General features: G+C 51.5%; 84 protein-coding genes, 3 tRNA genes, 1 rRNA gene and 1 riboswitch. Of the genes, 78 read left to right on the plus strand and 10 right to left on the minus strand.

Going from position 1 to position 94,410, the window contains the following annotated elements; all coding sequences use genetic code 11:
- Positions 1 to 7: 7 nt before the first annotated feature.
- The 11 genes from rrf (at position 8) to PV433_RS08985 (ending at position 9,418) form a co-directional block, all read left to right on the plus strand.
- A 5S ribosomal RNA gene (rrf, locus tag PV433_RS08935) occupies positions 8 to 124 on the plus strand.
- A 579-nt stretch (positions 125 to 703) separates the two neighbouring features.
- The gene (locus PV433_RS08940; RefSeq protein WP_332071824.1) at positions 704 to 1,957 is read left to right on the plus strand and encodes a putative glycoside hydrolase; all 1,254 of its coding nucleotides are present in this window, start codon (positions 704 to 706) and stop codon (positions 1,955 to 1,957) included.
- A gap of 211 nt (positions 1,958 to 2,168) precedes the next feature.
- Entirely contained in the window at positions 2,169 to 3,629 is a 1,461-nt protein-coding gene (guaB, locus tag PV433_RS08945) for an IMP dehydrogenase (RefSeq protein ID WP_332071825.1), read from the plus strand.
- 254 nt (positions 3,630 to 3,883) lie between these two features.
- Positions 3,884 to 5,194, plus strand: a complete 1,311-nt coding sequence (locus PV433_RS08950) for a D-alanyl-D-alanine carboxypeptidase family protein (RefSeq protein ID WP_332071826.1) — start codon at positions 3,884 to 3,886, stop codon at positions 5,192 to 5,194.
- A 133-nt stretch (positions 5,195 to 5,327) separates the two neighbouring features.
- On the plus strand, positions 5,328 to 6,209 hold the full coding sequence (gene pdxS, locus PV433_RS08955; protein WP_190932493.1) for a pyridoxal 5'-phosphate synthase lyase subunit PdxS: 882 nt from the start codon (positions 5,328 to 5,330) through the stop codon (positions 6,207 to 6,209).
- A gap of 21 nt (positions 6,210 to 6,230) precedes the next feature.
- Positions 6,231 to 6,818, plus strand: coding sequence for a pyridoxal 5'-phosphate synthase glutaminase subunit PdxT (gene pdxT / locus PV433_RS08960; protein WP_332071827.1), 588 nt, complete (start codon positions 6,231 to 6,233; stop codon positions 6,816 to 6,818).
- 196 nt (positions 6,819 to 7,014) lie between these two features.
- Positions 7,015 to 8,295, plus strand: coding sequence for a serine--tRNA ligase (gene serS, locus PV433_RS08965; RefSeq protein WP_332071828.1), 1,281 nt, complete (start codon positions 7,015 to 7,017; stop codon positions 8,293 to 8,295).
- A 63-nt stretch (positions 8,296 to 8,358) separates the two neighbouring features.
- Positions 8,359 to 8,445, plus strand: a tRNA-Ser gene (locus PV433_RS08970).
- A 277-nt stretch (positions 8,446 to 8,722) separates the two neighbouring features.
- Positions 8,723 to 9,067, plus strand: coding sequence for a hypothetical protein (locus PV433_RS08975; protein WP_190932496.1), 345 nt, complete (start codon positions 8,723 to 8,725; stop codon positions 9,065 to 9,067).
- A gap of 17 nt (positions 9,068 to 9,084) precedes the next feature.
- The gene (locus tag PV433_RS08980; protein ID WP_190932497.1) at positions 9,085 to 9,267 is read left to right on the plus strand and encodes a hypothetical protein; all 183 of its coding nucleotides are present in this window, start codon (positions 9,085 to 9,087) and stop codon (positions 9,265 to 9,267) included.
- A 4-nt stretch (positions 9,268 to 9,271) separates the two neighbouring features.
- Positions 9,272 to 9,418 (plus strand): small acid-soluble spore protein P, encoded by a 147-nt coding sequence (locus PV433_RS08985; protein WP_332071829.1) that lies wholly within the window; start codon positions 9,272 to 9,274, stop codon positions 9,416 to 9,418.
- A gap of 909 nt (positions 9,419 to 10,327) precedes the next feature.
- Here the strand turns inward: PV433_RS08985 and PV433_RS08990 are convergent.
- Positions 10,328 to 11,122 carry an alpha/beta fold hydrolase gene (locus PV433_RS08990; protein ID WP_332071830.1) on the minus strand — a complete coding sequence of 265 codons (795 nt, stop codon included), beginning with the start codon at positions 11,120 to 11,122 and terminating at the stop codon, positions 10,328 to 10,330.
- 155 nt (positions 11,123 to 11,277) lie between these two features.
- Between PV433_RS08990 and PV433_RS08995 the strand changes: the two genes are divergently transcribed.
- Positions 11,278 to 11,790: a sigma-70 family RNA polymerase sigma factor gene (locus tag PV433_RS08995; RefSeq protein ID WP_332071831.1), complete on the plus strand. Its 513-nt coding sequence runs from the start codon at positions 11,278 to 11,280 to the stop codon at positions 11,788 to 11,790.
- On the plus strand, positions 11,774 to 12,970 hold the full coding sequence (locus PV433_RS09000; protein WP_332071832.1) for an anti-sigma factor: 1,197 nt from the start codon (positions 11,774 to 11,776) through the stop codon (positions 12,968 to 12,970). Before PV433_RS08995 ends, PV433_RS09000 begins: the two co-directional genes overlap by 17 nt.
- 54 nt (positions 12,971 to 13,024) lie before the next feature.
- Here PV433_RS09000 and PV433_RS09005 read toward each other — a convergent pair.
- The 5 genes from PV433_RS09005 to PV433_RS09025 all read right to left on the minus strand — a co-directional run bounded on the left by PV433_RS09005 (position 13,025) and on the right by PV433_RS09025 (position 14,138).
- Positions 13,025 to 13,098 (minus strand) — tRNA-Pro (locus PV433_RS09005).
- A 23-nt stretch (positions 13,099 to 13,121) separates the two neighbouring features.
- Positions 13,122 to 13,196: transfer RNA gene (locus PV433_RS09010), tRNA-Arg, on the minus strand.
- A gap of 165 nt (positions 13,197 to 13,361) precedes the next feature.
- Complete coding sequence (locus PV433_RS09015; RefSeq protein ID WP_332071833.1) at positions 13,362 to 13,577, minus strand: cold-inducible protein YdjO-related protein; 216 nt, start codon at positions 13,575 to 13,577, stop codon at positions 13,362 to 13,364.
- Positions 13,578 to 13,589: 12 nt separating this feature from the next.
- The gene (locus PV433_RS09020) at positions 13,590 to 13,796 is read right to left on the minus strand and encodes a hypothetical protein (protein ID WP_332071834.1); all 207 of its coding nucleotides are present in this window, start codon (positions 13,794 to 13,796) and stop codon (positions 13,590 to 13,592) included.
- Between the two features lie 120 nt (positions 13,797 to 13,916).
- Complete coding sequence (locus tag PV433_RS09025) at positions 13,917 to 14,138, minus strand: hypothetical protein (RefSeq protein ID WP_332071835.1); 222 nt, start codon at positions 14,136 to 14,138, stop codon at positions 13,917 to 13,919.
- Positions 14,139 to 14,533: 395 nt separating this feature from the next.
- Here PV433_RS09025 and PV433_RS09030 point away from each other — a divergent pair, with 395 nt between their 5' ends.
- From PV433_RS09030 to PV433_RS09045, 4 genes are all read left to right on the plus strand, one after another.
- The gene (locus PV433_RS09030) at positions 14,534 to 15,634 is read left to right on the plus strand and encodes a GIY-YIG nuclease family protein (protein ID WP_332071836.1); all 1,101 of its coding nucleotides are present in this window, start codon (positions 14,534 to 14,536) and stop codon (positions 15,632 to 15,634) included.
- A 123-nt stretch (positions 15,635 to 15,757) separates the two neighbouring features.
- Positions 15,758 to 16,447 carry a Crp/Fnr family transcriptional regulator gene (locus PV433_RS09035; protein ID WP_190929200.1) on the plus strand — a complete coding sequence of 230 codons (690 nt, stop codon included), beginning with the start codon at positions 15,758 to 15,760 and terminating at the stop codon, positions 16,445 to 16,447.
- Positions 16,448 to 16,739: 292 nt separating this feature from the next.
- Entirely contained in the window at positions 16,740 to 18,215 is a 1,476-nt protein-coding gene (locus PV433_RS09040; RefSeq protein ID WP_332071837.1) for a methyl-accepting chemotaxis protein, read from the plus strand.
- 125 nt (positions 18,216 to 18,340) lie between these two features.
- Positions 18,341 to 19,282, plus strand: coding sequence for an aldo/keto reductase family protein (locus tag PV433_RS09045; RefSeq protein WP_332071838.1), 942 nt, complete (start codon positions 18,341 to 18,343; stop codon positions 19,280 to 19,282).
- 181 nt (positions 19,283 to 19,463) lie between these two features.
- On the opposite strand, the gene tadA is transcribed toward PV433_RS09045, so the two are convergent.
- Positions 19,464 to 19,970 (minus strand): tRNA adenosine(34) deaminase TadA, encoded by a 507-nt coding sequence (gene tadA, locus PV433_RS09050; RefSeq protein ID WP_332071839.1) that lies wholly within the window; start codon positions 19,968 to 19,970, stop codon positions 19,464 to 19,466.
- A gap of 721 nt (positions 19,971 to 20,691) precedes the next feature.
- Between tadA and ychF the strand changes: the two genes are divergently transcribed.
- From ychF to PV433_RS09350, 60 genes are all read left to right on the plus strand, one after another.
- Positions 20,692 to 21,792 (plus strand): redox-regulated ATPase YchF, encoded by a 1,101-nt coding sequence (gene ychF / locus PV433_RS09055; protein ID WP_332071840.1) that lies wholly within the window; start codon positions 20,692 to 20,694, stop codon positions 21,790 to 21,792.
- Between the two features lie 84 nt (positions 21,793 to 21,876).
- The gene (prfA, locus tag PV433_RS09060; RefSeq protein WP_190929205.1) at positions 21,877 to 22,944 is read left to right on the plus strand and encodes a peptide chain release factor 1; all 1,068 of its coding nucleotides are present in this window, start codon (positions 21,877 to 21,879) and stop codon (positions 22,942 to 22,944) included.
- A 7-nt stretch (positions 22,945 to 22,951) separates the two neighbouring features.
- Positions 22,952 to 23,845, plus strand: coding sequence for a peptide chain release factor N(5)-glutamine methyltransferase (gene prmC, locus PV433_RS09065; protein ID WP_332071841.1), 894 nt, complete (start codon positions 22,952 to 22,954; stop codon positions 23,843 to 23,845).
- 73 nt (positions 23,846 to 23,918) lie between these two features.
- The gene (gene spoIIR, locus PV433_RS09070; protein WP_332071842.1) at positions 23,919 to 24,710 is read left to right on the plus strand and encodes a stage II sporulation protein R; all 792 of its coding nucleotides are present in this window, start codon (positions 23,919 to 23,921) and stop codon (positions 24,708 to 24,710) included.
- Between the two features lie 153 nt (positions 24,711 to 24,863).
- Positions 24,864 to 25,925 (plus strand): L-threonylcarbamoyladenylate synthase, encoded by a 1,062-nt coding sequence (locus tag PV433_RS09075; RefSeq protein WP_442951493.1) that lies wholly within the window; start codon positions 24,864 to 24,866, stop codon positions 25,923 to 25,925.
- Positions 25,926 to 25,993: 68 nt separating this feature from the next.
- Positions 25,994 to 26,560, plus strand: coding sequence for a manganese efflux pump MntP (locus PV433_RS09080; RefSeq protein WP_332071844.1), 567 nt, complete (start codon positions 25,994 to 25,996; stop codon positions 26,558 to 26,560).
- Positions 26,561 to 26,656: 96 nt separating this feature from the next.
- Positions 26,657 to 27,238: a low molecular weight protein arginine phosphatase gene (locus tag PV433_RS09085; protein WP_332071845.1), complete on the plus strand. Its 582-nt coding sequence runs from the start codon at positions 26,657 to 26,659 to the stop codon at positions 27,236 to 27,238.
- Between the two features lie 102 nt (positions 27,239 to 27,340).
- A riboswitch (ZMP/ZTP riboswitch) is annotated at positions 27,341 to 27,421 on the plus strand.
- Positions 27,422 to 27,590: 169 nt separating this feature from the next.
- Positions 27,591 to 28,049, plus strand: coding sequence for a ribose 5-phosphate isomerase B (gene rpiB, locus PV433_RS09090; protein ID WP_190929211.1), 459 nt, complete (start codon positions 27,591 to 27,593; stop codon positions 28,047 to 28,049).
- Positions 28,050 to 28,097: 48 nt separating this feature from the next.
- The gene (locus tag PV433_RS09095; RefSeq protein WP_332071846.1) at positions 28,098 to 28,715 is read left to right on the plus strand and encodes a TIGR01440 family protein; all 618 of its coding nucleotides are present in this window, start codon (positions 28,098 to 28,100) and stop codon (positions 28,713 to 28,715) included.
- Positions 28,716 to 28,773: 58 nt separating this feature from the next.
- Positions 28,774 to 30,021, plus strand: a complete 1,248-nt coding sequence (gene glyA, locus PV433_RS09100) for a serine hydroxymethyltransferase (RefSeq protein ID WP_332071847.1) — start codon at positions 28,774 to 28,776, stop codon at positions 30,019 to 30,021.
- Positions 30,022 to 30,305: 284 nt separating this feature from the next.
- Positions 30,306 to 30,935: a uracil phosphoribosyltransferase gene (upp, locus tag PV433_RS09105; RefSeq protein WP_190929214.1), complete on the plus strand. Its 630-nt coding sequence runs from the start codon at positions 30,306 to 30,308 to the stop codon at positions 30,933 to 30,935.
- 22 nt (positions 30,936 to 30,957) lie between these two features.
- On the plus strand, positions 30,958 to 32,100 hold the full coding sequence (gene wecB / locus PV433_RS09110; protein WP_332071848.1) for a non-hydrolyzing UDP-N-acetylglucosamine 2-epimerase: 1,143 nt from the start codon (positions 30,958 to 30,960) through the stop codon (positions 32,098 to 32,100).
- A 171-nt stretch (positions 32,101 to 32,271) separates the two neighbouring features.
- Positions 32,272 to 32,514, plus strand: coding sequence for an AtpZ/AtpI family protein (locus PV433_RS09115; RefSeq protein ID WP_332071849.1), 243 nt, complete (start codon positions 32,272 to 32,274; stop codon positions 32,512 to 32,514).
- On the plus strand, positions 32,507 to 32,884 hold the full coding sequence (locus tag PV433_RS09120; protein WP_332071850.1) for an ATP synthase subunit I: 378 nt from the start codon (positions 32,507 to 32,509) through the stop codon (positions 32,882 to 32,884). The genes PV433_RS09115 and PV433_RS09120 overlap by 8 nt, the downstream gene beginning before the upstream one ends.
- 36 nt (positions 32,885 to 32,920) lie before the next feature.
- Positions 32,921 to 33,697, plus strand: a complete 777-nt coding sequence (gene atpB / locus PV433_RS09125) for a F0F1 ATP synthase subunit A (protein ID WP_332071851.1) — start codon at positions 32,921 to 32,923, stop codon at positions 33,695 to 33,697.
- A 96-nt stretch (positions 33,698 to 33,793) separates the two neighbouring features.
- Positions 33,794 to 34,009 (plus strand): F0F1 ATP synthase subunit C, encoded by a 216-nt coding sequence (gene atpE / locus PV433_RS09130; protein WP_190929219.1) that lies wholly within the window; start codon positions 33,794 to 33,796, stop codon positions 34,007 to 34,009.
- A 109-nt stretch (positions 34,010 to 34,118) separates the two neighbouring features.
- The gene (atpF, locus tag PV433_RS09135) at positions 34,119 to 34,607 is read left to right on the plus strand and encodes a F0F1 ATP synthase subunit B (RefSeq protein WP_332071852.1); all 489 of its coding nucleotides are present in this window, start codon (positions 34,119 to 34,121) and stop codon (positions 34,605 to 34,607) included.
- Positions 34,604 to 35,146, plus strand: a complete 543-nt coding sequence (locus PV433_RS09140; RefSeq protein ID WP_190929221.1) for a F0F1 ATP synthase subunit delta — start codon at positions 34,604 to 34,606, stop codon at positions 35,144 to 35,146. The genes atpF and PV433_RS09140 overlap by 4 nt, the downstream gene beginning before the upstream one ends.
- A gap of 25 nt (positions 35,147 to 35,171) precedes the next feature.
- Positions 35,172 to 36,686: a F0F1 ATP synthase subunit alpha gene (gene atpA / locus PV433_RS09145; protein ID WP_190929222.1), complete on the plus strand. Its 1,515-nt coding sequence runs from the start codon at positions 35,172 to 35,174 to the stop codon at positions 36,684 to 36,686.
- A 166-nt stretch (positions 36,687 to 36,852) separates the two neighbouring features.
- Positions 36,853 to 37,710 carry an ATP synthase F1 subunit gamma gene (gene atpG / locus PV433_RS09150; protein ID WP_332071853.1) on the plus strand — a complete coding sequence of 286 codons (858 nt, stop codon included), beginning with the start codon at positions 36,853 to 36,855 and terminating at the stop codon, positions 37,708 to 37,710.
- Between the two features lie 295 nt (positions 37,711 to 38,005).
- The gene (gene atpD / locus PV433_RS09155) at positions 38,006 to 39,412 is read left to right on the plus strand and encodes a F0F1 ATP synthase subunit beta (RefSeq protein ID WP_190929224.1); all 1,407 of its coding nucleotides are present in this window, start codon (positions 38,006 to 38,008) and stop codon (positions 39,410 to 39,412) included.
- Positions 39,413 to 39,533: 121 nt separating this feature from the next.
- Positions 39,534 to 39,938, plus strand: a complete 405-nt coding sequence (locus tag PV433_RS09160; RefSeq protein WP_332071854.1) for a F0F1 ATP synthase subunit epsilon — start codon at positions 39,534 to 39,536, stop codon at positions 39,936 to 39,938.
- Positions 39,939 to 40,447: 509 nt separating this feature from the next.
- Positions 40,448 to 40,819, plus strand: a complete 372-nt coding sequence (locus PV433_RS09165) for an NADH-quinone oxidoreductase subunit A (protein WP_190929226.1) — start codon at positions 40,448 to 40,450, stop codon at positions 40,817 to 40,819.
- Complete coding sequence (locus tag PV433_RS09170; protein WP_332071855.1) at positions 40,804 to 41,322, plus strand: NuoB/complex I 20 kDa subunit family protein; 519 nt, start codon at positions 40,804 to 40,806, stop codon at positions 41,320 to 41,322. The genes PV433_RS09165 and PV433_RS09170 overlap by 16 nt, the downstream gene beginning before the upstream one ends.
- Positions 41,319 to 42,422 carry an NADH-quinone oxidoreductase subunit C gene (locus PV433_RS09175; protein ID WP_332071856.1) on the plus strand — a complete coding sequence of 368 codons (1,104 nt, stop codon included), beginning with the start codon at positions 41,319 to 41,321 and terminating at the stop codon, positions 42,420 to 42,422. Before PV433_RS09170 ends, PV433_RS09175 begins: the two co-directional genes overlap by 4 nt.
- A gap of 3 nt (positions 42,423 to 42,425) precedes the next feature.
- A complete protein-coding gene (locus tag PV433_RS09180) occupies positions 42,426 to 43,526 on the plus strand; it encodes an NADH-quinone oxidoreductase subunit D (protein ID WP_332071857.1) in 1,101 nt (366 codons plus the stop codon).
- Positions 43,526 to 44,533, plus strand: a complete 1,008-nt coding sequence (nuoH, locus tag PV433_RS09185) for an NADH-quinone oxidoreductase subunit NuoH (protein ID WP_332071858.1) — start codon at positions 43,526 to 43,528, stop codon at positions 44,531 to 44,533. Before PV433_RS09180 ends, nuoH begins: the two co-directional genes overlap by 1 nt.
- 69 nt (positions 44,534 to 44,602) lie before the next feature.
- A complete protein-coding gene (nuoI, locus tag PV433_RS09190) occupies positions 44,603 to 45,061 on the plus strand; it encodes an NADH-quinone oxidoreductase subunit NuoI (protein ID WP_190929230.1) in 459 nt (152 codons plus the stop codon).
- Positions 45,051 to 45,575, plus strand: coding sequence for an NADH-quinone oxidoreductase subunit J (locus PV433_RS09195; protein WP_190929231.1), 525 nt, complete (start codon positions 45,051 to 45,053; stop codon positions 45,573 to 45,575). Before nuoI ends, PV433_RS09195 begins: the two co-directional genes overlap by 11 nt.
- Before the next feature lies 1 nt (position 45,576).
- A complete protein-coding gene (gene nuoK / locus PV433_RS09200) occupies positions 45,577 to 45,888 on the plus strand; it encodes an NADH-quinone oxidoreductase subunit NuoK (protein WP_190929232.1) in 312 nt (103 codons plus the stop codon).
- Positions 45,889 to 45,900: 12 nt separating this feature from the next.
- Complete coding sequence (nuoL, locus tag PV433_RS09205) at positions 45,901 to 47,784, plus strand: NADH-quinone oxidoreductase subunit L (protein WP_332071859.1); 1,884 nt, start codon at positions 45,901 to 45,903, stop codon at positions 47,782 to 47,784.
- Entirely contained in the window at positions 47,774 to 49,411 is a 1,638-nt protein-coding gene (locus PV433_RS09210; RefSeq protein WP_332071860.1) for a complex I subunit 4 family protein, read from the plus strand. The genes nuoL and PV433_RS09210 overlap by 11 nt, the downstream gene beginning before the upstream one ends.
- 3 nt (positions 49,412 to 49,414) lie before the next feature.
- The gene (locus tag PV433_RS09215) at positions 49,415 to 50,968 is read left to right on the plus strand and encodes an NADH-quinone oxidoreductase subunit N (RefSeq protein WP_332071861.1); all 1,554 of its coding nucleotides are present in this window, start codon (positions 49,415 to 49,417) and stop codon (positions 50,966 to 50,968) included.
- Between the two features lie 333 nt (positions 50,969 to 51,301).
- On the plus strand, positions 51,302 to 54,091 hold the full coding sequence (locus tag PV433_RS09220; RefSeq protein ID WP_332071862.1) for a S8 family serine peptidase: 2,790 nt from the start codon (positions 51,302 to 51,304) through the stop codon (positions 54,089 to 54,091).
- A gap of 61 nt (positions 54,092 to 54,152) precedes the next feature.
- Positions 54,153 to 54,404: a DUF1146 family protein gene (locus PV433_RS09225; protein WP_190929236.1), complete on the plus strand. Its 252-nt coding sequence runs from the start codon at positions 54,153 to 54,155 to the stop codon at positions 54,402 to 54,404.
- Positions 54,405 to 54,611: 207 nt separating this feature from the next.
- Positions 54,612 to 55,934 (plus strand): UDP-N-acetylglucosamine 1-carboxyvinyltransferase, encoded by a 1,323-nt coding sequence (gene murA / locus PV433_RS09230; RefSeq protein ID WP_332071863.1) that lies wholly within the window; start codon positions 54,612 to 54,614, stop codon positions 55,932 to 55,934.
- A 186-nt stretch (positions 55,935 to 56,120) separates the two neighbouring features.
- The gene (gene spoIID / locus PV433_RS09235; RefSeq protein ID WP_332071864.1) at positions 56,121 to 57,158 is read left to right on the plus strand and encodes a stage II sporulation protein D; all 1,038 of its coding nucleotides are present in this window, start codon (positions 56,121 to 56,123) and stop codon (positions 57,156 to 57,158) included.
- Between the two features lie 109 nt (positions 57,159 to 57,267).
- Entirely contained in the window at positions 57,268 to 57,996 is a 729-nt protein-coding gene (locus PV433_RS09240) for a M23 family metallopeptidase (protein ID WP_332071865.1), read from the plus strand.
- Positions 57,997 to 58,206: 210 nt separating this feature from the next.
- Positions 58,207 to 58,494 (plus strand): sporulation transcriptional regulator SpoIIID, encoded by a 288-nt coding sequence (spoIIID, locus tag PV433_RS09245; RefSeq protein ID WP_190929240.1) that lies wholly within the window; start codon positions 58,207 to 58,209, stop codon positions 58,492 to 58,494.
- Positions 58,495 to 58,678: 184 nt separating this feature from the next.
- Positions 58,679 to 59,680, plus strand: coding sequence for a rod shape-determining protein (locus PV433_RS09250; RefSeq protein ID WP_190929241.1), 1,002 nt, complete (start codon positions 58,679 to 58,681; stop codon positions 59,678 to 59,680).
- Between the two features lie 155 nt (positions 59,681 to 59,835).
- Complete coding sequence (locus tag PV433_RS09255; protein WP_332071866.1) at positions 59,836 to 60,732, plus strand: flagellar hook-basal body protein; 897 nt, start codon at positions 59,836 to 59,838, stop codon at positions 60,730 to 60,732.
- Positions 60,733 to 60,747: 15 nt separating this feature from the next.
- Positions 60,748 to 61,617, plus strand: a complete 870-nt coding sequence (locus PV433_RS09260; RefSeq protein ID WP_332071867.1) for a flagellar hook-basal body protein — start codon at positions 60,748 to 60,750, stop codon at positions 61,615 to 61,617.
- Positions 61,618 to 61,643: 26 nt separating this feature from the next.
- On the plus strand, positions 61,644 to 61,964 hold the full coding sequence (locus PV433_RS09265) for a DNA-directed RNA polymerase subunit beta (protein ID WP_332071868.1): 321 nt from the start codon (positions 61,644 to 61,646) through the stop codon (positions 61,962 to 61,964).
- Positions 61,965 to 62,152: 188 nt separating this feature from the next.
- Positions 62,153 to 62,674, plus strand: a complete 522-nt coding sequence (locus PV433_RS09270; RefSeq protein WP_332071869.1) for a CDP-alcohol phosphatidyltransferase family protein — start codon at positions 62,153 to 62,155, stop codon at positions 62,672 to 62,674.
- Positions 62,675 to 62,831: 157 nt separating this feature from the next.
- Positions 62,832 to 63,260: a 3-hydroxyacyl-ACP dehydratase FabZ gene (gene fabZ, locus PV433_RS09275; RefSeq protein ID WP_190929246.1), complete on the plus strand. Its 429-nt coding sequence runs from the start codon at positions 62,832 to 62,834 to the stop codon at positions 63,258 to 63,260.
- A gap of 53 nt (positions 63,261 to 63,313) precedes the next feature.
- A complete protein-coding gene (locus tag PV433_RS09280; RefSeq protein WP_332071870.1) occupies positions 63,314 to 65,020 on the plus strand; it encodes a phospho-sugar mutase in 1,707 nt (568 codons plus the stop codon).
- A gap of 200 nt (positions 65,021 to 65,220) precedes the next feature.
- Positions 65,221 to 67,233 (plus strand): DUF5693 family protein, encoded by a 2,013-nt coding sequence (locus PV433_RS09285; protein ID WP_332071871.1) that lies wholly within the window; start codon positions 65,221 to 65,223, stop codon positions 67,231 to 67,233.
- Complete coding sequence (csaB, locus tag PV433_RS09290; RefSeq protein ID WP_332071872.1) at positions 67,218 to 68,333, plus strand: polysaccharide pyruvyl transferase CsaB; 1,116 nt, start codon at positions 67,218 to 67,220, stop codon at positions 68,331 to 68,333. The genes PV433_RS09285 and csaB overlap by 16 nt, the downstream gene beginning before the upstream one ends.
- 252 nt (positions 68,334 to 68,585) lie before the next feature.
- The gene (locus PV433_RS09295; protein WP_332071873.1) at positions 68,586 to 69,671 is read left to right on the plus strand and encodes an MraY family glycosyltransferase; all 1,086 of its coding nucleotides are present in this window, start codon (positions 68,586 to 68,588) and stop codon (positions 69,669 to 69,671) included.
- Between the two features lie 265 nt (positions 69,672 to 69,936).
- Positions 69,937 to 75,255 (plus strand): S-layer homology domain-containing protein, encoded by a 5,319-nt coding sequence (locus PV433_RS09300; protein WP_332071874.1) that lies wholly within the window; start codon positions 69,937 to 69,939, stop codon positions 75,253 to 75,255.
- Positions 75,256 to 75,714: 459 nt separating this feature from the next.
- Positions 75,715 to 78,765 (plus strand): S-layer homology domain-containing protein, encoded by a 3,051-nt coding sequence (locus tag PV433_RS09305; protein ID WP_332071875.1) that lies wholly within the window; start codon positions 75,715 to 75,717, stop codon positions 78,763 to 78,765.
- 305 nt (positions 78,766 to 79,070) lie between these two features.
- Positions 79,071 to 81,227 (plus strand): hypothetical protein, encoded by a 2,157-nt coding sequence (locus PV433_RS09310; RefSeq protein WP_332071876.1) that lies wholly within the window; start codon positions 79,071 to 79,073, stop codon positions 81,225 to 81,227.
- Positions 81,228 to 81,312: 85 nt separating this feature from the next.
- Positions 81,313 to 81,990: a hypothetical protein gene (locus PV433_RS09315; protein ID WP_332071877.1), complete on the plus strand. Its 678-nt coding sequence runs from the start codon at positions 81,313 to 81,315 to the stop codon at positions 81,988 to 81,990.
- A gap of 87 nt (positions 81,991 to 82,077) precedes the next feature.
- Positions 82,078 to 82,350 carry an alpha/beta-type small acid-soluble spore protein gene (locus tag PV433_RS09320; RefSeq protein ID WP_332071878.1) on the plus strand — a complete coding sequence of 91 codons (273 nt, stop codon included), beginning with the start codon at positions 82,078 to 82,080 and terminating at the stop codon, positions 82,348 to 82,350.
- A 240-nt stretch (positions 82,351 to 82,590) separates the two neighbouring features.
- The gene (gene metK, locus PV433_RS09325) at positions 82,591 to 83,796 is read left to right on the plus strand and encodes a methionine adenosyltransferase (RefSeq protein WP_332071879.1); all 1,206 of its coding nucleotides are present in this window, start codon (positions 82,591 to 82,593) and stop codon (positions 83,794 to 83,796) included.
- Between the two features lie 386 nt (positions 83,797 to 84,182).
- Positions 84,183 to 86,849 carry a stalk domain-containing protein gene (locus tag PV433_RS09330; protein ID WP_332071880.1) on the plus strand — a complete coding sequence of 889 codons (2,667 nt, stop codon included), beginning with the start codon at positions 84,183 to 84,185 and terminating at the stop codon, positions 86,847 to 86,849.
- A 262-nt stretch (positions 86,850 to 87,111) separates the two neighbouring features.
- On the plus strand, positions 87,112 to 88,293 hold the full coding sequence (locus PV433_RS09335; protein WP_332071881.1) for a sensor histidine kinase: 1,182 nt from the start codon (positions 87,112 to 87,114) through the stop codon (positions 88,291 to 88,293).
- 5 nt (positions 88,294 to 88,298) lie between these two features.
- Entirely contained in the window at positions 88,299 to 89,012 is a 714-nt protein-coding gene (locus PV433_RS09340) for a response regulator transcription factor (RefSeq protein WP_332071882.1), read from the plus strand.
- A gap of 69 nt (positions 89,013 to 89,081) precedes the next feature.
- Entirely contained in the window at positions 89,082 to 89,486 is a 405-nt protein-coding gene (locus PV433_RS09345; RefSeq protein WP_332071883.1) for a glycosyltransferase family A protein, read from the plus strand.
- Positions 89,487 to 89,519: 33 nt separating this feature from the next.
- Positions 89,520 to 90,521: a DEAD/DEAH box helicase family protein gene (locus tag PV433_RS09350; RefSeq protein ID WP_332071884.1), complete on the plus strand. Its 1,002-nt coding sequence runs from the start codon at positions 89,520 to 89,522 to the stop codon at positions 90,519 to 90,521.
- A 168-nt stretch (positions 90,522 to 90,689) separates the two neighbouring features.
- Here PV433_RS09350 and PV433_RS09355 read toward each other — a convergent pair whose 3' ends face one another.
- Both PV433_RS09355 and PV433_RS09360 read right to left on the minus strand, forming a co-directional pair.
- Positions 90,690 to 92,288 (minus strand): recombinase family protein, encoded by a 1,599-nt coding sequence (locus PV433_RS09355; RefSeq protein ID WP_332071885.1) that lies wholly within the window; start codon positions 92,286 to 92,288, stop codon positions 90,690 to 90,692.
- A gap of 13 nt (positions 92,289 to 92,301) precedes the next feature.
- Complete coding sequence (locus PV433_RS09360; RefSeq protein ID WP_332071888.1) at positions 92,302 to 92,910, minus strand: S24 family peptidase; 609 nt, start codon at positions 92,908 to 92,910, stop codon at positions 92,302 to 92,304.
- 415 nt (positions 92,911 to 93,325) lie between these two features.
- On the opposite strand from PV433_RS09360, the gene PV433_RS09365 reads away from it, so the two are divergent.
- Complete coding sequence (locus PV433_RS09365; RefSeq protein WP_332071886.1) at positions 93,326 to 93,469, plus strand: hypothetical protein; 144 nt, start codon at positions 93,326 to 93,328, stop codon at positions 93,467 to 93,469.
- A 505-nt stretch (positions 93,470 to 93,974) separates the two neighbouring features.
- Here PV433_RS09365 and PV433_RS09370 read toward each other — a convergent pair.
- On the minus strand, positions 93,975 to 94,322 hold the full coding sequence (locus PV433_RS09370) for a hypothetical protein (RefSeq protein WP_332071887.1): 348 nt from the start codon (positions 94,320 to 94,322) through the stop codon (positions 93,975 to 93,977).
- Between the last annotated feature and the right edge of the window lie 88 nt (positions 94,323 to 94,410).

Genomic DNA, 94,410 nt, shown 5'->3' on the forward strand with positions numbered 1-94,410 from the left:
ATAATCGTTTGGTGATGATGGCGGAGGGGATCCACGCGTTCCCATCCCGAACACGACCGTTAAGCCCTCCAGCGCCGATGGTACTTGGACCGCAGGGTCCTGGGAGAGTAGGACGTTGCCAAGCGATGTAATGAACGAGAAACTCTGACGAAACCGTCGGAGTTTTTTTGTTTTTATAGAAGTTACAGAAAGTCGAAATTTGCTAAAGTGTGCTAAGCTTCAAAAGCGCTGCTTCGGAAAAGCTGCTTAAAGAAACTGCTTAAAGAAATAAGAAATTGAAATTGCTAAAAAAACTGCTTCCAAAATTCCTTCAATAGAGCGACTGCAAGTTTATTGTACCCAGAAAGGTTACCTCTCTCGCAGCAGTACGCTTCGTGGCAAAAGCTTCGTCTAGACGTCTAGAAGCTTTACTTAAATGGGCGGAAGTGATGCAGGACGTTCAGCGTGGCAGCTGCCGTTAGAAGCTCGACCTTATATGCCGCTTAGGGGGAAGAGGGGAAGCAAATAGGAGTGGTTTGTACTCTTTATTTTGTCCGGAAACTCCCCTCCCATACACGCCAAAAATGTCCGAACGTTTATACATACCGGACAGTTTATCTTACGACATACACGGTGCAATGAATTTTTCCATAATCTCTTAGTTGACGATGAACGATAGTTGTTCGTGACTTGTGTCATACTACCTCCAATAGGAGGTGTATCCATGAAAGTCAGGATTATTGCCGTTGCTGCGATGTTATCGATGATACTTACCGGTTGTTCGTTCTCTGAAGCAGCGCAGCCGGGTGAACCGTGGACCGGTGACAGCATCGTACACCAAGCGCAGACGTCGGAGGCCAAGCTGCCTATCCAAAGCGAAGCGCCAGGACATCTGTCCGTTGCCGATGAGATCACCGATCAGCATCAGCGGGAGCGCAGGATCGAGTCGTATGCAGAACCACCAGCCGGACCTCCTCCTATACCGAAGGCTAGACCGAAAGTGAAAGGCATCTACGTAAGCGGCTGGGCTGCCAGTACGTCCAAGCTGGATCAATTAATCGAGCTCGTAAACCAAACGGAGCTGAACGCTATGGTGATTGACATGAAAAACGATTCCGGGCAAATCACCTACGATTCTTCTCTGCCGATCGTTCACCAATTGGAAGCCGACTCGAAACATATGATTCATGATATCAAACGTCTCATTTCAACATTAAATGAACATCACATCTATACGATTGCCCGAATAGCCGTCTTTAAAGATCCATATGCAGCGGTTCGCAAACCGGAATGGGCGATCCGCACGAAGGGAGGCGCTCTGTGGAAGGACGCCAAAGGTACTTCCTGGGTTGATCCCTACCATCCGGAAGTGTGTACATACGCAATCGAACTGGCGAAGGAGGCGGCCGACCTCGGATTTGACGAAATTCAGTTCGATTACGTCCGGTTCCCCGACAATGGGTCCAAGGTCGATCGGGAAGCTGTTTTTCAAAATCCGAACGGCTGGTCCAAGTCGGCAGCGGTTCAGCGTTTTCTGAAGCAGGCTAAGCAGGAACTGGCCGCCAAGGGCGTGTACGTGTCGGCTGACGTGTTCGGTTTGACGACATCGGTCACGGGGGATATGGGAATCGGGCAAACGTGGGAGGATATCTCCTCTGAAATAGACGTCATCAGTCCGATGGTTTATCCTTCTCATTATGGAGACGGGGTGTTCGGAATTAAAAATCCGGACCTGCAGCCGTACGTAACGGTTCAAAAAGCGCTGGCGGACGGATTGAAAAAAAACGAAGCGTTAACGCGGGCCCGGAAGTCTGCAGCCTCGATCCGCCCATGGCTGCAAGATTTTACGGCGACTTGGTTAAAACCCCATAAAACTTACGGAAGCGAAGACGTACAAGCTCAAGTGCAAGCGGCTAAAGAACTGGGAATCGATGAATATTTGCTGTGGAATTCCAAATGCACTTACACATTCCGGTAAAAGTTTGACGGAACGAAGAACACCGAAGCGGCTGCTGATACGGAACGTCTGTTTTGCCTTGACACCAAAAATGGGCTTTTGTTACGATAGGCATTAACACTCAGGAAGACATGTTGGCCAGTAGAAAAGCTGAAGCCATCCTAAAGCTTGATCTCGGAATTGGATGCAGCTGAATTTGTGCAGGGTTACTTACTTAAGGGGGTACTTTTTTGTGTGGGACAATAAGTTTGCCAAGGAAGGTTTGACGTTCGACGACGTACTGCTAATCCCGAGAAAGTCGGATGTGTTCGGACCTAGAGAAGTGGACGTGTCGACTCAGCTGACTCCAACGCTTAAATTAAATATACCGCTGATCAGCGCTGCGATGGATACCGTTACGGAAGCGGCTCTGGCGATCGCCATGGCCCGTGAAGGCGGCGTCGGAATCATCCACAAGAATATGTCGATCGCGCAGCAGGCGGAAGAAGTAGACCGCGTAAAACGATCGGAGAGCGGGGTCATTACCAATCCGTTCTCGCTTACCCCCGAACATCATGTATATGACGCTGAAGAGCTGATGGGCAAATTCCGGATCTCCGGCGTACCGATCGTCAATGGCGATAACAAGCTGGTCGGTATATTGACCAATCGCGACCTTCGGTTTGTGCACGATTACTCGATTAAGATTAAAGAAGTGATGACGAAAGATAACCTTGTGACCGCACCGGTAGGCACGACTCTTCAGGAAGCGGAAGTGATTTTGCAAAAGCACAAAATCGAGAAACTGCCGCTTGTTGACGAGACGAACTCGTTAAAAGGTCTGATCACGATCAAGGACATCGAGAAAGCCATACAATTCCCGAATGCGGCTAAGGACCCCCAAGGAAGGCTGCTGGTAGGTGCGGCGATCGGAGCGTCCAGAGACGCCCTGGAGCGTGCCAGCGAGCTTATCAAAGTGGGGGCGGACGTTATCGCCGTCGACTCGGCCCACGGGCATCACGCCAACATCGTGGAGACGGTGCGCAAGCTGCGCGCCAAGTTCCCGGACATTGTCATCATCGCCGGCAATGTCGCTACCGGCCACGGCACACGGGATCTGATCGAAGCCGGGGCTTCGATGATTAAGGTGGGTATGGGTCCGGGCTCGATCTGTACGACGCGGGTCATCGCCGGCATCGGGGTGCCGCAAATTACGGCGATTTACGATTGCGCTACGGTAGCCCGGCAATACGGCGTACCGATCATCGCCGACGGCGGGATCAAGTACTCCGGCGATATTACGAAGGCGATCGCGGCGGGAGCCGATGCGATTATGATCGGAAGCTTGTTTGCCGGATGCGAGGAAAGCCCGGGCGAATCGGAAATTTATCAGGGCCGGAAGTTCAAAGTATACCGCGGTATGGGCTCGATCGGCGCGATGAAGGAAGGAAGCAAGGACCGATACTTCCAAGAGGGCGAATCCAAGCTGGTGCCGGAAGGTATCGAAGGCCGCGTTCCTTACAAAGGCCCGATCAAGGACACGATTCATCAGTTGGTCGGCGGTCTGATCCAAGGTATGGGGTATTGCGGTACGAAAACGATTCGGGAATTGAAGGAAGATACGGAATTTATCCGCATTACGGGTGCAGGGTTGCGCGAAAGCCATCCGCACGACGTACAGATAACCAAAGAAGCTCCAAACTACTCGATGTAATCGGGGCGCGAGACGAAGGGCAGAGGGCGACCTCTGCTCTTTGCTATTGTTCCGGTCTTCGTAACAACGGTAAGGAATCAGTCCGTAAACGTCCCTTTGTCGGATGAAGTTAAGGTGTTTCTAATTGTTAAGGGGAACGGCCGTTTCGCCTTTTGCCGGGAGAGTCGGTATGTTACAATGAGAACAGTGATTTGCGAGAGTGCGAGAGTTGGAGTTTGGAAATGATAGTTTCGGGAAAGGGAGTTGGGAAAAACGTGTTGGAAGTAAAGAAATCCGGGTGGAACAAATGGATCGCACGGGCATGCTGCGTTACGGTATTTGCGAGCAGCCTGATTCTTATACAGCCGCAGCAGGCGGAAGCGGCGGAGCCGATTAATTTAACGCTGGAAGCGAAGGCGGCCATTCTCATCGAGCCGACTACCGGGCAAGTTTTGTACGAAATGAATGCGGATCAGCAGATGCCTCCAGCCAGCATGTCCAAAATGATGACCGAGTATCTGGTCATGGAAGAGATCAAGTCGGGCAAGCGCAGTTGGGACGATATCGTCAATCCGAGCCAGTATGCGGTCGATGTGATCGGCTCCGGTCAATTGATCGGGCCTAACGAAAAGTATTCGATTCGCGATCTGTACAGTGCGATGGCCATCTATTCGGCGAATGACGCTACAGTAGCGCTGGCTGAAACGATTGGCGGTACCGAAGAAAATTTCGTCAAGATGATGAACGATGCCGCGAAAAAAATGGGATTCAACGAAAAATCGTTTTTCATTAACGCAACCGGCCTTCCCCGGGTTGATCTTGGCAAGTACGCTCCTCCGGGAATTACGGAAGAGGATACGATGATCACCGCGAGGGATGCTGCGATTCTGGCTCAGAATATTGTGCTGAAACACCCCGAAGTACTGGAAATTTCCAAAATCCCGTCCAAAAAGTTCCGCGAGACGGATAAAGCGCCGATGATCAACTGGAACTGGATGCTCGAAGGCAATAAGGACGTTCCGAGCTTTAAGTCTTATGCTTACCAGGGGATGGACGGACTGAAGACAGGCCATACGAGTCAAGCCGGATATAACTTTACGGGGACGGCTATGCGTAACGGGATGCGCTTGATCAGTGTCGTGATGAATACGCCTTCGGAATCGAAACGGTTCCGGGAAACACAAAAGCTTCTCGACGCCGGCTTTAATAACTTTGAAATGAAGTCGGTCGTGGCGGCCAAGAGCGAAGTCGAGAAATTAAAGACGGTAGAAGTAAAAAAGGGCGTTAGAACCGAAGTGCCGGTTGTTACGGCAAATGCCGTCGATTTCGTTGTAAGAAAAGGCGAAACACCCGAAATTACGGTAGAAGCGGCACCGCTGGCGGAGATGAAAAGCGCTCCGATTAAGACAGGGGATGTGTTGGGCACCGTAAAGGTAAAGTATAACGATATCGAAAGAACGGTTGATCTCGTCGCATCGCAAGATATGGAAAAAGGAAGCTGGTTCCGTCTTATGATGCGGGGAATTAAAAACTTTTTCGGCGGCATTTTCTCCGGTATCGCGAGCGGCCTAAAAAACCTCTTCTAAAAGGTGTCTAAATGTGGGGCACGGGTTGTTAATTAGATAGGCTTGTTGTAGAATGACTTGTTAGAAGATCATCGAAGAGCCACGCTTTCGTAGCTATGGAACTACAGCAATTCATATACAGGAGGAGTAAGAAATGGAAACAGGAACATGGACAGTCAAAAAAGGGATGGCTGAAATGCAAAAAGGCGGCGTCATCATGGACGTTATGAACGCGGAACAAGCGAAAATCGCCGAAGCGGCGGGCGCTTGTGCGGTTATGGCTCTTGAGCGCGTACCTTCCGATATCCGTGCGGCCGGCGGAGTAGCGCGTATGGCTGATCCTACCGTGTTTGAGGAAGTTACGAAAGTAGTAAGCATCCCGGTTATGGCCAAATGCCGGATCGGCCACTATGTGGAAGCACGCGTCCTGGAAGCGCTTGGCGCCGACTACATCGATGAGAGCGAAGTTCTTACTCCTGCTGATGAAGTGTTCCATATTAATAAAAGAGAATTTACCGTGCCGTTCGTATGCGGCGCGAAAGATATCGGTGAAGCGCTCCGCCGGATCGGCGAAGGCGCAGCCATGATGCGTACCAAAGGCGAGCCGGGAACAGGCAACATCGTAGAAGCCGTTCGCCATATCCGGATTATCAATTCCCAAATCCGCAAAATCCAAGGCATGTCCAAAGACGAGCTGATGACGGAGGCGAAAAATCTCGGCGCTCCTTACGATCTCGTTGTGTATGTTCATGAGAACGGGCGCCTGCCGGTCGTTAACTTTGCAGCGGGCGGGGTAGCGACTCCGGCGGATGCTGCACTGATGATGCATCTGGGCGCTGACGGCGTATTTGTCGGGTCCGGTATTTTCAAATCGGACAACCCGGAGAAATTCGGAAGAGCGATCGTTCAAGCAACGACTCATTACACGGATTACGCCCTGATCGCCGAAGTATCCAAAAATTTGGGTGCGCCGATGAAAGGGATCGAAATCTCCAAGCTGGAGTCGTCGCAGCGGATGCAGGACCGCGGCTGGTAAGAACAGAAAGAAGGGTCAGCTATGAAAATAGGCGTTCTCGCTCTTCAAGGAGCGGTGGCGGAACATATCAAGATGATCGAAGCAGCGGGCGCCGAAGGCGTGCCAGTTAAGAAAACGAGTCAGCTGGCCGAATTGGACGGGATCATCATCCCTGGCGGAGAGAGCACGACAATCGGCAAGCTGATGCGTGATTACGGATTTATCGAGGAAGTTCGCTCTTTTTCCAAGCAGGGTAAGCCGATTTTCGGTACTTGTGCGGGATTAATCTTACTCGCCGACGAGATCGTTGGCCAGGAGCAGGCGCATCTGCAACTGATGGATATGAAGGTGCAGCGCAATGCCTTCGGCCGCCAGCGGGAAAGCTTCGAGACGGAGCTTGCCGTCAAGGGTGTAGACGATAAAGTTAGAGCGGTATTCATCCGGGCCCCCTTGATCAGGGAAATCGGAGATCGGGTGGACGTGCTGTCCGAGCATAACGGTGAGATTGTCGCGGCGCGGCAGGATCATTTGCTGGCCGTCTCTTTCCATCCCGAACTGACGGACGATTACCGGATGCATCAGTATTTTATAGACATGGTCAAAGAGGCAAAGTCTTCTTCGGTTCAGTAATAGGATGTTCGGAAGCACCTTGTTTGGCTGATGCCCAAGGTGCTTCTTTCGTGACTGTAGTCCGCGGCGTTGGTTGAATATTTATTCGGAGTATAGTACATTATATTGCATAACTTGTAATGATAGCGTGCAGTTTGGTTTGGTGTGCCAGAGATAATGGACTTGAATATAGTTTCCCTTTTGGGAGGGGTTTTGGTTGTTTGACGTCAAGTTGTTGCGTAATGAGATTGAACGTGTAAAAGAAGCGATGACCGCGCGCGGCAAATCCGCGGAAGAAATCGACCGTTTTACCGGGTTGGACGGCAAGCGTAGAGAGCTGCTGCAGGAAAGCGAGCAGTTGAAAAACCGCAGAAACACCGTATCGCAGGAAGTTGCGGTCAAGAAACGGAACAAAGAAGACGCAGAGTCGTTAATATTAGAGATGCGCGATGTTAATGACCGGATTAAAGTGCTGGACGAAGAGGTTCGCGTTCTGGAAGAGGATCTGAACAAGCTGCTGCTGTCGATCCCGAATATGCCTCACAGCTCCGTTCCGGTTGGATTATCGGAAGAGGAGAATGTGGAGATTCGCCGGATCGGAGAAGTGCCTTCGTTCGTTTTCGAACCAAAGGCGCATTGGGAGATTGCGGACAAGCTCGGCATTCTTGATTTCGAATCGGCTGCGAAAGTAACGGGTTCGCGATTTGTGTTTTATAAAGGGCTTGGAGCGCGTCTGGAACGGGCGCTCATTAACTTTTTTATGGATCTTCACAGCGGCGAGCACGGTTATGAAGAGATGCTTCCGCCGTTTATCGTCAACCGGGACAGCTTAACGGGCACTGGTCAGCTTCCCAAGTTTGAGGAAGACGTCTTTAAGGTGCAGGGCACCGACTATTTCCTGATCCCGACGGCGGAAGTGCCGGTAACGAACTTTCACCGTGATGAAATTTTGCCGATCGAGCAGCTGCCTAAAAATTATGTGGCGTTCAGCGCTTGTTTCCGTTCGGAAGCGGGTTCGGCCGGCCGCGATACGCGGGGACTGATTCGTCAGCATCAATTCAATAAAGTCGAGCTGGTGAAACTCGTGAAGCCGGAAGACTCGTATGACGAGCTTGAGGCGCTTACGCAGCATGCCGAGAAAGCTTTGCGGCTGCTGAAGCTTCCGTACCGCGTGATGACGCTGTGTACGGGCGATCTTGGCTTTACCTCGGCTAAAACATTCGATCTCGAAGTATGGCTGCCGAGCGGCGGATCGTATCGTGAAATTTCGTCCTGCAGCAACTTCGAGGATTTCCAGGCACGCCGCGCCAATTTGCGGTTCCGCCGGGATGCGAAGTCGAAGCCAGAGTTCGTTCATACGTTGAACGGTTCCGGACTGGCCGTCGGCCGGACGGTAGCGGCAATACTGGAAAATTATCAGCAGCCGGACGGCAGTGTCGTAGTGCCCGATGCACTCCTGCCTTACATGAACGGCGTAAAAGTGATCTCCAGAAAATAACCCTTGCGGTGGGCCCGCTGCTTATGATAAAATTCTTTCTAGTCATTGGCGGGCCGCCATTTTGGAGAGGTGGTCGAGTGGTTGAAGGCTCTGGTCTTGAAAACCAGCGAAGGGGTAACTCTTCCGTGGGTTCGAATCCCACCCTCTCCGTATGAATAATCTTGCTTATGGGATGCAGAACCTTTAGGTTCGTCGGAGCTAAAAGTTTTCGGAGAAAACTTACTTCGGAAGCATTCGCTAATCTTCGTTAGCGTTTGCTTCGCAGTCTCACCCGAAGGGGGAGTATCCCACCCTCTCCGTATGAATAATCTTGCTTATGGGATGCAGAAGTCATGAATCTAACGATTCATGGCTTTTTTTGTACGTCAGGCCAGTCGCATAAAAGGGTGGCGACCTCCGCAAGTTAAGGTTGCGGAGGTGTTTGTTGATGAGCAAAACAGATGTGCTCACGCTTGATCAGAACGAGCTAACAGAGGCGTGGCGGACTACATTGCCCACCTTGCTGAACGAATCCGATAAGGCCGAGGTGAAAGCGGACGAGCATGATCCGAAATCGGTGCGCATTCATATTCGTACGGCGGGACACGCGATGTATTCCTTCGATTTCCTCGTGACTTACGTGGATTCCCGCGAGGTGAAGGTAGACTTGGTCGACGTCGAGAAGGACGATCAGACAGTCGATGAGCGGAACGATGTCATTCAAAATATGGTCGAAGACTACATCCGCCACATTCACGAATGCGCACAAGCATTAAAAAAAGTGACAAGCTGACTAGGAGGGGCGGAGCGATGACGAAAACAAAAGCAACCGATAAAAATTTGCAAAATGTCGTCAAGGATCTGGAATTGTCTCCTGTGAACAGTCACCATGCCCAACAGCTTCAACAGGATACGAATGACCGGCGCCACAAGGATGCCTTGAACCATGATACCGACAAAGGGGAAGTCAAGTTTGTAACGGAAGGAGAATAAAACGATGCCCAAAGATATCCCTCAGCCTGTAAACCCTCCAAGCGGAGCGGCCGAGCGCAAGTCGAACAACGGCAATTCGCAGGAGCCTCTATCCGGTTCAAAGAAAACGAAGCAAGCCAATCATACCCGACATAATAACGGGGAAGGGTAAACCGAAAAAAGTTTTCGGCCAAGTGAATATCGAAGCCATAACCGGACATACTATTATCGACGGTGAGGAGAGAGGTGTGGTTCCGTTGAACTATTCAACAGCAACACCAAGTAAGGATCTAAATACCGAACATTGAAGCGGAGGCGATGTGCCAAAGACACGTTAGCGTGTTTCTAACACATGCAGCAAGGATTAGCCGCTAACAGCAGCGATCCTGATTCCGAAGAAGAGGTAAGGTACAGCTGATTCATACAAAAACCGATCACCGTCAAAAAAGGACCCGAAAGGGTCCTTTTTTAGTTGTACGCTAAGTGTGGGCGTCATCTCTGGGGTGATACGCTGACCACAGCCAAGAACGTGTCTGACGCGAGGCGGAGCTTGAAGGAAACTGAGCAAAGTGCGAGCTAAGGGATACGAACAAAGAAGTATGAATAATGAACAACGAACAACTAACACGAACTGGAATCAAGGGTAAATAAGTCAGAGTCAGATTTGGCCCGTCATCATACGCAAGTGTGGTGTATCCCATCCATGCTAATTGGTGCGAGCTGTAGATAAAAGCGGTTTGCATCTCTTATTTGCCTGGAAATCGAACTTTAGGTAAAAACAAGAGCGGTTTGCAGCCCCTAATTCTTCGAACAAGACCGGAAACCGACCAGATTCGCAGTAATAAGGGGTACAAACCGCTCTTAATCTTTAACAGTGGGCTGAGATCTGCCGAATAAGGGTCCCAAACCGCTCTTATGACGCCAACACTTCCAAAACGTACGTCCTCGGCACGACACGAAAGGTGAACCCCAGCAACCCCAGCTATCTTTTTAATCCGGAATCTGTGCCGTGCCCGTCAGTCGCCAACAGCACCAGACAACCAGCCGATTCGCTTCTATGTCCGACCAGCGCCGTATTTCGTCAGCCCTGCACGGCTTCCACGAAAGCAAGCAGTTCTTGCGCAAGCCGGCTTGGCCGTTCCATCATACTCATATGGCCGCTGTCCTCGATCAAAACCTGTTTGATGGAGTTTCCTGAGACCGAGAACGTCTTTTCTGGTTGAATGATCTGATCCGAACCACCGGCCAGAAGCAATACCGGGCACGAAGCGTTCTTTATAACCTGATTCCGGTCGGGCCGTTCTCTCATCGCTTCAAGCGTTAAGACGGCTCCTTCCGGCGGGGTGATGTAGCCGATCTCTTTCGCTTCGGCAACTTTTCCTTTCATCGTTTCTACGTGATCCGGGGCGAACAGCTTCGGAATTAGTCCGTCGATAAACGGAACGATGCCGGAATCGAGTACGGTTTGAATCGATTTCAGGCGATTTTCTTTGCCCTTCTCGTCGTCCGGGAAAGCGGTGGAATGGACGAGCCCAAACGCTTGAACCCGATCCGGATGTCTCTCCGCCCCTGCAAGCGTGATATAGCCTCCAAGCGAGTGGCCGATCCATACCGCTTTCCCGACGTTTAATTGACGCAGCAGCTCCGCCATATCGTCAGCAAACGACTCGATGGCATACGGAGCCGCCGGGACTCCGGATTGTCCGTGACCGGGCAGATCGGGTACGATGACTCTGCATCCTTTCAATAACGGCACGACTTCATCCCAGTAATGGGAGCTGCCGCAAAAACCGTGCATCAGCAAGACGGGAAACCCGGTTCCTTCGTCTCTGTAGCGGATTTCGATGGAGCGTTCGGACAGTTGTATCGTATTCATCAGCATTCCTCCCGCATTTATTTTCTCCATGCTACCCAAAATGAATCAGAAAAGCAAAATGTGCGCGAGCCAAGATTAATTACCCTTTTCCCATTTGTTCAAAACGTCCGTAACTTTCCAAGCTTTCATTCGTGGATACAAGGGAGGGGGAGCGAATGGAGACGAACAGTTTGGATTCCATATACCGTAAGTATGTCAAAGACATCTTCCGTTACTTGCGCTCCCTCTGTCGCGACGAGCATGCAGCGGAGGATTTGCTGCAGGAAACGTTTTACCGGGCCTATCTGCATTTGGACGATTGCAAGGAAGATAAAATCAAGCCGTGGCTGTTCCGGGTCGCTTACCATGCGTTTATCGACTACATGCGGAAGGAAAGTCGCAGCTCGGTGTACGGAACGGATTACTTTCAACGTCTGGCCGATCGCGATACGCCGGAAACCGCCGTTCTCCGCCAGGAAATCTGGACGGAAATCGGAAAGCTTGTAGCCGGACTGCCGGACAACCAGAGGCATGCAATACTGCTGTACGATTTCCACCAGCTGTCTTATCAGGAGGCTGCTGATATTATGGGCATCCGGTTGTCCCATTTCAAAATCTTACTGTTTCGGGCCAGACAAAAGCTAAGAGAGTACGAAGAGTGGAGGAATCCGGATGAGCGAGGAGTTTAAGCGAAAGCTGAAGCAATATGCGGAGGGCAGCCTGCCAGAAGATGAACGTGAAGAAGTGGAGCGGGAGATCGAGAAGCTGGAGCTGTACCAAAGCTACTTGGAGGAGCTCACGGAAAGTGGCGATAACAAAAGCGGAATACGGGGCGGGCGGCAGGCGGAACCGTCCGAAAGCGAGAACAAGCGGCAACTGCGGAAGGAAGCCAATATTATTCGCAAGGGGAAATGGAAGGCACGCCTGTCCAATGCCCTGACGCTGCTTTCTTTGTTAATCGCTGTGACATTCGTCAGTTCGGCCTGTACGGCGCTTTTTTACAGTATGGGAGAGCCGGACCGTGTGGATCTATACAGAGACGTCGTATCGTCTGCGATCGCCGTTACAGAGCCTAATGTCGAGGTTCATCTGAACGCGCAGGGCAACGCGTTTTTTACGATGGATTTGAAAGGCGAACTCGTCAAGCAGATCGGAGACGCGAGGGTATCGGCGGGAGATTACTCGATCAGGTTTTTGCTTAATCGTACGAATGGCCCGGTCCTGTTGTGGAAGGAGCGAAATACGAACGGACGCGGGTTAGCAAGACTTCCCGACTCCAGCACCTACAACGGGGATTCCGAATGGTCGATTCTCGAAAAGCTGCCGGAAGGTACCGTGTCGGAGCTGTATTTCTCGCTGGACCGGCTGTACGAGACGGAAGATCTGCTGAAGCTGCTGGAATCACGAAATCTGACGCCGCTCTGGTTCGCCGTAGATAACGGCCAGGACAACTCAGGCAGAAGTTGGGTGAGTGATCCCATCGGCTTTCCCTATATGCCGATCTGGCACCATGACGATAAGAAGCTGGAGAGTTATTCGGAGGAAAAACGCGGCTTATTCAGCAAGGTTACGTCGAGCCTCTCTTCTTATCCGCAAGTACAAGCTTATGGCGACGGAGAGCTGCGCAACGATAATTTTAAGAAAACGTTGTACTTGTTGAGAGAGTACAGAGCGATTACGAAAAAAGCAGCCCCCTTCTTGAAACTGGATGAAACGATTGGCTATGTGGAGCAGCATGGCGTCAAGCTGTACGGGGCGGTAGTCACCGGTCCGACCAAGGAGCTGCTGAAGCTGAAGCAGGAGCCCTGGGTGAGAGCGCCCCGGGTTGGGGAAGTGCGTCTATGGAACTGGAGGGATAGAGGGCATTAAACGAAGACAAACAAAAAAATCGCGGCAGAAATGCCGCGATAGGATATACAAGTATCGGAACGACAGGATTTGAACCTGCGACCTCTTGGTCCCGAACCAAGCGCTCTACCAAGCTGAGCCACGTTCCGTCAAGCTATGGTGGATTGATAAGCGCGCCACGGCGGGATTCGAACCCACGACGCACAGTTTAGGAAACTGTCGCTCTATCCAGCTGAGCTACGGGCGCATGCGAAAGAAAGATGCAAGGATTAATATAGCACAAGGTTGAGGGGAACGCAAGATCGTATTTGCAAAAATGAAGGATATAAAAGTGATCTCCCAAGCGGAGCGGCGAATCGCCGGAACGAATGGAAAAGCCCCTGCCTTACCGGCAAGGGGCTTACCTGCATCGTCACGATTTGACGGTAGTCAGCTTCGGCAGCATTTTGGTCTCTAGCACCATTTCTTTGCTGCAGATCGGACAGGATGGGCTCTCCTCAAACGCAAGATCGACCCTCATCCAGCACGTGCACGAAGCATCGGAACATTTCCACACCGGAGTTTCGAACAAGGGAAACGGGCTCGAATTCCGCGGGAACCCTTTTTCCATATAGGTTTTGCCGCTCATACAATCACCTTATCACCCGGAAGCCGCCTCGGATTTCCGTTCGTATTTTTTTAACTTCTTCTTGTTGCGGCACAGCTTGCATACTTGCCATACCGTACCGTCGTCTCGCGTAAGCTCGTGAACGAGTTTTACGCCTGTACTGGAACAGTTGGGACACGTGCCTCTTGTGCTTGGCTGCTGCTTGGGCAGCACTTTGATTTTCGGTTTTCTGGACGACATCTCTCGTCTCCTCCTTGTATTCGATAATGGTAGGAAGGGGAGGAGAATAGAGTCCGGCGGCATCAGCTCCCTCTTTCAAGCAAGGGACGAACCGAAATTGCAGGCTGCTGTCGGCGGTTGTCATCCGGATCTCTTTACGGCTTGTGCATCCGGCTCGGCGCCGGGTTTTGCATGATACACGATCAGAATGCTTCTCTTTATGAAGGAGTGCGGCTCACCGGTTTGGATCAGCGCGTACTTGGTTTCGATATACTGACTGGCCTCCAGGGTGTCTAGAAACCGGTTTGCTTTTATTTCAGCAGAGGCATGCAACGTATCCGTAAACGTTTTTATCTGGATCATATTCACACGCGTCCTTATCAATTAATTCGTCAAGCAAAGGATTCTGAACGTCGCGCCCCGTCCGCCGGGCTTAAGGAAAACGGTTACCCGGCTTGTATGACTAGCGGAACATGGCACCACCTCCTTCACATCCATTAAATGTAAATCGCCATATATAAGCGCAAAGGCACCCCGTTTCAGAAATGAAACGGAATGCCCAGTCCTACCACTCGTATTGCATTTATTATCTCTCGACGTCTCACAAATGTCAACATTACTGGGATATGGAACCATTTAATGTAAGCTAGGGTAAAAAATAAAAACCGGCGGATAGGAGGAAGTCAAGAACGGCAGCCGAATTGCTAACAGATAGAGGACAGACCCGGAATTCGACGCAGGGGAAGGAGGAACATGCGATGGGAAGCCCGTTCCGTTTCGAACCGAGCCTATATCCCGAGGAACCGGGATGCTACTTGATGTTTCATGAACACGGCCAACTGCTGTATGTCGGAAAAGCGATTAATTTGCGCAAACGATTGGCGTCTTACTTCCATTCCAAGCCGGACCGGGAGAAAACGGCCAGACTGGTGCAGCAGATCGCCTCCATCGAAATTATGATCGTCCGAAATGAAAACGAAAGCTTCTCGCTGGAGACTAATCTGATTCAGCACTACCTCCCTCCGTATAACCGGTCCAAGAAAGGAGAGCCCTCCGTGTATCCGTACATTGCGGTCATGCGGGAGCCGCTTCCCCGTCTCGTTGCGGTCGATAAGGACCGTCTAACCCCGCAGTCGAAGGCGGAGAGTTGCGGAGACGGAGAGCTGATCGGACCGTTTCCGAATCCGGTATTTCGCAATTATTCGCTGGAGTTCGCGATCGCCCGTTACCGGCTGCGGACATGCGAGCCTTTGGAGCGGCGTCTGTGCATGCGCTACTATTTCGAAACTTGCGGAGGGATCTGCGAGCAGTTGGAGTCGGCCGAGCAGTACGACGAACGTGTGGTTGGCGCTGCCCGGTTGCTGTCGGACGTCCGGGCGATTCCGGCAGAGATGGTCACGGCCATGGAGGAATGCTCGGAGAAGCTGCAATTCGAGAAGGCGAAGGAGCTGTACACGAGGTCCAATACGCTAAAAAGCATGCTGGATGATCAGGCGGTTAACATCCCTCGCGATTTTTGCCAGATCGTCTTGTTGTTCGACGGCGATATGCTGCTTGCGGCTCCGATCGAATACGGGATGCTTCGCAGCCGTTTCGTGGAGCGCCGGGTAGAGGCGGCGGTGCCGGAAACCGGGGATTGGGCGGAGGAGCTGCTCCGGATGGTATCGACCGAAGGCCGTGTCGAGATCGTCACGAACGATGCGGAACGTGCAGAGCCGCTCAGGCAAGCGGTCAAGAGCCAGGGGCTGCCCGCCAAAATAACGGTTCCGGTCAAGGGACCGAAACGTCATCTACTGGATATTTGCGAGCGGAATATGACGTACCGCAGCGGGCTTCGTATGGAGCAGGGCGTTGTATGAGGCGGGGAGCAGAGCAGCGGGCTTGACGCGAAGGAGGAGATCTATACCAAAACCGGCGCTTCATGGTATGATAAGGGGTGCAGGAATGGACACTGAATACGAAGAGAAGAGGGGATTTTTTCCATGGAGCAGGTGGCCGCTCTCATCCGTAAGATTCCTTTGTTCCAAGATTTGAACGAGGAGGAGCTGAAGAGCATATCGGCCCTTTTTTTCGAGCGGAAGTATAAGAAAAATACGATTTTGTTTCTGGAAGAGGACGAGGGCGAAGAACTCTTCATCGTCAGGTCCGGAACGGTCAAAATATACCGAATCGATAACAACAAGCAGATCACGCTCGCTCTGTTCCGAAGCGGGGATTTTTTTGGCGAGATGTCGATCATCGAGAAGGGCAGCACCCGCTCGGCCAATGCCGAGACGCTGGAGCCATGTGTGATTTATACGCTCAAACGGTCCACCTTTTACGAATATGTCGACCGCAATCCGGGGTTGTGCATGAGACTGCTGGAAATTACGATGAATCGGCTTCGCCGGGCGAACGAGCAGATTCGCAATCTGACGTTCCTCGATGTACGCACCCGCGTCTTAAAGATCGTGCACCAGCTCTCCAAGGAGTACGGGGAGCCGAAGGCGGGGGGGGTCATCCAGATCTCGATCAAGCTGACGCATCAGGAAATCGCCAATATGGTCGGTACGGTGCGCGAGTCGGTTACGAAAGTATTGCAGGAACTGCAGGATGACCGGATCATTTCCATCCGCAACAAGATGATTCGTGTCGAAAGCATGGAAGGGCTGGTTAATAAAATCGTCGATTAGAGTCAATTTCATACCGGGCGGCTGCCGGCCAATACGGTCGCTGATCGCGTTATGAGATTGACTCTTCCGGTATAAGGGGGCTAATAAACCGAAACCCGCTTGTAATGTTATCGCCGCGATTATTGAAAGCGCTAGCATATTCGACTAATTTCGAGTAGGCTAGGTACAATTTCACTGTATATCTATGAATTAAAAAGAAATTGCCAACGGCAACTCCCCTTTTTCAGTCCACATCTTTAGCTCTGAATTTGTACCAGGTATAAAAAAATACGATTCGGCAGGAAGTGACATCATGGATATTCAAAAGTCGATTAAACTGCAAGTCATGAGGAGAAAAAATACGGTCGTTTTTATCGCATTGGCCGTTACGTGTCTCCTGGCGTTAACGAGTATTTTGGCTCTGTCGGGCGCCTCCCAGGATGCGGACAATTCGGGACTGCTTATGGGCTTACTGATCGGGCTGTTAGCCGTATTCGGGTTTTTGCATTTTACGAAACGGTACCCGTACGTTCTGCCTTACATAGCGATTATCGGCAACACCGCCATTTCGTTCACCACCGCTCTGCAAAGTGAGTCGATCGGCAATATTTTCAGCGTATACTACGGACTGTTGCTGGGTGCGGTTTATATGAGCGTATGGCCAACTGTAGTCAGTCTGGCAGCCAGTTCTTCCTTGCTGGCTTATTTTTTGTTGGCTCAACATACAGTCCCGGGCATAGCCGGTAACGAAACGACGATCCTCATCTACTACGTGCTGATCTGCTCCATGATCATCGCTTTGCTGAGTACGGCTATGCATATGAGCAAAAGGATGGAAGCGTTCGGGAGCGAGACGGTCAAGCTGCTGTCCCAGCAGAAGGAGGACAAGGAACGGCTACTGGAAGGCGCGGCGGCCATCTCGTCCAATATGACGTTAATCGCCCAAGCGAGCGTAGAGAATAATGCGTCGTTCACGGAGATGAATACGGCGTTCCAGGAAATTGCGGACGGTGCGAACAGCCAGGTCGACTCTACGCTGTCCATTAACCGTTCGGTTCAGGAGACCGGGCATAAGGTCAACGGCATGCTGCAATCGATCATCGGGCTGAAGCACAAAACGGAAGGTGCGAGAGATCGCAGTATGGAAGGCAGCGACAAGATGGATACGATGTTCCGGGTGACGACGGAATTCCAGCAAAGCATCGAAACGATGTCAAACACGATCGCCGAGCTGACCGGGACCCTGCAGGAAGTCACGTTATTCAACGAATCGATTCACCAGATCGCGCAACAGACCAACCTGTTGTCGCTTAACGCCAGCATCGAAGCGGCCAGGGCGGGGGAAAGCGGCAAAGGCTTCGCCGTCGTAGCCCAGGAAATTCGCAAGCTGGCGGAGATGAGCCGCCGGTCGGCGGAGGAAATATCGGAGAAGCTCGGCGAAGTATCGAAGCATGCCGCGGCTACAAGCGGCAATATGAGCGTCATCGCTGAACAGATGAAGCACAACGCGGCTACTGTACTGGAGACGCGTCAATCGTTCCAGGAGATCAGCGAATCGGTTACCGAGCTTAATGAGATGTCGGTCGGTTACTCTGAGATGATGGAGTCGATCCGAAGCGCTACCGAGTCGATCCAGGAATCGACCGAGCATTTCGCTGCGGTAAGCCAGCAGTCCTCGGCCACCTTGGAGGAGCTGTCGGCTACACTGGAGACGCTGCTTAAGCAGAATACACAAATGCAGCTGAACATTCGCGAGACGGATGAGAAAGTGAAACGGATGGTCGTCTAATTTGCGGCGGACAATCTGCCGTTAGCTGTGGGCAGGCATCCGGGCGGTATGCTACAATCGGGGGAGAGCCGGGACGTTCGGGTTCCGGTTTTTGGCTATAGAGACGGTTCGGGAGGGATAAAAGGATGCAATACCGGAGATTGGGCGGGTCCGGGCTGAAAGTAAGTGAGATCAGTCTGGGCAGTTGGCTGACGTACGGCGGTTATGTGGAGGAGCAAAATGCGGTAGGAACGATCAAGCTTGCTGTCGAATCGGGCATCAACTTTTTCGATACGGCCAACGTGTATATGAAGGGCGAAGCCGAGCGCGTAGTCGGCGAAGCGCTGCGCGGCAACCGGCGCGATTCCTACGTTCTGGCGACCAAAGTATGGGGGCCGATGGGCGACGGTCCGAACGACCGGGGGTTGTCGCGCAAACATATTATGGAGCAATGCGAAGCAAGTCTGAAGCGGCTTGGGATGGAATATATCGATTTGTATTACTGCCACAGCATCGATCCGTCGACGCCGATCGAGGAGTCGCTGAGGGCAATGGACGATCTGGTGCGGCAAGGCAAAGTGTTGTATGTAGGCGTCAGCAACTGGACGGCTTCGATGATGACCGAGGCGGTCGGGATTGCGGACCGCAAGCTGCTCGACCGGATCGTAGCGAGTCAGCCGCCCTACAGTATTCTAAGGCGGGATATCGAGCAGGAGATCATTCCGGTCGGTACGAAGTTCGGCATCGGTCAAGTCGTGTATTCGCCGCTCGCACAAGGGGTGCTTTCCGGCAAATACAAACCTGGAGCCGAGGTGCCGAAGGACAGCCGGGCCGCCAGTGCGGGACAAGCGATACAGCGTTACCTCACTGCGGATAACCTGACTCGCGTGGAACGCCTTGGCGAGGTAGCGGGCGAGCTGGACTTGACGCTGTCGCAGCTGGCGCTTGCGTGGGTACTGCGCCAGCCGAACGTCTCGAGCGCCATTATCGGAGCGAGCCGCCCGGAACAGATCGAGGAGAATGTGAAGGCGTCGGGAGTCGTTTTGCCGGCTGAGGCGCTGAAGAAGATTGAGGCTATTTTAGCGTAAGCGATTTCGCCCGATCAGAATGGTCTGCTCCGTTTGAAATTTTTCATGCGGAGGGGGCAGGCAGCTGCGGGGATAGCTGCACAACCGGAATATAGGCCGTCCACCTGGATAGAGGGTGGCGGCCTTTTCGCAATAGCTCGGGTACTGGATTATCATCGCGAACGCTACACCTACAGGCTGCTTAAGCCGGTTCGATCGGAGTAGACACCTCAGCAGCAGCGGGTTTCCCCCTCAAGCTGCGGAAGAAGTCGGTGAGCAGCCCGGCGCACCGCTCACGCAGCACCCCGTCTACAAGCTCCGTCCGGTGATTGAACCGGTCTTCCTGCAGCAGATTCATCAGAGTTCCCGCACAGCCCGCTTTCGGATCGGAGGTCCCATACACGACGGTTTTGACGCGCGCCTGCACGATCGCCCCGGCGCACATCGGACACGGCTCAAGCGTCACGTACAGCGTGCAGTCCAGCAGCCGCCAAGCGCCAAGCACTTCGCTCGCTTCCCGGATGGCGATCATCTCCGCATGAGCGGTCGGGTCATGCGTAGTTTCCCGCAGATTGTGGCCTCGCGCGATAATTCGCCCTTCCTTGACGATCACCGCCCCGATGGGAACTTCCTTCAGCTCCTCCGCTTTTTTCGCTTCCTTTATCGCTTCTTCCATCCATAATTCGTGATTATCCTCATAAAAGTCCATCGATTCGATCCTTTTCCGTTCCGTTATTCCCATGTGGATAGCGGGCGTCTAACGGCGAACATTTATTCTTGTTAACATGCTGTGGATAAGATTGTGCATAAGTCGTTCGGAGCTGTAGATAACAACGGTGTGGCTGGGGATATTGTACCACAAATATACGTTTTCTCATCATTTTAGGGCAATATCTTCCTGGAAATCAAGGCTGGCGTTGGCAAGTAGTCCGGATGAACGGACTCAGGGCCCTTTCGTCCTCCGGATAAGCTGAAAATCGCCGTCGAGCCTCGTCGAATCCGTATTGGCCGGTCCTTCCAAAACGGTCAGGACAGCGGATCACGCGGGAAGTAGAGGCAACGGAGGATGTTCGGTGAAATCGCAAAAATCGGTCTGACCCTATGCATGAAAATAGGAAGCGGGCGTGCTCCAACCGGTAGAGAATTTTCGAAAAAATAGATGGGAAGTTCAAAATATTCAGACATTGTTGTTAACATGTGGATAACCTTTGGATAAAATGAGGATAACATCCACAGACCTGTGAATAGACTGTGGATAAGGGGCCGTTTTCGGCCATGCCAGGGATACAACGGATGCAGGCCAAATGCCCTGCTGCGCGGTTTTTTCCCCAGCTCTCTTCCTTCCAGCCGGAGCCTGATTGTATATAGTCCGGGCGTGCTATATAATGATGGGAGTATTCAGATTGGAAGATGAGGAGTTGTTTCGTTTCATGGCATTGAAAGCAGGCATAGTCGGACTTCCGAACGTCGGCAAGTCGACCTTGTTTAACGCAATTACCCAAGCGGGTGCCGAATCGGCCAATTATCCGTTTTGTACGATAGATCCGAACGTAGGCGTTGTAGAAGTACCGGACGAGAGACTGCAGAAGCTGGCCGACATCGTCGTTCCAAACCGGATCGTTCCGACCGCTTTCGAATTCGTCGATATTGCCGGTCTTGTCAAGGGAGCGAGCAAGGGAGAAGGACTCGGCAACAAATTTCTGGCTCATATCCGCGAAGTCGATGCAATCGTGCACGTCGTCCGCTGCTTCCAGGACGATAACATCACTCACGTATCGGGCAAAGTCGATCCGATCAGCGATATCGAGACGATCAACCTCGAGCTGATTCTCGCCGACATCGAGTCGGTGGAGAAGCGGATCGACCGTTCCCGCAAAAATATGAAGGGCGGCGACAAAAAATACGCCCAGGAAGTAGAAGTGCTTGAGCGGATCAAGGCGGCGTTGTACGAAGATAAGCCGGCCCGTGCGGTCGAGCTGTCCGACGAGGATAAATTGATCGTACGCGACCTGCATCTGCTGACGATGAAGCCGGTCTTGTATGCGGCGAACGTAAGCGAGAGTGAAGCGGCTAACGCCGACGGCAATCCGTATGTGGCCAAAGTGCGCGAATATGCGGCTATGGGCGGCGCGGAAGTCGTGCCGATCAGCGCGAAGGTCGAATCGGAGATCGCCGAGCTGGAAGGCGAAGACAAGGAGCTGTTCCTGGAGGAGCTGGGACTGCAGGAGTCCGGTCTGAACCGTCTGATCCGCGGCGCATACAAGCTGCTCGGGTTGTATACGTATTTTACGGCGGGCGTTCAGGAAGTGCGTGCTTGGACGATCCGCAAAGGGACGAAGGCGCCTCAGGCGGCGGCTGTCATTCATACCGACTTCGAACGGGGCTTTATCCGCGCCGAGGTTGTCTCTTACGACGATCTCGTTACGAGCGGTTCGATGAACGCGGCGAAGGAAAAAGGGCAAATGAGGCTTGAAGGGAAAGAATATGTGGTGCAGGACGGGGACGTCATGCATTTCCGTTTTAACGTGTAAGTTGCGGGGTCGCCCCCAAAAGAGTTCGAACTGGCCTTCTACGGCGTTCTGCCCTTTTGGGAGGAACAAGGAGGTGAAGGCGGAATGTTAGATCGGCTGCAGGCATTGGCGGACCGGTACGAGAAGCTGAGCGAGTTGCTCTGCGATCCGGACGTCGTTAACGATTCGAAGCGGCTTCGGGACTATTCGAAGGAGCAATCCGACTTGCAGGACGCCTATCAGGCGTATACGGAATATAGAAGCGTCTCCGAGCAGTATGAAGCGGCCAAGCTGATGCTTGGCGAGAAGCTGGACGATGAGATGCGCGAACTGGTCAAGATGGAGCTCGACGAACTGACGGAACGGAAAGCCGAGTTGGAATCATCCATTCAAGTGCTGCTGTTGCCCAAAGATCCGAACGACGACAAAAACGTTATCGTCGAAATCCGCGGTGCGGCTGGCGGAGACGAAGCGGCCTTGTTCGCGGGTGATCTGTATCGGATGTACAGCCGCTATGCCGACGGGCAAGGGTGGCGGACGGAAGTGCTCGATACGAGCATGAGCGATCTGGGCGGATTTAAGGAAATCGTCTTTATGATCAGCGGCAAGGGCGCCTACAGCAAGTTGAAATACGAAAGCGGCGCGCACCGGGTGCAGCGGATTCCGGCGACGGAATCGGGAGGGCGTATCCATACGTCGACCTCGACCGTGGCGGTTATGCCGGAAGCGGAGGAGATCGAGGTGGACATCCACGAGAACGATCTCCGTATCGACACGTTTTGTTCCAGCGGTCCCGGAGGGCAGTCGGTGAACACGACGAAGTCGGCGGTCCGCATTACGCATCTTCCGACCGGACTCGTCGTCTCCTGTCAGGACGGAAAGTCGCAAAACTCGAACAAAGATAAAGCGATGCAGGTGCTGAGAGCGAGACTGTATGACAAGCTGAAGCAGGAAGAGGATGCCAAGTACGCAGGCGAGCGGAAAAGCAAAGTAGGGACGGGAGACCGAAGCGAACGGATCCGCACCTACAACTTCCCGCAGAGCCGCATTACGGACCATCGGATCGGGCTGACGCTGCACAAGCTGGATCAAGTGCTGAACGGCGATTTGGAAGAGATCATTTCCGCGCTCACGCTGGAAGCCCAGTCCGAGCTGCTGGAAAAAGGAGAGTAAGGCGGTTATGAACGATACGCAATTTGCCGCTGCAACGACGATCCGGGAAGCCTGTTTGCAGGCTTCTTCTTTTTTGCTTGAGCAAGGCGTCCAGGATCACAATTCGGCCGCGGAATGGCTGCTTCAGCACGTGCTCGGGGTAAGCCGCAGCGAGTTTTTTATGTGCTGGAACAAGCCGTTCCCCGAGGAGTGCCGGGACCGCTGGAGCGAGGTGCTGACGCGGAGGGCGAAGGGAGAGCCGGTGCAATACATTACAGGGGAGCAGGAATTTTACGGGCTGCCGTTCCGTGTTACTCCGGCCGTCCTCATCCCTCGTCCGGAGACAGAGCTGCTGGTGGAGCGGATCGTCGCGGTCGGCCGCCGGTTGTGGCCGGGTGGCCGGCCGCTTGTCGCCGATATCGGCTGCGGAAGCGGGGCGATTCCCGTCACAATAGCCGTCCAATGTCCAACCTGGGACGTAACGGCTACCGATATATCGGCCGATGCGGTTAAGGTTGCCCGCTCGAATGCGGCGGCCAACGGAGTGGGCGACCGTGTCCGGTTTTACGGAGGGGACTTGCTGGAGCCGTATATTCGGGAACGGATCACCATCGACATTCTGGTATCGAATCCGCCTTACATCGAGAGCGGCGATATGCCGCACCTTCAGCCGGAAGTAAGGGAGCATGAACCGCATCTCGCATTGGACGGAGGGCCTGACGGCTTGCGGTTTTATAGGCGCATTGTGGAGCAGACCGGAAAGCTTCCCTCGCGGCCGGCGGTTATCGGATTCGAGGTCGGAAGCGGGCAGGCCCGTCAGGTGGCGGAGCTGATCCGGGAAAGCGGCGGCTGGGAGCGGATCGAGATCGTGAACGACCTGGCCGGCATCGAGCGTCATGTAATAGGTTCGCCAAAAATTTAATAGATTCATAGTTTAAGACCCCTCGCGTCTGTCCATACTGGGTACCAGGAAGACGAAAGAGGGGTTGTTACTTATGGTGAAACGGTTGCCTTTTCGCTCTTATTGGTTAGTAGGATTTGCACTTATCGTTATGATGACATGCTGGGATTCGAACCGGACGCAAGCGGCTCTGCTCGAGTCGGGTATTCCGGAGGAAGCGATCCGGCTGCGTATATTAGCCAATTCCGACGCTCCTGACGATCAACTGGTCAAGATGCTGCTGCGGGACGAGGTTTCGCGTGAGATTAGTAGATGGGCAGGCGAGCCAAGCAATATTGAAGAGGCGAGGGACGTTGTCCGGGCTCATCTGCCGAAGCTGGAAGCGCTCGTGCAGGAAGTGCTAACGCACAACGGATACAGCTACGACTACAAGGTCGAGCTTGGGCAAGTACCGTTCCCGGCCAAAGTATACGGCAATCAAGTATATCCGGCAGGCAACTACGAAGCGCTCCGCATTACGCTGGGCAAAGGAGAAGGGCAAAACTGGTGGTGCGTTCTGTTCCCGCCGCTCTGCTTCGCGGGAGGCAAAACCGGTACCGCAGCGGCGAAAAAGACGGAAGAGCCGAAGGAGCCTGCAGCAGCAGCCAAAGCTGGCGACCAAACGGGTACGAGTAAGGCGAGCGCAGCTAAATCCCTTGCAAGCAAGGCCGATACCGGTAAGATAGAAACGGGCAAAGCGGAAGCATCTAAACCGGAAGCAAGCAAGAAAGACGCTGGCAAAGCAGCCGCTTCGGACGAAGAGGGCGCAGAAGAACCGGAGCTGAAGTTTTTTGTATGGGAAGTGCTTAAGAAAATGATCGGCTCGGTGAAAAGCGCAGTGGCCTAATATCATCTATTATTATCTGCAAGCTTGGCAGTGCTTATCGAATGCGGCGTGACAGTCCTGCCGATCCGCGCTATAATGGCAAGGACAATAATCGGGAGTGCCGGACCCCCGGACCCCCGGACCCCCGAACTCGGTAAAGCAGGGATGAAACGAATGAATACGACAATATGGAAAGTACAATCGGATGCGTCCTCGGCGCATCCTTTCTTGACAGAAGCGGGAAGCTGGATAGCTCGGGGACGTACGGTCGCGTTTCCGACGGAAACGGTATACGGCCTCGGTGCCGATGCCGGGAATACGGCCGCGGTGGAAGCGATATTCGAAGCGAAGGGCCGTCCGTCCGACAACCCGCTGATCGTGCATATAGCGGATGAGGAACAACTGGACGCTCTGGTCCGGCATGTAGACGATACGTCTCGCCAGCTGATGCGGGCTTTTTGGCCGGGACCGCTCACGCTGGTGCTGCCGGCCAAGCCCGGTGCGGTGTCGCCCCGCGTCACGGCGGGACTGTCCACGGTGGCGGTGCGGATGCCCGCCCACCCGGTCGCGCTCGAGCTGATCCGCGCGGCCGGATGTCCCGTCGCGGCGCCGAGCGCCAACCGTTCGGGGCGGCCAAGCCCGACGCTGGCCTCCCACGTCCGCGACGATCTGGACGGCCGCATCGGCGGCATCGTCGACGGCGGCCCGGCCGGTGTCGGCGTCGAGTCGACAGTCGTCGCCGTTGAAGCCGGCGGCAGTCGAATCCGCGTACTGCGACCGGGCGGCGTAACGGTTGCCGACATGCGACACGCTGCACCCGGCGTGGAAGTGACGGTGGAGACCGCAGCGGAAGAAGCGCTCGCCCCCCGTTCGCCCGGAATGAAATATACCCATTATGCGCCGCAGGGCAAGCTGACACTCGTGCAGGGAGAACCCGGGGAAGTGGCGGCGTATATTCGCCGGTTGCTGGCGGAAGCGAAACAGTCCGGCGAGCGGACGGGGGTATTAACCACCGCGGAGCGTACGGAACTCTACGAAGCCGATCGGGTCGTCCGTTGCGGCCATGAAGACGATATGGAAGCTGCCGCCAGGGAGTTGTATGCCGCACTGCGGCAATTTGACGAAGCAGGGATTACGTTAATATGGGCCGACGGGTATACGTCTTCGGACGGGATCGGACTGGCCGTGATGAACCGGCTGAACAAAGCCGCCGGCCACCGGATCGTACAAGTATGACAAGCTAGAATGTTTCCCGGATTGTCCGCATATGTTGGTTAGGAACATTGTGGACACGGGGTGATATCATGACAGCGCTGGCAACTGCGGCCGAGATGGGGCAACTGATCACGATAGTCGTTATGAGTATTGCTCTCGGGATGGATGCTTTTTCCCTCGGAATCGGCATCGGGTTAAGAGGGGTACGGCTGCTGGATATTGCTAAAATCAGTTTGATCATCGGGTTGTTCCATGTGGTCATGCCGCTCGCCGGCATGTTCATGGGCCATTATCTGGGCTCACTGCTCGGCGACGTCGCCACGATGACCGGCGGGGGGCTTCTGGTGCTGCTGGGCGGCCATATGATTTTCAGCTCGCTTCGGGGCCAAGAGGTAAAACCGATCGATCATCGCACGTTATGGGGACTGACTTTTTTCGCATTCAGCGTCAGCATCGATTCGATGTCGGTTGGCGTATCGCTCGGCATGTTTTCCACCGACCTGGCTTTCACCGTCCTAATGTTCGGTTTGTTCGGGGGCGTGATGTCCGTATTCGGCTTGCTGCTCGGCCGCAGGGCCGGACACTGGGTCGGAGAGTATGGGGAGGCGCTCGGAGGAGTGATCCTGCTGGCGTTTGGTATCCGTTTTTTGATATAAACGAGTGCATGAGGTACAATAGATGCGTAATCTGCCGGTCGTGGCTGCCTAACTACACTTGACTGACATGTAGAAGCGGGAAAGCGGGGGAGACGGATGTACGAACGGATCTTATTTGTATGTACGGGCAACACGTGCCGCAGTCCGATGGCGGAAGGTTTATTTCGCAAGCTGGCGGCGGAGGCAGGGCTGGACACCGAAGCCCGTTCGGCGGGCGTATCGGCCTGGGACGGTTCGCCGATCTCGAAGCATTCCGCCAACATTTTGCGGAGCCGGGGATTTGCGGGCAGCCTGACTTCAAGCGCGCTTTCCGGAGAGACGATAGCTTGGGCGGATCTGATTCTGACGATGACGACCGGGCACAAGCAGACGATCCTTCGCCGGTATCCGGAATCTGCGGATAAAGTGTACACGCTCAAAGAGTTTGCCGAGGACGACCCTTCGGTTACGGAAACGGTTGCGGAGCAGCAGCGGTTTCACTCCGAGTTGCAAATCAAGCAGGCGCTCGGACAGACGATTACGGAGGACGAGCTTCGCCGGGCGAAGCAGCTTGGGCTCGGGATGCCCGATTTCGATATAGCCGATCCGTTCGGCGGGGATCAGGAAATCTACGAGCAATGCGCGGACGAGATCGAGTCTTATGTGGTGAGGTTGATACGCAAGCTTGCGCAGGGCTAACCGCGGGCGGGCAGTTGCCCGCCCGGAGTGGCAGCAGATGCGGAGACAGTTCTTCCGTCTTTACAGCGCTGACAGGATGCGTTATGATACAGGTAAGAGTAAGGACTCCGATGTAACTGGCGACAAGTGGAGATTACCACAATGGAGCATCGGGGAATACGGCCGGTCGCCTGGGCAAAGAGCAGCGGCGTTTCCACGTGGAACGCAAGTCATGCTCTTTTTTCGCTTTCCGTCGGTTATACTAGTACAAAGTCAAAGCTGACGGCATATCCCGGAGACGGGGCGTGATCGCCGGGGGCATTTTGAACTTGTACCAGGCGCAAGTCTAACTTCAGGAACGGAGGTAGCACGAATGAAAATCGCAATCGGTGCGGATCACGCGGGTTTCCGGTTGAAGGACGAGATCGTGGCTGTATTAAAATCGGAAGGGCATGAGGTGGAGGATTTCGGCTGCAATTGCTCCGATTCCATCGATTATCCGGACTATGCTGTGCCTGTGTGCGAGAAAGTGGCTGCGGGAGAGGCGGATCGGGGAATCCTTATATGCGGAACGGGGATCGGCATGACGATTGCCGCCAACAAGGTGCCGGGCATCCGTTGCGCGCTCGTGCACGATTTGTTCTCGGCGAAAGCGACCCGCGAGCATAACGACTCGAACGTGCTCGCTATGGGGGAACGGGTGATCGGACCTGGGCTTGCGCTCGAAATTGTGAAGGTGTGGATCGGAACCGATTTTTCCAAAGGACCGCGGCATGAAAACCGGATTCGCAAAATCAAAGAGCTTGAAGATAAATACGCGCTTCATCCATAAAGCCGGTAAAAGGCTCGGCTGAAGCAGACGGAAGGGGAGCGGCTTTCCGTGAGTAGCAAGCAGAAGGAAGAAGGGCCGAATCTGGTCCAGATTGGCGCAGACGTGGAGCAGGTTCTTCGCGAACTGGTGCAGGCGGGCAGCATACGGCCGGGTCAGATCGTCGTGATTGGGACAAGCACAAGTGAAGTGATCGGCCAGCGAATCGGAACGTCCGGCACCGGAGCGGTAGCGGAGCATATTTTTCGGGCTGTCGATACCGTGCGTCGGGAAGCCGGCTTTTATCCCGCCTTTCAATGCTGCGAGCATCTGAACCGCGCGCTTGTCGTAGAGCGGGAGATGCTGCGCTCCTATCCTCAACTGGAGGAAGTATCGGTTGTGCCGGTGGGCAAGGCCGGCGGCTCAATGGCCGCATACGCTTACCGCCATCTGCGGGACGCTTGTGTCGTCGAAACGATCGCAGCACACGCCGGATTGGATATCGGCGATACGCTGATCGGCATGCATCTTCGCCGCGTTGCCGTTCCGGCACGTCCGTCGGTAAGGACGATCGGTCATGCTCACGTCACCATGGCTTATACCCGTCCGAAGCTGATCGGCGGGGTTAGAGCCGTATACGAGCTGGAACAGCCCGATCTGAAGGGCGGCGGCGGTACTTTTTGTGATTAGTCTGCAAGATTTTATGATTATACACCTTACTACTATATAGCGGGAGGAACTGAATATTATGGAACATTTGCGTAAAGCCGATCCTAAGATTGTAGAAGCGATGAATTTGGAGCTGGGCCGTCAGCGCGACAAAATCGAGCTGATCGCTTCCGAGAACTTTGTCAGCCAGGCCGTTCTGGAAGCTATGGGAACCGTACTTACTAATAAATATGCGGAAGGATATCCGGGCAAACGTTACTATGGCGGCTGCGAATACGTGGATATCGTCGAAGATATCGCTCGCGACCGCGCGAAAGAGCTGTTTGGCGCAGAGCATGCCAACGTTCAGCCGCACTCCGGCGCCCAGGCGAACCTGGCGGTTTATCTGGCGGCCTTGAAACCGGGCGACACGGTACTCGGCATGAATCTGGCCCATGGCGGCCACTTGACTCACGGCAGCCCGGTTAACGCATCCGGCATTTTGTATAATTTCGTAGCCTACGGAGTAGGCGAGACGGATTCCCGCATCGACTACAACGAAGTGCGTAAAGCCGCTTTCAAGCATCGTCCCAGAATGATCGTAGCCGGAGCAAGCGCATATCCGCGCATTATCGATTTTGAAGCGCTCGCTTCGATCGCGAATGATATTGGAGCCTTGTTCATGGTCGATATGGCTCACATTGCAGGTCTTGTTGCTGCGGGTCTTCACCCGAATCCGGTTCCACACGCACACTTCGTGACCACAACGACTCACAAGACGCTTCGCGGTCCGCGCGGCGGATTGATTCTGTGCCGCAAGCCTTGGGCGGCAGCGATCGACAAAGCTGTATTCCCGGGCACGCAAGGCGGTCCGCTGATGCATATCATCGCCGCTAAGGCGGTAGCGCTCGGAGAAGCGCTGCAGCCGGAATTCAAAACATACGCGCAAAAGGTCGTCAACAACGCCAAGGCGTTGTCTGAAGCGCTTCTCGCCGAAGGACTCGATCTGGTGTCCGGCGGTACGGACAACCATTTGATGCTGATCGATCTGCGCAATATCAATCTGACCGGCAAGGACGCTGAGCATCTGCTCGACGAAGTCGGCATTACTTGTAACAAAAACGCCATTCCGTTTGACCCGAACAAGCCGATGCTTACAAGCGGCGTGCGCGTCGGTACGCCGGCGGCCACTGCCCGCGGCATGGATGAAGCGGCGATGAAAACGATCGCGAAGATCATCGCGCTGACGCTTAAAAACCCGACCAGCGAATCGGCTCATAACGAAGCACGCGGCCTGGTGAAAGACTTGACCGCTCAATTTCCGCTCTACGCGGGACTTGGCTATTAAAATGATAAGCAATCCGTTGAAGGGGACCGCTAACTTGCGGTCCTCTTTTTTCGTTCGAACGCCGCTTGTAGAATGTGGCCCATCGGATTGAGGAGAATGTAGTAGATCCCGGAATTTAGGGAATGCTAAATGCGGTTTAAAGCGCGCCGGGAGCGGGCAAAAGTTTCGTGCAACGAGATACGTACAGTGATATAATAGACAAGGTTCGCCTTCGACAGGAAAAACCAGATGCAACAAGCATTCGACGCCGATCGTACCGACGGATGCTGCCCGGGAGGACGTTTATGAGCAAGGTTTACGTGTGTGATCATCCGCTGATTCAACACAAAATGACTTACATAAGGGATAAAAACACGACCACAAAAGATTTCCGCGAGCTGGTGGACGAAGTGGCGACGCTTATGGCCTATGAGATTACGCGGGATATTCCGCTTGTCAGCGTAGAAGTGGAAACGCCGGTACAAAAGGCCGAGAGTAAAATTATCTCAGGCCGGATGCTCGGCCTTATCCCCATATTGCGTGCGGGGCTCGGCATGGTAGACGGCATCCTGAAGCTGCTGCCCGCCGCCAAAGTCGGACATGTCGGCTTGTACCGCGATCCGGATACGCTGCAGCCAGTCGAGTATTACGTGAAGCTGCCTACAGATGTGCAGGAGCGCGAGCTGATCGTCATCGATCCGATGCTGGCGACCGGAGGCTCGGCTAACGCCGCTATCGAAGTATTGAAGAAACGGGACTGCAATCAGATCAAGCTGATGTGCTTAATCGCCGCACCGGAAGGTATTCAGGCTGTACAAGAGGCCCATCCGGACGTTGACATTTACGTGGCTGCCGTCGACGAGTGTCTAAACGATCACGGCTATATCGTACCGGGATTGGGAGATGCCGGGGACCGGCTGTTCGGCACGAAATAAACCGAAAAAGGGGAAACGAAGCATGAGCCGCATTCGGGTAATGACGATTTTCGGCACACGGCCGGAAGCGATTAAGATGGCGCCGCTTATATTGGAGCTGAACAAGCGTACCGAGCAGATCGAATCTTTGGTGTGTGTAACCGCCCAGCATCGGGAGATGCTCGATTCGGTTATGGAGATTTTCGGAATCAAGCCGGATTACGACTTGAACGTGATGAAGGAAAGACAGACGCTCAACGAAGTTGCGATTCGCGTCCTCCAAGGACTGGAGCCGGTCCTGAAGGAAGCGAAGCCGGATATCGTGCTGGTGCACGGCGATACCGGGACGACGTTTCTGGCGAGCTATGCCTCGTTTATGCAGAAAATCTCGATCGGACACGTTGAGGCCGGGCTGCGCACGTGGAATAAAATGTCCCCGTATCCGGAAGAGATGAGCCGCCAGCTTACGGGTGTATTGGCGGACTTGCATTTTGCTCCGACGGACTGGTCTGCCGACAACTTGCGTAAAGAAAACAAGTCGGAATCGTCCATCTACGTGACGGGCAATACGATAACCGACGTGATGTCGCATCTCGTGAAGGAAGGGTATACCCATCCGGTGCTCGATTGGGCGAAAGGACGCCGTCTCGTACTTGTAACCGCTCACCGCAGCGAATCGCTTGGCGAGCCGCATAGACGGGTATTCCGGGCGATCAGGCGGATCGCCGACGAGTTTGACGATATCGCCATCGTGTATCCGGTGCATCCGAATCCGGCCGTTAAGGGGCCTGCGCACGAGCTTCTCGGCGGGCACGAGCGGATCAAACTGATCGATCCGTTAGACGTGACCGATCTATATAACTTTTATCCGCATACGCATTTCATTCTTACGGATTCGGGCGGCATTCAAGAGGAAGCGCCTTCCTTCGGAATCCCGGCGCTCGTGCTGCGGGATACGACCGAACGTCCGGAAGGAGTCGAGTCCGGGGTGCTGGAGCTCGTAGGAACGGACGAGGAGCTCATCTACGAGCGCGCCAAAACGCTGCTAAGCGACAAGGCGGCTTACGAGCAAATGAGCAAAGCGGCGAACCCTTACGGAGACGGACGCGCTTCCGAGCGGATCGTCGACGCTATTTTGCATCATTTTGGCAAGCGTGGACAAGCTCCCGAGCCATTCCGCATATAATGTCGAAATAAAGAGGGAGAACCGTACAGCGCAACTGTACACTGTATGGTTCTCCGAATCCGGGAACCGTTGAAGCACAAGGGTTGATATGTTTCCTGTTCACACAATGTTTGATTTTATATTGATTGACAAACCTCAATTTACTTCGCTAAAATAAATGAGGATTGTAAGGTGTCTGAAGTGAAGAATCCGAACAACAATGAAAGCCCTTGGCGTGTATTAGGTTGGTTTGGCGTTGCTGGAATAGATGTAGCCGTGTGTGTAGCTCTCGGGTATTTTCTTGGAAAGTGGCTGTCGGAATGGCTGGGTGGAGGGCCGATTTGGAACGCGGTAGGTGCTCTGACAGGATTAGTAGTGGGAATCGTCAACATCGTCTACTTCATTAAGAAACTTACGGAGGAAACAGATGGATGATTTGAGTACCCACCTAAGAACGGTAATGAGAGTATCGCTTCTTTTGATGTCCGCAACTTTACTTTTGTGGGCGAGTATGGTCGATTATCGGCCATATGCAGCTGGTTTTGCTCTTGGTTTGGTCGTCAGTCTGATCAATACGTATTATTTGGGAATGAAGATCAAACAAATGACCATACTAATAACTAGTCAGCCAGGTAAGCGGTTTAATCTCGGATTTATGACTAGGGCAGCCATGGCTATTTTGGTAGTGATGCTTGCTTATCAGTTGGAAGGAACGAATGTTTATGCGACCGTAGGCGGGTTGTTTACCTCCCAGTTTATAGCCGCATTCGTTGGTCTCTTTTCAGGGTTCAACAGGAAATCATAGCACGATTCTATCGGTTGAAGGGGGTGAAACCTAAAGATGCATGAATCACCGATTATCGATATCGGAGGCTTTAGACTCGATCTTTCAGTCGTTATTATGCTAGCGGTAACGTCCTTGATCGTATTCGTTATAGCACGGCTGTCTGTTAGGAAGTTGTCGGTGGAGAGTCCTTCCGGCCTGCAAAACTTTATGGAATGGGCCGTAGAATTTATCCGCAACACCATTGCCAGCACGATGCCGATGAAGTACGGCAAAGCATTCGTATCACTCGGGATGACGCTGATTATTTTCATTTTTGTAGGGAACATTCTCGGTCTTCCATTTGCTGTTATTACCGAGCACGAGCAGCCAGTGGAAGCGATTGCGACGGCGAATTCAGCTGTTTTTGAGGAGCTGAAGGCTGAAGGAGAAGAACATCCGCACGTAGGGTTGCTTTGGTGGAAATCACCTACAGCCGACCTGGGTGTTACATTCGGACTAGCTCTCGTTGTGTTTGTCATTGTTCACTACTTGGGTTTGACACGCAACCGCAAACATTACCTGAAACATTATTTTCACCCGTACTGGTTTTTCCTGCCGCTTAACATTATTGAAACGATTGCAAAACCTGCGACACTGGGGATGCGTTTGTTCGCCAATATTTTTGCAGGGGAAATCTTAATATCTACGATTATTAAAGCAGGCATTCTCGGAATTCCGCTGTTGGTCGTATGGCAAGGATTCAGTATGTTCATCGGAGCTATCCAGGCGTTCTTGTTTACAATTTTGACGATGGTATACATCGCACAAGCTGCTGTACACGAAGAGCACTAACTCCGAATAAACTCGGCTTTTGGAGCACAGAGTTTCGGCAGCCTGAGATTATATAAATAAACCATACAATTTCAAATTCTGAGGAGGATTTTTCAAATGGCATTCTTGGCAGCTGCAATAGCGGTAGGTTTGGGCGCACTGGGCGCAGGTATTGGTAACGGTATGATCGTAAGCAAGACGGTAGAAGGTATCGCTCGTCAGCCGGAGCTTCGCGGCCCGCTGCAAACAACAATGTTTATCGGTGTAGGTATCGTAGAGGTTGTTCCTTTGATCGGCGTCGTTATCGCGTTCTTGATCATGGCATCCGCTTAATAAGATAGCTACCGTTTGGCGGGGAAGGCCTAAGCCATCCACGCCTTCGTTTTGTAATGAAACTTGTTTGCATATACGGTAACAGTTTTTAGAAGGGAGTGACGAGAACGTGTCAGTAAATTGGGAGTCCCTGCTTTTAGCAGCGGCGTCGTTTGTCATTTTGTATTTCCTTTTGAATAAATACGCTTTCGGCCCGCTGTTTGGCATTATGGAAACACGCGCGAAAATGGTGCAAGACCAGATCAGCACCGCCGAGAAAAATCGTGCAGAAAGTGAAAAACTTCTCGCCGAGCAGAAGGAAGCCATTCAACAAGCCAAAAAAGAAGCTTACGATATTATAGAGCAAGCGAGAATCTCCAGCACGAAAGAAGCGGACAACTTGATTGCAAAAGCAAAAGAGGATTCCGAACGTCTGAAGCAGGACGCGCTGAAAGATATCGAAGCAGAGAAGAACAAAGCCATTGTCGCTCTGCGCAGTCAAGTTAGCGCTCTGTCCGTATTGATCGCTTCCAAAATCGTGGAGAAGCAGGTCGATGAGAAGTCGCAGCAAGATCTGATTAACCATTACCTGAAAGAGGTAGGGGGCAATAAAGTATGAGCAAGGAGACAGTCGTAGCGAAGCGGTACGCCAAAGCGCTATTCGAACTGGCCCGGGAGCGTGGGAAAGTCGCTGAAGTGGAGCAGGAGCTTCAAGCGGTCAGCAATGCTTTAGCCGACAATCCCGAATATGTGAAGCTTTTGGAACATCCGAATATCGGCGCTTCCGTTAAAACATCCATGCTCAAGCAAGTGTTCGAAGGCAAAGTGTCCGAAGAGTTGATGAACACACTTCAGTTGCTTATGCAGCGGGGAAGAGAAGCGATTATCCGTGATCTCGCCGTTCAGTATTCCCTCATTGCGAATGACGCGTTGGGTCAAGCCCAAGCGAAAGTATACACACCTCTTCCGCTGTCGGCGGAAGAATCCGACAAGATTGCAGCGGCATTCGGCCAAGTAGTTGGCAAGAAGATCCGCGTGGAGAACATTGTAGAGCCAAGTCTGCTGGGAGGACTTCAAGTCCGCATCGGCGACCGGTTGTACGACGGCAGCTTGTCCGGCAAACTGCAGCGGATGGAAAAAACGCTGAATCAAGCTTAAATGCCAAAGTTAGGGGTGAAGTTCGTTGAGTATCAGACCTGAAGAAATCAGCACGCTGCTTAAGCAGCAAATCGAGCAATATAAATCGGATATCCAAGTGTACGATGTCGGTACAGTTATTCAGATCGGGGACGGTATCGCCCGTGCACACGGTCTGCAAAACGTTATGGCCGGTGAGCTTCTGGAATTCTCCAACGGCGTCATGGGGATGGCTCTTAACCTCGAGGAAGACAACGTCGGTATCGTTATCATGGGTCCTTACACCGACATTCGTGAAGGCGATCAAGTAAAACGGACTGGCCGTATCATGCAGGTACCGGTAGGGGAAGCACTTCTCGGCCGCGTCGTTAACCCGCTCGGACTTCCGGTAGACGGCAAAGGCCCGATCGACACGACTGAATTCCGTCCTGTTGAATCGCAAGCTCCAGGCGTTATCGACCGTAAATCGGTTCATGAGCCAATGCAAACTGGTATTAAAGCTATCGATGCGATGGTTCCGATCGGCCGCGGTCAGCGCGAGTTGATCATCGGCGACCGTCAAACCGGTAAAACGTCGATCGCGATCGACACGATCATTAACCAAAAAGGCAACGGCGTATTGTGTATCTACGTCGCCATCGGCCAAAAGCAATCCACTGTTGCAAATGTTGTGGAAACACTTCGCCGCAATGGCGCTCTCGATTACACGATCGTCGTAACTGCAGGTGCTTCCGAGCCTTCTCCGCTGTTGTTCCTTGCTCCGTATGCAGGTGCAGCGATGGGCGAATACTTTATGTTTAAAGGGAAGCATGCGCTCATCATTTATGATGACTTGACTAAGCAAGCAGCTGCTTACCGCGAGTTGTCCCTCTTGCTCCGTCGTCCTCCGGGCCGAGAAGCATATCCGGGCGACGTATTCTATTTGCACTCCCGTTTGCTGGAGCGCGCAGCGAAGCTGAGCGACGAGCTGGGCGGCGGTTCCTTGACCGCATTGCCGTTTATCGAGACTCAAGCGAGCGACGTTTCCGCATACATCCCGACTAACGTTATTTCCATTACCGACGGACAGATCTTCCTGGAGTCCGACTTGTTTAACTCGGGACAACGTCCGGCGATCAACGTCGGTATCTCCGTTTCCCGCGTAGGAGGATCCGCACAAATCAAAGCAATGAAAAAAGTTGCATCGTCTTTGAAACTTGACCTTGCCCAATACCGCGAGTTGGCTGCGTTCTCTCAGTTCGGCTCCGACTTGGATAAGAGCACTTTGGCTCGTCTGAACCGCGGTCAGCGCACGCTTGAGATTTTGAAGCAGGGCGTTAACCAGCCGCTTCCAGTCGAGAAGCAAGTTGTCTCGATCTATACAGCGGTAAGAGGTTTCCTCGACGATATCCCGGTGCAAGACGTCCTTCGTTTCGACCGCGAATTCCTCGCATATGTGGATGCAAACTATCCGCAAATCTATGCAAGTATCCGCGACACGAAAGACTTGACGGCTGATAACGACAAGCAGCTTGTCGAAGCGATCGAGAAGTTCAAAAAAGGATTCTCGGTGTCCGCTTAATGACGAACACAACGGTAGAGCGGCCTAATGGCCGCTAGATCGTATTCAATAGAGGCATCTGCCGAACGTACGGAGATGCTTGGGAAGTTAAGCTTTTGCTCCGCAAAAGCTCAGGTTATGCTTGCGAAGTTAGCTTTCCTTCGGAAAGCTCTAAGGTGGTGAAAGCATGGCAAAAGGAATGCGCGAAATTAAACGTCAAATCAAGAGTACGCAAAACACGAAGCAGATCACGAAGGCGATGGAGATGGTCGCAGCTTCCAAGCTGAGAAGATCCCAGGAGGCGGCCGAGGCGGCCCGTCCTTATGCGGAGAAGATCAAGGAAGTCGTAACCAGCATCGCAGCGGGGACGAAGGGAAGTACCAATCCGATTCTCGTATCCCGTCCTATTCGCAAAACCGGCTATTTGGTCATTACCTCAGACCGCGGTTTGGCGGGTGGCTACAATGCGAACCTACTTCGTAAATTGATGCTCACGATTCGTGAAAACCATAGCTCCAAAGACGAATATGTTGTATTTGTAGTAGGACGTAAAGGCCGCGATTTCTTGAAGAAAAGAGGCATTCCGGTCATCGGGGAAGTTACCGGTATTTCGGATGCGCCGAAGTTCGCTGATATCAAGGAGCTCGCATCGCTTGCAGTAAGCAACTTTGTGGATGGAAAGTACGATGAGCTGCATCTCGTCTATAACAAATTCCACAACGCCATTACTCAAGAGCCGGTCTTGAACCGTATCCTGCCTTTGGATATGGGTGAAGGCGGTCAGGCAGCAGATTATGAGTATGAGCCTTCGCAAGAGGAAGTGCTTAACGTATTGCTTCCGAAGTATGCAGAAACGCTTGTTTTCAGCGCGCTGCTGGAATCGAAAGCAAGCGAATTCGGAGCGAAAATGACTGCAATGGGCAATGCTACACGCAACGCCACAGAAATGATCGCCCGCTATACGCTTATGTATAACCGTGCTCGCCAAGCTTCGATTACCCAGGAAATATCCGAAATCGTCGCCGGAGCGAACGCGCAGGGCTAATAATTTCTACAAGATTTGATAGTTCCTGAAAGGGAAACTATTTCGCTTACAAATCGGGCTTCTCAGTTGAGAATCTAAGATACTTGATAACAAGTCGTTTTTCTGCAGTTAAGCTTTATGCCGCTTACGACAATATGAGGTCTCCAGTTGGAAGCCCAGGCAGTTCCGAAACGATATGAAGTTTTCCTGCAGAAAATCAGGCTGTTGCTTGTGATGTACCGTTTTCTTTATGGAAAACTAAGCCGTTGCTTACGATGTGAGTTTTCCTACGGAAAACTCCTTAGGAGGGAAAAATATGAATAAAGGACGCGTTTTGCAGGTAATGGGACCTGTCGTCGACATCGAGTTCGATAAAGGCAACCTTCCTGAAATTTTGAATGCGGTCAAGATTCAAACGAAACCGCAAAACTCCAACGAGCCTGAAATCAACCTGACTGTTGAAGTCGCGGTTCACTTGGGCGACAACGTTGCGCGATGCGTAGCGATGTCCTCCACGGACGGATTGGTACGCGGCACGGAAGCGGTTGACCTCGGCAAGCCGATCAGCGTTCCAGTCGGAAACGCAACACTTGGCCGGGTATTTAACGTTTTGGGCGAACCAATCGACAATGCAGGCGATGTTGAAGCCGGACAAAGAGATCCGATTCACCGTCAAGCTCCTGCATTCGAAGAGCTTTCGGTACAAGCTGAAGTTCTTGAAACAGGTATTAAAGTCGTTGACCTTCTCGCTCCTTACGCGAAGGGCGGTAAAATCGGTTTGTTCGGCGGCGCGGGTGTTGGTAAAACGGTATTGATCCAAGAATTGATCAATAACATCGCGCAAGAGCACGGCGGTATTTCCGTATTCGCAGGTGTAGGGGAAAGAACTCGCGAAGGTAATGACTTGTACCATGAGATGAAAGACTCCGGCGTTATCTCCAAGACAGCGATGGTATTCGGACAAATGAACGAACCGCCAGGAGCGCGTCTGCGCGTTGCTTTGGCTGGGTTGACGATGGCGGAATATTTCCGTGACAACGAAGGAAAAGACGTTCTTTTGTTCGTCGACAACATTTTCCGCTTTACACAAGCAGGCTCCGAGGTTTCCGCTCTTCTCGGCCGTATGCCTTCCGCGGTAGGTTACCAACCAACGCTCGCTACCGAGATGGGTCAGCTGCAAGAGAGGATTACTTCTACGAAAAAAGGTTCCGTTACTTCGATCCAAGCAATCTACGTTCCGGCGGACGATTATACCGACCCGGCTCCGGCAACAACGTTTGCTCACTTGGACGCTACGACCAACCTGGAGCGTAAAATTTCCGAGATGGGGATTTACCCTGCGGTTGACCCGCTGGCATCCAGCTCGCGGATTTTGTCTCCGGAAGTTGTAGGCGAAGAACATTACAATGTAGCTCAAGGCGTAAAGCGGATTCTGCAGCGTCAAAAAGAGCTTCAAGATATTATCGCGATTCTCGGGATGGACGAATTGTCCGATGAAGATAAAGTCATCGTACTTCGCGCCCGTAAAATCCAGCGTTTCTTGTCCCAGGCGTTCCACGTCGCCGAGCAGTTCAACGGGTTCCCGGGGCAGTACGTTCCGGTTAAAGACACGGTACGCAGCTTCAAAGAAATTTTGGAAGGCAAGCATGACGACCTTCCGGAAGCGGCGTTCCTGTTCGTCGGCACCATCGAAGAAGCGATCGAAAAAGCAAAATCGATGTAAGGAAGCCGGATGACCGTGCCATGCTGATGCTTCGATGAGATTATTCAATTTCGTCACGGGGAGCATCAGCTTTGGCACATGATGAAGCTTTCGGTATCGAAAGCTCTCAGGAGGAATTTGCGTGAGTACTTTTCTATTGGAAGTCGTGACGCCCGAGCGGAAAGTATACGCTCAGGATGTTAATATGATCGTTGTAAAAGGCGTTTACGGGGAGCTCGGAATTCTTCCGAACCATATTCCACTGGTATCCCCGCTAAAAATTGCACCCGTTGCCGTGAAAATAGGCAATAAAACCGAGTACATTGCAGTTAATGGCGGTTTTATGGAGGTGCGCAAAGACAAAGTGGTCATTTTGGCGGAATCGGCCGAAATGCCTGCAAGCATCGATGTCGATCGTGCTCGCGCCGCCAAAGAACGTGCGGAGAAACGCCTCGCCGAAGCAAGGAAGGACGAGATCGATTTCCGTCGCGCCGAGCTTGCCTTGCAGCGTGCGATGAACCGGATCGATACTTCGACAAGAAAGTAATGCATATATGAGCAGAGGAACTGATTCCTTTGCTTTTTTTGTGTGCATAGATATTCGATTGAATGGTATAATTACAAATGTTGGGATTTGCTGCGACCCATTGCATAGTTGGCTGGCTAATTGCGTAGATTTAACTTAGCCAGCTTTGGATCAAATGCCGGAGCTTATAGGATGAGCGGGCAATAGTTATGCCGATCGGCAACCCGTTTCGGGCTGCTGGACTAGCTCTTCCTTTGTACTAGCCTGATTCGTTCGATTTAGAGTGAAAATTGATTAGAGACGGATTATTGGCATAGACGAGGCTCCGAGCATTTGTTACCATTACGAGAGGTGGCTTGGCCGAGGGTATGTCGCGATGATCTTTGCTACTGGAGCGGCGCATCCGGAAGGCCCTTCCTTCATAGACGCCGTTACACCTTTTTGTTATAATTGTGTGGGTGTTTATTAGAAAAAATTTCTGGCTTCATCAGAAAAATTCATAATACGCCATGAGGCGGGGAGGCGATGAAATGGCGCTTTACAGTAACAATTACGTGCTAGTTGCCATCTTTATTGGGCTCGGGATTATACTGCCGATCGCAGCTTTGACGCTCGGCCGGTTGCTGCGCCCGAACAAGCCGACGGCAGAAAAGCAAACGACTTATGAAAGCGGTAACGATCCGGTCGGGGAAAGCCATGTCCGGTTTAATATCCGTTACTATTTATTTGCTTTGATGTTCGTTATCTTTGACGTCGAAACGGTGTTTTTATATCCTTGGGCTGTCGCGTATGACTTTTTGGGATTGTTCGCGCTGGTTGAGATGCTCATTTTTGTCTCCCTGCTCGTAGTAGGGCTAATTTACGCCTGGAAAAAGAAGGTGCTGCAATGGAGCTCAATTTAGAGAAAATCTCGCCCGAAGAGCGGAGCGAGTTCGATCGCAACGTATTCACGACTACGCTCGACCAAGTGAAGGCATGGGCGCGCAGCAGTTCGTTGTGGCCGTTAACGTTCGGTCTCGCATGCTGCGCCATCGAGATGATGGGTACCGGCGGAGCGCATTATGACCTGGACCGTTTTGGCGTTATATTCCGGACTTCTCCCCGGCAGTCCGACGTTATGATCGTAGCGGGCACGGTGACGAAGAAGATGGCGCCGCTGCTTCGGCGTCTGTATGATCAAATGCCGGAGCCGAAGTGGGTTATCGCGATGGGATCGTGCGCCACTGCTGGCGGACCGTATATTAAATCGTATGCTGTCGTTAAGGGAGTCGATCAGATCGTCCCTGTTGATATTTATATTCCTGGATGCCCGCCGAACCCGGCTGCTCTCATTTACGGGATCAATAAGCTTCAAGAGAAGATTCGCTTTGAGGCGAAAACCGGGAAGAGGGTGACCAACTCGTGAGCGAAGAAAACAACAGCAACGACAAAAAGGTAGAAAGCGCAAACAATCATGCGGCTGATCGTCCTGCTGCCGATCATTCGGCTTCGCCTCCTAAAGAAAGCGCTGCACCCGAACAGGCTAATGATGCAGTCGGCTCGGCTGCCAATGCTGTTGAACCGACGGATGAGGAAAAAGAAGCAAAGGCAAAAGCTGCCGCGGAAGCAAGAGCAGCCCGTGCCGCGGCCCGCGCCCAGAGAGCTGAGGGCGGAGAAAGCGCCCCGGCGGCTGCGGAGCTGACCGACGAAGAGAAGGAATCGAAGGCAAAAGCCGCCGCGGAAGCAAGAGCGGCCCGCGCTGCGGCCCGCGCCCAGAGAGCCGAGGGCGGAGAGAGTGCGCCTGTTCCGACTGCAGAAGCTGGAGGCGATGATGAAGCGAAGGCGAAGGCTGAGGCAAGAGCAGCCCGCGCTGCGGCCCGTGCCCAGAGAGCAGAGGGCGGAGAGGGTGCGCCCGCTCCGGCTGCAGAAGCTGGAGGCGATGATGAAGCGAAGGCGAAAGCGGAGGCAAGAGCAGCCCGCGCCGCAGCCCGTGCCCAGAGAGCCGCAGGCGGTGACGGCGGAGCCGAGGACGGTCCGAAAGAACCGTCTCCGAAGCAGCCGCTGCTTGACCGTATCGTTCAGCTGATTAAGGAAAACGTATCGGATCAAGCGGTGGTAGAAGGAGTTATTAATGAAAGAGACCGCCATCTGCCGACGCTGACCATTCATCCCGATCACTGGGTCGCCGTAGCCGACTTTGTGAAGACGAACGAAGAATTGCAATTGACCTATTTGAGCAATTTGAGCGGGGTCGACTACGAGACGCATTTGGAGACGGTATACTACGTCTTGTCCATCTCCAGCAAGCAAGGCTATTGTTTTAAAGTAAAAACGAACCGGGACACCCCATCGATTCCGTCCGTGACTCCCGTATGGGCGACGGCCAACTGGAACGAGAGGGAAGTGTACGATTTGCTCGGCATCGATTTTCCGGGTCATCCAGACTTGCGGCGGATCATGATGCCGGACGATTGGGTCGGCCATCCGCTTCGCAAAGATTATGAACCGATTGATCCGGAGGTGTGACCTTTGATTCGGACCGAAGAACTGCTACTGAACGTAGGCCCTCAGCATCCGAGCACTCACGGCGTATTTCGCGTTATCGTCAAACTGGACGGAGAAGTGATCACGGAGGCTACGCCTGTAATCGGATATTTGCACAGGGGAACGGAGAAGCTTGCGGAAGATTTGACCTACACGCAAATTATTCCTTATACGGACCGGATGGATTACGTATCTGCGATGACCAACAATTATGTGCTCTGTCACGCCGTAGAGACGATGATGCAGCTGGAAATACCGGAGAGGGCGCAATATTTGCGCCTTATCGTCATGGAATTGCAGCGGGTTGCGAGCCATCTGGTATGGTGGGGCACGTACCTGCTGGATATTGGCGCGCTCAGCCCGTTTCTGTTTGCCTTTAAGGACCGGGAGACGATTATCGACCTGTTCACCGAGCTGTGTGGAGCCCGGCTCACTTACAACTATATGCGGGTAGGCGGAGTGAAGTGGGATGCTCCTCCGGGGTGGATCGAGAAAGTGCGCGCGTTCGTGGCGTATATGCACGGGCAACTGAAAGTCTATGACAACCTGGTCAGCGGAAACGAAATTTTCCTGGCACGGATTAAAGGTGTCGGCAAATATTCGGCCGAGGAAGCGATCAATCTGGGGCTGAGCGGAGCGAATCTGCGCTGCACCGGGGTGAAGTGGGATTTGCGGAAAGACCAGCCCTACAGCATCTACGACCGCTTCGAATTCGACGTTCCGGTAGGCCAGAACGGAGACTGCTACGACCGTTATCTGGTCCGGCTGGAGGAGATCCGTCAATCGCTGCGGATACTGGAACAGGCGATTGAGCAGTTCCCGGCCGACGGCGAGACGATGGGAAAAGTGCCGCGGGTGATCCGTCCCCCGGAGGGCGAAGCTTACGTCCGGATCGAATCGCCGCGCGGAGAGATCGGCTGTCACATCGTATCTAAGGGAAAAGATAAGCCGTACCGGCTGAAATTCCGCCGTCCGTCGTTCGTTAATCTGCAAATATTGCCGCAGCTGCTTGTTGGCCAACCGATGGCCAATATGATCATGATCTTGGGCGGAATTGACATCGTCCTCGGGGAGGTGGATGGCTGATGCTCAGTTTGTTGGCCGAACAACTGACTTGGGCGAACTTCGGCATTATGTTCGCTGTTGCGGTGTTATTCCTGCTTCTCATACTCGGTTATGTCACGTACGCGATTTATTTCGAGCGGAAAGTGATCGGCTGGATGCAGATGCGGCACGGACCGACCCGGACCGGACCGCTTGGTCTTCTGCAGACCGTAGCAGACGTTCTGAAATTGCTTCTTAAGGAAGATACAATTCCGAAAAAAGCGGATCGTGAGCTGTTTATCCTTGCGCCGGCGATTACGTTCGTTCCGGCTTTTGCCGTGCTTGCTACCTTTCCGTTCACGAAAACTTGGCAGTTTGCCGATCTGAATGTAGGGCTGCTGTATTACGCCGCCTTGTCCAGCATCTCCACGATCGGGATCGTGCTTGGAGGCTGGGCGTCCAACAATAAATACTCGCTGCTCGGCGGCATGCGTTCCGCAGCGCAGATGATCAGTTATGAAATTCCGCTTGTCATGTCCATGGTAGGCGTTATCCTTATGACCGGAAGCCTGAATATGCGCAAGATCGTCGAGGCGCAGGGCAACTGGTTCTGGGATTGGAACTTCCTTCCGCAAATTATCGGGTTCGCCGTATTTATTGTGGCAGCCATCTCCGAGCTCAATCGTACGCCGTTCGACCTTCCAGAGGCGGAGTCCGAGCTGGTGGCCGGCTACCACGTTGAATACAGCGGATTCCGTTTCGCTTTCTTCATGTTGGCGGAGTACGTCTATACGTTTGCAATCGCAGCGCTTACGACGGTATTGTTTCTGGGAGGATGGCATGCGCCGTTCCCGTTCCTGGACTTTGTGCCTGGGATTCTGTGGTTTTTAATTAAAATGTCGTTCTGCGTCTTCTTCATGTTCTGGCTGCGGGCCACGCTGCCGCGCGTCCGTATCGATCAGCTGATGGGGATCGGCTGGAAAGTGCTGCTGCCGCTTGCGCTCGCCAACATCTTTATTACGGCGATCGTGAAGGAGATCTTGCGTTAACATTACCGAACAGTACGAGAGACCGGAACCGACTCCGGTCTGTCGCACGTGATTGAGGGGGAACGACCTATGAAAGGGATAGTCAAAGGGCTCGGGCTTACATTCAAGACGATGATGCAGAAAAAGGTCACCTATGCCTACCCCGACGTGCCTTTGGAGCTGCCGGACCGCTTCCGCGGCATCCAGCACTTCGACCCGGAGAAATGCATCGTATGCAATCAGTGCGCGCGGGTGTGCCCAACGGAATGCATCACGCTGACCGGCAAAAAGAACCCCGATCCGGAAAGCAAAATGAAGCTGGTTATCGATACGTACGATATCAACTTTGAAATCTGCATCCTGTGCGACCTCTGTACCGAGGTTTGTCCGACCGAAGCGATCGTCATGACGAACAATTTTGAGCTTAGCACCTACAGCCGCGACGATTTGTACAAAAACATGGACTGGCTGCACCAGAACAACACGAACGTGCGGAAAGAAAACAATTCGGCGGCACCTAAGGGAGGAGCCAAAAAAGATGCTGGGTAACATTGCAGACTTTTTCTCGAGCGGTGCCAACGTGATGTTTTTCGTGTTCGCTCTGCTCGCCATCGGCGGCGCGATCTTTATGATCAGCTTCACGAAGGTCGTCTCGATGGTCGTCTCGGCAGCCGTCACTTTCTTAAGTCTCGCCGGTCTCTATGTGCTGCTGGAAGCGGAATTTCTGGCAATGGCGCAAGTTCTCGTCTATGCGGGCGGCATCTCGATCCTGATGATCTTCGGTATCGTGATGACCCGCCATAAGGGCGAAGAGCCGGAGGATAAACGCCGCTGGCATCATATCGGGCTGTGGATCGGAATTGCCGGACTGTTCGGCATCCTGTTCTATGCCTTCCAAAATGTGTCGTTCCCGAAAGGGGAACTCGCGACGCCGGAAGACAATACGCTTGAGATCGGGAAGCGGCTGTTCACCGAGCAAGTTATCCCGTTCGAGCTGATGTCGATTCTGCTTACCGTCGCGTTCATCGGCGCGATCATCCTGGCCAAGAGGGAGGAAGAGTAGGATGAGCGAACCGATTCTGCCTTATCTGACCTTAGGCGCGATTTTGTTCTGCGTCGGGTTGTATGGGGCGTTAACGAAGAAAAATGCCGTAATCGTCCTGTTGTCGATCGAGCTTATGCTTAATAGCGTCAATTTGAACTTTGTGGCGTTCTCCAAGTACGGAGTGGCTCCGTCTTTTCAAGGCCAGATCTTTTCTCTCTTTAATATGACGGTTGCGGCCGCGGAAGTTGCGATCGGGATCGCGATCCTAATTACGCTCTACCGGAACAAGGGCACTTCGAATGTGGACGACATGAACGAATTGAGAAAGTGAGGAGGATCAACGATGGAATCGTACGCACAAATCGCCTGGCTCGTTCCTCTGTTTCCGCTTCTCGCGTTCCTCGTTCTGCTCGCCGCAGGCCGACAGTGGAAGGAAGGCGGAGCATACGTCGGGATTATCGCGACACTAGCCTCGTTCATCGTGTCGGTGCTCATATTCGTGGAGCGTCTTGGAAGTGGCACGGAAGATTACACGTGGAACGGCTTGGAATGGCTCAAGCTTGGCGAATATTCGCTTGCTATGGGGTTCGAGATCAACAACCTGAACGCGCTCATGCTGATTATCGTGTCGCTCGTCAGCTTGCTGGTTAATGTATACTCCAAAGGGTATATGCACGGAGACGACCGGATATCGGTGTTTTACGGATATGTCGCCTTGTTTACGTTCGCCATGCTGGGCGTGGTTATGTCGGAAAATATACTTCAGCTGTATATTTTCTGGGAATTGGTCGGTCTCGGGTCGTTCCTGCTCATCGGCTTCTGGTACTTCAAGCCGGAAGCGAAGGCGGCCGCCAAGAAAGCGTTTATTATTACGAGAATCGGCGACGTCGGCTTATTGATCGCGATCTTGCTCCTGTATTGGAATATGCCGGGGCATGCGCTCGATTTCTCCAGCATTCATAATGCGTTTGCCGAAGGCCGAATCTCCGAAGGCACGGCAACCTGGATTGCGCTGCTTATCTTCGTAGGCGCCGTGGGCAAGTCCGGCCAGTTTCCGCTGCATACATGGCTGCCGGACGCTATGGAAGGTCCAACGCCGATCAGCGCCTTGATTCACGCGGCGACGATGGTTGCGGCCGGCGTGTACCTGGTGGCACGGACATTCGATATTTTTACCGCTTCTCCAGCCGCTCTGGAAACGGTGGCTTATGTGGGAGGCTTCACCGCGATTTTTGCCGCTACGATCGGCGTCGCTCAGAAAGATATTAAGCGGGTGCTCGCCTACTCGACGGTCAGTCAGCTTGGGTATATGATGCTGGCGCTCGGCGTCAGCGCCACGATATCGGCGGGAATGTTCCATCTGTTCACCCATGCATTTTTTAAGGCGCTTCTGTTCCTTGGAGCGGGCAGCGTCATTCATGCCGTACATACGCAAAACATTTTTGAAATGGGCGGACTGTCATCCAAGATGAAAATTACGACTTGGACGTTCGCGATCGGGGCTCTGGCTTTATCGGGAGTTCCACCATTCTCCGGCTTTTGGTCCAAGGACGTGATCCTGTCCGAAGCTTATTACAGCGGACATTACGGATTGTTTGCGGTCGGACTGATTGCCGCTTTCTTCACCGCATTTTATATGTCCCGGCTGTTCTTTCTCGTATTTACGGGCAAGCCTAGAGGCACGCAGCACCAGCACGCTCACGAGTCTCCGGCCGTGATGACGGTTCCGTTGATCGTCCTTGCCGTTCTTGCGGTAGGAGCGGGCTTCCTGATGACTCCGTTTAACGGCTGGTTCGGAGAATGGCTGACCGGTAAAGCGGCCGAAGAGCACAATGCGGCGCTGGTTATGACACTGTCGACTGTTGTCGGCTTGCTTGGAATCGGACTCGGATATTTGATGTACGTCAAAAAGAGCATCTCCGCGGACGCCATTCCGAATGGCGCGCCTTGGCTGCACCAGCTCGTGGAGCGGAAATATTACATCGACGAGTTGTACGGCCTGATTATCGTAAAACCGGTAAAAGCGCTCGGCAACGTGCTCACCTTGTTCGATCATTATGTTGTGGACGGCATCGTCCGGCTTAGCGCTTCGGCTGTATCCGGGCTGGGCCGTATCGGGTCGAGGCTGCAGAACGGCCAGGTGCAGACGTACGGGCTCGTTACGCTGCTCGGTATCGTCGTCCTGATGCTGGTGTTCGCCGGGAGGAGGTTTTTGAATGTTTGGTAGTTGGCCCATTCTGTCGACCATCCTCTTCTCGCCGCTGCTCGGCATTATTGCGCTGCTGCTTATTCCGAAGCATAACGGCAGGGCGCTGAAGACGACGGCGATCGTTGCTACTCTTATACCGCTTGTATTGGCAGCGCTGTTGTACGCCGACTTTCAGCACGACACGGCCGATATGCAGTATAAGGAAAATGCGAATTGGATCAAAGTTCCGCTGAACAAAGAAATCGGCGACGATCTAAGCTCGCTGAAAGAATTTTTTTACGAGTTCAACTACACGCTGGCGATCGACGGCCTGTCTCTGCCGCTCGTATTTTTGACCGCACTTGTAACCGCTATGGCGGCTTTCGCCTCCGTGCATGTGAAGAAACGATGGAAGGCGTTTTACATCTGGTTTCTGCTGCTGGAGATCGGGATGTTCGGCGTATTTATGGCTCGTGATTTGTTTTTGTTTTTCCTGTTCTTCGAGCTTACGCTCATTCCGATGTTTTTCCTGATTGGAATATGGGGTTATATGGACAGGGAGCGGGCGGCCAACAAGTTTTTGATTTATAACGGGATCGGTTCGGCCGTCATGATTTTGGCGTTTTTCATTATCGTCAATACGGCCGGGTTTACGATGCAGACGGTAGGCGACGCGACCTCCTTCTATTACAGCGGCAGCCTGGACGTTATTACGAAAAACTTGTTTGCCGACCAAGCTTCGCTGATTCACGCCGGACCGGAGATGTTCCCGGACAATCCGTTTTATTTAAGCGAGACGATGAAGTGGACGCTGTTCATCATGCTGCTCATCGCATTCGGCATCAAGCTGCCGATCTTCCCGTTCCATACGTGGATGCTTAAAGTGCATACGGAAGCTCACCCGGCGGTCGTTATGATCCACTCCGGCATTTTGCTCAAGATGGGCGCCTACGGTTTGCTGACCTTTGGCATTATGTTGTTTCCGGTGCAGGCCCATGCGGCGGCGTTTGCGATAGCGATTCTGGGCGTTATCAATATTTTGTACGGCGCGATCCTCGCTCTGCGCCAAACCGATTTCAAGCTGATTTTGGCTTACTCCAGTATTAGTCATATGGGGATCGTCCTGCTCGGTCTTGCGGCGTTTAACGAAATCGGGCTAAAAGGAGCCATCTTCCAGCTGGTATCCCACGGACTCATATCGGCGCTGTTCTTCTTGCTCGTCGGAAGCTTGTACGAAAGAACGGAAACGACGGAAGTGAGAAAGCTGGGCGGTTTGTCGGCATCGCTGCCGTTCATTTGCGGCTTCCTGATGCTCGGCGGCATGGCGTCGCTCGGACTCCCGCTGTTGTCGGGTTTCATTAGCGAGTTCATGGCCTTCCTAGGCCTGTTCGAGACGATGCCGATCGTCACGGTGATCGGGGTGCTGGGTATTATTTTTACGGCGGTATATGTGCTTCGCGGGGTTATGAAGATCAGCTACGGACCGATACCGGAGGCGTACAAAGGGCTTCGGGACGCCAGACTGGTGGAGGCGGTGCCGATGATTACTCTGACTGCGTTCATCGTACTGATCGGTATCTATCCGGCCGTGCTGAGCGAACCGCTGCAGCAAACCGTAAGCAGTATCGACGAATGGATTCACAACATCGTGAAGATGGGAGGGTAGACCATGGATCAACTTCAACGTTTGACGGCGGGGGACCTCGTTCATCTGGCGCCTGAGTTGACCCTGGTCATCTCGGCAATCGTCCTGTCGCTGCTCGATTTATTTATGCCCCGCTCGTTCAACCGTACCGTTCTTGGCTGGCTGGCGCTGGTGTCCGTCGGCATATCGGCCGTGTTTGTCCTGGGGGATATTAGCGCTCTGAACCGCATCGACGATGCTACCGGGCTCGTCATGCCCACGGAGCCTGTATCGCTGCTGGGCGGCAGCTGGCGGGTCGACGATTACGCGAATTTGTTTAAACTGCTTTTCCTTGGCGGAACGGCGCTTATTTTGATCATGAGCATCGGCAATGTGAAAGAAGACGAAATCCCGCACAAGGGCGAATTTTATTACTTGTTCCTGCCGGCTACGATCGGTGCGATGGTCATGGCGTCTTCCGGCGACCTGATCACCTTGTTCGTCGGGCTCGAGCTGCTGAGCATCACTTCTTATGTACTGGTCGGCATGCGCAAGAAGTCGTTTTCGTCCAACGAAGCGGCGTTTAAGTACGTAGTCATGGGAGGCATCTCGTCCGCCGTGATCTTGTACGGAATGTCGTTCTTGTACGGGATGTCCGGATCGACGAACCTGGCGGAGATCAATCGGGCGCTTTCATCCAACTACGCGGCTTTCGAGCCATTGATTTACGTATCCTTCTTCCTGCTGCTGGCAGGTTTCGGCTTTAAAATTGCGGCGGCTCCGTTCCACATGTGGGCGCCTGACGTCTACCAAGGCTCGCCGACGCCGGTTACGGCATATCTCGCGGTCGTATCCAAGGCAGCCGGTTTTGCGATTACGTTCCGGGTGCTGTACAGCGTGTTCGGCCTGGGCGGCTTGATCAGCCAGCAGATCCATACCGACGCCTTCACGGCGACGATGGTGGTAGCCGCGGCAGCTATGATATTCGGTAACTTCATAGCGCTCCGTCAAAAAAACATGAAGAGGCTGCTCGCCTATTCCGGGATCGCGAATGCAGGTTACCTGCTGGTGCCGATCGGCACGCAGTTCGGCATGGTGCACTTCTCGAATTTCTCGGAAATGTTTTTCTACCTGATCGCTTATCTGTTCATGAACATCGGAGCGATCGCCGTATATATGATCGTCAGCGATTCATCCAGAAGCGAGGACATCTCGGCTTTCGCCGGCTTGTATTACCGGGCGCCGGCGACTGCGGTGGCGATGGTCGTTCTGATTTTGTCGCTGGCCGGCCTTCCGGTAACGGGCGGATTTTTCGGGAAGCTGTACATTATGCTCGGTACTTTGCAGCTGCAGCATTACTGGCTTGCCGCCATTATGATCGGTACGAGCGTCATTTCGTTTTATTACTATTTCAGCATCATCCGGCAAATGTTCCTGAGGTCGGGCGAAGTCGAAGCGGAGATCAAGTCTTCGCCAACCGCGCAAATTACGGTATGGATTTGTGTGGCGGCTACGCTGTTGACCGGATTTTTCCCGCATGTGGTGCTCCGTTATATCGAGACGATTTTCAGCGTACCGATCGATTTGTTTATCAGTTAACTGTATAGCTTGTCCGTTTGCAGCCCTTCCGGGGAACCGGAGGGGTTTTTCTTTTTTAAAGAGCAAATCGACGAAGCAAAGCTTCGTTTTCAACATTTCTCTTAATCGGAATCGGGGAAGTTTAACGAAGAGTAAACCGGGTTAAAAAGATAGCGTATTCATTGTGGCGAATAACCAAATTTATTGGCGATGAGTGAAGCAGCCCTATATTCCAACCATGAATCGGGTGGGCCTTTCGAACCGATTTTGTTACAATGGAAAGGGATGTCCGGCATAATGGCGAAATGTATACGTTCGGACAAAATCAAGAATGACATGAAGAGGACAACATCCATGATACAAAACGGGCGGAAGCGTTTAGCGTGGATCGGTTTATTTGCGATTGTATGGGTTGCGCTGGACCTATACTCATTTTGGCTGCCGAATCGGGCGGAAGCGGCCTTGCCGACTATTTCCCCGGCAATAACGGAAGCGGCCGATTCATCCACCTATATTATAAAGTGGAAAGGGAGCCCCGATCCGACGTTTACAGCGAAAAGTATGATCGAGCGGGAGTATGGCTTGTCCGGCACAGTAGTAGCGCGTCCGGGAGCGGGCGTGAACAGTGCCGAGTGGCTGGCGGAATGGGAAAACTCTCCGGGTGTGCAGTATATTGTGCCCAACCGGAAGGTCGGGATTTCGGCCGCGGCTTCCAATGACCCTTTTATCGATAAACAAACGTATTTGCAGAGAACTCATACTACCGACGTCTGGCAAGAGGTTAGCGGAACGGAAACGGAATCGGTAGTTATTGCTATAGTCGATACGGGCGTGGATCTGAGCCATGCCGATCTGAAGGGCAATCTGGTGCCTGGCGTTAACCTGATTCAACCGAACATACCGCCGCGCGATGACAACGGACACGGGACCAATGTAGCCGGAGTTATCGCAGCTGTCGTGAACAATAGCAAGGGTGTAGCGGGGATGCTGTGGAAAGCCAGCATTATGCCGATCAAGGCGTTGGAGCCTAGCGGCCGCGGGGACGAGGACAAGCTGGGCGAAGGTATTCGTTATGCGGTCGACAACGGGGCCAAAATTGTCGTGTTATCCGTCGGACTTCTGCGCAACGACGCTTATTTGCAGGAAATTGTACAATACGCAGAAGATCATAATGTAATGCTGATCGCGGCTACGGGCAACGATGAAGGACGCAATGTCCGTTATCCGGCTGCCTATCCGACTGTGCTGGCGGTTGGAGGCGTGGGTGAAAATAACGCGATTGAGGAACGGTCGAACTACGGGCCGGAACTGGATCTGGTTGCGCCTTGGTCTGTTTTTACTACCGCTATCGGAAATAAGTACGAGTATCAGGACGGCACGTCGATGGCTGCACCGCAGGTGGCGGCCGCTGCTGCGATGATATGGGCGAAGTACCCGTATATGAAGGCCCATGAGGTGCGCAGCCTGCTGCGGCAGACGGCGGACGATATCGGCGAAGCCGGATGGGACGAGCGCACCGGGTACGGCTTGTTGCGGGTGGATCGGGCCTGGAACGAACCGCTCCTGCCGGACATGTATGAACCGAATAACAGCAGGGCGGAAGCGAAGCCTTATACGGCCGGCCGGATGATTTCCGCCGAACTGAGCGGCGGGACCGATGTCGACTGGTTTTATATCGATGTTCCGTATGACGGGACGCTTCATATGATGCTGCTCTCGGATACGCCTGTGCCGTCGGATGTGAAGCTGACTCATGTCGGATCAGCGGGGGTTTATGCGTATAAGGCAGTACCGGGCAAGTACGTACAGTTGAAAGTATCCCAAGGAATAAACCGGATCGCGCTCCAATTCGAGAATAGCAGCGAACCGATGTTATGGCCTTACCGTCTGACTAGCTATTTTTCCATTTATCGCGATTCTTTTGAAGATAACGATCGTCAATATCAAGCTTTTAAGCTGGCTCCGCGAAGCCAATCGGTAAAAGGAACCTTTGATAGGGAAGGCGACGAGGACTGGTTCTCGATGACGTTCGAACAGTCGGGCAACGTAACGGTAACGCTCACTCCGGACACGAAGCGGATGGATCCGATATTAACGGTTCAGAAGAAGAGCGAACGGGGCGTTACGATCGACGACAACGACGACGGGGATTTCGAGTCGCATTCGTTCCAGGCTTTTCCGGGCACTTATTATTTTAAGGCCGGCAAGGTAACGCCTGAAGCTACAATTGGGGAATATACGCTCGAAATCGTATACGAGCCGAAATATATGGACCCGAACGAACCGAATGATCGTCCGTATCAGGCAACGGTCCTCCAAACAGATACGGAGTACGAGGGAGTGTTCGACCGGTCGACGGATGTCGATTATTTCAAGTTCACGATTGCGGAGCGCAGCCTCGTCGATTTCTCGATGACGGATATTCCGGTCGGCCGGCAAGTAACCGCCGTTTTACAGACGAACGCACTTTCCCCGGTCGTAAGCCAGACAAGCGACCGGACCACCGGCAAACTTGCGATGTCCATTCCGCTAAATGCCGGAACCTATTATATCCGCATGACGCCGGATGAAGCCTTTCAGGAACAACTGTACCGGCTTCGCCTCCACACGGATGTACTGGTGGGCGGCTTTACCGATATAACCGGTCATTGGGCGCAGGATGCGATCGTCGAATTGTCGGCCGCGAAAATCATAGAGGGCTACGGCAATTATACGTTTCGCCCGGAAGCAAGCATATCACGCGCGGAAGCCGTGACTCTCCTTGTTAAAGCGTTCGAATATTCGAAGAAACGCCCTGTCACTTTTCCGGATCTGCCTGAAAGCCACTGGGCTTACGACAGTGTATCGAAGGCGCTGCAAGCCGGTGTGGTGCAAGGATATCCGGACGGCCGATTCGATCCTGACGGCAAGCTGAGGCGTGTGGAGATGGCGTCGCTGTTCTCCAATGCGCTCCGGCTCGGCGGCAAGCTGCGCGGGGATGTTCCTTTTACCGATATCGGACATGACTTCTGGGCGCTTCCGATTTTGAAGCAAATGAAGGCGGAAGGCTGGCTTACCGGTTATGACGACGGTACGTTCCGTCCGGATGTGTCGACGACTCGGGCGGAGTTTACGGTTATGCTGGAGAGAATTATGAACCGATAATTGAAGCACAGCTTGCCAAACCGCGAAGCTGCGCTTCCGGAGGAAAGGATGATCGAATCGGATGGACATCTCGAATGCCTTGGAATTCTCCATGGGAATGACGGGGCTTGTCTCTATTACCGTCGTATTGCTCTGTATCGGGTTATCCTGGTGGGCGCTGCAGCAGTTCCGCTTCGATCTGTTCGTCAAGCAGCCGCGAAGCGCTCCCGCCAAAATGCTGCAAGTGCTTCTGTCGATCGCCCTTGGTTACCAGATCGCGCGATTCGTGCTTGATTATTACAACTGGTCGACGTTGCTCAAAGGGATGTTTTAACGCTACCGAATAACAATGTCGTATGTTGTCAACAATGGTAATACACCGAAATATATTGATTAGATGCGCAAGCCACCGTTCCAAATTGAGAAGCGGCTACGAAATCTTTAGCTGTATGCACGACGGGAGCCACGAATTTACAGTTGTCACGGTTAGACCCCGGGTGTAAACTGAACGTTGGGCATTGGAAACGCGGAGGGGAACAAGATGAGCAAAATAATCGTCCGCGGCGGCAAGCGATTGTCGGGTAGGATCAAAATTAGCGGAGCCAAAAACGCCGTGCTTCCGATTATCGCGGCATCGTTGCTGGCTACGAAAGGGGAGTGCGTCATTCATGACGCGCCGCCTCTAGATGACGTCATGACCATCAGTCAAGTCCTCAGATCGCTGGGTGCACGTGTCCATTATTATAATGAGACGATTCGGGTCAATGCCGAGCAGCTGGAATCGTGCGAAGCCCCTTACGAGTGGGTGCGCAAAATGAGAGCGTCGTTTCTGGTCATGGGTCCGCTGCTCGCCCGAACGGGATATTCGCGGATCGCCTTGCCGGGAGGATGTGCGATCGGGACTCGTCCCATCGACCAGCATTTGAAGGGCTTTGAGGCGATGGGCGCCGAGATCGGACTCGGACAGGGTTATATCGAAGCCCGGGTGAAAGGCCGTTTGCGCGGAGCCAAGATTTATTTGGACGTGGCCAGTGTAGGGGCGACCGAGAACATAATGATGGCTGCGACTTTGGCGGAAGGCACAACCCTGATCGAGAACGCCGCACGCGAACCGGAAATTGTCGATTTGGCTAACTTCCTTAATGCGATGGGCGCCCGGATTCGGGGAGCGGGAACCGGAGTGATCCGGATTGACGGAGTGGAAAGTCTGCAAGGCACGGTACATACAGTAATTCCGGACCGGATCGAAGCGGGCACGTTTATGATCGCTGCAGCGATATCCGGCAGCACGGTCTATATCGAAGGAGCGATTGCGGATCATCTAAGGCCGGTTATCTCCAAGCTTCAGGAAATGGGAGTGACGATCGGGGAAGACGAGAACGGCTTGCTCGTATCGATTGACCGGCCGCTGCGGGCAGTGGATGTGAAGACGTTGCCGTATCCGGGATTTCCGACCGATATGCAGTCTCAGATGATGGCGCTGCTTACCGTCTCGGACGGGACCGGCATCGTTACGGAGACCGTGTTCGAGAACCGGTTTATGCATGTGGAGCAGTTTTGCAACATGCAGGCACAGATCAAGGTGGACGGTCGCACCGCTATCGTAAGCGGCAATACGAAGCTCCGCGGAGCCAAAGTATGCGCAACCGACTTGCGCGCAGGCGCGGCATTGATTTTGGCGGCTTTGGTTGCCGACGGCGAGACCGAGATCACTGGCGTTCATCATATCGACAGGGGTTATGTCGATATCGAGCGCAAGCTTCGTGAATTGGGAGCGGACATTCGTCGCTACGAGCCGGAGGAACAGACCGAGCAAGTGGCCCAGGAAATGAAAATCTTTTCCATACAGCCCACATGGGCTTAAATCGACAACCCCCTATCGTTTTGGGACAGCCGACCGGCACTCACTAGTAAAGTGAAGCCGGTTTTTTCTTTTCTATCACGGGTTGCAAGTGAGGCCGGAACAGGTTCTATGAGCTCTACTCCTCTCATAAAATGAAATCAAAGATCGCTAGAACAGCCGATCCTATTCATTTTACGGAGGAACCTGATGAGAAACCGTACTTCCATTCAGCCGTGGCTGCCCGCAACTACGATCGCCGCCGCGCTGCTGACCGTAACGCTGTTATTGCCGGGAATCGTAGCGAAAAGGAGCGGGTCCGTCAGCGTATTGAGCACGGCAGACTTCCCGCAGACCCGGCTGGAGCAGCAGACCAAGCCTTTGCTCGTACCGATTTATTTGACCCGGGAACAAAAGATCGACCAAGTGCCACTGGAGACGTATGTCCGCAATGTAGTTGCTGCCGAAATGCCGGCGAATTTCGAGTTCGAAGCGTTAAAGGCTCAGGCGATCGCTTCACGGACATATATTGTCAAACGGCTTCTGGAGGGCGACTCCTCTCAAGTGCCGGTTCAAGGGGCGGTCGTTACCGATACGGTAGCCCATCAAGCGTATATCGGCGAGGAACAAATGAAGGCGAACTGGGGAGAGGCCGATTATCCATCCCGGCTGGACAAGCTGAATCGCGCCGTCAACGAGACGGCGGGAGTGGTCGTAACGTATCAAGGCAAGCCGATACAAGCTTCGTTTTTCTCCACCAGCAACGGGTACACGGAAAACTCGGAGGAATACTGGAGGGACTATATCCCGTACTTGCGCAGCGTACCGAGCCCATGGGACAAAGAGCTTTCTCCGAAATATATGGAGACGAAAACCATGAGTCTGCAGGAATTTTTCAAGAAACTCGGCATTACGTCCGTACCGACCGCCGCAACCGGCAGCGGAGCGATGAAGGTGCTAGCGACGACGTCCGGGCATCGGATCAAAACGGTGTCGGCCGGCGGGAAGTCTTTTACCGGCAGGGAGATGCGGGAGAAGCTGGAGCTGAACTCTTCGCAATTCACCTGGAAAATAAGCGGCTCGCGGATTGAGATTACGACTTACGGATACGGACACGGCGTCGGTATGAGCCAATGGGGCGCGAACGGGATGGCCAAGGAAGGGAAAAGTGCAGAGACGATTCTCAAATACTACTATCAGGGGGTAGAGCTGAGCCGCGTATCGGCTTTACTAGGACCGCCCGCTTAAGCAAAGTGTTGATGCAGGCGGAATTTTTTTGAAAGGGAAACTCAAAAAACTATCACCTCACGTATAAAACCTAGCGATCTGGCAACAATGGTGACTGAGGTGATATAACATGAGTGATCAAAACAAAGAACAAGAATTGAAGACCGAAGAGAGTGCTCCAAAATCGACCGATGGAGCCGTAAAGCCTTCCAACTGGAAGCGACTGTTAGCCAAGAAGTGGGTGTTTCCGGCGACGTACATGGCAGCAGCGGCAATTATCTTAACGTTAATGTGGGTCTACACGGATTCGGGCGTCAAGAACTTGTCCGAACAAGACCTCGGTCTCGGCGTCTCGAAGACGCAGGACGTATCGGGTCCCACTGACAAGCCGGATGCTCTGCCTGTAGCCGCAACTGCCGAAACGATGCAATGGCCGGTGAAAGACAAAAACGAGGTTGAAGTGCTGCTGCATTTCTTCGACACGAAAGCTTCCCATGAAGTTCGCCAAGCCGCTATGATCGAGTATGGCGATACGCTTACGCCGCATGTCGGGGTGGATCTGGGTCGTGAAGACGATCAGCCGTTCGACGTACTTGCCGCTATGAGCGGAAAAGTAACCCGTGTCGAAAAAGATCCGATCGTCGGCCAACTGGTCGAAATTACGCATCAAGACGGAACGGTTTCCATTTACCAAAGCTTGTCGGACGTTAAAGTGGCCAAGGACGTTCAAGTGAAGAAGGGCGACGTCATCGCCGTTGCTGGACGCAACGAGCTGGAGAAGGAAATGGGCACTCACGTTCACTTCGAAGTTCGTCAAAACGGATCGCCTGTTAACCCGGAATCGCTGATTATCGAGTAACTAGCTGGAAGTATTTAGCCGAAATGTTAGACGAAAGCGGAAGGATTTTCTTCCGCTTTTTTTTGTTGGGAAGGAAATGGTATCGCGTATGTACGGGGGATTTTCCAAAAATAATTGAACAGGCAAGCTTGTCAGGCTTGGAAACAAAGAATATATGGCCCTGCCCCTCATATACTGTACCAAACCAACTCGAGTAGGGAGGCGAGGGGCGTGCACGATTACATCAAAGAGCGTACGATCAAGATCGGGCGCAGTCTAGTGGAAACCAGGCAGACGGTCCGTACGATTGCCAAGGAATTCGGAGTATCGAAAAGCACGGTTCATAAAGATTTGACGGAACGGCTGCCCGAGATCAATCCGGAACTGGCCAACCAGGTGAAGTTGATTCTCGAGTACCACAAGTCGATCCGGCACTTACGGGGAGGAGAAGCGACGAAGGTCAAGTACAAACGGAGCCGCCAGCAGAAGCCTGCCGATCATCTGGTTACGGCCAGGTAGCCCGCCGCCTCAACTTTTACTCCGTCTAATTATTCCTACAAAAAGAGGAGTTTTGAAAAAGTTGTCGAAATAGGTATACTTATGTGTAAGCAGGAATGCCACGGATCAAATTCGCCCGCGGACGGTACAAGTGACGTCGTGCGAGGTCGGCATGGCACCGTAACGTTCTCGGGAGGATTGTAGGATGATTAGCAAAGATATCGGAATCGATTTAGGAACGGCTAACGTACTTATTCATGTAAAGGGACGGGGCGTCGTCTTGGATGAACCGTCCGTCGTCGCTATTGAAAGCGATGCTAAGCGGGTTCTCGCTGTCGGGGAAGAAGCGCGCAGGATGGTTGGGCGTACGCCCGGCAATATTGTGGCGATCCGTCCTCTGAAGGATGGCGTCATTGCCGACTTTGAGATTACGGAACTGATGCTGAAGCATTTTATATCGAAGGTCGGGGGGAAGCGCTGGTACAGCCACCCGCGGATATTAATTTGTGCGCCTGCCAACATTACGTCCGTTGAGCAAAAAGCGATTCGCGAAGCAGCGGAGCGGAGCGGCGCAAGGGAAGTTTATTTGGAAGAGGAACCGAAGGCCGCAGCAATCGGGGCTGGAATGGATATATTCCAGCCTAGCGGCAATATGGTGGTCGATATTGGCGGCGGGACGACCGATGTCGCCGTATTGTCCATGGGAGACATCGTAACCTCATCTTCCATCAAAATCGCGGGGGACAAGTTCGACGCCGCGATTATGAAATACATAAAGTCGAAGTACAAGCTGCTGATCGGGGAACGGACTTCGGAAGATATCAAGCTGAAGATCGGAACGGTGTATTCTGATACGCGCAAGGAAGAGATGGACATCCGGGGCCGGGATATGGTATCAGGTCTGCCGCAAACGGTAACGATCCGTTCCGACGAAGTGAAGGAAGCGTTGTGGGAATCGGTATCCTCGATCGTATCCGCGGCCAAAGTCGTTCTGGAGCGGACGCCTCCGGAATTGTCGGCGGATATTATCGACCGCGGCGTTATTTTGACCGGCGGCGGAGCGCTGCTGCACGGTCTCGACCAATTGCTCGCAGACGAGTTGAAGGTTCCGGTCCTCGTCGCCGACAGCCCGATGAGCTGCGTCGTTCGCGGGACTGGAATTATGCTGGATAATCTGGATAAAGTTACAAAGAAAAAATTCGGGTGATTGTGCCGATATATAGAACGAGCAGGAAAAATTAGCCGGAGGCCTTCGCCGAAGGTGGTTTTTCTTGCGTAAGTTTACCGATTCAGTGAAGCTGGCAAGGATGTGCACGCAGCGGAACTTCACTTCCGGTTGATCTATAGAGGAGGCCTTCCCCCATGCTAAGAGGACTGTATACCGCAGCATCCGGCATGCTGTCGCAGCAGCGCAAGCACGATACGATTACGAATAATATCGCCAATATCAATACGCCCGGATTTAAGCAAGGCAGCGCCGTATCCCGTTCCTTTCCCGAGATGCTCATCGCGCTGATGGAGGGCAAGCCGGGGATGGAGACGGTGAACCGGGGGCGGCTGAATACCGGCGTGCTGGCGGAGGAAGCACTGACCGTGAATCTGCAAGGCGTTCTCCGCGAGACGTCCAATCCGTTTGATTTCGCCATCGTGTCTGATATTCAGGTGGAAGGGATGCAGTTTAACGGAGGTAAAACGATTACGGAGGACGGACAGCGGATTTTCCAGCCGCAAGCTTTTTTCACCGTTCTGAATGAAGCGGGCGAGCAGCGCTACACCCGCAACGGCAAGTTTAACGTTAACGGGCAAGGCGAGCTTGTCACGGCCGAAGGATATCAAGTCCTCCGGGATAACGGGCAGCCGATCGTATTGATCGATCTGGATACGCAAATACCGATTACGAATTTAACCGTCAACCGCTTCGGCCAATTGCTGGATTCCACGAATGGACAAGCTCTTCTCGACGCGGAGGACAATCCGGTCCGCATGCTGATCTCGCGCGTAGACAATCCGATCCGGATGATTCCGGAAGGATCGGGATTGCTGCGGGTGGAAGCGGAAGACGCCGGGAATGTCGTACAGGTGGCGGCGGGCGATAATGTGGAAGTGAGACAGGGCTTTGTAGAAAGCTCGAATGTCGACCCTGCTCAGGCGATGGTCGATATGATGACCGCTTCCCGGATGTACGAAGCCAATCAAAAAGCGGTACAAGCTTATGACAGAAGCTTGGAAAAAGCCGTGAACGAAGTCGGAAGAGTGTAGAAGGGGTAACGGCCTATGAACCATTCGATGATCAACTCATTCGTCTCCATGCAGGGTTTGCAGCAGAAGCTTGATATTATTTCTAATAATATGGCCAATATGAATACAACCGGCTTTAAACGACAAGAAGCGACGTTTCACGATATTTTGACCACGACGATGCGGCAGCCGGAAGCGTTCCAGCAGGCGGGCCGCATGTCCCCGCTCGGCTTGACTCAAGGCTGGGGCGCCAAGCTCAGTCAAATTCAGACGATCCTGGCACAGGGGTCGCTGAAGCAAACCGACTCTCCTACCGATCTGGCGATCGAGGGAGATGCCTTGTTCGAAATTCTCATTCCGTCCCTGGATGAGAACGGTGAACCGGTACAGCGGGCGGCGTGGACACGTGACGGAGCGTTCTCGCTTAAACCGCAGCCGGGAGATACCGAGAACGTTTATTTAACGACAAGAGAAGGCCATCTGGTACTGAATGCCAACGACGAGCCTATAGCGATACCGAATAACCGCCGGATTACGGTGGGGTCGGACGGCACGATCTCGGTCTATAACGACCTTCAGCCCGATCAGCCTGTCGCAGCCGGACAGCTGAAGCTGGTACAGGTCGTTCGTCCGCAATTGCTGCAGCAGTTGGGCGATAACCTGTACACGCTGCCGGACGAGATCGACCCGGCCCTTGGGGAAGTGCTAAGGGTCGCCGCTACCGACGGACAAAACCCGGAAGCCGCCAAAGTGAAAGTGCATCAAGGATTTTTGGAGCAATCCAACGTCAATATGGCCGAAGAAATAACGGAGCTGATGTTGACGCAGCGAGCTTACCAGCTTAACGCCAAAGCTCTCACATCCGCCGACAACATGATGTCTTTGGCGAATTCGCTTCGCGGCTAATCCGGCTTTTTTTAAGGAGGCCAGCAATGAATGAACATAATACCGATGTCCGTTCCAAACCAAAGCCGAACGTAGGGGGAGGGGCGAAAACGGTCTCGAGCGGTCAGGCAAAAGCAAAGCCCCAGCAGGACGCCAAAGAGAAGCCGCAGGCGAAGCGAAAGCTGAGACGGCGATGGGTGAGGCTGCTGCTAGGCTTGCTGAGAGCGCTGCTAGTGCCGGTTCTATGCGTAATCGCCGTCGTCGTCGGACTTTGGCTCGGATACGCCTACATCGGGGGCAGAGAAGGATCGGACATCTGGGAATGGGATACTTGGAAGCATCTGTTCGATCTAGTATTTGCCAACTAGTGCGGGGGGCGGAATGTATCAACTGTGCGGCGGAGGCGGTCTTGGGATCACGGAGCCAAGGCACGGTATCCGTTCTGGCTTCGCATCCACTATACGATCGTTAACTCCCCGCTTCGGGGAGTTTTATTTTTGGGTTAACAACGGTATAATGGATGGGTATGGAAGAAAGATTCGGGGGAGAGAAACGGGTGAACTTGCCGAACCTATTGACGTTAAGTCGATTCGCGCTGATCCCGGTATACGTCGTCTTTTTCAGCACGAATCAACTCAAAACGGCTTTTTTCATAGTCGTACTGGCAGGGGCGACCGATATATTGGATGGTTATTTGGCCCGCAAGAGGGGACAGATAACCCAGGTTGGCGTAATGCTCGATCCGCTCGCCGACAAATGCATGATGCTGACCGTGATCATCTCGCTGCTCGCATCCGGCATGATTCCGTGGCAAGCCGCAGTGGCTATGTTTATCCGTGATGCTGGCATGATCGCAGGCTCCGCTTTTTTCCATTTCCGGGGCAAGCGAACGGTGCCGGCCAACAGCTTAGGGAAGCTTACGACTGTTTTATTTTATATGGCCTTTCTGTTTATCTTTTTTGATTTCTCGTTCGCGGTCGCCTACCTGTGGTTTGTTATCGGCGTATCGTTTATAGCCTCGGCTATTTATATCGTTTTGTTCCTGGCTTTGAACCGGGAAACGGACACCGCGAATTAACGTTAAAAAGGAGCATATGTATAGACTGTATCGGAGTCCGCATCATATGCCCCCTTATATCAACCTTCACTACTGCAGGTCGTGAAGGGACATTCACTAGTTTAAGTTAACCGCTGGCATTTTATACAGCAGCAGACGGGAAAGGGGAAAAACATTGATGATGGACATTACGGAAATACAAGAAACGATACCGCACCGCTATCCGTTTCTCCTCGTGGATCGCATTTTGGAAGTGGAGGCCGGGGTACGGGCAGTCGGTCTCAAAAATGTAACGGTAAACGAACCGTTCTTCGCAGGCCATTTCCCCGGATACCCGGTTATGCCCGGCGTCCTGATCGCCGAAGCGCTTGCTCAAGTCGCAGGAGTTGCGATGCTGAAGGTGGAAGCGAATAAAGGCAAAATCGGACTATTCGCCGGTATCGACGGTTTCCGCTTCCGGGAACAGGTGAAGCCCGGCGATACACTCATCTTAGAGGCTGAGATTACCCGGATGAAAGGGTCGATCGCCAAGTGCCGCGGCGTAGCCAAAGTAGGAGAGAAGATTGTAGCCGAGGGCGAGCTGATGTTCGCGCTGGCTAATCCGTAAGCCGGTACGTAACGTGTTTACGTGCACGATATTGAGTTCGGGAGAGATGGGATTTGAGTTTGGAACAAGCGCTGGCCAAATACGAGCTGTGGCTGAACGATCCGTTGATCGATGACGAGACCCGGCAGGAGCTGAGCTCCCTTCAAGGAAACGACAAAGAGATCGAAGATCGCTTCTATCGCGATTTGGAATTCGGAACGGGAGGACTAAGAGGCGTCATAGGAGCGGGGACGAACCGGATGAACCGGTATACGGTCGCCCAGGCGACTCAAGGGTTGGCCCAATTTGTAAAGCAGGTTGCATCCGGTCAGCCTTCCGTAGCGATCGCTTACGATTCCCGCAACCAATCGCCCGAATTTGCCCTGGAAGCCGCGCTTGTGTTGGCGGGTAACGGCGTGAAGGCGTATGTGTTCGAATCGCTTCGCACGACTCCCGAGCTGTCTTTTGCGGTACGTCACTTGGGAGCGACCGGGGGCATTGTCATCACGGCCAGTCATAATCCGCCTGAATATAACGGCTACAAAGTGTACGGCAGCGACGGAGGGCAGCTCGTTCCCCGCGATGCGGAACGCGTCCTTGCGGCAATTCAGACGGTGGATGCGCTGGAGAAGGTCAAGCGGCTGGAGCGCAGCCGGGCTGAGGCCGAAGGGCTTCTGGAGTGGATCGGGGAAGAAGTGGATGAAGCGTTCGCAAGCGCTGTGGCCCAGATGAGCCTGCATTCGGAAGTGATTCGATCGGTCAGCGACCGTTTCCATCTGGTGTATACCCCTCTTCATGGATCGGGCAATCTGGCGGTACGCAGCGTGTTGAACCGGATCGGCTTCAAGAACGTCCATATAGTGCCGGAACAGGAGCAGCCGGACGCTAATTTCTCGACCGTCAAGTCTCCGAATCCGGAAGAGCGGGAAGCGTTCACTCTAGCGCTTGCGCTGGCTAAGGAGAAACAGGCGGACATCCTGATCGGGACCGATCCCGATTGCGACCGGATGGGTGCGGTCGTCAAAAACGACCAAGGGGAATATGTCGTGCTCAGCGGCAACCAGTCCGGTGCGATCATGGCTCATTATTTGCTGGAGAGCTTGAAGCAGCGAGGGGAGCTGCCGGATAACGGCGTGCTGATCAAGACAATCGTTACGAGCGAGATGGGGGCGGCGATCGCCGAGAGCTTCGGAGTCCGGGTGATGAATACGCTCACCGGGTTTAAATACATCGGCGAGAAGATGACCGAATTCGAGCGAACCGGGCAATACCGCTTTTTGTTCGGCTATGAAGAAAGCTACGGGTATTTGGCGGGAACGTATTGCCGCGATAAAGACGCTGTGCTGGCTTCGATGCTGATCTGCGAAGCGGCCGCCTATTACAAAAGCCAGGGCAAGACGCTCTACGATGTTCTTCAGGAGCTGTACGCCGAACACGGTTATTTCCGGGAGTGTCTGGAATCGCGCACGCTGAAAGGGAAGGACGGCCTGGAACAGATCTGGGGCATTATGGAGGACTGGCGTCAAACACCTCCTGTCCAGATCGCGGGCGTCCCGGTCGTTCGGGTACAGGATTATTCACAAGGCATAGACGGGCTGCCGGCGGAAAATGTGCTGAAGTTTACTTTGGCCGACGACTCCTGGTTCTGCTTGCGGCCGTCCGGTACGGAGCCCAAAATCAAAACGTACTTCGCCGTACGCGGCGCTACGGGCGAGGAAGCAAGCGCAAGGCTGGAACAGCTTCGGACCGACGTGATGGCCCGGGTCGACCGGTTTCAATAAATCAGGCTAATGGCGATGTCCGGCATCGCACCTTAGCTTTTGGTACAGGCAGCGGAACCTCTTCGGGCATCCGCGCCGCCCGCAGTTCTGTGCGGCGGCGTCGCTTCGGAGAGGTTTTCCGGGTTTTGCTGCCGGGGCTCTGCACGTACTTGCCGGCTTTATAGACGAGCCTATACGACATGCAATGAGGAGTGAATAGTTTGCTTCAGCGGTATTTATCGGTGAATGAACGCGCACGGAAATGGCTTTGGTGGGTAGTGATCCTAGGATTGCTCGCTTCCGTACCGCTCGCTTACGAGCGTGTCAACACGGAACGGTCGACCAAAAACGTCGACATCGTCTTCGATTATCGCGATCTTCTCGAATCGGCGGCGTACAAGCCGAATCCGGAAGCTTATATTCAGGAATGGCTCCAGACGATGAAAGGGGCCGGAATCGAAAGTATGGCGGTGTATGAGAGCTCGCTGGAGGAATTGAAGAACAGCCGCCGCATTCAAGTGTACAATGCTCAGGAATATTCGCTTCTGACGGGCACTCCGATCGTTCAGGGCGAGAACAATACGTATTTATTGTTCGCCAGCCAGGAGGCCAAGGACAAGCTCCAACCGATTATGGAGCGGACGTACCGGGACCGGGTAAAGGCCAAAGTCACGACCTGGACGCATAACAACCGGCAGGGATTGATCATCGGTCTTCCGTACGAAGAAGCGAATACGAAGCCGATGGAGCCGGACCCGATCGCGATGGACATGCTGCAGAAGCAAGGATTTCGCATTGTCGCGAGATTGTCCGACCGGATGCAGCCTTATTCCGAGTCGGAGCTGGAGGACTTGCTGAAGAAGCTTAGCCAGCGCGGCGTCAATCGGATCGTCTTTGACGGAACGGCTGTGACCGGATACGACGAGGACCCGGAGAAAAACAACGTTCCAAAAACCGCCGAGCTTATGAAGAAATACGGAATGGGAACGGCTGCGATCGAACGGTTGAAAGTCCCTCAGAAAGGGTTTACCGTAAGCTTCGCCGATCGTTTAGACAACAATGTGGTCCGGCTTTTCCCGTTATTTGAAACGGAAGCGAATCTGAAGCCGGAGCAAATTGCGGACAAGCTGGTGCTTGCCGTCAAAGACCGCAATATGCGGATGTTGTTCCTCAATACGAGAACAGCCAAAGATATGGATAAAGGATTCATGAACGATTACCTCGAGAACATTATAACCGGGTTGAACGGTCCGGAAGGCGCCGTGAAACGGATCGAAGCGGCCGGCTATCAGCTCGGGGAGGCTCATCCTTTCGTAGAGCACGGAAAGGTGCTGGAGCCGCTTAAGCTGGTGCTGCTGGTGGGGGGAGCGGCGCTTATCGCGCTTACGATCGGCCTGTTTCTTCCGGCGCTGGTCACTGCATCGTTTGGGATCGGCACGGTTGGAGTTCTCGGCTTGTTCGTCTTGTCCAAGTCGCTGGCTCTGCAAGCGATGGCGTTCGGTGTCGGCGTATGCGCGCCTACGCTCGCGACGATCCTGGCAATCCGATACATTCAAAAACGTAAAACCGACAGGCCAAGCTTGAGCTGGATCGGGGCTCTGATGATATTCCTTGGAACTTCGCTCGTGACGGTAATCGGCGTGATGTATGTCGTCGGTCTGCTGAGCGGGATTACGTATTATCTCGTGTTGGAGCAGTACCGGGGAGTCGGGCTTTTGCATTTACTGCCGATTTTTCTCGTTGGCTTGTATGCTCTGTTGTTTGCGGAATCGAACGGGCTTCGAGACGTCTGGGAACGGGCGCGCCAGCTGTTGTTTGCTAAAATCACCGTCATCTGGATTGTTCTCGCGGCGGTATTCGGCGGCGTGATCTACTACTATCTGACGCGGACCGGCAACGAAGGACAAGCCTCGCAGATGGAAATGCTGATGCGTACCTATTTGGAGAACGGATTGGGAGTACGCCCGCGGTTTAAAGAGTTCATCTTTGCTCACCCGGTGTTTATTCTGGCCGCCTATATGTATGTGAAGCACCGGAGTGCGATCTTCCTGTTCGCCGGAGCGGTCATGGGACAGCTGTCGATCGTCGATACGTTTGCGCATCTTCACACGCCGCTTTATATTTCGGCGATTCGCGTCGGATACGGGATCGTGTTCGGGGTTGTCATTAGCTTGATTTATGTAGCGGCCTGGGAAGTGCTGGCGAGAGGATGGAGAAGATGGGGTCCGAAGTAAAGCGAATCGCGTTGTCCGGCTATTACGGGTTTCGCAACAGCGGCGATGAGGCGGTGCTGCAGTCGATCCTGCTGGCGCTTCAGGCGGAAGGAGAGCGTCAAGGCGTCCCTATCGAGCCTGTGGTGCTCTCCATACGGCCGGAAGAGACGTCCCGCATGTATGGCGTGTCCGCCGTCCACCGGATGCGAATGGGAGAGGTCGCACGCGCGCTGCGCGAATGCGACGGGCTGATCAGCGGCGGGGGAAGCTTGCTGCAGGACGCGACGGGGCTGAAAACGATCCCTTATTACTTGGCTGTGCTGAAGATGGCGCAGTTTTACCGTAAGCCTACCTTTATATACGCTCAAGGAATCGGACCGGTCCACCGACCTATTTTTTACCCCTTTATACGAAATGTATTTAACAAGTGCCGGTATATTTCGGTTCGTGACGACGAATCGGCAGAGCTGTTGGCCCGGATGGGCGTGGCGCGGAGCAAGGTTGAAGTGGTGCCGGACCCTGTTATGGGCCTTCCTCTTAAAGAGGGAATGGTGAAACGGGAGCGTGATTCGAAACCGGTAGTGGGCGTATCGGTCCGCTATTGGAACAAGGACCGTTCCGAGCTTGAAGGCCTGGCCCGCACGATTCGGCAGATTGCGGAAAGCCGGCCGGTTACGGTCCGGTTTCTGCCCTTTCATCTGCCTGATGATGCGGAGGCTTCCCGGTATGTGATTGACCGGCTTGGTTCGCTGCCAGGGGCGTCAGCGATTGAAGTGACGGAAACCGCCGTTCACCCGCAAGATATGCTGGCGGAGGTCAGCGGCTGCGATCTGTTGATCGGGATGAGGCTGCATTCCCTGATCTATGCCGCGTCACAGGAAGTGCCGCTTATCGGGATCTCGTATGATCCGAAGATCGACCAATTTTTGAACCGTCTCGGTATAAAGGCGGCGGCCTCCACTAGCAGCTTCAATTCGGAAGCGGTGACAGCTGAGGCACTTCGTCTTCTGGAGGACCCGGCGGGCTGGAAGAAACGCAACCAGGAGGCTATTGTGCGTCTCAAGAAGCAGGCTCAGTTGCCGGCGAGCCAGATCGTCTCGATGGTTGGCGGTATTCGTTAAACAAGGATCATTGTTGCAGATTCGGCTATGAAAACGCAAGGCCAAGCGAGATACACGGCGATACGCATGTCGGCGCCATGATAATGTTCGGAAAGTTTCAACTTCACAATGAAAACCGCCCAAAAACAGCCGTTTTTGCATAATTTCGCATTGGTGTTTCCTCAGGATTGGGAGTATAATGGGTCCGTTGGTCTATTAGAAACGAATTTTTGGGGGATATGCAGACAGATTGATGGGGGTGGGGAAAGTCGGATGGAGTTTTACTACTACGGCATTGGATTTATCGCAGCATGCGTATTAGCCGTCATCCTGACGCCTGCAGTTAAAAGGTTTGCCTTCTTTGTCGGAGCGGTCGATAAGCCGAACCAGCGCAAAGTACATACGCGCATCATGCCGCGTCTTGGCGGACTAGCCGTATTTTTGGCATTCGTAGGAGCTTTTTTCGTCATCGCGCCGATGACGGATGATTTAAACTGGAGAGTCTCATCCGCTCTGCTGATCGGTGGGTCGATGATCGTGCTGGTCGGAGCGCTTGACGATAGATTCGATTTGTCGCCGAAGACGAAGCTGCTGGTCGAGATTCTTGCCGCGCTTGTCATCGTGTTTTATGGAGATATTCAGATCGATTTGGTCAACTTGCCGTTTGGCACCGAATTTGAAACCAAATGGTTAAGTGCGCCGCTTACGATTTTCTGGATCGTTGGCGTTACGAATGCGGTCAATCTGATCGACGGATTGGACGGCCTGGCGGCCGGCGTGTCCGGAATCGCGAATGCCACCATGCTCGTTATGGCGATTATGATGGGCAACGTAACGGTCATTTTGTTTAGCGCTTTGCTGCTGGGAAGCATCATCGGGTTTTTGTTCTACAACTTCCACCCGGCCAAAATCTTTATGGGCGATTCGGGGGCGCTGTTCCTCGGATTTTGCTTGGCCACACTTTCGGTGCTCGGGTTTAAACAGGCGACGCTCGTCTCGTTTATCGTGCCGATACTGATCTTGGGCGTGCCGCTGTCGGATACGTTTTTCGCCATTGTGCGCCGGAAGGTGAACAAGCTGCCGATTTCGGTTGCAGACAAAAACCATTTACACCACTGCTTGCTGCAAATGGGCTTCGGCCATCGCAAGACGGTGCTCGTGATTTATGGAATCTCGATCTTCTTCGGCTTGTGTGCCGTTCTGATGTCGCAGACGTCGCAGTGGGTCGCGCTCGTTTTTGTCGCAGTCATTCTATTCGTTCTGCAGCTTGGGGCCGAGGCGATCGGCATCGTCAGCAAGGGCAAGCGTCCTGTACTGAATTTGTTTCTGCGGGCGCGTTCGAAGAACGTGACGAAGTAGCATATAGAGAAGATAAGCAAGAAATCCCAGGGGCTGAAAAGTCTGGGATTTTTTTGTTGCCCTCTTTTTGCACATGCTCTAAAATTTCGGCTCGTTTCGACCGATAACAAAACTATTGGAAACTTTTCATGCGGGTCGGACGTCTAATGCTGTTGGAAAACCGCACATATAGAGGAAGGAGTAGGAAGGAACTGATAGTAGGCGACAGGCAATTACCCAAACCCGCGCATTATGCACTTATTCGTTTTATAAGGAGGAACCGGCTTTGAGAAAGTCCTATCGAAAATGGATGAGCATCGTTCTTATCCTGACTATGATGATGAGCCTGCTTCCGGCCATGTCCGCGGTTGCGGCTACGGCAAGGATTAGCATCACTCAGCCAAGCTACGTAACTGACACCCAGCCGGATGTGAATGCAGCTGGCGTACCGCGTATTACATCGCTGCCGTATACGGTTCGCGCCACAATTGAGAATATAAGTGATTCTCAAATTGCAGAGATTTACTATGAAGTGACCAATATGACGACGACCAAGACCCCGATTGTCGAGAAGGCCAATAAGGCCCAGAAGACCAGTCAATTCGATATTGTATTTAATAATGTTCAGCTTACAGAGGGGTTAAACCGGATTGTCGTTAAGCTGGGTACCTCCAGTGTTATTACGTCAGCTCCGGCTTGGGTGTACTTTACTCCGACTACAGCGCTATCGACGATTAATGTAAACGGCGTTCCTTTCGAGGACGGAAAAATATACCCGGATAATCCAACGCAATCGACGATGATTAACATTTCCGGCAGCGCTCCTAACGCATCAGAAGTGCGGGCTTACCTGGAAGGTGACGCTCAGCCGAAAAATGCATTTATCAATAATGGGGATTTCTTTTTTCTTGCCGATGATATCAACAAACCGCAGTCTACGGCCAGCATGAAGCTTCGGCCAGGCGACAATCCGATGACGATTATGGCGGTTAACAGCACGAAGACGTATCAGACGAGCAAGAATCTGATCTATGACAATGGCAAGCCCTTCGCTTTTAATGCAAAGATCAAAGAAACGGCAAACGGATTAGAGAAGGAATTGATCAAAAGCCCGACGGTCTCATCCAATAACGTGACGATCTCCGCGCTGTTGAAGAATGATCTAACGACTGCCGGTACGCTCCAATATAATTTTGTGGAGGTTCTGGTTGGGGGGCAGAAGTTTGGCCCTTACAACCTTTCGGGAGCTCAAGTTGCACCAAAGGCAACGGGTATTTCTCCAACCATTATTGCGAATTCACATAGTGCGACACATATTATTGTTACTGGTGAAGAACTTAGCATGAGTAACAAGCTGCATCTTACAGATAAAGCTGGAGTAGCTGTTGGAACGGGGATATCCCCTGTTCACGTTAATGCCACAAAGACAGCGGCGGTTTACCCCTTGGCGGCAGACACGTTAAAACAGGCTAATAGCCCGTATTATGCAATTGTTAAAGATGGGACCACGGAACTGAGTGCACAGCCGTTCACGATTACAGTCTCGAATGCTACGGCACTGCCGGTAATTACTGGGGCGACGAATATTACTAGCGATGTAACTATTGCTCCTCCTAAATTAGGTAAGGCTGGAGACGATTTGACTCAAACGGCCAGATCCATTACTTTGAATAGCCCAGTGAACGCAAATGAACTAACGCTGGCGGTAACGGATCTGAAAGGGCAGCCGGTTGGAACGGCTGCAGCGAATTTAGTTGGCGGTAATTATGATTTCACGATTCCGGCTATTCAGACCGAAGGGCTGTACAAATTTAAAGTTATTTTTAATGGTTCTGTTCTTACCGAGCGTACCTTTATTATCGATAAGAAAGACCCGACTGACCCGTCGATTTCGATGACTGGACAAACCGGAATCGCACAAAGCTCCTCTCCTACCACTCTGTATTTTACGGGTACGGATTTGGGGACGATTCCAGGCGACTATACTGCTGCGAGACTGATCAATCAGGATCCGGCCAAATCGACCCATGTTATCACTGCTAATATCAGTGAAGTTCGCGACAACGCGATATTGGTCAACATCCCAAATCAAAGTGCACTTATACCAGGCGATAGCTATAAGCTAGAAATTACAAAACAACTAAGATATCCGGATGGAACGACGGCAGGCGCACCTTCTAAAACCTATACGTTTGGTACCTCTGTTGGCAATTCTGTCTATGCCCAGTTGGCAGTTCCAACGGCGACTATTTCCAGCGTTACGATTCCGCAAGTTCGGCCTACAGAATTGAGTACCATGACCATTACCGCAGCAGGTACAGGGCTTTCAACAGGCTTGTCGGCTACGGTAACGAACGAAGATGGAACTATGGCTAGAAATGCAAAGCTGGTTTCTGTAGCACCGACATCAGACTCAGCAACTTTCGACTTTTCGACGATTCCGACACTTCCAGCGGGGAACTACTTCTTCCGTATTGCACATAGTGGAGTGCTGATCGGGCAATACCCGTTTAGTGTAGTAGATCCATATCCAGGCGGATTTGTGGAGATGAAAGACGGTTCCAATGAAATTCTCGTTTCAGGGACGAATTTCGGGGCGAATTCTCCTTCTTTGAGAACGGCTTATCAATTGCGTTATACCCCTACGGACAATCCAGATCAATATACGAATATAGCCGCAGATCGGATTGAAGCTGGAAGAAAAATTTATTTCAAGAAGCCGGGCACACTGTCGGGCGGAAGCTATACGATCGAACTGCTATATAACGGACAGCCTGTAGGTAATCCATTTAGTTATACGAATAGCGGTGCGGCCTCTAAGCTGAGCGAAAACTCTTCCTGGTCGAGACCCGGACGCTACAAAGTTTACGATTTTTCCGCCGACTTAACGATCCCTTCGGATCGGAACCAAGTCGTTCAATTCCGATTCTACAATATGTCGGACGATGATGTGCCTGCTACAAGTTTTAACTTTAGCTATGTTGACCCTAATTTGCCATACGTAGAGTATGTAGAAAGTAACAACGTCCGTTTATCCGATGCTAGTACGAACACTTTATCTGAGCTGCCTGCAGTAATAAAAATATATGCCAACAAGCTTACACAGGGTATGAACGTATATGTCGGCGAATATTTGGCGAGTTCTACACCTAGCGACACGTTGACGGGAGACACTTCGGGAGCCGTGTATAATGTATTCACGCTTACGCTTCCTGAAACCACACCTAACGGATCGCGAAAAATTACGCTTGTACCTAAGACTACGGCAACCAATGACAAAAACGGAGAGAATTTGTCCGGACGTAAAAGCTACGACTTTATCGTTACGAACACGCCATACATTATTTTGAACAACGTCTATAATGGAATGGTCGTTAAAAATCCAGGGACGGATATAACTTGTAGCCGGGGTGGAGGCTGTGTATCCGGTCGGATTGTTAATATACCGATTCCAGACGGAACAAGCAACAAGGTTGAGATTTATGTAAATGAAGCAATAAACACGACAGCTATCTTTGACGGTAACACGTTTACTTTTATGCTCGGTGCTCTAAATGAGGGCCGTAACAAAATCAAATTCAATATCATTATCAATTCCGTACTCGTGGCAACTAGTGAGTATGAAATATTCCAGTTCAGCACAGATGCGCCGGAGTTCCTTTCGATAAAACCGATTGAAACTGGCGATGTTAAGAAGTTTGTGCCTGGAACTACTCCGGAATTGTTTGCGACAAGCGAATCGTTTGTATCGTTCTCCGGTCAGTTTGCCAATGGATCGGATATTCGGATAACGACCCGTACCATCGATGAAAATAACCTGTCGGTTGTTAAGTTCGACCGTCGTTTTGGGGCAGGTTTTGGAACAGCGGAGCCGGCTGCTAATAACCCTAACTACTTCCGGTCAATCAATGGGGCTGTCGGTCAGTTTGAGTCGAACCTGATTCCGCTGGCACCTAAAGGCCAGACGGTGTTCGAATTTTCCGTCACTAACGCTTCGGGAGTCACGGTCACCCGTACAATTACGATCGTCCGCGAACCGCTGCCATACGTGATCAAATCGCCAGTCCTAACCAAAAATACAAATGGCGAAGATCAGGCAACGATCAACAGCAACTATTTGGAGATTGAGCTGGAAGCGGAAGGGGCTACTTCTGTCGTATTCGGCAAAGAAGCTGCGGTCGAACGTGAAGTCAACGACAACGGTATTAAGAAGAAGCGTTATTATTATGAAGTAAAAGATCTGAAGTCCGGTAAAAATTCGATTAAATTTACCGTTAACCGCGGTAAAGACAAAATCAATGGCAGCTTTGTTTTGTATAACGTCAATACGACCGTCGACGGGGCCCAATTCAAAACGGCTTTGAAACCGACGATGACTGCCTTTAACGGCGAGGTCACGCTGAAGTTCCCGAGAGGAACCAACTTCATGCGTAACGACGAGAATGCCGTTAACAAATATTTAACGTCTGATCGTAAAATATTGTTCGGCATCGCCAACAGCTTCGATGGCCGTGTAGACAAGTATAAACACCCGGCTCCGTATGACAACCAGTATTCCAATCCGAATCCGATGATCTCCGGCTTGGGCAAACTGATGTTGACCGAGCCGACGGCGCGTTTCCGTCCTGCCGGTAATCTGATCTGGATTGACGCCGGTACGATTAAAGAAACGGAAACCGATATGGTCAAAGCGCTGAGCGGCAGCGGCCGTTTGCCGTACGATCAGGAAGAGTTCTATGTAAGAAACGGTAAAGACCAAGTGATACCGACCCAACGAGGAACGCTTACCCTTAAGTATGATCCGGCGATTCGCGATGATGCCTGGAAGTATTTGACTGTATATCACTTCGATATTTATGAAGATTACACAGGTATTGTTCAATGGCGTTGGAAAAACATCGGCGGGGTAGTAGATGCGGCTAAAAACACCATCACCGTTCCGGTAGACACGTTCGGGTATTATCAGGTTATGTATATGGAACACAGCTTTGACGACGTTACCGGGCATCCGTGGGCGCGCAACGAGCTGGATACGTTGTATGCCAGAGGAGTCATGTCGAATCAGGAGAGCTCCAATTTCGTTCCGAACGCTCCGATCACTCGCGGCGAATTCGCTACGATGCTGGTGAAGATCTTTGATATTCCGCTTCAATACTCGGATGTTCCTACGTTTACAGACGTCACCCGAGTCAACCTGTTGACGCGTCTGTACGACTACAAGTATATCGAGACGGCTGCTAAAGCTGGTATCGTCCGTGGTGCCGCTCAAGGCCGGTTTATGCCTGACAACGCGATCTCGCGCCAGGATGCCGCTGTTATGATTGCCCGTGCGGCCAATCTGAAGCTGCCTTCGGAAGCCGATCAAAACAAGCTGATTGCCAGCTTGCGCAAGGCTTTTACAGATGCGGACAATATTGATGTATACGCGAGGACCGCAGTAGAAGCTGTTGAGAAGGCTGGTTTTATCGAAGGAAAAGAGAACGTACTGCTGCAAGGACAAAAGAAAGCGACCGTACGTTTCGATCCGCTTGAAACCTTTACGCGTGCGGAAGCTTCCGTAGTTGCGATGCGCGTTATGCGCAGCCAAGGCAAAGTGCCGAAATAAGCTGTTTAAACAAGCTGTTGGATGTTAAATCCTCAGCTTGTTTTTTTTTTGAACGATTGGAGGTTACATGGAAAATACTTAGTAATGACGGATGTGATAGATGCAGGTATACTTAGTTTCGTAGCCGACACGATATACCCCAAGACATACGCTACGACGGATAATCCGAAGTTGGTGATGAACGGAACACATAAGAAAAATTATTTTTCAAAACGTCGCAACTTTTACCGAAACGCTGCGTTTATATAGGTGGAACATGAAACACAGCGGCACAAACCTGAACGCAGTGGGACATTTTCTCAAATTATGCTTTACGGTAATGATGCACCATTGTATAATGTTAAAGTGGTGTCTACATTTCTAGCTATCTATTTCGACAGTTTACTAGTTTCTGCGACAGAAGTTGCAGAGTCCCAATAGGAAGTAGTGCTCGACTCTGGGAAGGGGGTGAATCGGCCGATGAGTAATAAGAGCTTACAAATTAAATTAAACTCTCAAACATCGAATGTAAATCGAGGAGGAGAAAAAAAGGTTATGAAGAAAAGTTTGTCTGTACTCGTAGCAACAGCTATGGTGTCGTCCATGTTCGCTTCGGTTGCATTTGCAGCTGAGCTGACGACTCAAGAAAAATTGGATGCTTTGATCGCTGCTGGCATCTTTGATAAAGACGGTACTGGTCAAGGTTCCGAATTGGAAGCTAACATGTCCCGTGAGCAACTCGCTAAAATCGTTGCTTTGCTGAAAAAACTGGAAGTTCAATCCGGTACTAGCTACACTGACGTAGCTGCTGACCGCTGGTCTGCTGGATTCATCCAAGCCGTTTCCAAAGTTAAGCCAATGATCATGGACGGAGTAGCAGATGGCGTATTTGATCCGTCTGGCGACGTTACTCTTGAGCAACTGGCTACTGTAGCTGTTCGCGCTTTGGGCCTGACAGTTAAAACTGACGCTGAAGTAAAAGGTGAAGTATCCGACTGGGCTAAAGGTTATGTAGCAACTGCAGTTGCTAACGGCTTGCTCCCTGACGCTGCTAACACTGACTTCACGAAGCCAGCGATCCGCGCTCAATTGGTAGAAGCTACTTACGCAGCTAAAGAAGTTTTGGCTGAGCAAGAGAAGCCTGCTAAAGTTTCTGTTAAAGAAGCTAAAGCAGTAGGTGTTCAAAAAGTCGAAGTAACTTTGGATCGAGATGTAGATACATCTAAAGCAAAGCTTACTCTTAAAAGAGGTTCGACGGAACTTGCGACTGATGTTAAATGGGCTGACGATAAGAAGTCTGCAGTTCTTACGTTGAAAGATGGCAAACTTATTGAAGCAAATTACAGCGTAACGATCTCTAACTTGGGCGAGGGTGAAATCGATAAAGCAACTGCTGAATTCAGCGCTCAAAAAGAAGTTGTAAAATCGATTGATTTCGTCAACTCTAATGATACGATTGCTCAGTCTAAAAAGGCTCGGGTTCAGATTGTAGCAAAGAACCAATATGATGAAGCTGTGTCTTTGTCTGCCGGATCTTTTACAGCTAACACCCCAGGTTTTACTAGCAACTTGACTAAAGATGGTGACTATCTTGTCTTGACAATCGATACATTGAGAACTTCTCCGAATGAAACGATTCCAGGGCAAACTATTATTCCTGTGTATATTACAGAGAATGAAAGTCGCGTCATGACAAGCAAAAACTTCAAACTTGGAACTAAGCCGTTTGTTACAAAAATTGAGCTTCAAGATGTCAAATATGGATCTGGCAAAACTTCTTTGTCTTCTAAAGGTGACACAGCTATTATTCCTTTGACTCAATACGATCAATTTGGAAATCCAGTTGCATACGATGACACTGATGCTATTGTTAACATTTATACTAACGTCAACCCGTACAACGAAGATATTAAAGCTGAGTATGGCGATTATGATAACAATAACTTTGGAGAAATTCGTGTATCCCTTCAAGAACGCATTGATAAGAGTGGAGACTATACTGTAAATGTTTACGCAGGTGGATCTTCGGCTACTGCTACAGTTAAAGTAAGCTCTGCAAAAGTTGCAAATAAAGTCGAGTTTGGTGATTACAACGATGTACTGGCAGAGCGTGATACTGACAAGTATATCCCTGTGATTGCTTATGATGAGCAAGGGAATAAACTTTCCTTGGATGATCTAGTTGACTCTGTTAACCTCGATCGTATTCGCATTGGCGGCTCTGGTGTTGCATACGCTCCGAAGTTGGTCAAATCGGGCGAGCATAAGGGTAAAGTTCACGTTACAAGAGTAAATGCAACTGAGCATTCTGTTGCTGTCTTGACTCTGTCTATTACAGAGCCGGGCGTGAATGATTACAAAACCAAGCAATTCCAAATTGGTAAAGTTCGTTACCCAGATCGTCTCAAAGTGACAGGTGAACCTGCTAAGAAGATCTTTAACGATGGTACTGCCGCTGTTACTTCGGATGTTACTGTAAAGGTTTATGACCAATACGAACAAGAATTGAAAGAAATTAAACCGGTTGACCCTACTGCATCTACTTTGGATCGTTCGGTCAGAGAAAACAATAAAACTGTAGAATATGCAGTATATGTTTACACGCAAGCGGATGTTGGAACAAGTAACCTGAGTGTAACGGCTAGGTCTACGAATGCTTCGGCGCCAACATTTGTACCTTCTGGAACTTACTATACTGCAGATGTTCTCTCGACATTTAATGACGGGCATAAGTTTAATTCTGCAGCTGGCGCTGTTACAGGCAAGATGCTGTACGGAGCAAAAATTGTTAAGAGAGAAGTCGGAACAACTGATTGGGTAGATGCTACAAGCCCAACAACTAGATCAATTCAAGCTATTACAGATAGCGCAGAATTGATGTACAGCATCACTAGTGTATCTTCACTCTTTGCGGCTCAAGACAGCAAATTGCTGACTGATGCTCAAAAAGATCCTGCCACAAGCAAGTTGGCTAAGAAGATCACTGTTTCTGCTAAAGACGGTGCGGGAGATACTGTTGCAATTTCGACTAACCGTGTAATGAGCGTGACAGGTTCTACTTATGATGTTGTGGTAACAAAAGAAAGTGGCGGAAATGCTTACATTCTTGGTAACAAGAAAGGTAACGCAACCGTAACTGTTAACTTCAGGGATATTAAAGGAATCGCGAAATCTGCAACTTTGAATGTGGAAGTTAAAGATGATGCAGTTTCAGTTGCAAGTATGTCGGCTAACACGAACTTTAAGTCATCGACTGTTACTCATAATTTCCTTCGCGATTACATGGCTTTGAAGCCTAAGGATAACTATGGTAACGAGTATACTTCACAGGCTGAAATTACAGCATATGATAATCTGTTAGGTGTCAGATATATTATTGAGGATGCTGTAAATGCTGCAGGTGACACAGTTGCAGTAGTTTACAACTCGACTACTGGTGAAGTTTCTAACTTGAATAACGCTGTACAGTTTACTGTTAAAGCGACTGCAGGTAGCGGAGTAAGCAAATCCACTCACGTTGACTTGCGCTAATAGGAAGTAACAAAAAGAGACCCTTCAGGGTCTCTTTTTGTTGTTAAGAAATCTATAAGGCTGAAAGATTGCGGAACGTTTCTCGAGAGGCAAGGAACATAAGTAAGGAAAGATGGGGCTAGAACCTTTAATTAACATCGAATTTATTCGGAGATAAAATTATTCAAAAGAAAAATGAAATTAAACCGCGAGAGATTGGATAGAAAGGGGGGGCATGGGTCCTCACTTAAAGTATTTTGAACAAATCCGAAACAAAACTAGAAATACTTCGTCTATTAATGTAAGAGAATTAAAGGAGGCTTTATATGGCACATTCAATAAAATTTAAGCGACTGGCTATGCACTCTGTACTTGCATTAACTCTAATTACTGGAGCGGCCCCTATTTATACATACGCTGAAGGTGCAACATCAGAAGCACATGGGACTTTCGATATTCCTTCAATCGGATCGGTTAAGATTAATGACAGCAGCTATTTTGAGTTAACAAATGTAAGACTAACTTCAGGTTCGGATCAAAATCTTGTTTCTTTCACTGTTAAAGCGGTAAATGGTGGAGCTAGTGATATTCAGTTTATTGATTATTGGATTCGTGTACAATCATCCACGGGTGCAAAATTTACAGTAAATGTTGTGCCGCAAGATAAGGATAAAAACATCATCCCGGCAGGGGGCTCACAAGAGATTCAATTTTCCACTCAGGTGACTCCTTCTCTTAACTTATCTGATCTCACATTTACCGTTATAAAATGGGATTTTTCTGCTGCAGATTATCAAAGGACTTTAGGGATGTTGACTGTTCCTAGCGATTACAGCACTGTAACCCCCGCCAATTCTAAAGCAAATATTAAAATCTCAAAGACATCTTTTCAGGCATTTGTAAAAAAAGCGACAATCAGTAGTAATGAAGAGAATTACTTACCGACATTGCTTCTAGAGTTACAAAACAAAGACACGAGAAGCTTAAAGCTTCCAGCTGTGAAGTTTATGATTCGAACGGCTGACGGATTGCTTTATCCTTTACAGGCAAATGGTGTGAATGAAAATACAACGATTGATCCACTTATGAAAAAGGAAATTGCATTAAGTGGCAAGTTGCCTAGATCTATATCTAATGATGGATGGGAATTGGTTATAACTGAACCAACTGATACAGGTAGTAGTAATAGCTCAAATGTAGTCGTGGGGGAGTTTTCAATTCCGAAAGCGACTGATGAGCAATTGTCTACAGAGAAAGAACAGTCTTTTTCGAACTCTGATGGGTCCTATATTGCTAAACTTGAAGCAATTCAGAGAGTGCCGTGGGAAGACGATGATTTGGTTATAGCCTCACTGCTGCTTCAAAGTAAGGAAAATAAATCATTACCACTACCGAATCTTACAGGATATATCCAATTGGATAATTCCGTTAAAGTTGATGTAAAAGTTATTCAAACGGATAATATAATTGGATTACAGCCAAACAGCGAAGTAAGTATCCAGCTAATTGGTTCAATTCCTTATACCTATGATTTCTCAACACTGTCCATACATTTACAAGAGAAAGTTGGAGGGTCCGATAGTTCAGGAAAAACGAATGATACATTAAATGATCTTGTCCAGTTCAAATTGGATTCTAAATTAGACAGTGTTCCATTAGTTAATGCTAATGAGCACTATAAAATTGGCGGGATCGGAAGAAGCGGGGATTATACTGTACATGCATTTCATAATTTCAAAGGCAAGAGTTCAGATATAATCACTGCCCAAGTTGAGGTTGAAAATCTTGAAAAACGGGCGAATGATTTATCTAAGCTTGTCGGGCATTTTAAAGGATCGGACGGAACTGTTTATCCAGCAACACTATCTGAGATTAAAACTAAGATTGGGCCTTCTGGTAAAGCCTTATTGTTCGTCTGGGCAAGCGTAGCTAAAAATAAAGGTGAAGACGTTACTCAACTGTTACTTGGAGAAGGAATAACAGAAGGTAAATATACAAAGTTAGATGGCAAGCCTGATGCATACGTCAGTGCTGTTTCATTTTTCCTTCCCCAAGAGAACACAAGTGTTCAAAATTCTTTGAAAGAAATCGATATTTTCCCTTATACACTAAATCTAAAACGTGTTGGTACGCCTGTTGAAGATAATTTGTTGAAATTAAAAATTGAATATGAACTGGAAAAGAATATGCAATACGAAGTCGACACTTCAGATTATAAGCTTATTATGGAAATTGTTGATGCTGATGATAAAGCAACAGTTGAATGGGCATTAGATATTGAGAAAACTAAAGACGGTACGATCGACCCGAAAAGCACATTACAACTAGGTTCAAACAAGATAGAGCTTATTAATAACGACAAAGAATTTATTTATAAAGTGTCTTATCTGAAGAAAATGAATCTTAACATTTACCAGCAATTCCAAGGTCAGAAGAAATTAATTGCAAGTAAAGGTCTTGACTGGTTTGTCTACTCTGAATAACCCCCAATCCTTTCGACTTCCCCCAGTCGAAAGGATTCTTTTTTCTAACGTCGAATCTAAATAAAGTCAGGAGGCGATCAACTCAATGGTATTGAAGAAAAAACTTCTACTAACAGGACTTATTGGAATAGGCGTGCTAACTGGAGTATACATAGGGCAAGCTGCCATTATATCGAAGGCGGATGGGGCGATGCAGCCGGGGAGTGCGGAAGATCCGTTGGTCACGAAGAGCTACTTGGATGAACAACTTAAGAAAATAATGGGCGGCCAGTGGACGGGATCGGCGGGTACGGGGAACAGCGGACAAACGGGCGGACAGCAGGGAAATACCGGTTCGACGATTTCGGAAGCGCGTATTCTAGAATTGATTGCGGCGGAGATTAATAAAGTGAAGCAGGAACTGCAAACCGGATCAAATTCAACCGGCGGTACGACGGTGCAGCCGCCTGCCTCTACAGGGGCCGCTCCCACCCTTGAAGTCATTAAGCTGGGGGCTGGTCAAGTGCTCTATGCGGGAGCCGGAACGGAAGTGATTGTCCGTACAGGCAAAACGATTGCGGTAAGCACCGATGACGGTATTCCCGATGTAACATCGGGTAAGGATATACCTGCCGGAACTGCAATTGACAACAATCATCTGCTTATTTTCCCTCGGGAGGGGCGCGGTATTAAGCCTGATCCCAAAAACAAGGACGAGATCTACGTTATGGTACGGGGAAGCTATATTTTGCTAAAAGAGGATGGAACGAAATCCGCTCCATAATTTTGCCCCTTTTAGCAGTAATCGATACGGGTGAACGTTTGAAGCGGGGTCATACTACAGGTATACCAGTCAAGGGAGGTTTACCATATGGCCAGCAATCGTAAAATCGTACCGGAATGTCACCAAGCCATCGATCAGATGAAATACGAAATCGCCGCCGAACTGGGCTTGCCTGTCGGTCAACATGCAGCACAAATGGGGAACGTGGAATTTGCAACTGAACTGGGTACGATTTCCGCCGGTTCGATCAAGGAAGATTACTGGGGACATATTGCATCACGCGATACCGGAGCTGTCGGCGGAGCGATCACCAGACGCCTTGTCCAGCAGGCGGAACAGACCCTTTTCGGACTCCAATAAACTCTCCGAGTATTGCAATATTTTTACTATATTCGTTTATTGACAGAGCCGGGCAAATCCAGTAACATCAATAACTGAAGGTCTTGCGAAGCAACCTTTTCCTAGTGGAAAAGGTTCCTTTTTTGCTATAGCGGAGATGTGGCTCGCTATTCCCGAGTTTCGTACTTAGAGTAACCAACTATGACTGATGCTACACACCTGCAGCAGTCAAGTAATTATTAGATGCAGGAGGCACACGATATGACTTTGAGAAACGGTCGGCGCTTGTTCACTTCGGAATCGGTGACGGAAGGTCATCCGGATAAAATTTGCGACCAAATTTCTGACGCAGTCTTGGATGCGTTTTTGGCCAATGACCCTAATGCGCGCGTAGCATGCGAAGTATCGGTAGCAACAGGCTTGGTTCTCGTTATTGGCGAGATCAGCAGCTCTGCGGATTACGTGGATATTTCGGCGATTGCTCGCAATACGATTAAAGAGATCGGTTATACCCGTGCGAAGTACGGTTTTGACGCTACCACTTGCGCTGTATTGACTTCGCTTAACGAACAATCCGCCGACATTGCCATGGGCGTTGACAAAGCGCTCGAGGCCAAAGAAGGCACGATGACGGACGAGCAGATCGAAGCTCTTGGCGCCGGCGACCAAGGATTGATGTTTGGTTTTGCGGTTAACGAAACGCCTGAGCTGATGCCGCTGCCGATCGCTTTGGCTCACCGCTTGTCTCGCCGCCTGTCTGAAGTTCGTAAGAACGGCACGCTTCCTTACCTGCGTCCGGACGGCAAAACACAAGTTACGGTTGAATACGAAGGCGACAAGCCGGTTCGGGTTGACGCAATTGTCGTATCGACTCAGCACGCAGAAGAAATAACGCTTGAGCAAATTCAAAGCGATATTAAAGAGCATGTAATCAAACCGGTCGTTCCTGCAGAATGGCTGGATGAGCATACAAACTACTTCATCAATCCGACAGGCCGTTTCGTTATTGGCGGTCCTCAAGGCGATGCAGGTTTGACAGGCCGTAAAATTATCGTGGATACGTACGGCGGATATGCCCGTCATGGCGGCGGCGCTTTCTCCGGTAAGGATCCGACGAAGGTTGACCGTTCCGCAGCTTATGCCGCTCGTTACGTTGCCAAAAACATCGTAGCAGCAGGCTTGGCGGAAAAAGTTGAAATTCAGCTCGCTTACGCTATCGGCGTAGCCCGCCCGGTATCCATTGCCGTGGATACGTTCGGAACAGGCAAAGTCAGCGAAGAGAAGCTGGTTGAAGTGATCCGCAATAACTTCGACCTTCGCCCGGCCGGCATCATCAAAGAACTTGATCTTCGCCGCCCGATTTACCGTCAGACAGCCGCTTACGGACATTTTGGCCGTATGGACCTGGATGTACCTTGGGAGCGCACAGACAAGGCGGACAAGCTGAAACAAGACGCTTACGCGTAAGGATTAGCATACGCAATACGAATAGTCACAAAAACCACCCCGCAACGGGTGGTTTTTTGGTATGGAAGCGTAAACCTAATTCGATCGTCCGCTCCCTCCAAATCTCCACCTCAACAACTTCTGTCGCCTTTGTAGGCATATCTCCCAAATCCACTAGAATATCTTCCAAAAAATTCATAGAATTGCTCGCAAAATACCCCATAAATCGTTCTATAGGCCCGAATGGTATAGGAGATTCGGGTAGGTTCGACAGTCTCTCTAGTTCGATCTCTCTAAAAACATCGCGATCCGTCCGGTCCTACGTAACTTTTTGGGGAAAAACGGAGTCTATATTGTTATGCAACAATTATGGAGAGAGATAGAGAGATTCGGAGAGGAGATTCAAATTGCTAGAGCTCAAGGACAACAGGCAGAAGAAAAGCAGAAGATTCAAAGGTTGGACGGCACTTGTGCTGGCCGCTACGATAGCGGTGCACCCGTTGTTTACCCCTCCTACCCTTCAGGCCGCATCGGCCGCTGATTCCCAAGTCACGATTGTTACGCAAGACCCGCTTACGTATGGCGCTATTTTGCGAAAATATGTCTGGAGTTTTGATAGAGCCAAAAAGCCGGTAACGGTGAAAGCGAATGTCGTAGAAGTAGATTTGCAAAATCCGTACGTCAAGCTCGACACGATCGTCGGTACGGGAGGGAAATATACCAAAAAACAAAGCGTGCGGAAAATGGCCAACGAGACGGAAGCTACGGCGGCGGTGAACGGCGATTTCTTCAATATGCAGGCGGACGGGGTGCCGATGGGGCCGCAGATCATGGATGGCAAGCTGCAGTCGACGACCATTGACATGCCGGGCTGGTACTCGTTTGCGCTCACGAAAGAAAATAAACCGGTTATCGATCTTTTTGCTTTCCAAGGGAAAATGATAGCGAGAGACGGCGCTTCCTATCCGCTTGGCGGAATAAACAAGACCTATTATTGGTATGAAGATGACGGCATTCATCAGGAAGGCGTACACAGCCTGATTGACGGACTTTATATGTATACGAGCTCCTGGGGAGACGTCAACCGCTCTAACGACGGGACGACGGTACCGACCGAAGTGCTGGTGCGCAACGGCAGAGTTGTAGAGATTAAGCCAACCGGTATTTTGGACATGATGCCTCCCGAGGACGGATATATTCTCCGAGCATCAGGCAAAGCCGACGAATTCGTCCGTCAGCATCTGAAGGTCGGGGACCCCATCGTGGCCGATTACAAGATGTTCGCGCAGGACCCGAGCAATTCGTATGATGTCGGCGGGTTTAAAACGATGATCGGCGGACATACCATATTGGTGGATCAGGGCCAGCCGACCACTTTTTCCCGGGGCGGGGTATCGGAAAATGCCAACAGAGCGCGGACAGCGATCGGTTACTCCAAGGACGAACGCTACGCTTACCTGATCACTTTAGATGAAAGCAGTTCTAGCGCAGGAGCGACATTGGCCGAATTGCAGCAGCTGATGATCAAAATCGGCGTGTGGAAAGGGATGAACCTGGACGGCGGCGGTTCGACCCAATTGGTAACTCGAAAGCTTGGCGATTTTCATACGACGCTGTTAACCGAAGTCGGATACGAGCGGCCTGTCGTCAACGGAATCGGTGTTTATTCGTTGTCACCTGAAGGGGAAGCTAAAGGCATGAGCCTTCAAGGCCCGACAGCTTTGTTTATCGGGCAAAAAGCAACGTACGGCATCGAGAAAGCGTACGATGTGTTTTACAACCCGCTGGACCCCGAACGGTTATCGCCGATATGGACGGCGTCGCAGCCGATCGGGACGTTTGAGGGAAGCACATTTACAGCCAAGGCAACCGGCAAAGCTACGCTGACCGCCAAAGTGGGACAAGCCGCGGAGAGTCTGGATATCGAGGTAATTGGCGGCGAAGATATTGCCAGCTTGAAAATCGACGCCTCTTCCACGGCGCTGCTGCGGAACTCGATCTATAAAATGACGGTGAAAGCGACCTCCAAATCCGGCAAAACCGGCAGTGTTCCGGCCGACGCGCTCCAATGGGAGTTTATCGGGTTCAAAGGACGGATGGAAGGGGACCGGCTGACTGTAGACAGTATCGATCCTAACGTGAAGGAAGGCCGGATGATCGCCCGGTATGACGGATTTTCCGCCATGCTGACCCTTCCGATCGCGGACCAGCGGATCGTGGAATCGTTTGAAGGTGCTACGCCGATTTCCTTTTCTTCGACGGAAGGCGTAACCGGTACTGTATACAAGGTGACCGAAGGCGCAGGAGCGTCTGCCAACAAGGTGCTCGCCCTCCAATACGATTTTACCCAAGGGACGAAAACGACAGTCGCTTACGCTACCTTCATGGGCGGTCTGAAGATTGAAGGAAGTCCGGAGTCGCTCAGCCTGAAAGTAAAGGGTGATAATAGCCGCAACTGGATTCGTGCGGAAATTCAGGATAGCTCCGGCGGCCTGCCCAAGCTGATCAGCTTGACGGAGAATACCGACTTCTCGGACTGGAAAGTCGTTAGCGCGGATCTGAAAAAACATAATCTGACGTATCCGATCACCGTGAACAGGATCTATGTGGCCAATCCGGAAAACGGGCATAGCGGGCGCGGGTTGAAAGGGCAAATCTTGTTCGACGACTTCACGTTTCATTATTCCAACCAGACCGAGCCATCGAAAAACACGGTGAAGCTGACGATCGACCAGAAGTCGTTGACGGTGAACGGAGCCGGGATTCAATTGGATCAAGCACCTGTCATTGTCGAAGGAAATACGCTCGTACCGGTCCGCTTTGTAGTGGAAGCGATGGGAGGAAAATTGACCTGGGTCGACGAGGAGCGTAAAGTAGTGATTATGAAAGACAACCATCTGATCGAGTTATGGCTGGATAAGAAAGACCTCATTGCCGATGGCGAGCGAATTACGGCGGAAGTGCCGCCGGTCTTGATGACGGAGCGGACGATGGTGCCTCTGCGCATTATCGCCGAGAATATGGGATGGAAAGTGACATGGGACGAGATGACTCGTTCGGTTACGCTGCAATAAAAGGCTTTTGTTAGGAAATGATCTGATCGATTCATTCGTACTTGAGCGGTAGCCTGGAAGCCGCCTTCGCTTTAGCTGATTGGCGGAGGCGGGCTTTCCAAAGCCTAATAATCATCTCGCGCAGCCTGTCCATCGGATGGAAAAAAGCCCGATTTCGCTATGGCTCGCAAGGGCAAGGTAAACCTCCTGTACCGTTAAATTAGGGCCAATTATCCACTCCAAACCGGTCGAAATATGGTAGTATAGGATTCAGGGTCAAAAAATGGGTAAAGGGGCACGGGTTAGCTTGCAATTCGACGCGATCGACAAAGTCATTAAAAATGCGATTGGTGTCATGGAATCAAGCAAATATCAAATGTTTGAGATTTGCGAAAGCGCCCGTAACGAGTGGGAGGCGCTAAACAAGGAACTGCACCAGGTGATGGAAGAAGTCTCTCACACCATTGACCAAGTGGACAAGCTCGAAGTGGAATATAAACGTTCCCGCATCCGTCTTACGGAAGTGAGCCGGGATTTCCACCGTTTCAAGGAGGAAGACATTCGGGTTGCTTATGAGGCAGCCACGCAGATGCAGCTCCAGCTTATTATGGCCCGGGAAAAAGAGCATCACTTGAGAGCGAGAAGAGATGAGCTACAAAAACGGATCCGAAATTCCGATAAAACTATAGAACGCGCCGAAGCGCTTGTCAGTCAAATGAACGTCGTGCTCCAGTATTTGTCAGGTGATTTGAATCAGGTGACCCGTATCCTCGAATCGGCCAAAAACCGGCAGCTGCTAGGCCTGAAAATAATCCTCGCCCAAGAGGAGGAGCGCAAGCGGATCGCCCGGGAAATTCATGACGGACCTGCGCAAGCGATGGCCCATATGGTGCTTCGTTCCGAAATTGCAGAACGTATGATCGACCGCGAGGAATATGGCTCGGTGAAGGACGAGCTCAAGGATCTGAAGGGAGCCGTACGGCTCGGCCTGGAGGAAGTGCGCAAAATCATTTTTAACCTGCGGCCTATGGCGCTTGACGATTTGGGGCTCATTCCAACGCTTCGCAAATATATTCAGGATTTCGAGGATCGCACCTATATTCATGTCCGCTTCGATGTGGCCGGGGTGGAGACGAGACTTCCCTCCGCGATGGAAGTGGCTGTATTCCGTTTAATCCAGGAAGCATTGGCTAATGTGTGGAAGCACTCCAAGGCGACCCGGGTGAATGTGGAAATTACATATCAAAGGCAAATGGTGAAAGTAGTCGTAAAAGATAACGGAATCGGGTTTGCGCTCGATAAGCTGGAAGTAAAGATCGTGAAAGGCAGCTCGCATTTCGGTATTATGGGGATGCGGGAGCGGGTCGAGCTTCTGGAAGGACGGATGGATATCGAATCCGAGCCGGGGGCCGGCGCGAAGCTCACGATGATCATTCCGATCGGTTTAGAGCAAAGAGAGGAGTAAGCGGTATGGAATTGAAACGTAACGTACAGATCGTCATCGCCGACGATCATCAACTGCTGCGGGAAGGCGTCAAACGCATCTTAAATATGGAGAAAGATTTTGAAGTAGTCGGTGAATGCGGCGACGGGATTCAAGTCGTGGAGCTGTGCAATTCGCTGCGTCCCGATGTGGTCTTGATGGACATCAATATGCCGATTGAGAACGGCGTCGTCGCGACGGAGAGGCTGAAAGAGTTTTTCCCGGAAATCAAGGTCGTTATCTTGTCGATCCATGACGATGAAAGCTACGTATTTGAGACGCTTCGCAAAGGGGCGTCCGGTTATCTGCTTAAAGACATGGAGGCTGAATCGCTGATCAATGCGATCCGGTCGGTTGTAGCAGGTCATGCGTACATACATCCGAAGGTAACGGGCAAGCTGATCAACCAGCTTCGGAGAATGACTTATCTCGATCCGGCCGGCGTAGGCGGCGGAGATCAGAGTCCGAAGGAAGCCGGAGTCAAATATATTCATCAGCCGAATAGCCCGCTTACTCGCCGCGAAGCCGAAGTTCTGCGTTTGCTGGCGGAAGGTAAAAGCAACAAATCGATCGGCGAAATGTTGTTCATTAGCGAGAAGACGGTTAAAAATCACGTGAGCAGCATTCTGCAAAAAATGGAAGTGGAAGACCGGACCCAAGCGGTTATTATTGCAATCAAAAACGGGTGGGTTACCCTTTAAAACGAATCAGGCGCGGAGGAACCATGGACATCATAGTGGCATATAATGGCTGTAAGGGAGGGAGCCGCTATGATTGTCGGGTTGCTGTCGATTTTCGGGGCGTACGGTTTGGCAATCGCCATGGTTCATCTGAGTCGTGCCTGGTTTCGATCGGAACGTCGGAAACCGATTCATTACGTACTTCTTACCAGAAACAATGCGATGCATATCGAATGGTATCTACGGACGCTGTTGTTCGTATCCAAAATGAAAGCCAGGGACATTCATGTCGTGGTGATGGATGAACGATCCGAAGACGACACCTTGGCCATAGCGGAACGGCTCGCCGTATCCCGGCCGAATCAGTTGGAGATTATGGAATGGGGCGGCGACGCTCAGCTCGACGAATGGATCGCCCGTTATGAGAGCGAAGAAGTGGTGCTCGTGCGGCTTAGCAATACGAAGGAGCTTCAACATATTCCGTTATATCAATAGTTAACCGCTTACAGGCGGTATGGAGGGGCATGGGTGAAGGTTCGATTGTATGGGGCCTCCGTCGGTCCGGGGCTGGAATGGCGAATATCGCTTGAATGGAATACGGATTGTACCTACTGGTTCGAACAGTATGGCGGGAAAGTATCCCTCCACCTGTTGGAACCAGTTTTGTCTTTAGGGGAGGCGTGGGCGCTGCTGAGAGAGCTGGACCGCACGGACAGTCTGCAAAGCTCGATGCAGCGAATAGCCGCAACGTGCAGAGCGTATGGGTTTCAGGCGGGTGAGCTGCGTATTCGTACGATATCGTTTGATGCGTACCGGGCAAGCCGGGTGGAGCGACCTGAACTGGACACGGACGAGTTAGTAAGGATGGAAGGGTTATTGGCGGGGCGTTGTTTCTCTAAAGAGGAGCTACTCCGTTTTCTGGACCATCACGGGCTTCAAGCGGCTATATCGCAGTGGACGAGCTATGTGCAGGCTGCATACTTGAGAGGACGGCTGAAACTGACCGGGGGCGTAGAGCGGGAGAGACGGCGGCGGTTTCCCTGGTCCAAGCCGGAGCTGCATTACCGCTGCTGCCGATGCGGGACAGGTAAGGAGAAGATGTATCCGGCGGACTGTATCCATTGCAGCGGTCCGTGCGTGTACTGCGAGGAATGCTTGACGATGGGCCGGATGCAGACGTGCTCGTTGCTGTTGTATGGCTTGTCTGCTGATAGAGAGGATAAAAGGGGCTCCTGGGAGGGACAGGCAGATAGGGACAGTACGATCGCAAAATGGGGTCTCAGTCCGGCACAGACTGAAGCGGCACGGCAGGGTCTGGCGTTTTTGGCCGGGGGTAACAGGATGGAGCCCGGCCGTTTCCTGATCTGGGCGGTGACCGGAGCGGGGAAGACCGAGATGATCTTCCCGTTTATCGACTACGAGCTGCACAGGGGGAGGAAGGTGCTGATCGCCACACCCCGGCGCGACGTCGTGCTGGAGCTCCAGCCAAGGCTGAAGCGGGCGTTTCCGGACCGGTCTGTCGTGACATGAAACTGAGACGATATAAGGAGCAGAAGGAAATAATTGGCGTAGAGATAACACAGTACACCAAGCAACAACCCCCGAAAACCCATAGAAGCTTCGATCTGAATATTACTAATTAAAATCAACGCGTTCCCATGCAATGTGATTAGTAAATGATAAATGTGCATAAAAAAATTAATTAAATTCAAATTCTTTGATGTAAAACGGTAATGATCGACCCTTACCTGCACCTTTACCTGTTTTTGCTTCACACTCAATTACTATGCGCTTAAACAGGATCTGCATAAGTTCACGCCTATCTGCATCATTCATCGAACTCCAAAGTTCCGGAAGCTCCAATGCTCTCTGTAGTATCACGTGATCGGTTCCTGCGGCAGAAGCCCTTAACTCATCGATTCTCTCCTTGGCATTCCTTTCTCGATCATCTTCTTCTTTCTTGCGCTCCCTCAAATCCTCGGCACTCATTAGGTCCTCTGCAAACATGTACTGCCATTTTTTGCGCCTTTCGTTAATGGAGCGAAGCTCCTTCTGCAGGCGATCTAACTCATTATCTGAATCACGCGGTTCATGGTTATCTTCGAAATTGCTCATCTCCTGATGATCTACCCTTATTTTTTCGATTTGGTCCATGATTAGCTTTTCAGCTATTTCCTGGCGTAATAAAGGAAGCTCACACCCCGATCGCATGGAGCGATTGGAGCAAATATAGTTGTAATGCGGTTCAAGCTTTGTTCCGTCTTTTCGCTTGTTTGTGTATGGTCGACCAATAAGGGTAGCTCCACACCGGGCGCATCGTAGAACTCCCGTAAATCGATATTCACGCTTTTTCGCGTGTCCAAAGAACTCTTTTCGCTTCATACGGTCTGTATGCTCGACATATTCCTCCCAACTAAAAATAGTCGGGAACCCAGTATCTGCCCAAATGACATCAACTTGATTTTCTTTCTTTCGGTTTGCGTATTTTCCGTTTTTCTTTTTACTGCCATAACGCACCTTGCCGGCGTAAAAGGGGTTGTCCAGGACATACCACACCGTATATGATGACCAGTTTTGCCTACGGCGAGCAGGTCGTAGAAGCTTCAATCCGTTTACTTTTAGTTTCCGGCGTTTCCGATTCTCGATCGATTTTTTACGACGACGTCCACGAAACTTAGACGTCCACCGCTTAAGTCCACGATCATTAAGTATTCGGGATGTACTGCCGAATCCTTCGTCACTCATATATATGCGTCGTAATTCTCGGAGAATCGCGTATTCTTCGGGCACTATGTGCATAGTCTCGCCGTCCCACATATATCCGAATGGAACTGGACCTCCGTGCCACTTTCCTTCGCGAACGAGCCCTTCCATTCCGAATCGGACGCGTTCTGACAGGTTTTCGCGCTCCCATTGAGCTAGTGCTGCGACAATTGTGATGAATAACTTGCCCATGGCCGTTGTAGTGTCGTATACCTCCGTTACTGATTTAAAGCTAAGACCACACTTTTCGAATGTTTGGAGAAGCTCGTACAGGTCTTTTACAGACCGAGTAAGGCGATCCAATCTGTAAACCAATAAAACGTCATATCGGCCATCCTGGGCGTCTGAGAGTAGTCGTTTAACTTCTGGTCGGTTTAAGTCTTTCGCTGACTTTCCTTCCTCAACGTAAGTTTCAATAAGTTCCCAACCTTGTGACTTGCAAAAGTTGATCAAACTGTCTCGTTGAGCTTCCAAAGAGTATCCCTCTTTGACTTGTTCATCGGTAGATACGCGAATATATCCAGCAACCTTCATAAGTGAAATCACCTCAATACTTGATGACGTTCATTTTCAATTTACCGATTATCTTTACTTCTGTAGGTGGCGCGAAGATCGGCGGGTAGTTCGGATTCTCGGATTGTAGAAGCAATTGATTGCCGTTTCGATATACTCGCTTCAACACTGCTTCATCATTTATGAGCACAGCCGCGATCTCGCCATTTTCCACTTCTGGTTGCTTTCTAATCAGAAGCAGGTCACCTTCATAAATCCGTGCTCCAGTCATGCTATCGCCTTTAGCCCGCAAATATATATGATCACCTCCGGATAGCCATTCTTTTGGTGTAGGCTCGTATGCCTCAATATCATCAATGGCGAGAGATCCATTGCCGCAAGATATTTTGCCTATAACGGGGACGTATGAAAAGGAATCTGCCTGAACTCGAGGCAAATCAACTTCCATACCGTCATCGATCAGAAAATCTAAGCTGCAACCAAAGAAATTAGCAAGTTTAAAGAGAGTTGAACGCTTGGTATTCTCAGTCCCTTTCTTATACATACCGTCGATTGTGGTGTAAGGGATGTCAGCTTTTTTAGAAAGTTCCAACTTACTACTTATACCTTCTCTTCTCATCAACATATCAATTTTCTGTAGCATATCCACTTTTTAATTACCTCCGTCACATTCCTTTGTATTTCATTGTATACGAAATAAATTTCCTTTGCAACGTAAATTCGAACGAAACGTGTGTTGACAAATTACGTCACGGGGTTTACCATTGGAATTAATTACCCCACAACGTAAATGAAGGGATGGTGATTACCCTGTTTCCGAATCTTCGCGCTGAGATGGCAAGAAAGGGCATCAGCAGTAAGCAGTTGGCATCTGGTATTGGCATAACCTCCCGCTCCTTGATCAACAAGATGAGCGGGAGGACGGAATTTACAAGGGCTGAAATGTTGAAAGTGCGCAATCAATTTTTTCCTTCCACAGACGCTTCCTACTTGTTCAGTTTTAATGACGAACAAACAATCGCCTGAAGGGTGCAGGTGAAAAAAAGGAGGGCTTGCAGATGCCGAAAAATCATCCGTCGCCAGAAGCAATGAAAAATTTGTACAAATTCATCAACCGGGTTTTGCCGAAGTATGCTGATAAGATTTTGGAAGCGCGAGCACAAAGGGAGGAAGCACAAGGCAATGAGCAAAAATTGGCCTGACGGGTTTCCGTATTGAAAACGAGGTGAAACTCATTCAAATGTCCTTCCTAACCCCGAGATACAAGTCGGATTTCTGCAATGAATGCCGCAAGCAAGTACTGCTTCGGTATAAGACGCACAATTCCAAGCAAATCATTTGCATCTGTTCGGAATGCGGCGCTAAGTACGATCTGATATTTAGTGCCGCGGTGCTGAAACAATTCAAGCCTCGGGGGTAACACCCCACTATTTTTTGCCCGGAATCTATGAAACTTTGAATATTGATGAGGGAAGGTGAGCGGGCTTGAATCAACAGTGCCCACGCTGCAAGAACAGCGAGATCGGCTCGGAGGATCGGTTTTGCAAGATTTGCGGGCTTGAAATTCAAGGAATAGAAAAAACCGCCAATGAAGTGGCGGAAGGATGTGAAAAATGAAGAAAAGCAGTGATAGGGTTCCGACGTGGTGCTGGTTCATAACATGGGGGTTGATGGTGGCTGCATTGGTAAAGTCGTTCATGGAATGATTCAAAAGAAAAACGACTTTGTGAATGCGGCTACCGCGATAGCAGTTGTAATGGCATATCTTATCAATTCATTTCTTTTTGTTTTAGATAATTTCCGCTCAGACTCTAAAAAAGTTTTCCCTTCAATAGTGATTTCGAGTGGGGTATCAGGATCGATAAGACTACTATCTGATAAACCCTTTAATAATGCATGATCTGAATTAATTCGGATATACCCTTTTTTTCGAAGGTAACCGACATGTTCTGCGAGAGAAAACCAATCACCGTTAACTATTGCACTCAGCTGACTCAAGCTCAGATTTGTTCTGCTCGAGTAGATTTTTAACACGGTAATAGATAATTCATTCATAGAACCGCCTCCTTTCTGGTCGGTTGGTGAGTCTGGACAACTACCATTCTAGCAGAAGGGCGGGGAGGAAAACACTGGATAAAAGGAG

This window comes from Paenibacillus sp. GYB004 (assembly GCF_036577605.1).
Taxonomy (GTDB): domain Bacteria; phylum Bacillota; class Bacilli; order Paenibacillales; family NBRC-103111; genus Paenibacillus_AB; species Paenibacillus_AB oceani.

Bases quoted from the DNA above. Each gene is read 5' to 3' on its own strand.
- PV433_RS08940 (WP_332071824.1), top strand. From the start codon at position 704: ATGAAAGTCAGGATTATTGCCGTTGCTGCGATGTTATCGATGATACTT.
- pdxS (WP_190932493.1), top strand. From the start codon at position 5,328: ATGGAAACAGGAACATGGACAGTCAAAAAAGGGATGGCTGAAATGCAA.
- pdxT (WP_332071827.1), top strand. From the start codon at position 6,231: ATGAAAATAGGCGTTCTCGCTCTTCAAGGAGCGGTGGCGGAACATATC.
- PV433_RS08975 (WP_190932496.1), top strand. From the start codon at position 8,723: ATGAGCAAAACAGATGTGCTCACGCTTGATCAGAACGAGCTAACAGAG.
- PV433_RS08980 (WP_190932497.1), top strand. From the start codon at position 9,085: ATGACGAAAACAAAAGCAACCGATAAAAATTTGCAAAATGTCGTCAAG.
- PV433_RS08985 (WP_332071829.1), top strand. From the start codon at position 9,272: ATGCCCAAAGATATCCCTCAGCCTGTAAACCCTCCAAGCGGAGCGGCC.
- PV433_RS08990 (WP_332071830.1), bottom strand. From the start codon at position 11,122: ATGAATACGATACAACTGTCCGAACGCTCCATCGAAATCCGCTACAGA.
- PV433_RS08995 (WP_332071831.1), top strand. From the start codon at position 11,278: ATGGAGACGAACAGTTTGGATTCCATATACCGTAAGTATGTCAAAGAC.
- PV433_RS09000 (WP_332071832.1), top strand. From the start codon at position 11,774: ATGAGCGAGGAGTTTAAGCGAAAGCTGAAGCAATATGCGGAGGGCAGC.
- PV433_RS09015 (WP_332071833.1), bottom strand. From the start codon at position 13,577: ATGAGCGGCAAAACCTATATGGAAAAAGGGTTCCCGCGGAATTCGAGC.
- PV433_RS09020 (WP_332071834.1), bottom strand. From the start codon at position 13,796: ATGTCGTCCAGAAAACCGAAAATCAAAGTGCTGCCCAAGCAGCAGCCA.
- PV433_RS09025 (WP_332071835.1), bottom strand. From the start codon at position 14,138: ATGATCCAGATAAAAACGTTTACGGATACGTTGCATGCCTCTGCTGAA.
- PV433_RS09030 (WP_332071836.1), top strand. From the start codon at position 14,534: ATGGGAAGCCCGTTCCGTTTCGAACCGAGCCTATATCCCGAGGAACCG.
- PV433_RS09035 (WP_190929200.1), top strand. From the start codon at position 15,758: ATGGAGCAGGTGGCCGCTCTCATCCGTAAGATTCCTTTGTTCCAAGAT.
- PV433_RS09040 (WP_332071837.1), top strand. From the start codon at position 16,740: ATGGATATTCAAAAGTCGATTAAACTGCAAGTCATGAGGAGAAAAAAT.
- PV433_RS09045 (WP_332071838.1), top strand. From the start codon at position 18,341: ATGCAATACCGGAGATTGGGCGGGTCCGGGCTGAAAGTAAGTGAGATC.
- tadA (WP_332071839.1), bottom strand. From the start codon at position 19,970: ATGGACTTTTATGAGGATAATCACGAATTATGGATGGAAGAAGCGATA.
- ychF (WP_332071840.1), top strand. From the start codon at position 20,692: ATGGCATTGAAAGCAGGCATAGTCGGACTTCCGAACGTCGGCAAGTCG.
- prfA (WP_190929205.1), top strand. From the start codon at position 21,877: ATGTTAGATCGGCTGCAGGCATTGGCGGACCGGTACGAGAAGCTGAGC.
- prmC (WP_332071841.1), top strand. From the start codon at position 22,952: ATGAACGATACGCAATTTGCCGCTGCAACGACGATCCGGGAAGCCTGT.
- spoIIR (WP_332071842.1), top strand. From the start codon at position 23,919: ATGGTGAAACGGTTGCCTTTTCGCTCTTATTGGTTAGTAGGATTTGCA.
- PV433_RS09075 (WP_442951493.1), top strand. From the start codon at position 24,864: ATGAATACGACAATATGGAAAGTACAATCGGATGCGTCCTCGGCGCAT.
- PV433_RS09080 (WP_332071844.1), top strand. From the start codon at position 25,994: ATGACAGCGCTGGCAACTGCGGCCGAGATGGGGCAACTGATCACGATA.
- PV433_RS09085 (WP_332071845.1), top strand. From the start codon at position 26,657: ATGTACGAACGGATCTTATTTGTATGTACGGGCAACACGTGCCGCAGT.
- rpiB (WP_190929211.1), top strand. From the start codon at position 27,591: ATGAAAATCGCAATCGGTGCGGATCACGCGGGTTTCCGGTTGAAGGAC.
- glyA (WP_332071847.1), top strand. From the start codon at position 28,774: ATGGAACATTTGCGTAAAGCCGATCCTAAGATTGTAGAAGCGATGAAT.
- upp (WP_190929214.1), top strand. From the start codon at position 30,306: ATGAGCAAGGTTTACGTGTGTGATCATCCGCTGATTCAACACAAAATG.
- wecB (WP_332071848.1), top strand. From the start codon at position 30,958: ATGAGCCGCATTCGGGTAATGACGATTTTCGGCACACGGCCGGAAGCG.
- PV433_RS09120 (WP_332071850.1), top strand. From the start codon at position 32,507: ATGGATGATTTGAGTACCCACCTAAGAACGGTAATGAGAGTATCGCTT.
- atpB (WP_332071851.1), top strand. From the start codon at position 32,921: ATGCATGAATCACCGATTATCGATATCGGAGGCTTTAGACTCGATCTT.
- atpE (WP_190929219.1), top strand. From the start codon at position 33,794: ATGGCATTCTTGGCAGCTGCAATAGCGGTAGGTTTGGGCGCACTGGGC.
- PV433_RS09140 (WP_190929221.1), top strand. From the start codon at position 34,604: ATGAGCAAGGAGACAGTCGTAGCGAAGCGGTACGCCAAAGCGCTATTC.
- atpG (WP_332071853.1), top strand. From the start codon at position 36,853: ATGGCAAAAGGAATGCGCGAAATTAAACGTCAAATCAAGAGTACGCAA.
- atpD (WP_190929224.1), top strand. From the start codon at position 38,006: ATGAATAAAGGACGCGTTTTGCAGGTAATGGGACCTGTCGTCGACATC.
- PV433_RS09165 (WP_190929226.1), top strand. From the start codon at position 40,448: ATGGCGCTTTACAGTAACAATTACGTGCTAGTTGCCATCTTTATTGGG.
- PV433_RS09170 (WP_332071855.1), top strand. From the start codon at position 40,804: ATGGAGCTCAATTTAGAGAAAATCTCGCCCGAAGAGCGGAGCGAGTTC.
- nuoH (WP_332071858.1), top strand. From the start codon at position 43,526: ATGCTCAGTTTGTTGGCCGAACAACTGACTTGGGCGAACTTCGGCATT.
- nuoI (WP_190929230.1), top strand. From the start codon at position 44,603: ATGAAAGGGATAGTCAAAGGGCTCGGGCTTACATTCAAGACGATGATG.
- PV433_RS09195 (WP_190929231.1), top strand. From the start codon at position 45,051: ATGCTGGGTAACATTGCAGACTTTTTCTCGAGCGGTGCCAACGTGATG.
- nuoK (WP_190929232.1), top strand. From the start codon at position 45,577: ATGAGCGAACCGATTCTGCCTTATCTGACCTTAGGCGCGATTTTGTTC.
- nuoL (WP_332071859.1), top strand. From the start codon at position 45,901: ATGGAATCGTACGCACAAATCGCCTGGCTCGTTCCTCTGTTTCCGCTT.
- PV433_RS09210 (WP_332071860.1), top strand. From the start codon at position 47,774: ATGTTTGGTAGTTGGCCCATTCTGTCGACCATCCTCTTCTCGCCGCTG.
- PV433_RS09215 (WP_332071861.1), top strand. From the start codon at position 49,415: ATGGATCAACTTCAACGTTTGACGGCGGGGGACCTCGTTCATCTGGCG.
- PV433_RS09220 (WP_332071862.1), top strand. From the start codon at position 51,302: ATGATACAAAACGGGCGGAAGCGTTTAGCGTGGATCGGTTTATTTGCG.
- PV433_RS09225 (WP_190929236.1), top strand. From the start codon at position 54,153: ATGGACATCTCGAATGCCTTGGAATTCTCCATGGGAATGACGGGGCTT.
- murA (WP_332071863.1), top strand. From the start codon at position 54,612: ATGAGCAAAATAATCGTCCGCGGCGGCAAGCGATTGTCGGGTAGGATC.
- spoIID (WP_332071864.1), top strand. From the start codon at position 56,121: ATGAGAAACCGTACTTCCATTCAGCCGTGGCTGCCCGCAACTACGATC.
- PV433_RS09240 (WP_332071865.1), top strand. From the start codon at position 57,268: ATGAGTGATCAAAACAAAGAACAAGAATTGAAGACCGAAGAGAGTGCT.
- PV433_RS09250 (WP_190929241.1), top strand. From the start codon at position 58,679: ATGATTAGCAAAGATATCGGAATCGATTTAGGAACGGCTAACGTACTT.
- PV433_RS09255 (WP_332071866.1), top strand. From the start codon at position 59,836: ATGCTAAGAGGACTGTATACCGCAGCATCCGGCATGCTGTCGCAGCAG.
- PV433_RS09260 (WP_332071867.1), top strand. From the start codon at position 60,748: ATGAACCATTCGATGATCAACTCATTCGTCTCCATGCAGGGTTTGCAG.
- PV433_RS09265 (WP_332071868.1), top strand. From the start codon at position 61,644: ATGAATGAACATAATACCGATGTCCGTTCCAAACCAAAGCCGAACGTA.
- fabZ (WP_190929246.1), top strand. From the start codon at position 62,832: ATGATGGACATTACGGAAATACAAGAAACGATACCGCACCGCTATCCG.
- csaB (WP_332071872.1), top strand. From the start codon at position 67,218: ATGGGGTCCGAAGTAAAGCGAATCGCGTTGTCCGGCTATTACGGGTTT.
- PV433_RS09295 (WP_332071873.1), top strand. From the start codon at position 68,586: ATGGAGTTTTACTACTACGGCATTGGATTTATCGCAGCATGCGTATTA.
- PV433_RS09305 (WP_332071875.1), top strand. From the start codon at position 75,715: ATGAGTAATAAGAGCTTACAAATTAAATTAAACTCTCAAACATCGAAT.
- PV433_RS09310 (WP_332071876.1), top strand. From the start codon at position 79,071: ATGGCACATTCAATAAAATTTAAGCGACTGGCTATGCACTCTGTACTT.
- PV433_RS09315 (WP_332071877.1), top strand. From the start codon at position 81,313: ATGGTATTGAAGAAAAAACTTCTACTAACAGGACTTATTGGAATAGGC.
- PV433_RS09320 (WP_332071878.1), top strand. From the start codon at position 82,078: ATGGCCAGCAATCGTAAAATCGTACCGGAATGTCACCAAGCCATCGAT.
- metK (WP_332071879.1), top strand. From the start codon at position 82,591: ATGACTTTGAGAAACGGTCGGCGCTTGTTCACTTCGGAATCGGTGACG.
- PV433_RS09335 (WP_332071881.1), top strand. From the start codon at position 87,112: ATGGGTAAAGGGGCACGGGTTAGCTTGCAATTCGACGCGATCGACAAA.
- PV433_RS09340 (WP_332071882.1), top strand. From the start codon at position 88,299: ATGGAATTGAAACGTAACGTACAGATCGTCATCGCCGACGATCATCAA.
- PV433_RS09345 (WP_332071883.1), top strand. From the start codon at position 89,082: ATGATTGTCGGGTTGCTGTCGATTTTCGGGGCGTACGGTTTGGCAATC.
- PV433_RS09355 (WP_332071885.1), bottom strand. From the start codon at position 92,288: ATGAAGGTTGCTGGATATATTCGCGTATCTACCGATGAACAAGTCAAA.
- PV433_RS09360 (WP_332071888.1), bottom strand. From the start codon at position 92,910: ATGCTACAGAAAATTGATATGTTGATGAGAAGAGAAGGTATAAGTAGT.
- PV433_RS09365 (WP_332071886.1), top strand. From the start codon at position 93,326: ATGCCGAAAAATCATCCGTCGCCAGAAGCAATGAAAAATTTGTACAAA.
- PV433_RS09370 (WP_332071887.1), bottom strand. From the start codon at position 94,322: ATGAATGAATTATCTATTACCGTGTTAAAAATCTACTCGAGCAGAACA.